At 42.3% G+C, this 108,268-nt stretch carries 91 protein-coding genes, 4 tRNA genes, 3 rRNA genes, 3 pseudogenes and 1 other annotated feature (1 of these 102 cut by a window edge); of the genes and pseudogenes, 37 read left to right on the forward strand and 64 right to left on the reverse strand.

Going from position 1 to position 108,268, the window contains the following annotated elements; all coding sequences use genetic code 11:
• The 4 genes from mutL to CKV74_RS09830 form a co-directional block, all read left to right on the forward strand.
• Positions 1-1,588 carry the 3' portion of a DNA mismatch repair endonuclease MutL gene (mutL, locus tag CKV74_RS09815; protein WP_039847915.1) on the forward strand. The gene continues 305 nt to the left of window position 1, outside the view, so 1,588 of the gene's 1,893 nt are visible here — the last part of the coding sequence; its start codon lies off the left edge, out of view; its stop codon occupies positions 1,586-1,588.
• A complete protein-coding gene (miaA, locus tag CKV74_RS09820; RefSeq protein ID WP_095177094.1) occupies positions 1,585-2,514 on the forward strand; it encodes a tRNA (adenosine(37)-N6)-dimethylallyltransferase MiaA in 930 nt (309 codons plus the stop codon). The genes mutL and miaA overlap by 4 nt, the downstream gene beginning before the upstream one ends.
• Positions 2,515-2,526: 12 nt before the next feature.
• Positions 2,527-5,478 carry a bifunctional [glutamate--ammonia ligase]-adenylyl-L-tyrosine phosphorylase/[glutamate--ammonia-ligase] adenylyltransferase gene (glnE, locus tag CKV74_RS09825; protein WP_095177095.1) on the forward strand — a complete coding sequence of 984 codons (2,952 nt, stop codon included), beginning with the start codon at positions 2,527-2,529 and terminating at the stop codon, positions 5,476-5,478.
• A 68-nt stretch (positions 5,479-5,546) separates the two neighbouring features.
• Positions 5,547-6,500 carry a sigma 54-interacting transcriptional regulator gene (locus CKV74_RS09830; protein ID WP_007243291.1) on the forward strand — a complete coding sequence of 318 codons (954 nt, stop codon included), beginning with the start codon at positions 5,547-5,549 and terminating at the stop codon, positions 6,498-6,500.
• Here CKV74_RS09830 and hflX read toward each other — a convergent pair.
• The 4 genes from hflX to CKV74_RS10510 form a co-directional block, all read right to left on the reverse strand.
• Positions 6,490-7,821 carry a ribosome rescue GTPase HflX gene (gene hflX, locus CKV74_RS09835; protein WP_007243329.1) on the reverse strand — a complete coding sequence of 444 codons (1,332 nt, stop codon included), beginning with the start codon at positions 7,819-7,821 and terminating at the stop codon, positions 6,490-6,492. The two genes, CKV74_RS09830 and hflX, sit on opposite strands and share 11 nt — an antisense overlap.
• Positions 7,822-7,830: 9 nt before the next feature.
• Positions 7,831-8,109 carry an RNA chaperone Hfq gene (hfq, locus tag CKV74_RS09840; protein WP_007243241.1) on the reverse strand — a complete coding sequence of 93 codons (279 nt, stop codon included), beginning with the start codon at positions 8,107-8,109 and terminating at the stop codon, positions 7,831-7,833.
• A gap of 85 nt (positions 8,110-8,194) precedes the next feature.
• Positions 8,195-9,163: a 23S rRNA pseudouridine(955/2504/2580) synthase RluC gene (gene rluC, locus CKV74_RS09845; RefSeq protein ID WP_007243314.1), complete on the reverse strand. Its 969-nt coding sequence runs from the start codon at positions 9,161-9,163 to the stop codon at positions 8,195-8,197.
• A gap of 232 nt (positions 9,164-9,395) precedes the next feature.
• A complete protein-coding gene (locus CKV74_RS10510; protein ID WP_164703794.1) occupies positions 9,396-9,536 on the reverse strand; it encodes a hypothetical protein in 141 nt (46 codons plus the stop codon).
• 30 nt (positions 9,537-9,566) lie between these two features.
• On the opposite strand from CKV74_RS10510, the pseudogene rne reads away from it, so the two are divergent.
• The 3 genes and pseudogenes from rne to CKV74_RS09855 form a co-directional block, all read left to right on the forward strand.
• Positions 9,567-12,110, forward strand: a pseudogene (gene rne / locus CKV74_RS09850) (ribonuclease E); the annotation flags it as partial.
• A gap of 66 nt (positions 12,111-12,176) precedes the next feature.
• Positions 12,177-12,389 (forward strand): annotated as a pseudogene (locus tag CKV74_RS10670) (polyhydroxyalkanoate depolymerase); the annotation flags it as partial.
• 259 nt (positions 12,390-12,648) lie between these two features.
• A tRNA-Ser gene (locus tag CKV74_RS09855) sits at positions 12,649-12,738 on the forward strand.
• Positions 12,739-12,851: 113 nt separating this feature from the next.
• Here the strand turns inward: CKV74_RS09855 and CKV74_RS09860 are convergent.
• The 5 genes from CKV74_RS09860 to mepM form a co-directional block, all read right to left on the reverse strand.
• A complete protein-coding gene (locus CKV74_RS09860) occupies positions 12,852-13,766 on the reverse strand; it encodes a siderophore ABC transporter substrate-binding protein (RefSeq protein WP_007243330.1) in 915 nt (304 codons plus the stop codon).
• Between the two features lie 15 nt (positions 13,767-13,781).
• On the reverse strand, positions 13,782-14,543 hold the full coding sequence (locus CKV74_RS09865) for an iron ABC transporter ATP-binding protein (RefSeq protein ID WP_007243235.1): 762 nt from the start codon (positions 14,541-14,543) through the stop codon (positions 13,782-13,784).
• 3 nt (positions 14,544-14,546) lie between these two features.
• Positions 14,547-15,506 (reverse strand): iron chelate uptake ABC transporter family permease subunit, encoded by a 960-nt coding sequence (locus CKV74_RS09870; protein WP_095177097.1) that lies wholly within the window; start codon positions 15,504-15,506, stop codon positions 14,547-14,549.
• Positions 15,499-16,452 carry an ABC transporter permease gene (locus tag CKV74_RS09875; protein WP_007243282.1) on the reverse strand — a complete coding sequence of 318 codons (954 nt, stop codon included), beginning with the start codon at positions 16,450-16,452 and terminating at the stop codon, positions 15,499-15,501. The genes CKV74_RS09870 and CKV74_RS09875 overlap by 8 nt, the downstream gene beginning before the upstream one ends.
• A gap of 176 nt (positions 16,453-16,628) precedes the next feature.
• Entirely contained in the window at positions 16,629-18,131 is a 1,503-nt protein-coding gene (gene mepM, locus CKV74_RS09880) for a murein DD-endopeptidase MepM (protein WP_095177156.1), read from the reverse strand.
• Positions 18,132-18,314: 183 nt separating this feature from the next.
• Here mepM and znuC point away from each other — a divergent pair, with 183 nt between their 5' ends.
• The 6 genes from znuC to CKV74_RS09910 all read left to right on the forward strand — a co-directional run bounded on the left by znuC (position 18,315) and on the right by CKV74_RS09910 (position 23,868).
• Positions 18,315-19,106 carry a zinc ABC transporter ATP-binding protein ZnuC gene (znuC, locus tag CKV74_RS09885; protein ID WP_007243239.1) on the forward strand — a complete coding sequence of 264 codons (792 nt, stop codon included), beginning with the start codon at positions 18,315-18,317 and terminating at the stop codon, positions 19,104-19,106.
• A gap of 9 nt (positions 19,107-19,115) precedes the next feature.
• A complete protein-coding gene (znuB, locus tag CKV74_RS09890; RefSeq protein ID WP_007243310.1) occupies positions 19,116-19,901 on the forward strand; it encodes a zinc ABC transporter permease subunit ZnuB in 786 nt (261 codons plus the stop codon).
• A gap of 101 nt (positions 19,902-20,002) precedes the next feature.
• A complete protein-coding gene (accA, locus tag CKV74_RS09895) occupies positions 20,003-20,950 on the forward strand; it encodes an acetyl-CoA carboxylase carboxyl transferase subunit alpha (RefSeq protein WP_095177098.1) in 948 nt (315 codons plus the stop codon).
• A gap of 78 nt (positions 20,951-21,028) precedes the next feature.
• Positions 21,029-21,895 carry a pyridoxal kinase gene (gene pdxY, locus CKV74_RS09900; RefSeq protein WP_095177099.1) on the forward strand — a complete coding sequence of 289 codons (867 nt, stop codon included), beginning with the start codon at positions 21,029-21,031 and terminating at the stop codon, positions 21,893-21,895.
• Entirely contained in the window at positions 21,895-23,175 is a 1,281-nt protein-coding gene (tilS, locus tag CKV74_RS09905) for a tRNA lysidine(34) synthetase TilS (RefSeq protein ID WP_007243358.1), read from the forward strand. The genes pdxY and tilS overlap by 1 nt, the downstream gene beginning before the upstream one ends.
• 75 nt (positions 23,176-23,250) lie before the next feature.
• Positions 23,251-23,868, forward strand: coding sequence for a MarC family protein (locus CKV74_RS09910; protein ID WP_007243289.1), 618 nt, complete (start codon positions 23,251-23,253; stop codon positions 23,866-23,868).
• Positions 23,869-24,030: 162 nt separating this feature from the next.
• On the opposite strand, the gene znuA is transcribed toward CKV74_RS09910, so the two are convergent.
• The 3 genes from znuA to mltA form a co-directional block, all read right to left on the reverse strand.
• Positions 24,031-24,999, reverse strand: a complete 969-nt coding sequence (gene znuA / locus CKV74_RS09915; protein ID WP_007243247.1) for a zinc ABC transporter substrate-binding protein ZnuA — start codon at positions 24,997-24,999, stop codon at positions 24,031-24,033.
• 144 nt (positions 25,000-25,143) lie between these two features.
• Positions 25,144-25,911, reverse strand: a complete 768-nt coding sequence (gene tcdA, locus CKV74_RS09920; RefSeq protein WP_007243339.1) for a tRNA cyclic N6-threonylcarbamoyladenosine(37) synthase TcdA — start codon at positions 25,909-25,911, stop codon at positions 25,144-25,146.
• On the reverse strand, positions 25,911-27,041 hold the full coding sequence (gene mltA / locus CKV74_RS09925) for a murein transglycosylase A (protein ID WP_007243249.1): 1,131 nt from the start codon (positions 27,039-27,041) through the stop codon (positions 25,911-25,913). The genes tcdA and mltA overlap by 1 nt, the downstream gene beginning before the upstream one ends.
• A 189-nt stretch (positions 27,042-27,230) precedes the next feature.
• Between mltA and CKV74_RS09930 the strand changes: the two genes are divergently transcribed.
• Both CKV74_RS09930 and CKV74_RS09935 read left to right on the forward strand, forming a co-directional pair.
• Positions 27,231-27,307, forward strand: a tRNA-Met gene (locus CKV74_RS09930).
• 207 nt (positions 27,308-27,514) lie between these two features.
• Complete coding sequence (locus tag CKV74_RS09935; protein ID WP_007243251.1) at positions 27,515-28,306, forward strand: hypothetical protein; 792 nt, start codon at positions 27,515-27,517, stop codon at positions 28,304-28,306.
• 233 nt (positions 28,307-28,539) lie between these two features.
• Here CKV74_RS09935 and hflC read toward each other — a convergent pair whose 3' ends face one another.
• The 6 genes from hflC to thrA form a co-directional block, all read right to left on the reverse strand.
• A complete protein-coding gene (gene hflC, locus CKV74_RS09940; RefSeq protein ID WP_095177101.1) occupies positions 28,540-29,427 on the reverse strand; it encodes a protease modulator HflC in 888 nt (295 codons plus the stop codon).
• Entirely contained in the window at positions 29,427-30,638 is a 1,212-nt protein-coding gene (gene hflK, locus CKV74_RS09945; protein WP_095177102.1) for an FtsH protease activity modulator HflK, read from the reverse strand. The genes hflC and hflK overlap by 1 nt, the downstream gene beginning before the upstream one ends.
• 163 nt (positions 30,639-30,801) lie before the next feature.
• Positions 30,802-31,533 carry a 4'-phosphopantetheinyl transferase family protein gene (locus tag CKV74_RS09950; RefSeq protein ID WP_007243315.1) on the reverse strand — a complete coding sequence of 244 codons (732 nt, stop codon included), beginning with the start codon at positions 31,531-31,533 and terminating at the stop codon, positions 30,802-30,804.
• A gap of 197 nt (positions 31,534-31,730) precedes the next feature.
• Positions 31,731-33,005, reverse strand: a complete 1,275-nt coding sequence (gene thrC / locus CKV74_RS09955) for a threonine synthase (RefSeq protein WP_095177103.1) — start codon at positions 33,003-33,005, stop codon at positions 31,731-31,733.
• Positions 33,006-33,081: 76 nt separating this feature from the next.
• Positions 33,082-34,026 carry a homoserine kinase gene (gene thrB, locus CKV74_RS09960; RefSeq protein ID WP_095177104.1) on the reverse strand — a complete coding sequence of 315 codons (945 nt, stop codon included), beginning with the start codon at positions 34,024-34,026 and terminating at the stop codon, positions 33,082-33,084.
• A gap of 12 nt (positions 34,027-34,038) precedes the next feature.
• Positions 34,039-36,486 (reverse strand): bifunctional aspartate kinase/homoserine dehydrogenase I, encoded by a 2,448-nt coding sequence (gene thrA, locus CKV74_RS09965; RefSeq protein WP_007243286.1) that lies wholly within the window; start codon positions 36,484-36,486, stop codon positions 34,039-34,041.
• A 30-nt stretch (positions 36,487-36,516) separates the two neighbouring features.
• Positions 36,517-36,636 (reverse strand) — a sequence feature (Thr leader region).
• Between the two features lie 152 nt (positions 36,637-36,788).
• Here thrA and CKV74_RS09970 point away from each other — a divergent pair.
• Positions 36,789-37,493, forward strand: a complete 705-nt coding sequence (locus tag CKV74_RS09970) for a YggS family pyridoxal phosphate-dependent enzyme (protein WP_007243271.1) — start codon at positions 36,789-36,791, stop codon at positions 37,491-37,493.
• A 28-nt stretch (positions 37,494-37,521) separates the two neighbouring features.
• Positions 37,522-38,616 (forward strand): 5-methyltetrahydropteroyltriglutamate--homocysteine S-methyltransferase, encoded by a 1,095-nt coding sequence (locus CKV74_RS09975; RefSeq protein ID WP_007243319.1) that lies wholly within the window; start codon positions 37,522-37,524, stop codon positions 38,614-38,616.
• Positions 38,617-38,675: 59 nt separating this feature from the next.
• Here the strand turns inward: CKV74_RS09975 and pssA are convergent, their stop codons facing one another.
• A complete protein-coding gene (gene pssA / locus CKV74_RS09980) occupies positions 38,676-40,043 on the reverse strand; it encodes a CDP-diacylglycerol--serine O-phosphatidyltransferase (protein ID WP_007243238.1) in 1,368 nt (455 codons plus the stop codon).
• Between the two features lie 147 nt (positions 40,044-40,190).
• Between pssA and CKV74_RS09985 the strand changes: the two genes are divergently transcribed.
• A complete protein-coding gene (locus tag CKV74_RS09985) occupies positions 40,191-41,189 on the forward strand; it encodes a TrmH family RNA methyltransferase (protein ID WP_007243302.1) in 999 nt (332 codons plus the stop codon).
• Positions 41,190-41,337: 148 nt separating this feature from the next.
• Here the strand turns inward: CKV74_RS09985 and secF are convergent, their stop codons facing one another.
• From secF to queA, 9 genes and pseudogenes are all read right to left on the reverse strand, one after another.
• Positions 41,338-42,312 (reverse strand): protein translocase subunit SecF, encoded by a 975-nt coding sequence (gene secF, locus CKV74_RS09990; protein WP_007243351.1) that lies wholly within the window; start codon positions 42,310-42,312, stop codon positions 41,338-41,340.
• A gap of 11 nt (positions 42,313-42,323) precedes the next feature.
• Positions 42,324-44,174, reverse strand: coding sequence for a protein translocase subunit SecD (secD, locus tag CKV74_RS09995; protein ID WP_095177105.1), 1,851 nt, complete (start codon positions 44,172-44,174; stop codon positions 42,324-42,326).
• A 26-nt stretch (positions 44,175-44,200) separates the two neighbouring features.
• Positions 44,201-44,494: a preprotein translocase subunit YajC gene (yajC, locus tag CKV74_RS10000; protein WP_095177106.1), complete on the reverse strand. Its 294-nt coding sequence runs from the start codon at positions 44,492-44,494 to the stop codon at positions 44,201-44,203.
• 54 nt (positions 44,495-44,548) lie between these two features.
• Entirely contained in the window at positions 44,549-44,806 is a 258-nt protein-coding gene (locus CKV74_RS10005; RefSeq protein WP_007243296.1) for a sulfurtransferase TusA family protein, read from the reverse strand.
• Position 44,807: 1 nt separating this feature from the next.
• Complete coding sequence (locus CKV74_RS10010) at positions 44,808-45,320, reverse strand: hemerythrin domain-containing protein (protein WP_007243324.1); 513 nt, start codon at positions 45,318-45,320, stop codon at positions 44,808-44,810.
• A gap of 169 nt (positions 45,321-45,489) precedes the next feature.
• Positions 45,490-45,879 (reverse strand): annotated as a pseudogene (locus CKV74_RS10015) (outer membrane protein assembly factor BamE); the annotation flags it as partial.
• 109 nt (positions 45,880-45,988) lie between these two features.
• Positions 45,989-47,137 carry a tRNA guanosine(34) transglycosylase Tgt gene (gene tgt / locus CKV74_RS10020; protein WP_007243325.1) on the reverse strand — a complete coding sequence of 383 codons (1,149 nt, stop codon included), beginning with the start codon at positions 47,135-47,137 and terminating at the stop codon, positions 45,989-45,991.
• 50 nt (positions 47,138-47,187) lie between these two features.
• Positions 47,188-47,589, reverse strand: a complete 402-nt coding sequence (locus CKV74_RS10025) for a hypothetical protein (protein WP_007243225.1) — start codon at positions 47,587-47,589, stop codon at positions 47,188-47,190.
• Entirely contained in the window at positions 47,589-48,680 is a 1,092-nt protein-coding gene (queA, locus tag CKV74_RS10030) for a tRNA preQ1(34) S-adenosylmethionine ribosyltransferase-isomerase QueA (protein ID WP_095177107.1), read from the reverse strand. Before queA ends, CKV74_RS10025 begins: the two co-directional genes overlap by 1 nt.
• Before the next feature lie 175 nt (positions 48,681-48,855).
• On the opposite strand from queA, the gene CKV74_RS10035 reads away from it, so the two are divergent.
• On the forward strand, positions 48,856-49,572 hold the full coding sequence (locus CKV74_RS10035) for a TerC family protein (RefSeq protein ID WP_007243323.1): 717 nt from the start codon (positions 48,856-48,858) through the stop codon (positions 49,570-49,572).
• A 132-nt stretch (positions 49,573-49,704) separates the two neighbouring features.
• Here CKV74_RS10035 and plsB read toward each other — a convergent pair whose 3' ends face one another.
• Positions 49,705-52,170: a glycerol-3-phosphate 1-O-acyltransferase PlsB gene (gene plsB, locus CKV74_RS10040; RefSeq protein WP_095177108.1), complete on the reverse strand. Its 2,466-nt coding sequence runs from the start codon at positions 52,168-52,170 to the stop codon at positions 49,705-49,707.
• Positions 52,171-52,359: 189 nt separating this feature from the next.
• On the opposite strand from plsB, the gene lexA reads away from it, so the two are divergent.
• From lexA to uhpC, 3 genes are all read left to right on the forward strand, one after another.
• Positions 52,360-52,983, forward strand: a complete 624-nt coding sequence (gene lexA / locus CKV74_RS10045) for a transcriptional repressor LexA (protein ID WP_007243227.1) — start codon at positions 52,360-52,362, stop codon at positions 52,981-52,983.
• 118 nt (positions 52,984-53,101) lie between these two features.
• Positions 53,102-53,926, forward strand: a complete 825-nt coding sequence (gene dapF, locus CKV74_RS10050) for a diaminopimelate epimerase (RefSeq protein ID WP_007243300.1) — start codon at positions 53,102-53,104, stop codon at positions 53,924-53,926.
• A gap of 210 nt (positions 53,927-54,136) precedes the next feature.
• Positions 54,137-55,462, forward strand: a complete 1,326-nt coding sequence (gene uhpC, locus CKV74_RS10055) for an MFS transporter family glucose-6-phosphate receptor UhpC (protein WP_007243240.1) — start codon at positions 54,137-54,139, stop codon at positions 55,460-55,462.
• Between the two features lie 81 nt (positions 55,463-55,543).
• Here uhpC and pfkA read toward each other — a convergent pair whose 3' ends face one another.
• The 4 genes from pfkA to dprA form a co-directional block, all read right to left on the reverse strand.
• The gene (gene pfkA, locus CKV74_RS10060) at positions 55,544-56,509 is read right to left on the reverse strand and encodes a 6-phosphofructokinase (protein WP_007243306.1); all 966 of its coding nucleotides are present in this window, start codon (positions 56,507-56,509) and stop codon (positions 55,544-55,546) included.
• A gap of 121 nt (positions 56,510-56,630) precedes the next feature.
• Entirely contained in the window at positions 56,631-57,215 is a 585-nt protein-coding gene (locus CKV74_RS10065) for an HI_0983 family protein (RefSeq protein ID WP_007243270.1), read from the reverse strand.
• Positions 57,208-57,984, reverse strand: coding sequence for a peroxide stress protein YaaA (yaaA, locus tag CKV74_RS10070; protein WP_007243335.1), 777 nt, complete (start codon positions 57,982-57,984; stop codon positions 57,208-57,210). Before yaaA ends, CKV74_RS10065 begins: the two co-directional genes overlap by 8 nt.
• 37 nt (positions 57,985-58,021) lie before the next feature.
• On the reverse strand, positions 58,022-59,146 hold the full coding sequence (gene dprA / locus CKV74_RS10075; protein ID WP_007243348.1) for a DNA-processing protein DprA: 1,125 nt from the start codon (positions 59,144-59,146) through the stop codon (positions 58,022-58,024).
• A 525-nt stretch (positions 59,147-59,671) separates the two neighbouring features.
• Between dprA and leuA the strand changes: the two genes are divergently transcribed.
• From leuA to leuD, 5 genes are all read left to right on the forward strand, one after another.
• Entirely contained in the window at positions 59,672-61,219 is a 1,548-nt protein-coding gene (gene leuA, locus CKV74_RS10080) for a 2-isopropylmalate synthase (RefSeq protein ID WP_095177109.1), read from the forward strand.
• A gap of 169 nt (positions 61,220-61,388) precedes the next feature.
• The gene (gene leuB, locus CKV74_RS10085; protein WP_007243309.1) at positions 61,389-62,465 is read left to right on the forward strand and encodes a 3-isopropylmalate dehydrogenase; all 1,077 of its coding nucleotides are present in this window, start codon (positions 61,389-61,391) and stop codon (positions 62,463-62,465) included.
• Between the two features lie 78 nt (positions 62,466-62,543).
• The gene (locus CKV74_RS10090; protein ID WP_007243295.1) at positions 62,544-62,837 is read left to right on the forward strand and encodes a YciI family protein; all 294 of its coding nucleotides are present in this window, start codon (positions 62,544-62,546) and stop codon (positions 62,835-62,837) included.
• Between the two features lie 44 nt (positions 62,838-62,881).
• Positions 62,882-64,291 (forward strand): 3-isopropylmalate dehydratase large subunit, encoded by a 1,410-nt coding sequence (leuC, locus tag CKV74_RS10095; RefSeq protein WP_007243318.1) that lies wholly within the window; start codon positions 62,882-62,884, stop codon positions 64,289-64,291.
• Between the two features lie 10 nt (positions 64,292-64,301).
• The gene (gene leuD / locus CKV74_RS10100; protein ID WP_007243336.1) at positions 64,302-64,904 is read left to right on the forward strand and encodes a 3-isopropylmalate dehydratase small subunit; all 603 of its coding nucleotides are present in this window, start codon (positions 64,302-64,304) and stop codon (positions 64,902-64,904) included.
• Positions 64,905-64,971: 67 nt separating this feature from the next.
• On the opposite strand, the gene CKV74_RS10105 is transcribed toward leuD, so the two are convergent.
• The 13 genes from CKV74_RS10105 to gmk form a co-directional block, all read right to left on the reverse strand.
• Positions 64,972-65,751 carry a Cof-type HAD-IIB family hydrolase gene (locus tag CKV74_RS10105; protein ID WP_007243265.1) on the reverse strand — a complete coding sequence of 260 codons (780 nt, stop codon included), beginning with the start codon at positions 65,749-65,751 and terminating at the stop codon, positions 64,972-64,974.
• A 139-nt stretch (positions 65,752-65,890) separates the two neighbouring features.
• Positions 65,891-66,355: an rRNA maturation RNase YbeY gene (gene ybeY / locus CKV74_RS10110; RefSeq protein ID WP_007243355.1), complete on the reverse strand. Its 465-nt coding sequence runs from the start codon at positions 66,353-66,355 to the stop codon at positions 65,891-65,893.
• Between the two features lies 1 nt (position 66,356).
• Positions 66,357-67,433: a PhoH family protein gene (locus CKV74_RS10115; RefSeq protein WP_039847925.1), complete on the reverse strand. Its 1,077-nt coding sequence runs from the start codon at positions 67,431-67,433 to the stop codon at positions 66,357-66,359.
• 293 nt (positions 67,434-67,726) lie between these two features.
• Positions 67,727-67,842 (reverse strand): 5S ribosomal RNA (gene rrf / locus CKV74_RS10120).
• 118 nt (positions 67,843-67,960) lie between these two features.
• Positions 67,961-70,858 (reverse strand): 23S ribosomal RNA (locus CKV74_RS10125).
• A 225-nt stretch (positions 70,859-71,083) separates the two neighbouring features.
• Positions 71,084-71,159, reverse strand: a tRNA-Ala gene (locus CKV74_RS10130).
• A gap of 38 nt (positions 71,160-71,197) precedes the next feature.
• Positions 71,198-71,274: transfer RNA gene (locus CKV74_RS10135), tRNA-Ile, on the reverse strand.
• A gap of 82 nt (positions 71,275-71,356) precedes the next feature.
• Positions 71,357-72,898, reverse strand: a 16S ribosomal RNA gene (locus tag CKV74_RS10140).
• The 16S, 23S and 5S rRNA genes sit together here with 2 tRNA genes alongside, the layout of an rRNA operon.
• A 316-nt stretch (positions 72,899-73,214) precedes the next feature.
• Entirely contained in the window at positions 73,215-74,006 is a 792-nt protein-coding gene (gene murI, locus CKV74_RS10145) for a glutamate racemase (protein WP_095177110.1), read from the reverse strand.
• Positions 74,007-74,036: 30 nt separating this feature from the next.
• A complete protein-coding gene (gene recG, locus CKV74_RS10150; RefSeq protein WP_095177111.1) occupies positions 74,037-76,118 on the reverse strand; it encodes an ATP-dependent DNA helicase RecG in 2,082 nt (693 codons plus the stop codon).
• Entirely contained in the window at positions 76,118-78,238 is a 2,121-nt protein-coding gene (spoT, locus tag CKV74_RS10155) for a bifunctional GTP diphosphokinase/guanosine-3',5'-bis pyrophosphate 3'-pyrophosphohydrolase (protein ID WP_007241555.1), read from the reverse strand. The genes recG and spoT overlap by 1 nt, the downstream gene beginning before the upstream one ends.
• 107 nt (positions 78,239-78,345) lie before the next feature.
• Entirely contained in the window at positions 78,346-78,612 is a 267-nt protein-coding gene (gene rpoZ / locus CKV74_RS10160) for a DNA-directed RNA polymerase subunit omega (protein WP_095177112.1), read from the reverse strand.
• Between the two features lie 55 nt (positions 78,613-78,667).
• Positions 78,668-79,300 (reverse strand): guanylate kinase, encoded by a 633-nt coding sequence (gmk, locus tag CKV74_RS10165; protein ID WP_007241754.1) that lies wholly within the window; start codon positions 79,298-79,300, stop codon positions 78,668-78,670.
• 236 nt (positions 79,301-79,536) lie between these two features.
• Here gmk and gap point away from each other — a divergent pair, with 236 nt between their 5' ends.
• The 5 genes from gap (at position 79,537) to CKV74_RS10190 (ending at position 86,828) form a co-directional block, all read left to right on the forward strand.
• The gene (gene gap / locus CKV74_RS10170) at positions 79,537-80,556 is read left to right on the forward strand and encodes a type I glyceraldehyde-3-phosphate dehydrogenase (RefSeq protein ID WP_007241687.1); all 1,020 of its coding nucleotides are present in this window, start codon (positions 79,537-79,539) and stop codon (positions 80,554-80,556) included.
• 316 nt (positions 80,557-80,872) lie between these two features.
• Complete coding sequence (locus tag CKV74_RS10175) at positions 80,873-82,660, forward strand: AMP-dependent synthetase/ligase (protein ID WP_095177113.1); 1,788 nt, start codon at positions 80,873-80,875, stop codon at positions 82,658-82,660.
• Positions 82,661-82,867: 207 nt separating this feature from the next.
• On the forward strand, positions 82,868-83,728 hold the full coding sequence (locus CKV74_RS10180) for a phosphoribosylaminoimidazolesuccinocarboxamide synthase (protein ID WP_095177114.1): 861 nt from the start codon (positions 82,868-82,870) through the stop codon (positions 83,726-83,728).
• A gap of 167 nt (positions 83,729-83,895) precedes the next feature.
• Positions 83,896-85,230, forward strand: coding sequence for an argininosuccinate synthase (gene argG, locus CKV74_RS10185; protein ID WP_095177115.1), 1,335 nt, complete (start codon positions 83,896-83,898; stop codon positions 85,228-85,230).
• Between the two features lie 194 nt (positions 85,231-85,424).
• Positions 85,425-86,828, forward strand: a complete 1,404-nt coding sequence (locus CKV74_RS10190) for a DASS family sodium-coupled anion symporter (protein WP_007241624.1) — start codon at positions 85,425-85,427, stop codon at positions 86,826-86,828.
• A 429-nt stretch (positions 86,829-87,257) separates the two neighbouring features.
• Here CKV74_RS10190 and CKV74_RS10195 read toward each other — a convergent pair whose 3' ends face one another.
• From CKV74_RS10195 to CKV74_RS10225, 7 genes are all read right to left on the reverse strand, one after another.
• Positions 87,258-87,695, reverse strand: coding sequence for a methyltransferase family protein (locus tag CKV74_RS10195; RefSeq protein WP_007241534.1), 438 nt, complete (start codon positions 87,693-87,695; stop codon positions 87,258-87,260).
• 30 nt (positions 87,696-87,725) lie between these two features.
• The gene (locus CKV74_RS10200; RefSeq protein ID WP_007241845.1) at positions 87,726-88,340 is read right to left on the reverse strand and encodes a YfgM family protein; all 615 of its coding nucleotides are present in this window, start codon (positions 88,338-88,340) and stop codon (positions 87,726-87,728) included.
• A gap of 17 nt (positions 88,341-88,357) precedes the next feature.
• Positions 88,358-89,629: a histidine--tRNA ligase gene (gene hisS / locus CKV74_RS10205; RefSeq protein ID WP_095177116.1), complete on the reverse strand. Its 1,272-nt coding sequence runs from the start codon at positions 89,627-89,629 to the stop codon at positions 88,358-88,360.
• Positions 89,630-89,638: 9 nt separating this feature from the next.
• Entirely contained in the window at positions 89,639-90,745 is a 1,107-nt protein-coding gene (ispG, locus tag CKV74_RS10210) for a flavodoxin-dependent (E)-4-hydroxy-3-methylbut-2-enyl-diphosphate synthase (RefSeq protein ID WP_095177117.1), read from the reverse strand.
• A gap of 11 nt (positions 90,746-90,756) precedes the next feature.
• Positions 90,757-91,746 (reverse strand): RodZ domain-containing protein, encoded by a 990-nt coding sequence (locus tag CKV74_RS10215; protein WP_007241750.1) that lies wholly within the window; start codon positions 91,744-91,746, stop codon positions 90,757-90,759.
• 70 nt (positions 91,747-91,816) lie between these two features.
• Positions 91,817-92,356 carry a type IV pilus biogenesis/stability protein PilW gene (gene pilW, locus CKV74_RS10220; protein ID WP_039847767.1) on the reverse strand — a complete coding sequence of 180 codons (540 nt, stop codon included), beginning with the start codon at positions 92,354-92,356 and terminating at the stop codon, positions 91,817-91,819.
• A 26-nt stretch (positions 92,357-92,382) separates the two neighbouring features.
• Complete coding sequence (locus tag CKV74_RS10225) at positions 92,383-93,525, reverse strand: dual-specificity RNA methyltransferase RlmN (RefSeq protein ID WP_095177118.1); 1,143 nt, start codon at positions 93,523-93,525, stop codon at positions 92,383-92,385.
• 305 nt (positions 93,526-93,830) lie between these two features.
• On the opposite strand from CKV74_RS10225, the gene CKV74_RS10230 reads away from it, so the two are divergent.
• The 5 genes from CKV74_RS10230 to CKV74_RS10250 all read left to right on the forward strand — a co-directional run bounded on the left by CKV74_RS10230 (position 93,831) and on the right by CKV74_RS10250 (position 98,271).
• Positions 93,831-94,712 (forward strand): metal ABC transporter substrate-binding protein, encoded by an 882-nt coding sequence (locus tag CKV74_RS10230; protein WP_007241508.1) that lies wholly within the window; start codon positions 93,831-93,833, stop codon positions 94,710-94,712.
• The gene (locus tag CKV74_RS10235) at positions 94,712-95,608 is read left to right on the forward strand and encodes an ATP-binding cassette domain-containing protein (RefSeq protein ID WP_007241800.1); all 897 of its coding nucleotides are present in this window, start codon (positions 94,712-94,714) and stop codon (positions 95,606-95,608) included. Before CKV74_RS10230 ends, CKV74_RS10235 begins: the two co-directional genes overlap by 1 nt.
• 3 nt (positions 95,609-95,611) lie before the next feature.
• Entirely contained in the window at positions 95,612-96,460 is an 849-nt protein-coding gene (locus CKV74_RS10240; RefSeq protein ID WP_095177119.1) for a metal ABC transporter permease, read from the forward strand.
• Between the two features lies 1 nt (position 96,461).
• Entirely contained in the window at positions 96,462-97,295 is an 834-nt protein-coding gene (locus CKV74_RS10245; RefSeq protein WP_095177157.1) for a metal ABC transporter permease, read from the forward strand.
• Positions 97,296-97,392: 97 nt separating this feature from the next.
• Positions 97,393-98,271, forward strand: coding sequence for a D-alanyl-D-alanine carboxypeptidase family protein (locus CKV74_RS10250; RefSeq protein ID WP_007241649.1), 879 nt, complete (start codon positions 97,393-97,395; stop codon positions 98,269-98,271).
• A gap of 113 nt (positions 98,272-98,384) precedes the next feature.
• Here CKV74_RS10250 and rlmC read toward each other — a convergent pair whose 3' ends face one another.
• The 11 genes from rlmC to rpmH all read right to left on the reverse strand — a co-directional run bounded on the left by rlmC (position 98,385) and on the right by rpmH (position 107,988).
• Complete coding sequence (gene rlmC, locus CKV74_RS10255; protein ID WP_007241561.1) at positions 98,385-99,560, reverse strand: 23S rRNA (uracil(747)-C(5))-methyltransferase RlmC; 1,176 nt, start codon at positions 99,558-99,560, stop codon at positions 98,385-98,387.
• A complete protein-coding gene (gene nagZ / locus CKV74_RS10260) occupies positions 99,557-100,600 on the reverse strand; it encodes a beta-N-acetylhexosaminidase (protein WP_095177120.1) in 1,044 nt (347 codons plus the stop codon). Before nagZ ends, rlmC begins: the two co-directional genes overlap by 4 nt.
• A 3-nt stretch (positions 100,601-100,603) precedes the next feature.
• On the reverse strand, positions 100,604-100,954 hold the full coding sequence (locus CKV74_RS10265; protein WP_007241595.1) for a DUF1425 domain-containing protein: 351 nt from the start codon (positions 100,952-100,954) through the stop codon (positions 100,604-100,606).
• Positions 100,954-101,304, reverse strand: coding sequence for a purine nucleoside phosphoramidase (gene hinT, locus CKV74_RS10270; protein ID WP_007241689.1), 351 nt, complete (start codon positions 101,302-101,304; stop codon positions 100,954-100,956). Before hinT ends, CKV74_RS10265 begins: the two co-directional genes overlap by 1 nt.
• A gap of 226 nt (positions 101,305-101,530) precedes the next feature.
• Entirely contained in the window at positions 101,531-103,393 is a 1,863-nt protein-coding gene (gene ppiD / locus CKV74_RS10275) for a peptidylprolyl isomerase (RefSeq protein ID WP_007241661.1), read from the reverse strand.
• Between the two features lie 64 nt (positions 103,394-103,457).
• Positions 103,458-104,015 carry a manganese efflux pump MntP gene (locus CKV74_RS10280; RefSeq protein WP_007241556.1) on the reverse strand — a complete coding sequence of 186 codons (558 nt, stop codon included), beginning with the start codon at positions 104,013-104,015 and terminating at the stop codon, positions 103,458-103,460.
• A 12-nt stretch (positions 104,016-104,027) separates the two neighbouring features.
• On the reverse strand, positions 104,028-105,386 hold the full coding sequence (gene mnmE / locus CKV74_RS10285; protein WP_007241674.1) for a tRNA uridine-5-carboxymethylaminomethyl(34) synthesis GTPase MnmE: 1,359 nt from the start codon (positions 105,384-105,386) through the stop codon (positions 104,028-104,030).
• A gap of 246 nt (positions 105,387-105,632) precedes the next feature.
• Positions 105,633-107,261, reverse strand: a complete 1,629-nt coding sequence (gene yidC, locus CKV74_RS10290; protein ID WP_007241824.1) for a membrane protein insertase YidC — start codon at positions 107,259-107,261, stop codon at positions 105,633-105,635.
• Positions 107,261-107,521 carry a membrane protein insertion efficiency factor YidD gene (gene yidD, locus CKV74_RS10295; RefSeq protein WP_095177121.1) on the reverse strand — a complete coding sequence of 87 codons (261 nt, stop codon included), beginning with the start codon at positions 107,519-107,521 and terminating at the stop codon, positions 107,261-107,263. Before yidD ends, yidC begins: the two co-directional genes overlap by 1 nt.
• Positions 107,485-107,844 carry a ribonuclease P protein component gene (gene rnpA / locus CKV74_RS10300; protein ID WP_007241608.1) on the reverse strand — a complete coding sequence of 120 codons (360 nt, stop codon included), beginning with the start codon at positions 107,842-107,844 and terminating at the stop codon, positions 107,485-107,487. Before rnpA ends, yidD begins: the two co-directional genes overlap by 37 nt.
• Positions 107,845-107,853: 9 nt before the next feature.
• Positions 107,854-107,988 carry a 50S ribosomal protein L34 gene (rpmH, locus tag CKV74_RS10305; protein WP_007241546.1) on the reverse strand — a complete coding sequence of 45 codons (135 nt, stop codon included), beginning with the start codon at positions 107,986-107,988 and terminating at the stop codon, positions 107,854-107,856.
• Positions 107,989-108,268: the final 280 nt, after the last annotated feature.

A 108,268-nucleotide genomic window follows, 5' to 3' on the forward strand; every position in this document is an offset into this window, starting at 1 on the left:
TAGCTCGGTTTCCCGTCTCACGCTAACCTCACGTACCGCCGAACAAACAGAAGCCTGGCAGGTTTATGTGCAAGGAAGAGATATGCAGGCGGTTATCAAACCGGCCGCCCATCCTGTCGGTAGTACGGTGGAAGTCGCCAATTTATTTTTTAACACACCTGCTCGCCGTAAATTCCTACGTACCGATAAAACCGAATTTGCCCATATTGATGAAGTTATTCGCCGTATTGCCTTAGCCAAATTCAATATTGCTTTCAACCTCAGCCATAACGGCAAAATCGTTCGCCAATACCGTCCTGCCGTTACGCCAGAACAACAACTAAAACGAGTTGCAGCAATTTGTGGTGATACTTTTGTCTCCCATGCATTACGCATTGACTGGCGCCACGGTGATCTACATTTATCCGGTTGGGTAGCTGAACCACAATTCAACCGTGCGCAAAATGATTTAGCCTATTGCTATATCAACGGTCGTATGGTGCGCGATAAGGTAATCAACCACGCCATTAAGCAGGCCTACGGTGATTATTTAAGCACCGAGCAATATCCGGCATTTATACTATTTTTAGATCTGAATCCGCATGAAGTAGATGTAAATGTACATCCAACTAAGCATGAGGTTCGTTTCCATCAAGCCCGCCTAATTCATGATTTTATCTGCCAAGGCATTAGTAATGCTTTGCAACAGCAAACGCAATTACCTTACACAGTGAATGAAATTCGAGAGCCTGCCCCACAATGGGCTAGTAAAGGTAACCGTGCGGCCGCGGGCGAAAATATTTTTACCCGACCGCCTGAATCCAAGGCACCTCTTAAGAAAACAGATATATTTTCAACATCATCGCATTTCCATAAACCAAGTGTACCAAGCAAAAAAGAACAACATTTATACGCGGAGCTTTTAAATACATCCACAGTCACGGTTTCTGATAGCGCTATCCCTTCCTACTTGGACAAGGGGAGCCCTGCTCTTTCTAACGAACACACGGTTACTGTGAAAGATAAAGAGAGTGAAAGTACGCTCACACCATCACTCATAACGCCCTCTTCCACTTCAACGGAAACCGGCGGACATTTACATCTTTTAGCAATTATTGAACAACAGGCACTATTATTACGTCGCCAGCAATACTGTTATTTGCTATCCATTCAAAAACTGCAACAATGGCATTGTCAGCTTTGGTTTAAGCAGAAACAGATCCCCCAACAAGCCTTGTTGATCCCTCTAGTATTTCGCTTGGATAAACAACAGTTTTCCCGTTGGCAGCAACTAGCAGAAGAATTTCAACGTCATGGTTTTGAATTTATTGCTAATGCAGACCAATACCGTCTAACCCTCAATCGGGTTCCACAGCTATTACGCCAACAAAATTTACAACACTGTATTGTTACACTATTAAATGACCATCACGAAAAAAATGCTTTTCTTGAGCAATTGTGCTTATTAATCGATTTTAAGCCAATTCATGAATTACCTGATGCAATCGCTCTACTCGGTGAAACGGAACATTTACAACAAAGTGGACAGCATCTCCCTGAAGAACTATTGCATCCGATAAACTGGACACCGCTACTTGAAAAACTATGAATAAACCGACAGCACTTTTTTTAATGGGGCCAACAGCTTCGGGAAAAACGGATTTAGCCATCGCACTACGTCAAGCGCTACCTGTTGAAGTAATTAGCGTTGATTCGGCCTTGATTTATAAGGACATGGACATTGGTACTGCCAAGCCCAGCAAGGCTGAATTAGCCTTAGCGCCACACCGACTCATTGATATTTTGGATCCTGCCGAAAGTTATTCTGCAATGAACTTTCGCACTGATGCCTTACGGGAAATGGATGATATTGTTGCTCAAGGTAAGATCCCATTGCTAGTCGGTGGCACTATGCTCTACTACAAAGCCTTAATTGAAGGCCTTTCACCTTTACCTTCAGCCGATCCGGTGGTGAGAGCGGAAATTAGTGAGAAAGCCGAGAAACTAGGTTGGCCGACGTTGCATCAAGAGTTGGCACAAATTGATCCAACATCAGCTTTGCGTATCAATCCAAATGACAGTCAACGCATTAATCGAGCATTGGAAGTTTTTTATTTAACCGGAAAAAGTCTTACAACCTTAACCGAACAAAAGGGAGAAGAGCTCCCTTATCACTTTTTACAATTTGCTATCGCTCCGGCTGAAAGAAGAGTTTTGCATCAACGCATAGAGCAACGTTTTCATAAAATGATGGAATTGGGCTTTCTAGATGAAGTAAAAGCACTCTATCAGCGAAATGATTTAAATATCGACCTTCCATCAATTCGCTGTGTTGGTTATCGCCAAATGTGGGAACACCTGCGCGGTGATTACAATCTTGATGAAGCTATTTTCCGCGGCATTTGCGCAACCCGCCAACTAGCTAAACGGCAAATTACCTGGTTGCGTGGTTGGTCTAGTGAACTACAATGGCTGGATAGTTTAGCCCCTGAAAATGCATTAACATCGGTATTGGAAAGGGTAAAAAATATTTAAAAGGACAAGGTAATGGAAATCACGACTGCGCTTATTGAAGAAAAACTCATCCAACTCATTGAATTACTCCCTGAATCACAGCAAAAAGGGTATCTTAATCAATTATCTCATATAGCAGTCAATAGCCCTTTACAACAAATCGGCTATGCCATTGCCATGTCAGATTTTTTGCAAAAATTTCTTAGCCGCCCGCTCAATCCAACAAACACTACCAACCAAGAATTTCAATTAACACAATGGTTAAAGTCTCCGCCAACATTTGCCGATTGCGATAATTATTCACAACGTCTAGCAATTATCTTAAATGATGTAATTGATGAGGATGAGCTATATCGTAATTTACGCTACTTCCGTTATCAGGAAATGGCAAAATTAAGTTTTTGTCAAAGCTTAAACTTAGCTACCGTTGAACAAATTTTTATTCAACTGTCTGAACTTGCCGAAGCCCTGATTATTGGTGCTCGTGATTGGCTATACCAAAAAGCCTGTGAGGAAATGGGGACTCCGCTTGATGATAATGGATACCCGCAACAACTCTATATTTTAGGAATGGGGAAATTAGGCGGAAAAGAACTTAATTTTTCTTCCGACATTGATTTAATTTTTACTTATCCGCAAGCCGGAGAAACCTCTGGTGGACGACGCGCAGTGGATAACCAAAAATTCTTTACTCGTCTAGGGCAGCGCTTAATTAATGCATTAGATCAATTTACTGCAGAGGGCTTCGTTTACCGTACCGATATGCGATTACGTCCCTTTGGAGATAATGGAGCATTAGCCTTAAGTTTTTCAGCCCTGGAACAATACTACCAAGATCAAGGACGGGATTGGGAACGCTATGCAATGATTAAAGCGCGGGTTCTTGGACTAAAAGAAAATGATCCACAAGCATTAATTTTACAGAAATTACTACGACCTTTTGTATACCGTCGTTACATTGATTTCAGTGCTATTCAGGCTTTACGGGAAATGAAAAATAAAATAGCCCGTGAAGTTCGCCGACGCGGACTAATCAATAATATTAAGCTTGGTGCTGGCGGTATTCGCGAAATTGAATTTATCGTACAGGTTTTCCAGCTGATTCGTGGTGGACGAGAAAATGCCTTACAACAGCATTCATTACTCAATATCTTGCCAGAATTAAGCCGATTATCATTAATCTCTGCAGAGCAGGAACAAGCCTTACGAGCCGCATATATTTTTTTACGTCGAGTAGAAAACCTACTACAAGCTATTGATGACCAACAAACTCAGGTATTACCTGATAATCAGCTTGACCGCTCCCGCCTGATCCTAGGATGCAAACAGTATAGCTATTTCGACGAATATCAGAATATCACGATGCATTCCGAACCGTTTGCAAACTGGGAGGGCTTTTATCACACCTTGCAACAGCATCAAAAAAACGTAAGAGATGTATTTAATGGGCTGATCGGAGAAGAGAAGGAAGATAATAATGAAACCGAACAATGGGCAGGATTTTTAGACGCAGATCAAACGGAGATTTTACAAATTCTGACTGAGAATGGTGTCGAACAAGACCACCAGGCAGAATTAGCGGAGAAGCTACAACTATTTAATCTGTCACTAGCCCGCCGGGCTATTGGGCACCGCGGACGCGAAGTGTTAACCCGATTAATGCCAACATTACTAAATTTGATATTTCTTCAAACGGATTACAATACCCTACTGCCTCGAATTCTCAATCTCATTGATAAAATAGCAGGCCGAACAACTTATTTAGAATTATTGCAAGAAAACCCACCGGCGCTAACTCAATTAATTGAACTCTGCTCTCATTCACCAATGATCGCCGAACAATTGGCCCGTCATCCAATTCTATTAGACGAACTATTAAATGCTCAGGCATTACGTAACCCATTGCCCTTAAATGAATACTCTGCCGAATTAACTCGCTATTTATTACGTTTACCACCCGATGATGAAGAACTATTTATCGATGGGTTACGCCAATTTAAACAAATGATGTTGTTAAAAGTTGCTGCAGCTGACATTCTCGGTGTACTACCGGTAATGAAAGTAAGTGATCACCTAACCTATCTGGCTGAAGCAATTATTGGCGCAGTAGTTAATTTTGCCTGGGAACAAGTCAGTCGGCGTTTTGGTGTTCCTGAGGCATTACTGGACAAGCCTGATGAAAAAGGCTTTTTAGTTGTAGGTTACGGTAAACTGGGCGGCCTAGAATTAGGTTATAAATCGGATTTAGATTTAGTCTTCCTCTACCAGCCACTACCTGGCTTTACTGCCGGGGGAAAGAAAAGTATTGATAACAACCAATTCTATCTTCGCTTGGCACAAAAAATTGTCAGTATTTTTAGTCTAAATACTAGTGCAGGGGTACTCTATGAAGTGGATATGCGGCTGCGCCCATCCGGTGATGCCGGACTTTTAGGCTGTTCTTTCCAGGCGTTTGAGAACTATCAACTCAATGAAGCCTGGACTTGGGAAACCCAAGCATTGGTAAGAGCTCGCAGTGTTTATGGAGAAGCACATTTACAACATCAATTTACTGAAATCCGTCAACGCGTACTTATGACTCCACGCGATATAAATAAACTTACACAGGACGTCATAGAAATGCGGCAAAAAATGTATGAGCATTTATCCCACTCGTCAAAAGATCAGTTCAATCTCAAAACTGATCGTGGTGGCATTACCGATATTGAATTTATCGCCCAATATTTAATGCTAGCTCATGCACCAAAAAATCCACTACTTACCCGTTGGTCAGATAATGTCAGAATATTTGACTCAATGGTGGAACAAAACATCATACTGCAAGATGAAGGTGAAGCCTTAAAAAATGCTTACACGGCTATGCGTAACAAAATTCATCAACTCAATTTACTTGGCCACCCGCCTATCGTTGAAGAAAATCAATTTGTCTCTGAACGACAATTTATTTATCAATGTTGGCAACGTTGGCTAGAAAATTCAGTTTAACGTCAATAAAAATTTACACCCTATGTAATGCAGGATATGATAACGGCTCCTTTGAAATTGGAGCCATTATGTCTTTTGAATTTGATCCTCAAAATCCCTTCGCCTGCTTTGTAACGCAAAGTCCGGAAATGAAAAGAACTGTGGATAATGCAAAAAAATTCGCAATGTTTGATGTGCCGTTACTTATTCAAGGCGAAACTGGAACAGGTAAGGATCTGTTAGCAAAGGCATGTCATTGGAGCGGATTGCGTAAAGACCATAAGTTTATCGCAGTAAACTGTGCCGGATTACCCGATAATGATGCAGAAAGTGAAATGTTTGGCCGTAAAGTCGGAAATAGCCAAACTATCGGTTTCTTCGAATACGCGGATGGCGGTAGTGTATTACTCGATGGGGTCGTGGAACTTTCATTAAATTTACAGGCTAAACTCTTGCGTTTTCTAACTGATGGCTCTTTTCGTCGAGTTGGAGAAGAGCAAGAGCACCATGCCAATGTACGGGTCATTTGCACCATGCAGGAATCCCCTGAAACGCTACTTGAACAGGGAAAACTCCGTCTAGATCTATTCCATCGACTTAATGTCTTACGTATAAATATTCCACCGTTGCGCCAACGAATTGAGGATATAGTCCCACTAAGTGAAATATTTTTAACTCAAATATCTCAACAACTGAACATCCCAAAGCCAACTTATTCCGCAGAGTTTATTCATCTATTACAGCAACAAACTTGGCCAGGAAATGTTCGTGAACTCTACAATACACTCTATCAAGCCTGTTCTCTGTCAGGAAATGCCCCGTTAGACAATAAAGTCTTATCAATTTCAGCACCTGAGCATACCACAATTGAAACAGGACAATTCGAAGGCCTAAGCTTACAAGCAATTATGGATGGATATGAAGCAAATATTCTACGCGCCTTTTACCGAGAATACCCAAGTACAAGAAAATTAGCACAGCGTTTAGGCGTATCACACACAGCAATAGCTAATAAACTAAAGCAGTACGGAATTAGTAAATAATTTCAGATAGTTGAGGGAATTGTTTACACAGTCTGAGCCATTCAACTTTATCGACTCTCACCCGCAGAATAAATTCGCCTTTATCTGAGATCTTTTCCTCACAAATGCTATCTAACTGGTAAAGTGCATGACGAATTTTACCTTCTTGCGGAAGTAAAGTGAGCGTAAAAGAAAGAATCTCATTTGTTAAACGTACTTTAATCGCCTCGAGCAATAGAGCTATCCCGCCCCCAGAATGAGCCGAAAGATATACAGCAACCGGTTTGTTTTCGTCATCATATTCAATATGCGGTGCAACATTTTCCAATAAATCTATCTTGTTATATACCAGCAACACAGGCACGTTGTCCGCTTTAATTTCTTCCAATACCGAATTGACAGCTTCGATATTTTCTAACTTACGATTATCTGAAGCATCAATAATGTGCAATAACAAACTAGCTTCCACAGTTTCTTGTAAAGTCGATTTAAACGCCGAAACCAGATCATGGGGTAAATCACGCACAAAGCCTACCGTATCGGCAAGAATGGCCGTACCAACATCTTGAATTTGCAGGCGTCTTAATGTGGGGTCCAAGGTAGCAAAAAGTTGATCAGCCGCATACACATTAGCTTGCGTAATAAAATTGAATAGTGTGGATTTACCCGCATTGGTATATCCCACTAAAGAAATTGTGGGAATATCGGCTTTTTGCCGTGTTTGACGATTTTGATTGCGTTGTTTTTCTACCTTGGCTAGCCTATTTTGTAATTGAGCAATACGTACTTTGATTAAACGACGATCCGTTTCTAATTGAGTCTCCCCCGGTCCGCGTAAACCGACTGCACCTTTTTGCTGATCAAGCCCGGTTTTTCTTCCAACCAAGCGGCTAGATAAATGTTTTAACTGAGCTAGCTCAACCTGTAATTTCCCTTCGTGGGAACGAGCACGCTGAGCAAAAATATCCAAAATGAGGGCTGTTCGGTCGATTACGCGACATTGGCAAAGATTCTCTAAGTTACGAGTCTGAGCTGGTGTCAACTGATGGTTAACCAAAACAACCGAAATATCAAGCTGATGTACCGCATCTGCAATTTCCTCTGCTTTCCCGCTACCAACAAAATATCTCGCCTGTGGAACATTACGACGGGTTGTCATTATTTGCAGGACATTTACCTTAGCTGACTCAGCTAGCAGTAAAAATTCCTGTAAATCATCGTTATTTTCTTTGTCAAACCAAACTTGAACAGCAATCGCTGTTTCCATTGACATTGAAGACAAAGAAAATGCGGTCGAAACATTTGCATTTTCAACCGCATTGATAATTTGAGTTTGGCTCATTATGGTAACTTATTCAGCCTGAGGTTCACTTTGTTCGCTAGCATCAGCTACGTTATTTTGATGAGCATTGTTATTATGGTGAGATACTGAACGAGCTGGTACAACTGTAGAAATTGCGTGCTTGTACACCATTTGATTCACTGTATTTTTCAATAAAATCACAAATTGATCGAAAGATTCGATTTGACCTTGTAATTTAATACCGTTTACTAAATAAATTGAAACGGGAATACGCTCACGACGTAGTGCGTTCAAGTAAGGATCTTGTAAAGATTGTCCTTTTGCCATTTTGCTATCCTTTGTTATTAGTTTGATTTAATGATAGAAACTTGCTGTCTCCGGTCGCGAATATAACAATAAAGCCTTATATTGTCTATTGATTTTCCCGTAGCTTTTGTAACACAAGTTTCATCGTTTTATCTAAGGGAGCTGTTAAACGTAATATCTCGCCACTCTTAGGATGTTCAAACCGAATAGAAAAAGCGTGTAAAAACAACCTATTAAGCCCAAAATCTCGCATTTGAGCATCAAATTCTGACTCACCATATTTATCATCTAGTGCTATCGGATGGCCTGCATATTGACAATGAACTCGGATCTGATGGGTTCTACCGGTTATTGGTGAAGCCTTTACTAAAGTGGCATTTGCATAGCGTTCTTCAATAGAAAAACGGGTTTCTGATGGTTTGCCCTGCTCGCTCACTTTTACAATTCTCTCGCCGCTAGCTAATTCGTTTTTCAACAATGGAGCCTGTACCGATTTAACATGGGATTGCCACTGCCCGCGCACCAAGGCCAAATAGTCCTTTTGTACCGTTTTTACGCGTAATTGTTCATGCAAATTACGCAACGCGGAACGTTTTTTAGCGATCAATAAAATACCTGAAGTATCCCTATCCAAGCGATGCACCAACTCTAAAAAACGCGCTTCTGGACGTAATGCCCGCAATGCCTCAATCACGCCAAAATTCAAACCACTACCGCCATGTACGGCAATACCAGAGGGTTTATTCAGCACCAACAGACAATCATCCTCAAAAATAATCTGGCTTTCCAAAGAAGCGACCTTATTTAAATTTTTTGATATCGGCGCCTCTCCCTTATCTGCAACACGTACCGGCGGTACACGCACAACATCACCACTTTGTAGTTTATATTCCGGCTTAATCCGCCCTTTATTTACCCGCACTTCACCTTTACGTAAAATGCGATAAATAAGGCTTTTCGGTACACCTTTTAATTTAGCCAATAGATAATTATCAATGCGCTGTCCCGCTTCATCCTCGGAAATTTGAAGCATTTTTACCGTTTGATTTACAATTTTTGTTTGTTTTTCGGTCATTTAAATTTACCTGTAAAAAATTCGCGCGAATCATATCACAAGGCGGCCGACTATAGTAATAATCACCTTGCCAATTTCCCCTCTAATGTGGATAATAGCGCGTCTTTCCGTGCATCAAATTATGCTAACGAAAAGTACACCCGCCGTTGATTTAAAAGCAATGCAGCGAATGGCATAAGACATTGCAAATCAATATATTTTCTTATAACTCAAGCGCCTCTTGCAAAACGTGTCACACATCGTTTTGTTTTACGGAAAATAGCTTTTGACTATTTAGTAACGCTCTCAATGCACCCAGCAACACACAGTCGTGAGATTGACTGTTCGCGAGAAACACGAGGTCGATGGCGAAGACCAATGCACTTGCAGTCATAAGACTTTTAAATTAAAAGAGAAATTGACAATGAAAAGAATGTTAATCAACGCGACTCAAAAAGAGGAGTTGCGCGTAGCCTTGGTCGATGGCCAACGGTTATTCGACCTGGATATTGAAAGTCCGGGCCATGAACAAAAAAAAGCCAACATTTACAAAGGTAAGATCACTCGCGTTGAGCCGAGTTTAGAAGCAGCCTTTGTTGACTACGGTGCCGAACGTCACGGTTTTCTACCATTAAAAGAAATTGCCCGCGAATATTTTCCGGCTGATTATGTTTTCCAAGGCCGTCCAAATATCCGCGATGTGCTTAAAGAAGGCCAAGAAGTTATCGTTCAAGTAAATAAAGAGGAGCGCGGCAATAAAGGCGCGGCTCTTACTACTTTCGTTTCACTTGCCGGTAGTTACTTAGTCATCATGCCAAATAACCCTCGCGCCGGCGGTATTTCCCGTCGCATCGAGGGCGACGAACGTATCGAATTAAAAGAAGCCTTAAGTTCTTTGGATGTACCGGAAGGCGTTGGCCTTATCGTGCGAACTGCTGGCGTAGGTAAATCGCCGGAAGAATTACAATGGGACTTAAAAGTATTATTACATCATTGGGAAGCAATTAAACAGGCGTCCGAAAGCCGTCCGGCTCCATTCCTTATTCACCAAGAAAGCGATGTAATCGTTCGTGCAATTCGAGACTATTTGCGTCGTGATATTGGCGAAATCTTAATTGATAGCCCAAAAGTTTTCGAAAAAGCCAAATCCCACATCAAATTGGTGCGTCCAGATTTCATTAATCGCGTGAAACTTTACCAAGGCGAAGTTCCGCTCTTTAGTCATTATCAAATTGAATCGCAAATTGAATCCGCCTTCCAACGCGAAGTGCGTTTGCCTTCCGGCGGTTCTATCGTCATTGATGTAACCGAAGCCCTTACCGCTATCGACATCAACTCAGCCCGCTCAACTCGTGGTGGTGATATTGAGGAAACTGCGCTAAACACTAACCTTGAAGCCGCAGACGAAATTGCCCGTCAATTACGTTTACGTGACTTAGGTGGTCTAGTGGTGATCGACTTCATCGATATGACTCCAGTTCGCCATCAACGTGAAGTAGAAAACCGCATTCGCGATGCTGTGCGTCAAGATCGCGCACGCATCCAAATCAGCCGCATTTCCCGCTTTGGCTTACTGGAAATGTCGCGTCAGCGTTTAAGTCCGTCCTTGGGTGAATCCTCGCACCATGTTTGCCCTCGCTGTCAAGGTACGGGTAAAGTGCGTGATAATGAAAGTCTTTCCCTCTCGATTCTACGTTTAATTGAGGAGGAAGCCTTAAAAGAAAACACCAAACAAGTACACACAATCGTTCCGGTGCAAATCGCATCTTACTTACTTAACGAAAAACGTAAGGCTGTGCACAACATCGAGAAACGTCACAATGTGGATATTATTGTGGTACCTAACGAAGCGATGGAAACCCCACACTTCAGCGTGTTCCGAGTACGCGAAGGCGAAGAATTCAATGAATTAAGTTATAACTTAGCCAAACTTCACGAGGCCAAAGATGAAACCTTTGTGCCGGAAGAGTCCTTGGTTTCCCGTAATATTGAAACCGCTGCCGTAACCTCTGAGCAAGTAATGGAAAGTGCAGCTGTCTCCTTATCGATTCCGACCGCAGCGCCAACCCCAACGGCAGAACGCAAAGCTGAAGAGCCGTCATTATTGGAAAAAATTATTGCCAAAATTAAAGCCTTATTTGCAGCGGAACCAAAAGCGGAAGAAAAACCGCAAAATAACCGTAACAATCGCAATAACTCCAATGCGCGCAACAATGGTCGCAATAACCGCAATAATCAGGAACGCCGCAATAATAATCGCCGTACTAGAAACGATGATAACAAAGCCGTGCCTGAAGAAAATACTCCACAAGCACCGGTAAGCCGCGAACGCAACAATAGTCGTCGCAATCGCCGCAATGTGGAAGAAGCATTGAATAATACAGAAAACCTCAACCAAACCGAGCCGGAAATTGTTGAGCGCGAAGAAAAAACCATTAGCGAGCGTCGTCAACGCCGTGATCTCCGCAAACGGGTACGCATTGATGATAATCAAGCGAATAATGCTGTTCCTGTGGAAGAAATCGTGGAAAAAGCAACCGTTGCTCCACTTGCCAATGAGATCGAAGCTGTAGCGGTTAGCGACAATTCCAATGACAATGTGAATCACGAAAAACCGCGTCAAGAACGCCAACGTCGTACGCCTCGTCATTTACGTTCAGCGAATAACAATCGCCGTCGTCGTGCGGAAAAATCGCCGATGCCATTAACGTTTGCAGCAGCCTCTCCGGAATTGTCTAGCGGTAAAGTATGGATCGACTATACGACCCTCAATGCGCCGAAGGAAAATAACTTCCTATCCGTTGATGAATTACTGCAACAACAAAAACCCACTCAGGGATTAAATACTCCGGCGACTGGCATTGTGTTGGAGGAACAAGCAACCGAAGCTAAACCGGCATTAAATTTCATCACCCAACCGGCTAATGAATCGGTACAAAAGAAAGTACAAGAATCTCTTGAACGTCTACAAGCGACAGAAGCAATGCCGGCAGTCGCTGCCCCAAGTGCGGTGACGCCCGCAGCATGGGTCAGTGAATATGAATTCCACGGCCGTTGCGGTACCATTTCAGCCGTGGCCCATACACAAGCAGCAATGACTCAAGCAAAAGCCGATGAAAGCATCAGCGAACCGTTCCCTATCGTGGAATGGACGGAATCCCGCTATTACTTCCATGGTAAAGGCGGAGCTGGTCATCATAGTGCGATCAGCCATGTGTACGCTGTGCCGACACAAGCTAAAGAGTAAAATTAGCAAAAAGACAAAGCGAAACCGAAGGGTTTCGCTTTTTTTTGGAAAAAATATAAGTTTTTTGGCCAACCCTAATAAAATCAATGACTTAGCTTTAATTTTAAAGAAAACTCTAAATTATGTAGGGGCGTTGTTAGTGAAGTTATTAGCTATTGTCTTGCAAAAATGCGTTAAAAATAAGCACTTGAACAAAAATTTCATAGCTTTCCTTGACGACCTAAGGGAAAATCCGTATTATTCACCCCGCTTAAATCACGGAGGAATGGTCGAGTGGTTGAAGGCACCGGTCTTGAAAACCGGCGAGGGTTTACGCCCTCCTAGGGTTCGAATCCCTATTCCTCCGCCATCCAATTTTAAAAACCGCGAAGTGCAAGCTTGGCGGTTTTTACTTTTTAATACTTATAAAAAAACGCTTATTCATGGAATAAGCGTCTTTATTTAACCAATTCAACTCACCAATTAGTGGCTTTTAACTGCCGAATCTAATTCCTGGGCAATAATTTCCATACTTTGTAGGCCACCAAATGCCAAGTACCAGTTAGCCGCATTCAAGTAAACGATATGGCCGTTTTTATACGCCTTAGTTTGTTTGATGATTTCGTTATCTAACACGGTTTGCGCATTATTGGCTTTTTCTGTAATTGCCGCGGTGCGATCCACCACCAACAAGTAATCCGGATTTTTCTCTAAGATATATTCAAAGCCCACGCTCATACCATGGGTAGAGGATTTGATTTGTTCATCAATAGGTTTGAAACCGAATTTTTGATACACCATAGCATAACGAGAGCCATCACCAAATGCGCTAATTTTGCTTTCATTGACTAACACTAACAGCGCCGTTTTACCCTTAGCATCTTGTGCAACTTGTGCCACTTTGCTTTCTAATGCAGCCAATTTCTCATCGGCTACTTTTTGCTTATCAAAGATTTTCCCAAGGGCTCGCACATTTTGTTGGAAAGAACCGTAATAATCGTTGTAGTCATTTTCAAAGTTAAATACCGGTGCAATTTCCTTAAATTTATCGAGCATCTTTTCCTGACGTTTAGAGGCAATAATCAAATCCGGATTTAATTCATTAATTTTCTCCAGCGATTGCTCTTTTAAATCCCCCACATTGGTAAATTTTTTATCACCAAATTCAGCAATATACTCTGGGATTTTGCCACTTTGCGGAAAACCCACAATTTTATCCGTCTCTCCCAAGGCTCGGATCGTATCCGCGGCACCAAAATCCAACACCACAACACGTTGTGGATTTTGTGGCACGACCTGTTTACCGGCAGCATTTTCCACCGTAATATCGGCAGCTTGCACGCTTACCGCCCACATTGCTGTGAGAGAAAGAGCTAATTGGGAAAGTACTTTTTTCATCGAATTCTCCTTGTGTTATCGAAAATAAACTGCAATTTGATGCCCATCGATTTGTTGAATCGGTATCGGCATATCGTAAATATCCTGTAAAACAGAGGATTGCATGATGTGTGCTACCTCACCCTGTTGTACCAATTTGCCATTTTTCATGGCAATAATGTAATCAGAATAACAAGACGCAAAATTAATATCATGGATTACTATTACTACGGTTTTATGCAATTCTGTCACCAGTTGGCGCAACACCTTCATAATTTGCACCGAATGTTTCATATCCAGATTATTTAGCGGTTCATCTAATAAAATATAATCCGTATCCTGCGCCAATGTCATGGCAATATAAGCGCGCTGTCGCTGACCACCACTTAGGCTATCAATATATTGATGACGAATATCCTGCAAATCCATATAGGCAATTGCATTATCAATAAACTGCCGATCATCGGCTGTAAGATGCCCTTTACTATAAGGGAAACGGCCAAATGCGACTAAATCCTCAATAGTCAGACGCAAGTTAATATTGTTGCTCTGCTTCAAGATCGCTAATTGTTTGGCAATTTCACTACTCTTTTTGTGATTAAGTGGTTCATTATTTAACAGTACTTCCCCACTATCTGCCGACAGTAAACGGCTGATAATCGACAGCACGGTACTTTTACCGGCACCATTTGGACCAATAAACGAAGTTATTTTACCGGCCGGAATCGTGAGGGAAACATTATCGACAACAGTCTTATTGCCATAACATTTGCTGATATTACGAATTTCAATTGCCATTATTTATTCCCATTTTTTATTGGCGCGCAGTAGCAAGTAAATAAAATAAACGCCGCCGACAAAGTTAACGATGATGCTTAAGGTAGTTTTAAAGGTAAATAAATGTGTAACCAGCAATTGTCCAATCACTAACGTAATGATTGCCAACAACATCGCCGCCGGAATTAAAATACGATGGCGATAATCACCGATAAACTCAAAGGTCACATTCATTACCAACAGTCCCAAGAAAGTCAATGGACCAACCAACGCCGTTGAGACCGAGGTTAAAATTGCCACCAGACTCAATAAGGTTTTGACAATCCGTTGGTGATCAACGCCTAAATTAATGGCATTTTCCCGTCCCAATGCCAATACATCAAAATAATGCCAGTAACGCAGACTAAATAAGATAGTGGCAAGCAAAATAACCAACGCCACCCACAAAATATGCGTATTAATTCGATTGAAACTAGCAAAACCAATATCCTGTGCAATTTGGAACTCATTTGGATCAATCAACACTTCCATAAAAGTAGTTAAGCTACCGAAAAAAGTACCGAACACGATTCCGACCAATAACAGGAAAAAAATATTCTGATCTTCCCGCTTAAATAAGAAATGGTAGAGCAACAGAGAAAATGCCATCATCAGACCGGTGCATAATAAAAACAGTGCGATCGAATCCATCGATAATAATGTGGCCGAACCAAATAAAAAAATAATTGCTGTTTGGATCAACAAATACAGGGAATCTAAACCCAAAATACTCGGCGTTAGAATGCGATTATTCACAATCGTTTGAAACATCATGGTCGCCAGCGCGATAGAGGCGCCCGTGATCACAATGGCGAGCAATGATAAAGCACGATTTTCCAAGGCGTATTGCCAACGATTCGGCAAGTTGTAGCCCAGATATAAAACTAATGAGAAAAATGCCAAAAGACTCAGCACAATCAATTGATAGGACGATTTCTTAAGCATGTCGGTACCGTTTGAACAATAACAAAAGGAAAATACCGCTACCGAACACCCCGACTACGGCATTAATCGAAATTTCATAGGGATAAATCACGCTGCGTCCTAAAATATCGCACATCAATACAAACACAGCACCAAGCAAGGCCGTATGGGACAACACTTTTTTCAGATTATCGCCTAAATAAAGCGTCACGATATTTGGAATAATCAGCCCCAAAAATGGAATCACACCCACCGATACAATAATAATCGATGACACCACCGCGACAATCAACAGTCCCAAATACAGCACTTGGTTGTAATTAAGTCCTAAATTCACGGCAAAATCCTTGCCCATACCGACAATGGAAAAACGATTGGCAAACAAATAAGCTAGCAATAACGCCGGAATACTGAAATAAAGTAATTCATAACGACCCGCCATAACCAAGGAAAAATCGCCTTGTAGCCAGCCGGACAGGTTTTGTAACAAATCTTCTTTATACGCCAGAAACGCCGTAATAGCGCTAATGATATTGCCGAACATCATGCCGACTAGGGGCACAAAAATCGTATCCTTGAATTTTAAACGCGACAAAATGCTCATAAAAAGCAATGTGCCCATAAAAGAAACTGCGACCGCAACCGTAGTTTTTAATAGCATAGAGGCACCGGGGAAAAACAAAATGGCCAACAAAATGCCAAGTCGCGCACTATCCATCGTACCGGCGGTGGTCGGCGAAACAAAACGGTTACGGCTCAATTGCTGCATTACCAAACCACAAATACTTAAGGAAGCACCTGCGATTAAAATGCTCACCAAACGAGGCAGCCGACTGATTAGGAAGATTTGCCATTGATTACCGTCAAAAGCTAACAAGCCCTGCAAATTGACCGTACTCACGCCCAAGAAAAGGGAAACAATGGATAAAAGAAGTAATAAAAAAAGCAAATAACGCCGTTTAATCATAAAAGAATGAGAATAATTCGTAAGTCAGGTTAAGGATAGCACATCAAAGCTAATGGGGAAAGGATTGCAAGCCATTGATTCCTAAAGAGAATATCATTTTTAAGCGAACCCTAATAAAATCAATGACTTACGATTAATTTTTCGGAAAACTTTTATTTTCAGGGGAGCGTTTGATACTACTGCGCCAACACCCGCTCCGCTTCTTTGGCACGCACTAAGAATTGTTTGCGCTCAGCGGTTGCCATACCGCTGGATGTGCCCGGTAATTTCACGGTTAACGGATTAACCGGACGACCATTAATATGGAATTCGTAGTGTAAATGCGGCCCGGTGGAAATCCCCGTATTTCCAGTGAGAGCGATACGTTCACCTTTCTTAACCTCTTGGCCAGCCCGTACTAAAGCACGACTTAAATGCATATACACCGTTTGATATTCACGACCATGCCGTACCACCACATAGCGCCCTGCACCACCGGCTTGATAGGCAATCTTTTCAATCACCCCATCAGCCGGCACAATTACCGGCGTGCCCGGGGATACAGCGAAATCCACGCCCTTGTGCGGACGTACGCGGCCGGTTACCGGATGGCGACGATTCGGGTTAAATGGTGAGGAAATCCGTGCTTGGCGCTGCAATGGGAAACGCGCAAACCCTTTACCTAGAGTTTCCCCTTGCTTGTTATAATAGCGACCGTTAGCCGCTTGAATGGCATAGTAGCTCTTACCATTAGCAAGGATGTGAATAGCCTCAACGTTACCTTGGCCGGTTAGTTTATCGCCCAAATATTCACGCGATACCAAAATGGCAAATTTACTTCCCTTCGGTAATTTTTGCAGGCTGACCTGCCATTGCAAGGCGCTGGTTAACTGGCTGATTTGACGGCCATCCAACCCTTGCGCACGCAAAGCTGAAGCAAACGAACCGTTGATTTGTCCCTTCAGTACCTCTTTCTTCCAAATACTTTTCTTCTCGAGAATTTGACGGGTAAATTTGCCTTCAGCGCTACGTTCGTAAATTCGTTCTTCTTTTTCGGAAACCAACCAGTTCAAATATTCCAATTGATCCTCTTTATTGAGGATCCAATAGAATTGTTGGCCGGCGCGTAGATTTTTCAATTCCGGATAAGCGGCGATCAATTGACTGGCTGTGTCGTCTTCCAAACCGGATAATTCCAACACATCTTTCAAGTTATCACCACGCACAACTGTGTGACTAAATTGATCATTAATGCGCATGGCCTGATCCGCGGCATCCAAAATATCGCTTACCGCATCTTGAGCATTCTGCGGTAAATTGCCTAACTCATCAAAGTCCGGTTTCACTTCCTCAACTTCATCATCCGGCCCCTGTAAGTCATCGTCATAGGAGGTGGCATCATCCGCTTTATCTGTCTTAGCGGCTAATTGCTCATCACCTTCTTTCACACCATCAACATCGTTTTCGGCGGTACTAGTCGGTTTATCGGTATTATTTTGTGAAGGGGTAAGAGATTGATATTGTACATTATCAACGACTTCCGGCTCGACTTGAGCCTGCACATAAGGTTCTTCATTAGTGCTTTCTTTCAGGGAAAGCAACGCGCCGCTGGCGATCAACAGGATCGACACAAAAAAAATCGCCGCTTTAATGCGGGATTTTCTTTTACGCCGGTCACGGGCCAATTTGACGTGTTGCACCATTAATGAATATCCAAGTTAACAAGAAAATGTTTTCGGGAATCAGACTACTATCTTTAAAAAAAATTCATTCTACCTTAAAAGCCTTAATTTTTATGCTCAAATATTCAGCATAAGGGAAATTTATTGAGAATCGGAAAAAAATAGGCTATTTTACGCGCTCATTTTTTAAGGCGGTTTCCTATGCAAATTCATCGTCTCAATCCTGTTGCGCCAATGCCGTTAATCGAGCTAAAACAAATCAATGTAATCTTTGCGGAGAAAACCGCATTGCGCGATATCAATTTAAAAATTTACCCAAATTCTATCATTACGATAGTTGGTCCAAACGGTGGCGGTAAATCCACTCTACTGAAAACCCTATTAAAATTACAAAAACCCAGTTCCGGCGAAGTGCTTTACCACGATAAAGTGCGTATTGGTTATGTACCGCAAAAAATTCATTTGGATCACAGTTTGCCACTGACCGTAAGTCGTTTTTTGCGCTTATCCAAAGATGTGAATAAGCGCGATATTGAAGCAACACTAACCCAACTATCCATTCATCACTTGGCCGAGCAAAATATGCAAAAACTTTCCGGAGGCGAAATGCAACGGGTGTTATTGGCGCGGGCAATCTTAAATAAGCCAAATTTATTAGTGCTGGATGAACCGACCCAGGGTGTGGATATCAATGGTCAGGCAGAACTCTACCAATTAATCCACCAAACCCAACAGGCGTTAAACTGCGCGGTGGTTATGGTTTCCCACGATTTGCATATCGTTATGGCAGATTCCAAAGAAGTGCTCTGCATTAATCAACATATTTGTTGTGCCGGTACTCCGGAAACGCTCTCTAATGACCCAACATTTATGCGGCTGTGGGGCAACCAAATCGCCCAAAACGTTGGATTTTACAGCCATCATCACAATCATCACCATAATATGCACGGTGATGTATGTCGTTGTAATGCTAACGATCATTGCCAATCCTAAGGGGATGCTATGTTTGAGATATTATTTCCGGCTCTATTAACGGGGCTCTTGCTTTCATTGATTACTGCCCCCTTGGGAGCCTTTGTGGTATGGCGCAAAATGGCCTATTTCGGCGACACTCTCTCCCACTCGGCATTACTCGGCGTGGCGTTAGGAATTTGGTTGCAAATTAATCCTTATTTGGCGATCGTAATACTCACCATTTTATTGGCCGTACTGATGGTTTATCTAGAAAGCAAAACCAGCTTTTCTGCCGATACCCTGTTAGGCATTATTGCCCATAGTTGCTTATCCTTAGGGGTAGTCACCGTGGGGTTATTAAAAAATGTACGGGTTGATCTGATGAGTTATTTATTCGGTGACCTACTAGCTATTACATTATCCGATCTACCTTATATCGGAGGTGGTGTCATCTTGGTATTGGGCTCATTAATTTATTGTTGGCGCCCACTACTAGCAACCACGGTATCACCAGAACTGGCTCAGGTAGAAGGCATCAATATTGCACGTATGCGTTTTATATTGATGATCTTAACTGCACTCACCATTGCCTTAAGCATGAAGTTTGTCGGTGCATTAATAATTACATCCCTTTTAATTATTCCAGCCGCTACAGCTCGCCGCTTTGCCCGGACTCCTGAATCAATGGTGATTATTGCGATAATTATCAGTCAATTGTCGGTATTTGGTGGGCTGTTACTTTCCGCTTTTTACGACACCGCGGCAGGCCCTTCAGTAGTACTTTGCTCAGCCTTTTTATTTGCGCTCTCCTTATTGAAGAAAGAACGTTTATAAACAAGGGGTTGCAAACCGCTTAGACCAGTGAAAACCATTTGCACCAATGCCCGATTCTTGCTAAAGTGCGGGCGTTTTTTTAGGGATTTTTAGGATAACAAATGAGTCAAGAATATTTAGATTTCGAATTGCCTATCGCTGAACTCGAAGCCAAAATCGAAGCATTGCGCGCGGCTTCCGACGATAAGATTGATTTAAACGACGAAATTAGCCGTCTACAGAAAAAAAGTGACGAGCTGACCAAAAAAACCTTTGCCAATCTTGATGCGTGGCAGGTTTCTAAAATGGCCCGCCATCCGAACCGTCCTTATACTTTAGATTATATCGAACACATATTTACCGATTTCCAAGAGTTGGCCGGCGATCGTGCCTTTGCCGACGATAAAGCGATTGTCGGCGGTTTAGCCCGTTTGGATGGTCGCCCTGTAATGGTGATTGGTCACCAAAAAGGCCGTACCGTAAAAGATAAAGTAAAACGTAACTTTGGCATGCCGGCTCCCGAAGGCTATCGTAAAGCCCTTCGCTTGATGCAAATGGCCGAACGCTTTAAATTACCGATTATTACCTTTATCGATACACCGGGAGCATATCCGGGTATCGGCGCTGAAGAGCGTGGCCAATCGGAAGCGATTGCCCGTAATTTGCGTGAAATGTCTACCTTAAAAGTTCCGGTAATTTGTACTGTAATTGGTGAAGGCGGTTCCGGTGGTGCTTTAGCGATCGGTGTTGGTGATAAAGTGAATATGTTGCAATATTCCACCTACTCGGTTATCTCACCGGAAGGTTGCGCTTCCATCCTATGGAAAAGTGCCGAAAAAGCTTCTACGGCAGCTGAAGTGATGGGATTAACCGCAACCCGTCTAAAAGAATTAGGGCTCATCGATGGTATCGTGAATGAACCACTTGGTGGCGCTCATCGCGACTATGCCGCAATGGCCCGTAGTTTAAAACAACGCCTGTTAGATGATTTAGCCGAGTTAGATCCGCTTAGCCAGGAAGCTCTGCTTGAACGTCGTTATAATCGTTTGATGTCATACGGTTATTGCTAAACTCAAAAAACGCAGTAAGGCCGCGTTTTTTCATGGTTGCTGTTCCCCTATAAATAACCCAATAAAATGGAGCTTTTAATGAAAAATGTTCTCGCCATTCAATCCCATGTGGTTTATGGCTTTGCCGGTAATAAATCGGCAACCTTTCCGATGCAGTTATTAGGTATCGATGTTTGGGCATTGAATACCGTACAATTTTCCAACCATACTCAATACGGTAAGTGGACCGGTATGGTCATCCCGCAAGAACAAATCGGTGAAATCGTGCAAGGTTTGGATAATATCGACAAACTCAGCGAATGCGATGCCGTGCTCTCCGGATATTTAGGCTCTGCAGAACAGGTCGATCGTATCATTGAAGCGGTAGCAACCATTAAATCGCGTAATCCAAAAGCGCTATATTTATGCGATCCGGTGATGCCGAATGCAGAAAAAGTTTGTGTGGTGGCCAATGGTGTGCGTGAAAGCTTGATTGAAAAAGCCCTCCCAAAAGCCGATATCATTACACCGAACCTGGCAGAATTGCGCCAACTTAGTGATTTTGAAATTAATCATTTCGATGATGCGGTACGTGCTGCCCAGGCTTTAGTCGAAAAAGGCATCAGCAAGGTATTAGTAAAACACTTAAATAAAGTCGGTAAATTACAAGATCCCGACACCTTTGAAACAATTTTAGCGACCCCTGAAGGTGTTTGGCATTTAAGCCGACCACTTTACCAATTTAATTTCGAACCGGTTGGTGTGGGTGATTTAATTGCCGGCCTATTCCTGGCCAATTTGCTCAACGGTGAAGATGATGTCCGTGCCTTTGAAAAAACTAACAATGCGGTTATGGGCGTAATGAAAACAACCTTTGAGTTAAAATCTTACGAACTTCAACCAATTGCCGCCCGCTTTGAAATTCTCAACCCGAGCGCTGATTATAAAGCGGTGAAAATCGCCTAATGTCCTTGCTTGCTAAATTTCAAGCACAATTGCCAACCGCCGCTAAACGGTTATTAATTGCCTTTAGCGGTGGTTTGGATTCCACCGCATTATTGGCGCTGTGTTATCAATTACGCTGCCAACGTCCCGCAATTACGCTCCGCGCAATCCATATCCACCATGGCTTAAGCAGTAATGCCGATGCTTGGACACAACATTGCCAAGAATTATGCCAACAATGGCAAATTCCGCTGATCATTGAACGACTTGCACTTGCAACCACAGGGAACATTGAGGCAACCGCCAGAGATGCCCGTTACCGAGCCATCAAACAACATTGGCAAAGCGATGAATTATTACTGACCGCCCATCATCTACAGGATCAAAGTGAAACCTTTTTACTGGCCTTAAAACGCGGCAGTGGCATTTTAGGTTTAAGCGCCATGCAGACACAAAATACGCTGTACGGCATGCCCTTATGCCGTCCATTATTAGCCTTTTCGCGCAGTGAATTAGAACACTTTATACTCTCGGAGAAACTTCATTGGATTGAGGATGAAAGCAATCAAGATAGCAGTTATGAGCGCAATTTTTTGCGCAATGAAATATTGCCGCAATTGCGCCAACGTTGGCGACACATTGATCAGGCCATTTCCCGTAGCGCAAAACATTGCTTGGAAAGCCAACTGCTGATCGAAGAATTGCTAGAAGAAGACTTTCATCGCCACTGCCCTGCTCAAGCCAATGTTTTTCACCTCAATGCTTTTAAGACTTATTCTATTGCCCGTCAGCGCGCCTTATTGCGTCTATGGTTAAGCCGTCTCGGTCAATCAATGCCGGGACAAAAACAATTGGATGCTTTGCTTGAAAATGTGATCAATGCCCAAAAGGATTCTAATCCGCAATGGCAATTGGGTGAGCTGATTGTTCGTCGCTATCAAAATAACCTCTACCTCACACCGCAATTTACCGATCTCTGCAATTATTCAGCAGAGCTCAATATCGGCCATTCTCTTGAGTTACCGGATAATTTAGGCCTACTGGAAAGCCATAAACAGCAGGACGGTATTCTGTTCCGTTGGGGATCGCAACAACTGTTACTACCGCTTACACGGCAAGCAATATTCATTCGTTTCGGGCATCCGGGAAGATTACGCTATCAGCCTAATCGTCCGCGCGAAACATTTAAGAAACTTTGCCAGGCTGCTGCTATCCCACCTTGGCAGCGCGGACGGCTACCGCAAATCTATTACGGGGAAACCTTACAAGGCATACTCGGATTATGCCAAGCCTTTGAATAATTTTGTAAAATCCGCCTAAATCGTCTTCATTCTGATAGAATACCGGCATTTCCCATATTATCGAGCAAAAGGTTTATGTTTGATTCTTTGATTGTGCAATTTGTGGTGTTGTGGGCAGTTATTGATCCTATTGGTTCGATTCCTGTTTATCTTTCTAAAACCATCGGATTTTCTCTAGAAGAACGCCGCAAAATCGCCCTCAATGCGGTGCTGATTTCGGCAGGCATTTTGCTGTTTTTCTTGATTGGCGGGCAAGTCTTGTTTGATGCGATGGAAGTACCGCTACCGGCCTTCCAAATAGCCGGCGGGTTGGTGTTGTTTCTATTTGCTCTAACCATGATTTTCGGCGATAGCAAGCCGGAACAGGAAATTCGCATGAAGGCTAATATTACCGAAATTGCGGTCTATCCATTGGCAGTACCATCAATTGCTTCCCCCGGTGCGATGATGGCAATCGTACTGCTCACCGACAATCACCGTTTTAATCTAACCGATCAATTCATCACCGCTCTAATTATGCTAACGGTGTTATTGATTACCTATCTGTTGCTACTAGCCGCCAATCGTATTCAGCATTTTATTGGTAACTCCGGTGCAGCAATTATCAGTCGGGTGATGGGGCTGATTCTAGCTACCGTGGCAGTCAATAATATCCTTGTTGGCTTACGGGATTTCTTTACCCAGGTGGCCTAAATAAGAATCCAAAAATCTACAAGCGGCTTACATGCCGCTTTTTAATGGGACAAACGCCCCCTCAAAAATTAAAGTTTTGCCCGAAATAAGTGCTAAGTCATTGATTTTATTAGAAGTCATAAAAAAAGCCCGTTTTTACGGGCTTTTTCATTGAAAGTATCACTATTGACCTAGACATTGAGCATAGCTATCAGCAGTTGCTTGTAGGAATGCGGCATAGGAACCGGCACCTAATTCCACCTTGTCTCCAATTGGATCCAAACGTCCAACTTTAGCCCCGGTTTCTTTAGCCAAAGATTCAATCACTTTCGGCGTAAATTGCGGCTCGGCAAACAAGCAATTGACATGATGCTCAGTGATTTCTTCCTTAATGTGAGCTAAGGTTTTCGCTCCCGGTGCGACTAACGGATTAATCGTGAAATAACCGGTTTGATTTAAGCCATAGGCCTGATTGAAATAGCCATAGGCATCATGGAATACAAAGAAACCTTTCTCTTTTAATGGTGCCAATTGAGCGGTAATTTTATCACTTTGTGTGCTGAGGCTTTGATTAAAATCCGCTAAGTTCTTCGCAATCAGCTCTTTTTTATCCGGATAAGCTACCGTTAATTTCTCAGCAATTTGCTCCGCGATAAGACGGCTGATCTGTGGCGAATACCAAAGGTGCCAGTTAACACTTAAGCCGTTTTCATCCACATCATGGTGGTGATGCCCATGCTCATGCTCGTGACTGTGGTTATGGCCATGCTGATGACCTTCTTCGCCTTCCTCATGAAAATGTTCATGATGAGCTTTTAGCAATAATGGTTGCACTCCGGGAATTTTTGCGATGTTAATCACTTTAGCAGGATCAACGGATTGGATCGGTTTAGCTAAAAAAGCATCGATATCCTCGCCCACCCACACAATCAAATCGGCAGATTTGATTTTCTGCATATCGGAGAGTTTTAGGCTGTAATCGTGCGGAGAAGCACCTGGTGGCACTAATACCTGGGTATTTTCAACCCCTTGGGCAATCGATGAAGCAATAAAGCCTAGTGGCTTAACGGAAGTTAATACATCGGCTTGAGAAATGGCGGAACAACTCAACAGAGCGCCAGCGATTAAACCAATTTTAAACACTTTTTTCATAGGTATCCTTACTGTTGTTGATAATAATTTTCAAAAAGCGCGCGTATCCTACGCTTTCCCAGTGAAATTGCAACTCCTTAAAGTGAAAAAGAAAGGTAAATTTTGCATGTAAAAAATTAATTTATTTCATAAAAAAAAACCGCCCTAGGCGGTTTTTAATAATTTTTCGAGTACCCGACTGACTGCAACAAAGCCAAAACTCGCGGTGACCATGGTCGCGGCTCCAAAACCATTAGCACAATTCATACTTGCCGACACTGCACAATCACCACTCATTCGTGGAAAGATTAACGGCTGACTGGAAAATACCGCATCCACCGCAAATTTACGTTTCGGGTTATTGGTAAAATGATATTCCTTACGTAAACGGGAACGCACCTTCGCCAATAGCGGATCCTGAATGGTACGGCTTAAATCGGCAATTTGAATTTGCGTTGGATCCGTTTGTCCTCCTGCACCACCGATGGTAATAACCTTTATCTTATGGCGTTTACAGAAGGCAATCAGCGCAGCTTTGACCTGTACGTTATCAATGGCATCAATCACGTAATCATAACCACGGGTGAGATAATCCTGAAGATTCTCCACGCTGAGGAAATCATCAATAATTTCAACCCGGCATTCGGGATTAATCAGACGAACCCGTTCGGCCATCACTTCAGTTTTTAATTTGCCAATATTGCCACTCAATGCTGGCAATTGACGATTAATATTGGTGACACAAATATCATCCATATCAATCATCGTAATATGCCCAACAGCGGAACGAGCTAAGGCTTCTACCACCCAAGAGCCGACACCACCAATACCGATCACGCAAATATGGGCAGACTGTAAACGTGTCAATGCAGCCGCACCATAAAGTCGGCCAATGCCACCAAAGCGTTGTTGGAAATTATCCGGCCGAGCCATTAATTTAACACCCAAACACGGCCATAATGTTTAGATAAGCCGGCAATATGTCCCGCTTGATCACCGATTCCACGATACAGGTCAAAATGATGACCGTTAACCGCGCCACCAACATCCAATGCCACCATTAAATGTAACTTATGGGTACCCTTCCAATTACCGTTGTTGTCGATATCCGGAACCTCAACCAGCAATACGGTACCGGATGGAATCACATTACGATCGGATGCTACTGCGGCCATCGGAATCAATGGCACTCCGGCAGAACCTTTTACTTTACCGGTTGGGTCGTTTTTAAAGAACACATAAGATGGGTTACGTTCTAATAATTCCTGTACACGGCTTGGATTGCGTTCGCCCCATTCACGAATGGCCTGAATTGACATTTTTTCCTTTGGAATTTCACCGTCTTCTACCAATAAACGGCCAACCGCCGCATATTTATAGCCATTCTGACCGGCATAGGCGAAATAATTTAATTTACCATCACCAAAATCCACATAACCGCTACCCTGCACGCCAAGTAGGAAGTTATCCATCATGGAATCGCTGTAGGCTAACTCTAACCCTTGTCCACGCAATGCACCGGCATAAATTTCTGCACGGGAAAAACGTTTATTCCTTGGCATCGCATAAATTGGGTTTTGGAATTTCCCTTGCGCACTACGACGGGCGTGCAAAACTGGAGAATAATAGCCGGTCATCAAAACATTTTGATAACCATCGAAGCCTTTCATTACCTGCGGACGAATACCAAAATTGGCCAATTCATTAACATTGGCACCAGCTAAAACCCATGAGGTTATTTTTTCATAGTTATCCGCAAAGCGATCCGCCAATGTGCCGGAATAGTTATTCACATTAGAAATTTGGCTTAAAAAATCACCTTGATTGACGACTGCGCTTTTATTCTCTACCGTAGATACCGGCATCAATATAGCTTGCTGATAACTGCGACCACTATAAATTGCGCCAAATTTTTGCGGATCATCTCCGGTGGCGGTTAAGGGTCTGGAGGCGGCAGAAGCACCACGCCCACCTGCAGGCTTAGAAGATCCGCAAGCGGTTAAAAAAGAAACGCCTAATAAAACCGTGAGGCATTTCAATGCAATATGTTTTCCGAATTTCATCTCTTATTCCTAAATAAATAGCCGGCTAAATAGGGCGCATACGCTATCAAAATTTACCCTAAACCACTAGGATTATTTTTGCCATCGATTAAATGAATGGCAATTTGTTTATTTGCACAACAATTAAAGGCTAAATTTAATTTTAATTCTTGCAATATTTTTTGAAGGCACTATACTACGCCTGTCTGACGCGGGGTGGAGCAGCTTGGTAGCTCGTCGGGCTCATAACCCGAAGGCCGTCGGTTCAAATCCGGCCCCCGCAACCAAATTCAAGGCATCGAATAATTCGATGCCTTTTTCTTTTAGATTTTTTCATTCATCGCAAGGGCTGTTACAGAATCCATGATACGCATTCTGTAGCAGCCTCTTTTTATCTACGTTTAGCATCATTTTCAAATAAATATGCCTAAAATGGCATATAATCTAGGGTAAAACCTATACTTATATTATCCATACTATGAGAGGAACCAACTATGATCACAATTTTTGATAGTAAACCGGCTATTTTTGAATACGATGGACGTACATTAACAGTAAGTAATAAAGGTGTTCTGTGTACCAATAAAGCTGGGCAAGTGACTACCGATATTGATTTTGCCAACGTTAATGAACTATTTTTAACCCGATATTTGAACTCTAATAATCATTACAGCATTATTTTTAGAGATAACAATTGGAAAAATATTCCAGGAAATGATTTGGATACGGACTTACAAGAACAAAGCAATGGTCATAATATTCGTGAAACCAAGGCTATTATTGCAGCTTTCGCAAGACATAAACTAACCCCAGACTTTCCTTCTAATATAGATAGCCTTGATCTCGCAATAGATTACTCCCAACTCGGCAAACGGGAAGTACGCATCCGCAACGGCGTGCTCTCAAATGGTAAAACAGAAATTCCAATTCGCAATATCCGTCGTGTTGTATGTGTTTCAAATGGAACAATTAGTAATCTTTTTGTTTACACAGAAGAAAAACCTAGCTCTTTCTTTAAAAAGCTATTTGCAACTCCTGATATGAAAATTACGTTGAATGCATTGACCGTGCCGCTACTCGAAGCAATTGTGACTCGTAATACAGGCCATGGTATAGATTTTTCTCGTGGCGATGGATTCGAACAAAAAACATCTGAATTTGTCATTATCCGCTATCTCGACGCCGGCTACTTCCTTGATAAGGATGGTAACGCCGCTACTGAATGGCAAAAAACTGCTGCAGCAAGAACCGCGAGCTACGGATATAATGTAAAAGACTTGTTATAAACCATTAATATTTTCTGCTATAAGCTCTGTTGAAATACAAACCTATACGGAAATTGAAAATTGTAAAAATGGACAAGACTAGTGGCTTATTGAAGTAACTCCCAAAAACAAAATACCAAGAAATGTTAAGGCTTTATTCGCTTAATTTTCTTGGTATTTTTATATTTAAAGAGGCTATAACACGACTACGATAAAATCCCTGTCGCATTATCACCCCTAATGCTTGTGATAGACTATTTCTTAGGCGCTTGCATAAAGCGGAAGAACTCACTACCAGGCTTTAAGATCATCATATTATCATTACCTTTAAAGCTATCTTCATAGGCTTTCAAACTACGCACAAAACTATAAAATTGTGGCTCATTGGCAAAACTTTGGGAATATAGTTTCGCTGCAGCAGCATCCCCTTCCCCACGCAGTTCCTGCGCTGTTTTATTCGCATTTGCCAAAATTACCGTCACTTTGCGATCCACATCCGCTTGAATAAAGGCGGCCTTTTCTTTCCCTTGAGAACGATGCTCACGTGCAACAGCATCACGCTCAGCACGCATCCGCTGGTAAATAGAAGAAGATACTTCATCTGGTAAATTAATCTGTTTGACCCGAACATCCACTACCTCAATTCCTAATTCAGAAGCACTATCTGCCCCGGAATTTAAGGCTTTTTTGGCACCGGCCATCAATTCACCACGCGTACCGGAAACAATATCCTTAATGGTACGGGTACCGATTTCAGAACGTAAACGGTCATTGACCTTACGGCTCAACAAATTAGCGGCCTGGCTATAGTCACCACCACCGGTTGCCGTATAAAAACGACCAAAGTCACTGATTCGCCATTTCACGTAGGAATCAACCAAAACGTCTTTTTTCTCAACCGTAATAAAACGAGTAGCAGAACCTTCTAAAGTGCGGATGCGGGCATCGAGCAATTTAATGCTATCAATCAACGGCAGTTTAAAATGAATTCCGGGTTCATAAACCACTACCTTATTATCCGCATCGCGCTGCGCTTTATTAAAACGCAACATAATGCCACGCGAACCTTCATACACCACCACTACGCTGGTGTAAATCAAAATGACAACAACCAATAGGACGGGAAGTAATAATTTACGCATTAATTAAATCTCCCTTGACGAATACTTTCTACTTTATTTTGTTGAACCGCAGTATCAGCTTTCTTATTGATATTAACCGCGTCATTTGATGTCGCAGCTTCCGATTCGCTAGCCGCTGGCACTTTTTTACCTAGCAAACTTTCCAACGGAAGAACCGTAAGATTATTACTGCCTCCACTCTCCATCATGACTTTTGGTGTGTTAGCCATAATCTTTTCCATGGTTTCAATATATAAGCGGTCCTTCAACAGATCCGGATTGGCTCTAAATTCCGGCAATAAGCGAGCTAACCGCTCAACTTCCCCCTGTGCATCCAAGACCACGCGATCCTTATAAGCGGTTGCAGCTTCAACAATACGTTGAGCATCCCCACGGGCAATTGGCTCTTTCTCACGAGCATAAGCTTCCGCTTCACGAATATAGCGTTGTTCGTCCTCTTGAGCTTTAATCGCATCATCAAAGGCTTCTTTCACCTCTTCCGGTGGACGAGCTGATTGGAAGTTAACATCTAACACATCTAAGCCCATATCATAAGGTTTGATGATCTCGTTCAGCGTTTTCCAGGTATTCTCACGTACCACGGTACGACCGGTAGTCAATACATCGTTCATGGTCATATGACCAATTACGTAACGCAGTGCACTATCGGTAGCCTGCGCCAAACTATTATCGGCATTAGTCACACTAAACAAGTATTTAGCAGGATCAGTTACGCGATATTGCACGCTCATTTCTACCTTCACCATATTTTCGTCTTGCGTGAGCATCGAACCTTGCGTATTCACCGTATTTACAAACTCAACGTTCACCGGAATCACACGATCAATAAAACTCGGTTTCCAGTTTAAGCCGGGCTGCACGATGGAATGCAATTGTCCTAAACGCAATACTACACCGCGCTCAGCCTCTTTAATGGTATAAAAACCGCTCGCGCCCCACACGATCGCGCCCACCAATAAGGCAAGCGGTGCCCATTTACCTACATTAAGCGGTTTACCGATGCGGTTGGAGCCATTGCCACTACCTTTATTCCCACCGCCCAGTTTCTTGAGCAAATTGTTAAACACATCTTCAATGTCCGGTGGGGATTGCTGTTGCTTTTTGTTTTCACCCCAATTGGATTGAGAAGAATTATCCTGAGGTTTTTCATCAGGCTGGCTGCCCTGTTTCGGTTTACCCCATGGATCTTGATTCGAACCGTTTAATGCCATTGGCTTCTCCGTTTGTGAAAAAATTGTTTCAAGTTTAAAGGAATTACCCTATAAGAGCAATCGACCACAGGCATTTAAATACCTTTTAAGACAATAGGTTGTGAAAACCTGCTTGGGCTACAAAAAAAACGGAATAATAAAAAGAAAAAGTTGAGCTAACCATTTAATCTGTAGCTGAATCTACCGATGGATTGACCCGATAGCATAGCATCTCATCCATGGAATAAGACTGGAGTTTACCCGCTTGCCAATGCCATAGAGTCGGTGCCGTTGCTTCTTGTTTTACAAACGCCGCCAAATGAACAGGCAATCCCCTGCTCAACCACAAGTGGCCAGTCGGACAATGAGGGGAAAACAGCTGCAAGGATTGAGCTTGATGTTCCACCTCCGACAATTTAGCAATACCAACCCCTTGGGATTTCAAGAGCGCTTCGCGTACACACCAGCAACGATAAAAAGCAGCCTTGGCATCATCTTGCTCGGCAAACCATGCAATCTCATTATCCGATGCAAAATGCGCCATTAACTCGTCAAAATTACGTATCTTGCCCCATTCAACATCAATACCTACCGCACTGACCTCAGTTGCTTGCCATTGCAAAATCACCGCGACCCAATCACCTGAATGACTGATATTAAAATCAATATGCGGCGTTGGAAAATAAGGGCGATCACTTGTCGTGCGCTGAATTTGTGCGAGCAATGTCACCGGCAAATCCGCTTTTTGTAACAACCGCCATAATAGAAAATGCGCTAACCGACGTGCTTGGAAACGTTGCAAAACACGCGCAAAGTCATTAGTGGGCCGATGTAGACTATCAGGCACAAGGCTCGGAGGAATATCATCAAAAGGGAAAAACTGTTGGCAATTACCGAAGGCAATAAGGCTAGGCATGAAAAATTCTCCGACGGCGGTCGCAAAATGTCACGTTTTCCATACCTTTTTTGGCACATCTAATAAAATCAATAACTTAGATAAGGTTTTCAGGAAAACTTTGTTAATTGAGGGGGCGTTTTTATGTCACATTTTAAACACCAACGGATAAAATAAATCGGCCGTGGGTTGAGACCAGCAAACCACGGCCAATGGGCTTATTTTAATAAATAGGCACGTAAGGCATTGAAATCTGCCGCCATCTCATCGGATAACAACGGTAATTTGTTGTGTTTATCCAATGCTTCCGGCAATGGCAAGTGAATACCAAGAATACGTTCCACCGACTCCTTAAATTTAGCCGGATGCGCCGTACATAAGAAAATACCCGTTTCATCCGCTTTAAGTTGGTCTTTCAATACTTGATATGCGATCGCACCATGTGGCTCACATAAATAATCTTTGCTAAACATGGCTTTTAAGGTTTCTTCCGTTTGCTCATCGCTTAACATCCCGGAACCCAAATCAGCTAAATTCCAGCCGTTACGTTTAAATAACTCTTCTACTCGTGGCCAGTTATTTGGACGACTTACATCCATCGCGTTAGAAAGGGTTGCGACAGTCGCTTTAGGTGCCCAATTACCGGATGCCAAATAACGCGGCACAGTATCATTCGCATTGGTGGAAGCAATAAAACGTTTAATCGGTAAACCTAAGGTTTTCGCAATTAACCCAGCGGTTAAGTTACCAAAGTTACCGCTTGGCACGGAAACCACTACATTATCGCGTTTTTCTTTTGGTAATTGTGCTACAGCTTCAAAGTAATAACATACTTGCGCTAATAAACGGCTGATATTGATGGAGTTAGCAGAGTTTAAGCCAATCGCTTGACGTAGTTCTGCATCATCAAAGGCTTGTTTGACTAACGCTTGGCATGCATCAAAATCACCATCAACAGCAACGGTGCGAATATTCCCACCTAAAGTACAGAATAGTTTTTCTTGCAATGGGCTGATTTTGCCTTTTGGATATAAAATCACCACATTGATATTTTCTAAGCCATAAAACGCATGCGCAACCGCTGCACCTGTATCACCGGAGGTTGCGGTTAAAATGGTAATTTTGCCGTCACCACGCACGGCAGCCAGCGCTTGCGCCATAAAACGACCACCAAAGTCTTTAAATGCTAAGGTTGGACCATGGAACAATTCAAGGGCATAAATATTGTCTTCCACTTTTTCCAATGGAGCTGGGAAAGTGAATGCATTTTTCACCATCGCATCTAATGTCGCCTTCGGTAATTCTTCACCGATTAATGCAGCAAGAATTTTTTGGCTACGTTCAACCAATGGTAAGGCTAATAATTCGTCAATATTGCTTAACGTTGGAATGGTTTCCGGAAAAAATAAGCCTTGGTCCTTACCAAGCCCTTGACGTACTGCCTGAGCAAAATTTACTTGTTCTTCAGGGTGTTTGATGTTGTACAAATTCATTGTATATCCGTTAATTATAGAGTTTTAATAAAATGTTAATTCCCCTCTTTAAGAAGAGGGGAAAGCGATTAATTGCTTAACCTAGCTCTCTCGCGCCATCATTATCGACCTGACAAACGTGCACAAAGCCTTCATTGTTTTGTAAATAATGATTTTCTAAATAAGTCGCCAATTTTGTTGCGGTTTGTAAATCAGGTGCAATGGAGAAAATCGTTGGGCCTGAGCCTGAAATTCCCGTCGCTAAAGCACCTAAATCACGAGTGGCCTGTTTCACCTCTGCGAAGTTCGGTAATAAAGCCTCACGATAAGGTTCAGCAATCACATCCTTCATCATCATTGCAGCAAGATTTTCTTGATGAGTATGACACGCATGCACAAAGCCACCTAAATGACGCCCATGAGAAATCACATCTTGACGCGTGTAGCTTTTCGGTAAAATTGCGCGAGCTTCAGCGGTTGAAACCTCAATACCTGGGTAAGCTAAGACCCAATACCAATTATCAAAAAATGGCAATTTTTGGCAAATGTTACCAAGGGATTGTACCATAAATTGCACACCACCTAGGTAACAAGGAGCCACGTTATCATAATGGATAGAGCCTGAAATACGACCTTCCAACTCCCCCATCATTTCTAATAATTCCATTTTTGAAAATGGTTCATCATGGAATTTATTCAATGCCACTAATGCCGCCACGATAGAGCACGCACTTGAACCTAATCCCGAACCAATTGGCATATTTTTCTCAAGGGTTAAACGTAACGCTTTTACTTTCAGGTTGCGTAATTTTAATTGCTCACTAAACAGCACATAGGCCTGATACACGATATTTTTTTGCGGTTCTTTTGGCAATTTACGCACAAAATAACCCGCACTTTCGAGTTCAAAACCACTTGGAATAGACTCAATCTGTACAACATCACCTAATAATGAACCATCAATCGGTGAAATGGCTGCGCCTAATGTGTCAAACCCTACACTAATATTGGCACTCGATGCTGGAGCATAAATTCTTAACATGTTATGTCCTTTTTAGTGGTGTAATGTTCTTAAAATATCAGCAAAGATGCCCGCTGCAGTCACTGCGTTACCCGCACCATAACCACGTAATAACAACGGAATTGGTTGATAATAACGCGTATAGAATGCAAGGGCGTTTTCACCATCTTTCACCTTATACAATGGATTATTTTGATCCACGGCGATGATTGATACTTTGCAGTGACCATCTTTAATTTGGCCTACATAACGCAATACTTTGCCTTCAGCTTTCGCGGCTTCAACGCGTGCTTTAAATTCCGCATCTAATTGTGGCAACATTGCCATAAATTCATCTGCAGATTTTCCTTCAGAGAAGCCTTGTGGTAATACCCCTTCCACTTCCACATCGGCAAGCTCAAGCTCTAAACCGGCTTCACGCGCCAAAATAAGCAATTTACGTGCCACATCTTGCCCCGATAAATCGTCACGAGGATCTGGCTCTGTAAAGCCTTTTTCACGTGCAAGTGCGGTCACTTCTGAAAGAGAAAGTCCTTCCTCTAATTTACCGAAAATGAAAGAAAGTGAGCCCGATAAAATACCTTCAAAATACTCAAGCTCATCACCTGCAGCCAATAAGTTTTGTAAGTTTTCAATAACCGGTAAGCCTGCCCCTACGTTGGTTTCGTATAAGAATTTATGTTGGCTTGCTTGTGCATTGCGACGTAATTCGTGGTAATAGGCTAATTCACGGGTATTCGCTTTTTTGTTTGGGGTTACCACGTGGAAGCCTTCTTTTAATGCGCGCGCATAAAGCCCTGCGACCGATTCAGCAGTTGTACAATCTACAAAGACTGGGTTCACTACGTGGTGCAACTTAATGAAAGATAACAACACATCGAAATCAGAAGGTTGGGTTGCATTTTCAAGATCAGCTTTCCAATTATCTAAATTCAACCCGTTTTCATCCAAAAGCATTTTTGTTGAATTCGCTAAGGCACAAACACGGATTTCAATGTCCTTCTTTGCGAGGTATTCTTTTTGCTGCTTGATTTGCTCAATCAACTCACCGCCAACACCACCAACACCGACTAGAAACATGTCGACGACTTTCTTATTATTAAAAAGGGCTTGGTGAGTCGCTTTCACTGCTTCAATTGCTTTATTTTGTGCGACAACTGCTGAAATTGAACGCTCAGAAGAACCTTGTGCAATTGCCACTAAGCTGATATTCGCTTGAGCCAATGCGGAGAAGAAACGAGCTGCGATACCTTTAGCCTGTTTCATGCCATCACCGACAACAGAGATAATAGAAAGATCTTTGGCAACTTCAATTGGTTCTAACTGATGTGCTTTTAATTCTGCGGCAAATTCTTGCTCTAAAACGGCTTTTGCTGCTTCCGCTGATTTCACCGGAACACAAAAACTAATACTGTATTCAGAAGAAGATTGAGTAATCAAGATCACGGAAATACCGGCTTTGGACATGGCGGAGAAAACTCGGGCAGCCATTCCCACCATCCCCTGCATACCAGGACCAGATACGTTAAACATTGCTACATTATCAAGATTGGTAATACCCTTCACTTGCAAACCTTCAGATTTCACATTGCCATCAATTACTGAGCCTGCTGCAGTTGGATTTCCAGTATTTTTAATCACGCAAGGAATTCGTTGTGGCAACAATGGGCCGATAGTGCGCGGATGGATCACTTTCGCCCCAAAATAGGAAAGCTCCATTGCTTCACGGTAGGACAGAGCCGGTAATAGACGGGCATCCGACACTAAGCGGGGATCACAGGTATAAACGCCATCCACATCGGTCCAAATTTCACAAACATCCGCCCCTAAACAAGCGGCCAAACAAGCTGCAGAATAATCGGAACCATTACGGCCTAATAGCACTAATTCACCTTTTTCATTACAAGCGGTAAAACCAGCCATTAACACAACTTTATCTTTACCGATACTTTTCGCATCAACACGTTTTGTGGATTCTTCAATATCAACTGAAGATTCTAAATAACTGCCTTGAGCTAACAATTGTTTAACCGGATCCACTACATGAACACTATAACCTCTGGCTTCAAACCAAGCTTTCATCATGGCAATTGATAATTTTTCACCACGGCAGTCAATTGTGGCTTTTACCTTGTCTTCTACTTTACCCGCTTGACGGATTTCTTCTAACAAGCCTTTAATTTGTGCAAATTCCGCATCAATAAGGGATTTTGTCGCGGCAAGATCAAATTGATTATTTTCAGCATGTAGGCCATTAATGATGTTATAGAAAATTTCAATGGCTTCATTAAAGTGGGAATCGGTGGGTTGATTTAAAGCAGCTTTTTCAGAAAGGGCAACCAGATGATTGGTTATTTTGGCAGGGGCAGATAAAACACCTGCGGCCTGGTCGGCTAAATGAGCCTGTTCAATTAAACGGGCAGCTTGCGAAAAACGCTCCGGATTGGCTAATGAAGTACCGCCGAATTTTAATACGCGCATAAGATATTCCTCGATGTTGTGATTTTAAATCATAAAAAAACCCGCATTTTTTAGTGAATGCGGGTTTTTGTTGTCCTGTTATTTACGCACTAGCCCGCCCCATCATCGTAATAATGGTCATAATAATTTGGGTGGTCATAATGCGTTCAAATTTCATAAGCTTTGCAACTTGTTGAAAGAGTGGCGATAGAAATACCGAAATTCACAAATCTTGTCAAACACAAATTACATAATCCGAGAAATTTTTTCTGATTGTAAATTTCGTGTAAACTTACGTAATTCAATTACTCGGGAAGAATGTAATGACTATTTCACAAGCTTTGACACACATCAAGCAACAAATCCAAAATGCCGCTGAACAAAGTGATCGCAAAATCGATGAAATTCGTTTGCTGGCAGTATCCAAAACAAAACCCAATGATGCCATTTTTGAAGCCTATCAAGCTGGGCAATTAGCTTTCGGAGAAAACTATGTACAGGAAGGTGTCGATAAAATCCGGTATTTTGAAGCGCAAAACATTCAATTGGAATGGCATTTTATCGGCCCTTTACAATCCAACAAAACCCGTTTAGTCGCAGAGCATTTTGATTGGATGCAAACCTTAGAACGGGCAAAGATTGCCGATCGTTTAAACGAACAACGTCCACAAGAAAAACCACCGCTCAATGTACTCATTCAAATCAATATTAGCGATGAAGCGAGCAAATCTGGCATTGCTCCCCCAGATATGCTTCCTCTTGCGGAACACATTTGCCAATTACCCCATCTTCGTCTACGTGGTTTAATGGCTATTCCTGCGCCAACTAATGTGCTAACGGAACAACAAAATGCGTTTACACAAATGGCAAGATTATTCGATAAATTAAAAGCAGCCTTCCCAAATCAGCAAATTGACACATTATCCATGGGCATGACCGATGACATGCAAAGTGCCATTCAATGCGGCTCAACAATGGTTCGCATTGGCACTGCAATCTTTGGTGCCCGCGATTATCACAAAGCATAATTAACACAACAAACATAAAGGAAATTGCATGAGCATTAAAACCCTACCCTTACACGCCGATACTGTCGGTTCCTATCTCCGTTCAGAGCCGCTAAAAGAAGCACGGGCAAAATTTGCCGCCGGTGAATTGTCCCCTGATGCCCTGAGCCAAATTGAAGATCAAGAAATCACTAAATTAGTTGAAGCCCAGTTGCAAGCCGGTATCAGCGTAGTAACCGATGGGGAATATCGTCGCGCTTTTTGGCATATTGATTTCCTAGAACAACTCAACGGAATTGAAGGATATCATCCAGAACACGGTTATAAATTTAACGGTGTGGAAACCAAAGCCTATAACACCCGTTGTTGCGGTAAAGTTTCTTGGAATCCCAACCACCCTTTTATCGAGCATTTCAAAAAATTAAATGACATTGTCGCTGGTCGAGCCATCGTAAAATATACAATTCCAAGTCCAAACCAATTAATGTATCCGGTGCAATGGGATCATGGGATTTACGCCAATCGTGCAGAATTTGCCAAGGATGTACAACAAACCTATATCGATGCAATGTTAGCCTTTTATGATGCTGGCTGTCGTTACCTACAATTTGATGACGTGTATTGGGGTTCTCTTTGCAATAATCATCAAAAACCCGAATTCGCAGCAGATAAAGCGCAAGCATTAGAAAACATTCAAGTAATTTTAGCTGCCAAACCTGCCGATATGATCATTACCACTCACGTTTGCCGTGGTAATTTCCGCTCTACCTATCTTTTAAGTGGTGCCTATGATCCGATTGCCGATGCATTATTCGGACAAACCGCCTATGATGGCTATTTCTTGGAATATGATGATGAACGTTCCGGCGGTTTCGAACCATTAAAATACTTTGCCAATAATCCACATCAAGGTCGTATAGTCCTTGGATTGATCAGTTCTAAATTTCCTCAATTAGAAGACAAAGACGCAATCAAAGCACGCATTCAAGAAGCGGCACAATATGTACCTCTTGAGCGACTTTGTTTAAGCCCACAATGTGGTTTTGCGTCAACAGAAGAAGGCAATATCATGACGGAAGCCCAACAATGGGATAAGGTTCGTTTAGTGGAAGAAATTGCTAAAGACGTTTGGGGTGAAGATTAAACCTCACCAATAAAAAAAAGCGGGTCTACAACCCGCTTTTTAATATTAAGAAATATCCACTATAAAATCATCTTCACTAATTTATCCGCCTTAACGCGAGAAAATTTCTTCAATAACTTTTGCACTGGTTCAGGATAATCCGTTAATTCTTGCAATTGGCTAAAGTGGCTCAACGGTTGAGTGTGTTGACGAATATAGCTTAACTCCTGCAAAGCTTGCTCACGCAACTGATGTTTTGGATCATGAATCAACAAACCATTTTCCGCATCCAAACGCCAAGCTCGTGGATTGAGATTATTACCAGTCAGTAAAATATAATTATCATCGACCCACACGCCTTTTAAGTGGTAGCTATTATCGCCATCCCGCCATAACCGAACGGTTAATAACCCTTGCTCTATTTCAGCGGCAAATTTTTCACAAAAACGGCGTAAATTACTTTCATACAAATAAGGCAGTGCACCAGCCATTTTAAATGGCTCTTCCGGTGGGATATAGAAATCATTGGCTGTTTTATCGCCAACAATAATTTCTACCTTTTTCCCTTCTGCCAAACGGGCTGTCAACTTCTGTTGTAGCGTCCGCGGGAAATTAAAATACGGCGTACAGATCACCAATTCCCGTTCAACCTTTTGGAATAAATCTTCAATCACCTGATTGAGTTCATTACCGGTAGCACCTAAACCAAATAAAGGTGAAATAGTTAATTCATCAGAAAAACCTACCGGATGCTCAATATGATATTCAGCATCGGCAGCCAAACCTTTCCGATAAGCTTTGATCGCCGCGCGAATTTCCTTGGTACGAGGACGCTGAGCCATATCCAACGGATGAACCGCAGAGGAATCTAATAAGCAACGATCAATAAAATCAACCATCGTATCGGCTAATTCTGCTGAGGTAATTTTTTGGTAACGGTCATAACGGTATTTTGAATGTTGCTGCAAATACACATTATTGATGCTGGCTCCACTATACAGAACCGTATCATCAAATACGAAACCTTTAATATGCAACACACCAAACACCTCACGGGTGTTAATTGGAATACCGAAGAACATATTCGGATCTTCGGGTAATTGATAGGTTTGGCGCTGCTCACAATACCAATCGGCATTAGTCGCCGATTTCTCAGCGCCGAGTAAATTACGTTGCGCCCGATGCCAATCAACCAAAATCTTCACATCTAAATCATGATGTTCCTGTTTGGCACGATAAATTTCGTCTAAGATCTCCTGGCCGGCATCATCATGTTGCCAATACAACGCCGTAATATAAATACGTTTACGGGCATTGCGAATAGATTCAATAATCTGTGTTTTGAACGCACTTGGGCTAAACAAGAATTCAATCTGGGACGGTTCCAAAGGAATGAAAGGAAGCTGTTCCAAACTTTGTTCCGTCCGTTTGTTTCTGCGGATTAACATAATCGTCTCTACACTAAAATTTAGTTTGTTAGTTTACAATATTTCCCCCTTGGTTTAATAGAAAAAAGGTTTTTTTTCGTTATAATGCTCACAATTTTTTAGCGTTTCTGCTGAAATTCCATACACATCAGACCAATGGATGCCAATATGAGCAAGTCAAACAAGCCCGCCTTTCAAACTCAAACACAAAAATCCTTTCAAGAAAAACGCCGCCAACCCTTTGGCGAAAAAGCAGCTGTCGATAAACCGCGCAACCGCTCCGCATTTAGCCGAAAAAGCGACAACGAAACCAACGAACCACGCGAATTATCGCTCAATAAAGCCGGTGGAAAAGGCTCGGTAGCCGTAACCTTTAAAGGTAGCGCAAACGCCAACAAAGTGAAAAAAACCGGGCCACTATCGCCACGCGCGCCGGAAAAAATTAAGAAAAATCGAGCAGAAGAAATGAAAGTTTATGGTGAAGAAGCTTGTCTAGCGCTCTTTGCCGAGCGTCCTCAAGCCATTGTTCGTCTTTGGGCCACCGTTGCCATGTCGCACAAAATCGGGGAGTTACTCAGTTATTTAGCAGCCAATAAGAAGGCTTACCATATTGTAGATAACGAGGAAATGGCCTTGGTATCAGGTTCGGAACATCACGGCGGCATTTGCTTGTTGGTGAAGAAATCCCGTCCGCTCACCTTAACTGGTTACTTGGAAGTCGCCCAACCGAATGATTGCCTACTGTTATTGGATCGCATAAACAATGCTCAAAATCTGGGGGGCATTCTGCGTACCGCCGCTTTTTATGGCGTCAAACATGTGATCAGCGATAGCCCCGACAGCCTTTATGCTCCGGCAGCTTGGCGGGTCGCGGAAGGAGGCGCAGAATATGTACGGGTATTGCACAGTCTATCAACAGAAACCGCCCTTATCGCATTACGTGAAGCGGGCTATCAAATTGTGCATATTGCCAATGGCGAACAATCTGTACCGCTTGATCAATTAAAACTCGGTGCCAAAGTGGTCTTTGTCTTGAGTGAGAATAGCAGTGATGATTTAATCGGCGAGAATGATAGCCAAGTACGCTTGAGCTTACGTAATCCACTAAAACATGGCTTAAATGTGGCGGTGAATACCGGTATTTTATTAGCTAAATGGTATTTTTAGGCATAAAGGACATTTTTAAAGCAACTCTAATAAAATCAATGAGTTAAATGTATTTTTAAGAAAAACTTTTATTTTCAAGGGGGCGTTTGATTTTCCCCCCAGCCATAAAAAAAGCCGCATTTTTGCGGCTTTTTGTTTTATTGTCTAACTAAGGCAAATCATCTATCTCTTTATCCACTTTCTGCACGATCATATGCTCACGGCGCAAGCCAACATCATATGCAATAGCAATTGCGATAAAGATGGAAGAATAAGTACCGAAACCGATACCAATCAATAATGCCAATGAGAAATTGTGAATTGATGGACCACCAAAGAAGAACAGCGCCACCACCACAATTAAGGTGGTCAAAGATGTCATGATGGTACGGGAAAGGGTTTGCGTTAAGGAAATATCAATAATGTCGATAGTATCCACACGACGAATTTTGCGGAAGTTTTCCCGCACCCGGTCGAATACCACGATACTATCGTTAATCGAATATCCCACCACCGACAAAATTGCCGCTACGAATGTCAGATCGATTTCAACCTGTAACGCGGAGAACACTCCCAAAGTAATGATCACGTCATGCGCCAGAGATGCAATGCCGCCCAGACCTAAACGCCATTCAAAACGGGAACCGATATAAATCAGCATCATCGCCAAGGTTGCTAAAGTGGCATAAACCGCACCTTGTGCCAATTCATCCCCCACGTTGGAACCAACGGAATCAATACTGTTGATACGGATTTGTGGATCCAAGGTTTGCAACATATCTTTTACTTTGTCGCCCAAGGAAGTGTCATCGCCATTGGCCGGTAAACGAATCATAACATCCTGCGCAGTACCGGTCGTTTGAACGATTGGGCTGCTGATACCGTGCTCATTTAATGTCGAACGAATTTTATCCAAATTGGCCGGTTGTGAAAAATGGGTATCAAACACCACCCCACCGGTAAAATCCAATCCCCAGTTAAACCCTTTACTAATGATAAAGAATAGGGAAATAGCGATAACGATGACGGAAAACGCATAGCCCACCGCGCGAACTTTCATAAATTCGGTGAGCGGGAACGGTAATTTAATACCGTTAACCTCACGGATAAGACGACCGTCTTTGTCTCTTGCAAATAATCTCATTGCCTCACCTACTAAATTGATAATTTTTCTAAACGTTTACCGCCATATAAGGCATTTACAATCGCACGCGTTCCGGTGATTGCAGTAAACATGGAAATAGCTACACCCAATGCTAAGGTTACCGCGAAGCCTTGAATCGGCCCAGTACCCACAGCATAAAGGATGATTGCGGTTAAGATGGTGGTTAAGTTAGCATCAAAAATAGAGGTAAATGCACCGTTATAACCTTCATTGATCGCCTGTTGAATTGGACGACCATTACGTATTTCTTCTTTTATCCGTTCAAAAATCAACACGTTGGCATCCACCGACATCCCTAAGGTTAATACGATACCGGCAATCCCCGGCATGGTGAGCGTTGCTCCCGGTAAAATAGACATTAAACCGACCAATAACACGATATTAATCACCAATGCAAAGCTAGCAATAATACCGAACACTTTGTAGAAGAACAGCATGAAGATGATCACGGCAATCAAGCCCCAGAAACTGGCATCAATCCCTTGTTCTACATTTTGCGCCCCCAAGGATGGCCCGATGGTACGCTCTTCAACGATTTGTACCGGAGCAATCAAGGCACCGGATTTTAGCAACATCGCTAAATTCTGTGCTTCCGCGGTTGAACCCACACCGGTAATTTGGAAGTTAGAACTAAAACGACCATTAATCGTGGCCACATTAATCACTTCTTCATGTTTTTCTAAAACCGTTTTACCGTTGGCATCTTTTTTACCGTTATCTTTATATTCAACGTACAGTGTCGCCATCGGTTGTTTATAATTTTTCTTGGTCGTTTGCGACATCATTTCGCCGCCTTCGCTGTCCAAGGTCACGCTAACTTGCGGAGTACCGGATTGCTGATCCAAGCCTGAACTAGCGTTAATAATATGCTCGCCACCTAATTCGGTTTTCTTAAATAATGCCACCGCTTGGCCTTGGCGATCATATTTGATTTCCGTATCAGACGGTAACATACCGCGGGAAACTGCTTCCGGAGTCACTTTGGTATTCACAATACGGAATTCTAAGGTTGCCGTTGCCCCCAAAATTTCTTTGGCACGTGCAGTATCCTGTACCCCTGGTAATTCAATAACGATACGTTCAGCCCCTTGGCGTTGAATAACTGCTTCGGCAACACCTAATTCGGAAACCCGTTTACGTAAAATAGTCAGGTTTTGTTCAATGGCCAAATCACGAGCTTCGTTTAATGCCGCAGCAGAAAGGGACAAACTCAACTGGTTATCACCACTTTCAGTCACTGTGAGAGTTGGGTGTTGCTGACGAATAATACGAGCTGCTTTAGAAAGCTGTTCCGGATCTTCCAAGGTGATTAAAGTACCGAAATCATCGTCATTTTTGATCCCATTAAATTTAATTTTTTCCTTACGCAACTCACCGCGTAAAGTATCTTGCAATTGTTCTTGACGTTTTTGCAAAGCGGAATTCATATCCACTTCCATTAAAAAACGCACCCCACCACGCAAGTCCAAGCCCCATTTCATAGGATTGGCACCAATTGAGCTAAACCATGCTGGTGTTGCCGGAGCCAAATTCAATGCGGTGGAATAATTATTGCCCAATTTTTCGGCAATTTTATCTTTTGCCAACAATTGATCATTGGTATTGGTAAAACGGGCAAGAATAGAGCCTTCGGCTAAACTGATTGATTTGACGGTCAGTTTGTTTTCTTTAAGTACATCCTGAACTTCCGTCAATGTTTGAGTGGTGGCTTGTTGTCCACGGGTACCGGAAATTTGTACCGCAGGATCTTCACCATAGATATTTGGAAGAGAGTATAAAATACCAATGGCGACCACGAGGATCACCATTAGATTCTTCCATAACGGATAACGATTTAACATAGTTTTCCTTTAAGGAATTGAAAAGATTAAAGAGATTTTAGAGAACCTTTTGGTAACACAGCAACAATATAGTTGCGGTTAATCGTGATCTCAGTCGTGTCATTTAAAGCAATGACAATACTCGCAGAACCTTCGGTTACTTTAGTAATTTTACCGATAATGCCACCGGAAGTTAGTACTTCGGTGCCTTTAGCCAATTCGGACATTAATTTTTTATGCTCTTTATTACGTTTCGCTTGTGGACGGTAGATCATAAAATAAAAAATCAAACCGAAAATCACGAAAATAAACAGAGTTGACATAGGGCTTTGAGCTTCCATGGTTTTTTCCTTCTTAAATAATAAAATTTTGGTTAAAAAAGTGCGCGTAAAATATCACAAATCGCCCTTGAGTGAAAGCGACACGCCATGCTTCTTACTAAAAAGCATTTCTCTTTCATCTTTCTCCAGGATTTTTTGCCATTTTAGCTGGCATGCATAACGGCTCCCCAGCGTAACAAAATCCTCATCTGCCGAATGAGCTGCCAATTGCAAGCACAGAGAATCCCCTTCTGCTAATGCAGCAAAGGCTTTTTTCGCTGTTAGCAGCGGCAGAGGACAACGCAACGTACGTAAATCAAGTAAATAATCCATCTCATCCCTGCCGACGGGCAAACATGATTTTTCCCATTGCAATTAATTGTTCATCAGACAAATATTCCTTACCTAATTCAAACAAGGGTTCTTCCAACGCGATATGTTTTTCATAACCGGCTACAAATTGTTCAATTAATGACTGTTCAATATGATCCCGCTCACCGGCAATTAGCATTTGTAACTGCTGAGCTAGATTTTGCCAATTTTGATGCAGGTTCATATGCTGCTTTTCTAATTCATCAACCGTTTGTTTAGCCTGAGGTGCTTTAACAACCAACGCAGGGAAGAAATCTTGTTCTTCATCCTCATGGTGCAGGGGCGCCGCTTGATTAAAATATTGCAAAATAAGCTTTACATCATTTATTACTGCCTGATTCACACCATTTTTTTGTAAATAATCAGGCAATATCTGCAATTGACGACAAAAACGCTTCACCTTACCGTGACAGGCATAAAGCATGCTGACCGGATCCTGCCAAGTGGCAAATTGTTGTGGTTCGAGAATTTGCATGGGGAATCCTCACTTTCTTTATGGGATAGGAACAAAGAGGCGGGCTCACAGCCCGCCTCTAATAATCATCGGATTAAGGTTTCCGACGCGATTCTTTAACATGTACAATCCGAGTACGTCCCGGTGGCTCAGGTAATGCAGCCGGTTTAAAGGTTTGTGCAGTTTGTTCGCAAGATGCCGGTTGCCACAAACGCTCATTCACATTCATATTTTTATCAAATAGCAGTTTAAGTTGGCAGACTTTATGTTCTCCATTCTCACGATAATTGAAAACGTAGTCCCATTCACGAACGCGGTAAAAACCCTCGTTGAAATGTGGTTTACCGACAAGATAATACAATTGGGATTTATTCAACCCTCTATCGATTTGACGAACATTGTCCCAGTTCGGCCAAGATCCCGGATAGGAACCATCTTGTTTAAATGTTGATTTTTCAATCGATGGGAAAATCGGATTATCCGAGGTACCCTCTTCCGTTACTTTAGAAATAGTACCGCCACAGGCCGTCAATAAAAGCGACAGCAAAGAAATCGCAGTAAATTTTTGCACTCTGTTCATATTGTAGTCCTTTTAATTCGCTAGAAGGTAAGATCAAGCCAAAAGCTTGATCTTGCCCTAATTCTAACAGACTTTTGCCCGCAATAAGTCATCGGAGGTCAAAAAATGCTTAAGATTCTTGCGCTAACTGCAATGGCGGGACGGGTTTACCGATACGGGCATAAAATTCCACCACAAAATCATCAAAACGATCGTCTTCGATAGCTTGACGAATCTCCGCCATTAAGCGTTGATAATAGCGTAAATTGTGAATAGTATTTAAGCGCGCACCTAAAATTTCACCGCATTTATCTAAATGATATAAGTAGGCTTTGGTGTAATTTTTACAGGTGTAGCAATCACATTCCGGATCCAGCGGGCTCGTATCATCACGATATTTTGCATTACGGATTTTGACAATACCGTCTGTCACGAATAAATGGCCGTTACGTGCATTACGGGTTGGCATTACGCAGTCAAACATATCAATACCACGACGTACGCCTTCTACTAAATCCTCCGGTTTACCCACGCCCATTAAATAACGAGGTTTATCTGCCGGAATTTGTGGGCAGATGTATTCCAAAATACGGTGCATGTCTTCTTTTGGTTCGCCTACCGCTAAACCACCCACTGCATAACCGTCAAAGCCAATATTGACTAAGCCCTCTAATGATACTTTGCGTAATTCTTCAAATACGCCGCCTTGGATAATACCGAATAGCGCATTTTTATTGCCTAATTCATCAAAGCGATCGCGGCTGCGTTTTGCCCAACGAAGAGACATTTCCATGGATTTTTTCGCATAATCGAAAGTCGCGGGATAAGGCGTACATTCATCGAAAATCATTACGATGTCAGACCCTAAATCATATTGAATTTCCATGGATTTTTCAGGTGAAAGGAAAATGCGCTCACCGTTAATAGGATTTTGGAATTTCACTCCTTCTTCAGTAATTTTACGTAATTTCCCTAAACTGAATACTTGGAAGCCGCCACTGTCAGTTAAAATCGGACGATGCCATTGCATAAAGTCATGTAAATCACCGTGTTTACGCATCACTTCCTGTCCAGGACGAAGCCATAAATGGAACGTGTTACCAAGTAAAATTTCTGCACCTGTTGCACGTACTTCTTCTGGTGTCATGCCTTTTACGGTGCCATAGGTACCCACCGGCATAAATGCTGGGGTTTCTACACTAAACGTACCTTGTGGACGTTCAAATACCAAACGGCCACGACGTGCACTGCCGCTGGTTTTATCTAGTTCATATTTCATTTTCTTTCCTCAACGAATAAACAGTTCGAAGATCAGCCCCTTACGGGAGATTAAAAGTTAAAATCCAGCAGGCGGGCTGCAATAATCGCCGCCTCCGGCTTCAAGGATTCGTGGGTGGAAGCCTGTAATAGTGCTGAATTCCCCACTGCAATTGCATATTTGGCTTGGGCTAATACCTGTTCATCTGTAGCGTGACTTCCCAAAGCAATATAATCTTGATGAGCTAACAAGCGATACAAATCCTGATATTTCTGTTCGGCAGACTGGGCGCTCACAACATCACTTGCCGGCCAGCGAGCCTTTAACCATGGTCCAATTTCCTCCAATGGATGGCGGGTAGTGAAAATTAGGCGATGACTTAGACTTAATTGATCCAATGCCTGATGAATCGGTTCGGCTATTTGATGGCCATCAAAACAAAGGGAACCGTCAAGTTCCAAAACAAAGATCATTATTCTAATCCTTTTACGTTGGGATTTTTGGTGATAAACATTGCATCACCGTAACTGAAAAAGCGATAGCGATTTTCGACTGCGCTTTTATAGGCATTCATTGTATGTGTAAAGCCTGCAAAGGCTGAAACTAACATAATCAATGTACTTTCCGGCAAATGGAAATTTGTAATCAGCGCATCCACCACTCGGAATTTTTTACCGGGATAAATAAAAATCGAAGTATCCGAAAAATAAGGCTCGATCAAATCCGGGTTGCCATTTTCTTCTGCCGATAAGGCTGCCGTTTCAATTGAACGTACCGAAGTAGTCCCCACGGCAATAACCCGTTTACCGGCTTTTTTTGTTTCAATTATGGCGTTACACACTTCTTGGGATAATTCTACGTATTCGGCGTGCATAATATGTTCTTCAATATTATCCACCCGCACCGGTTGAAAAGTTCCAGCGCCAACATGCAAAGTGACGAACTCAAAATTCACCCCTTTAGCACGTAACTTGTCTAACAATAGATCATCAAAATGCAAACCAGCGGTGGGTGCAGCAACTGCCCCTGGCACCTTACTATACACGGTTTGATAACACTCCTGATCCGCTTCCTCATCAGGTCTATCAATATAGGGGGGAAGCGGCATATGGCCAATTTGTTGCAATACGGCCAACCAAGCGGAATGGGGTTCGACCAATTGTAGCTCAAAGAGCGCTCCTTGGCGGCTCGTCATTACCACTTTTATCCCCCGTCCTTCACCTAATTTATCCTCACCTAAAAAAAGCTCGGTACCTTCTTTGGGCGATTTGGAAGAACGAATATGAGCCAAACAATGCTGTTCATCCAACACCCGCTCAACCAATACTTCCAATTTACCGCCACTAGCTTTACGGCCAAACATCCGAGCAGGAATCACACGGGTATTATTAAAAATTAACAAATCACCTTCGTTAATTAAATCCAACACATCGGTAAAGGTGCCATGGCCAAGTGTTCCCTGCTCTCCGTCCAGGGTCAACAAACGGCAGGATGCTCGTTCCTCTTTGGGATAACGGGCAATCAGCTCATCGGGTAAATCAAAATGAAAGTCACTAACACGCATAATTTTCTTTAGTCGGCAAAAATAGGCCGCTAGTCTAGTCGTAAAGGCGGGGGATCTCAAGGAAAATTGCCCATACAAAGGGCGATTTTATTACCTAAAACGATTGCTTAAATCCCTTGCATTTCAATCCAAACCCACTATCATTGCGCCTTTCGTTTTTTTTAGGATGTGATTTATGTTTGAATGGCTTAGCGATCCCGAAGCTTGGTTATCCTTAGTAACCTTAACCGCGCTAGAAATTGTTTTGGGGATCGACAACATTATTTTTATTAGTATTCTGGTAGCCCGCTTACCGGAAAATCAACGCCAATCCGGCCGCATTATCGGTTTAGCATTGGCTATGTGTACACGAATTCTACTTTTGATGTCCTTGGCTTGGATGATGCGCCTTACTGAACCGCTCTTTGAAGTATTCGGTCAGGCGATTTCCGGTCGAGACCTCATTCTCTTGCTGGGAGGTTTATTCCTTATAGTGAAAAGTATCGGTGAAATTAAAGAAGCGATGCACCCGGAAGAACATCACGAAAACGGTAGCCAAAAGAAAGTCAGCTATCTGGGCGTGTTAATTCAAATTGCCGTGTTAGATATTGTGTTCTCACTGGATTCAGTTATTACCGCTGTAGGAATGGCAAATCACTTACCGGTAATGATATTGGCAATTGTGATTGCCGTCGGCGTGATGATGTTAGCGGCCAAACCAATCGGTGACTTTGTCGATACCCATCCAACCTTAAAAATTCTCGCCTTGGCTTTCTTAATTTTAGTTGGTATCAGTCTAATTTGTGAAAGCTTGGATGTGCATATCCCGAAAGGCTATATTTACTTTGCTATGGGCTTCTCTACCGTAGTTGAAATGCTCAATATTCAAATGCGTAAACATTTAAAAGCCTAAACCAAAAGAACCCGTCGCTAAGCAACGGGTTCTTTTTTATTTCAGAATGTTTACAAACGCCCTATCGAAAAATAAAGTTTTCCAAAAAAATCAACATAACTCATTGATTTTATTGGAGTTGGTTTAAAAAACCTATTTCCCCTCAGTTTGTGCCTGTTGTTCCTTTTGTAGCGACTCCTTAACACTTTCTTCTTCGGTCTTAGCAACCGCACCATTAATGGTGAGGCAGATTTCAGAAGACATCAAATGTTCCAAGATCGCAGCCAATTCGGCAATCATCTCTCCTTCATCATCAAAATAACCTTCTTCTTTTAAATTGCCGATAAAGGTGGTGAAGACCGCTTTATCAAAGAACTCCGGAGCATTGATACCGTGCAACACTGAAAGTCGTTGCGCCACCAATTGGCTTTCTTTTTCCAATAAACCACGGGAAATATCCGGCGTCTGACGCAAAATACAAAGAGTAATGTAATAACGATGCAAAATCTCGCGCATTGCAGAAGACCACAATTGTAAGATCCGCACCTTTGGACGATGAATAGATAAGAAATTCTCATTAGCTAAAATGATGTCTTGGCGAACAAATTCAGCAATAATTTTCTCAATTTGTGCGGTTAATTGCTTATCATCAAAGTGTAGGAACAATTCGCCTTTTAAGAATGGGTAAATTTTACGTACCGCATCCAACAGTAAATCTTTTTGAATTGCTTCGTAATGCAAAATAACGCTTGCCAATAAGGCCGGTAAGACAAATAAATGCTGAATATTATTACGGTAATAGGTCATTAATACCGCAGAATTGCGCTCTAAACGCACAATTTCACCAAAATTATCTTTTTCCACCAATACGCCTACTCGATCCAAATTCAATACATGCTCCAACATAGCTTGAGGCGAATCCGATGGTAAAACCATATCGGTTGAATATGGCACATTGCGTAACATTTGTTGATAGCTATCGATCTGCTCCAACAATTGTTCACGGGATAAGGCCCGCTGACGAGAAGAAAGTAGTGCAGTGCCGACTAAATTCATGGCATTGACTGCCGCTGCATTATTAATATGCACCATTACTTGATGGGAAATCGCATCAACCGCCGGATTAAACCAATGCGGTTTTTCTTCACCAGACTGCGCTTTCCATTCAGGGAAATGTTGATTAAGGTAATTGGATAAAGTAATCGGCTCACCAAAATTCACAAATCCTTGGCCTAAATTGCGTAATTTTTTAATTACCCGTAGCACCAAACCGGCATTTTCTTTTTCTTTCGCTGCACCGCGTAGCTCTTTAGCATAGGTATCCACTTCGATGACATGTTCATAACCAACATACACCGGCACTACACTAATTGGACGGGTCTGATTATGTTGCAAGGCTTGTAAAGTCATCGACATCATACCGGTTTTAGGTGTCAACAAACGGCCGGTACGCGAACGACCACCTTCAATAAAATACTCAACGGAATAACCTCGATGGAATAATTCCGCTAAATATTCACGGAAAATTGCCGAATATAAACGATTTCCTTTAAAGGTACGGCGAATAAAGAATGCCCCCCAGGAACGGAAAATACGACCAACCGGCCAGAAATTCAGATTAATCCCAGCAGCAATATGTGGTGGCACTAGGCCTTGATGATAGAGCACATAGGAAAGCAATAAATAGTCGATATGACTGCGGTGACACGGGATATATACAATCTCATGGCCTTCTAATGCCAATTTACGCACACGATCGGCGTTTTCGACATTAATTCCCGAATACAGTTTGTTCCATAACCAACGCAAGAAACGATCGGCCATTCGCAAACTGGAGTGACTAACATCTGCGGCAATTTCCTGCAAAATTTTCTGTGCTTCAGCACGAGCTTTCTCATGGGAAATATTTTTTGCCTTGGCTTCTTCTTCGATAGCAGCCTGAATAGCCGGAGAATTCAGTAATTTATTAAACATTCCCTGACGATTCGGCAAACGTGGACCAGTTGCGGAAATACGCTGTTTAGCAAAGTGAATTTTGGCTACCCGAGCCAATTTCTGGGCAATTTTTTCATCTACACCATGTTCCTCCACCATATAGCGTAAGGACACAGCTTGAGAAAAACGAACAAAAGTATCACGGCCGAACCAAATTGCTGCAAAGGTTTTCTGCACACCATTCAACAGCCTTAAATTAGGCAAGCCGGCTTTATCCTCTTTTCCAGGAGAACGTCCCCAAAGCACAGAAACCGGCACCAATTGCACATCGAGTTGCGGCTGATTGTGATGAACCTCTAAATAACGATTAAAGGTTTTAATCGTTTCATCCTTTGCCCCTTTTGATTTAAAGGTACGACGACCGGCATCCAAATATACATAACGTGGCAGAGTTTGGCCATCAATCACATTAGGTTGATCTGGATCTGGTAACCCTACAGCAAGACAATTACGACGGAAAATAACGAAATCGGTTAAGGATGTGTAGGGTAAAACATAGACGATAGGTTGGGTGGTAGAAAGCTGCAATTCCTCAATAGGATTAGCTGGAATTGGATTGTTTTTTACTAAAAACGATAACGGTAATTCTAATAGCTTACGGTAGGCTTTAACGATACTTGACATAATAAAGTTCTCTTTTTATTACAATTTTCGGTCAGTTCATAAAGATAAGACTTGGCGCAGTTTAGCACATTAGACCAGTCAGCCACAAAAAATTTACATTGTCTAACTGGAAACAACGAAATACTCCTTGCAAGTTGTTTTTTTATGTATAAAATAACAAAAATTCTGTATATAACAACAGGGGTATATATGAAACCATTAACCGCCAGACAGCAAGAAGTACTCGACTTACTCAAACGCCACCTGGAAAGTAGCGGCATGCCACCAACCCGGGCTGAAATTTCACGAGAATTGGGATTTAAGTCTCCTAATGCGGCTGAAGAACATTTAAAAGCTCTTGCCCGCAAAGGTGCGATCGAAATTATAGCCGGCGCCTCTCGCGGTATTCGGATTATTGAAGAAAATAGCGAAATTAAGGAAGAAGGTCTACCTCTAATTGGTCAAGTTGCTGCTGGCGAACCTATTTTAGCAGAGCAACATGTAGAAGGTACCTACAAAGTTGATCCGAATATGTTTAAACCTCAAGCTGACTTTTTACTAAAAGTGTATGGTCAATCAATGAAAGATATTGGTATTTTAGACGGGGATTTATTAGCTGTACACAGTACAAAAGATGTACGTAACGGGCAAATTGTAGTTGCCCGAATAGAAGACGAAGTAACGGTAAAACGTCTGGAGCGAAAGGGATCAATTATTTATCTACATGCAGAAAATGAAGAATTTGCCCCTATTGTAGTTAATTTAGAAGAACAACCCTACTTTGAAATTGAAGGTATTGCTGTAGGCATTATTCGCAATAATGCCTGGATGTAGGCAATAAAATTGGCGCTAAATGCGGTTGGCACATGGTATTGACCGCATTTTTGTACATTTGCGCCCTCCTCAATTGCTCTCTATAATGCTGCCACCTTTATCAAATTTAAGGATACTCATGCAGTTTTCCAAAATGCACGGTTTGGGCAATGACTTTGTTGTCGTTGATGCCATTACTCAAAATGTCTATTTCACTCCCGAAACTATCAAACGTTTAGCTGACCGCCATCGCGGTATTGGTTTTGATCAATTACTTATCGTTGAACCGCCCTACGATCCCGATTTGGATTTTCACTATCGCATTTTTAATGCTGATGGTAGTGAAGTCGCACAATGTGGCAATGGAGCCCGTTGTTTTGCCCGATTTGTTACCTTAAAAAATCTCACCAATAAAAAAGATATCGCTGTCAGTACACAAAATGGAAAAATGATATTAAGCGTGCAAGATAACGGCCATATCCGCGTTAACATGGGAGAACCTATTTGGGAGCCGAACAAAATCCCATTTACCGCAAATAAATTTGAAAAAAATTATATTTTGCGTACCGAAATTCAAACTGTATTGTGCGGCACCGTTTCTATGGGAAACCCACACTGTGTTCTTACTGTCGATAATATCGATACAGCCAATGTTGATGAATTAGGCCCGTTATTAGAATGTCACGAACGTTTCCCTGAGCGAGTCAACGTAGGTTTTATGCAAATTGTTGATCGCAATCATATTAAATTGCGCGTGTATGAACGTGGTGCTGGAGAAACTCAGGCTTGTGGTAGTGGAGCTTGCGCTGCAGCTGCTGTCGGCATAATGCAAGGGACATTGGATAATCCTGTTCAGGTCGATTTACCTGGCGGTAGTCTATGGATTGAATGGACCGGTGTAGGCAGCCCGCTTTATATGACTGGAGATGCAACCCATGTTTATGATGGGTACATTAACCTTTAGAATATATAAATAACTTATCATAGAGGGGCAAAGCGTAATAAGCTTGCCCCTTGTACTTGTCTGCACTCAATTTTTCATATCGCTAAGTTTAATATATAGCGAGATTTCCTTTTCTTTACCCTAAAAACTATTTTTTTGATCTCCCCCCCCTTTCTAGGTAGACTTTCGAATATACTGAAACGATTTATTATTAATCAGAGGAGAAATACTATGGGTATATTCAGTGTACCGCCAGATTTACCGGTAACCAAAAGCAAAGAGGAAATCGACAAAACGTATCGTTATTGGCGATTACATTTGATGATCACCAGTTATATCGGCTATGCCGTATTCTATTTTACTCGTAAAAGTTTTAACTTCGTCATGCCTGCCATGCTGGCGGATTTAGGGCTACAAAAAGCAGATGTTGGGATCATGACTACGGCATTTTACCTGACCTACGGTGCATCCAAATTCTTATCTGGTGTACTTGGTGACCGTTCTAATCCTCGTTACTTTATGGGTATTGGATTAATGATGACAGGTGTGGTCAATATTCTATTCGGTATGAGCTCATCTATCTTTATGTTTATCACCCTTTGGATGATCAATGCCTTTTTCCAAGGTTGGGGATGGCCTCCGTGTTCAAAAATTCTGAATACTTGGTATTCACGTAATGAGCGTGGATTGTGGTGGGCTATTTGGAATACCTCGCATAACTTAGGTGGTGCACTAATTCCAATTTTGTCTGGTGTAGTAGCGGTCTACTGGGGATGGCGTTACGGTATGATCGTGCCAGGGATTATTGCCTGTGTAGTTGGTTTTGCCCTTTGCTTCTTATTACGTGATCGCCCGACTTCAATGGGACTCCCAACGGTGGGTGAATGGCGTAATGATATTGCAGAAAAAGAACATGAAAATGAAGGTTTAGGCTTATCTAACTGGGAAATCCTTAAAATTTATGTGTTTAAAAACAGCATTATCTGGGCATTAGCATTTTCTTGGTGTTTCATTTATATCATCCGTACCGGTATCAATGACTGGGGTAACTTATATTTAACTGAAACCCACGGTTATGACTTACTTAAAGCAAACTCCGCCGTTTCTTTCTTTGAAATCGGTGGATTCTTAGGTGCGCTATTTGCTGGTTGGGGTTCTGATAAATTCTTCAACGGAAACCGAACCCAAATGAACATCATTTATGTGTTAGGTATTATTTCAACATCCTTAGCATTATGGTTCATCCCTAGCGATAACTATTTCATCATGTGTGGATTATTCTTCCTGATGGGATTCTTTATCTTTGGTCCACAATTCCTTATCGCAATGGCTGCGGCGGAAAACTCGCATAAACATGCTTCAGGTTCTTCCACTGGTTTCGTTAGTCTCTTCGCCTATATTGGTGCGGCAGCGGCGGGAGCACCATTAGCGTGGATTATTCAATCTCTCCACTGGAATGGATTCTTTGGTAGCTTATTTATTGTTTCTCTTGCTTGTGCATTATTACTCGTTTTAGTGTACTTTTTACAACATAAGAAAAATAAACTAAAAGCCTAATCTAGAGATATAAAAATCGGGCTAAAACATTATTGTTTTAGCCCGATTCTTTTTAAATTTAAGTGATTTGTAAAAAAGGTATTACTCTAAGCGTTTAGCCATATCTAACCAGTCTGCTTTAAATTCACGACGCATATTGTTAATAGCATCAATAATATCGTGATGAACCAATTTCTCATTTTGAATTCCCACGCAATAACCACCTTTACCTTGTAGCAGTAAATCAACCGCATATACGCCCATTCGCGAAGCTAAAATTCTATCAAAGGCACAAGGCGAACCACCACGCTGAATATGGCCTAATACCGTTGCACGGGTTTCATGACCTACGCGAGATTCAATTTCGTGAGCTAAAGAATGCACATCTGTAATTAATTCAGTAATCGCAATAATTGCATGACGTTTTCCACGAATAATGCTGCGTTCAATTTGCAGAATCAATTCCTCACGATCAAACTCAACTTCAGAAGCAACAATATATTCACAACCGCCTGCAATACCTGCAGAAATAGTCAAGTCACTACAATGACGTCCCATAATTTCTACAATAGTAATGCGTTGATGTGAGCTTGAGGTGTCTCGCAAACGGTCAATCGCATCTACCGCTGTCTGTAATGCAGTTTCATAACCGATAGTATAATCAGTTCCAGCAACATCATTATCGATCGTACCAGGAATCCCTACACAAGGGAATCCATGCTCTTCAGTAAGCAATTTGGCCCCCATGTAAGAACCGTCACCACCAATAACAACCAATGCATCAATACCATGGGAGCGTAAAATCTCTGCACATTTCGCACGCACAGCCGGATCTTTAAATTCAGGGAAACGAGCCGACCCCAAAAATGTACCGCCTCGGTTAATAATATCGGACACACTATAACGATTTAATTGTTTGATCTTGTTGTTATATAAACCTTGATAACCATCATAGATTCCAAAAACATCAAGACCTTCGGCTAATCCTGCACGTACCACACCGCGAATAGCGGCATTCATTCCAGGAGCATCACCACCGCTGGTTAACACTGCAATTTTTTTGATCATGTTACTACCTACTCTAAATTATAAAATGAATAAATTTGAAACGGGCGCAAGGTTACCGCATTCGCTTTTAGGGCACTAGTTATTTTTACAAAAATCTGCAGATTTTTGTACTAGCACAGTCTCAATCTTTTCCACAATTCCATTGCCATGGCATCTTCTGCAATTGTTTCTGCTCTTTGCTTGATACATATTTTTGCAAATATTTCATGACTTTAGACGGTTCTAAACGAGTAAATTTATTATTACGCTGAATTTTTTGCGAATATTGGAACTGCACAAAACCACAATGCGGAATACTACGACCACGAGCAACATCCACCTGCCAAGAGCTATTCTGTTTAGTCGGTGCATAAATTACCGAGGAAATTAATTCATCCGGCTGTCTGTTTCGTCCTTTTTGCAAGCTCAATTTAAAATCAGCAACCCCTAAATTACGATAAACACGCTCACGCAAAGCAATCCTATCTTTAATTGTACGAGGTGGTTGATTACGATCTAAAAGCAATTCAATTTGTGATTGCCAATTATCCCAGCTGTCATTTTTAGTCACATAGACAAAACGCGCAACTGTATCTAAATCCTGACTAGCTGCTAAAACATAAGTTTTACCATCATACTCAATTTTGGGCTGCACATTCAATTGACTTTGTTTGGCAGCACAAGCGCTAAGCAATAGAGCGCTGAAAATGATCAATATTCTATTCATAATGCTCCCGCTTAAAAACGAATTCCTGTTCATTAGAAAGCGAACTATCGAAATAATAACCGTCAAGGTCAAATTCTCTCAACTGAGAAATTTCATTAAGACGATTTTGCAAAATAAAGCGACACATCAAACCACGAGCCTTTTTGGCATAAAAGCTAATCACTTTATACTTACCATTTTTCTCATCTAAAAAAATTGGCTTAATTATTCTCGCCTTCAATCGGCTTGGTTTAATGGCTTTGTAATATTCATCCGATGCCAAATTTACCAATACATCGTCCCCTTGCTCATCTAGCGATTTTTGCAATGCATCAGTAATAACATTCCCCCAAAAAGCATAAAGATCTTTTCCTTGTGGGTTCTCCAATTTGGTTCCCATCTCTAAACGATAGGGTTGCATTAAATCTAAGGGAGCTAATAAACCATATAGCCCCGATAACATTCTTAGATGAGATTGTGAAAATTGAATATCTTCCGTGGAAAGAGTCTCGACATCTAAGCCGGTATAAACATCACCTTTAAAGGCAAATAAAGCTGCACGGGAATTCTCTAGATTATGTTGTGGGCTCCATTCGTTAAAACGAACTGCATTTAGCCCGGCTAACTTATCACTGATTGACATCAATGAAGCAATTTGAGACGGGGAAAGCTGCCGACAAATATCAATAAGTTCAGCACTATAATCGGTAAACTGCGGTTCAGTAAATTGAAATGAAGGTACCGCAGTAGTAAAATCCAAGGTCTTAGCGGGAGAGATAATTGCTAACATAAAGTCTCCTGTGAAAATCGGAGCGCATTTTAGCACACTACACCCGTTTATATAGCCCATTTTCGTTAATTATCAGATCCCTTAATTCTAAATCCAGCAGTTTTACCAACAACTCATCAACTCCTAAATTAACCTTCTCTGAAAGTGTATCAATACTGATCGGGGTATAACCGATGTGTTCATATAATGTAGGGTGACAAATCTCAACTTGCAAATGTGGCTTGTTACTTTTAGGCTGGGAACATTCTTCCAAAGTAGTATTAAATTCTAAATGACCTTGACAAGGCCATGAGTTATCTCCAAAAACATCAATAATATCCTTTACATTTTCAACTAACATGGCTCCTTGCTTAATCAATTGATGACATCCCCTACTGTATTCATTTTGTAAAGGGCCAGGAAGAGCAAACACCTCTCGATTCTGTTCTAAGGCATAACGTGCAGTAATTAATGAACCACTTTTTTCCGTAGCTTCAACAACTAACGTACCAAGAGATAAACCGCTAATAATTCGATTTCGACGGGGAAAATTTTCGGCTATTGGCGCCTGATTGGGAATAAATTCCGAAACCAATGCACCTCTCCGCTCAATAATACGATCGCTTAAATAGCGATGACGAGTTGGATAAATAGCATTCAATCCGGAACCTAATACTGCTATTGTTTGTCCATCAGCATCTAAAGCTGCCAAATGGCTAATACCATCAATACCTAAGGCTAATCCACTGGTAATGGTATACCCGTTTTCGACCAAGGCTTGAGAAAAATGCCTAGCCCAATATTCTCCATAGGAAGAACAATATCGACTCCCCACGATAGCAATTTGTCGTTGTGCTAACGCCATTCGATTTCCCTTTACAAATAACAAGGGAGGATACCCTACCGTTTGTTTTAGCAAGTAAGGATAATAAGGCGAAGCAAAATTCACTAAAAAATTACCTTCCAGCTCTGCCCAAAGTCGTGCAGGCTCAATAAATTTTTCCTCAGGCTTAAACCAACGCCGACATTGCTTATGATCCCAACCTAGATTTTCACGTAGTGCTGTTTCATCAAACTCAAGTAAATTCTCCCAATTAATCTTCGCCAAAATTTTTTGAATTCCAATATTTCCTAACTGGGGAATCTGCAATAACCGTAGTAAAGTAGAATTAAAATCGCGCATAGTATTTCCTTATCGCATATATAAAAGGTTAAAAATAATGCAACGGGAAATTAAAAAACTGCAGCTTCAAATGCGATTTTTACATTTCAGTTCACAAAATTAGTCGTTCTCTGTAAAAATTTCAGATTTGGCAAATAATGGAAAAAACAGAGAAAAGAAGGAATAAAAAACACTTTTTTTAGTATTAAATATCAAACATAAAAATATAAAAAGATAAATATTCTAAAAGAGAAGATACCCCCCACATTGAATTGCCATTTTTCACTAAAAAGAGTTTGACAGTTATTCTTTTATCCGTAAGATGAACAGCGTTTTGAACTTATTAGGATTATTTTTATGTTGCACGTTGTTTCTTTATCTCTCAACCTCCTGCTCTCACATTCTTTGTGCGGCTAAGTTGTGGATAAAAAACATCTCAATGTAAAAAATCAGTTATCAACCCGCACTTTTAAGATTGCGGGTTTTTTCGTTTTAAAATCACGGTAAAAATGACCGCACTTTGAGTGATAAAAGAAGGAAAATACTATGACAGATCGCGTTATTATTTTTGATACCACCTTGCGTGATGGCGAACAAGCGTTAAAAGCAAGCTTAACCGTTAAAGAGAAATTACAGATTGCTTTAGCCCTTGAACGTCTAGGCGTGGATGTGATGGAAGTCGGTTTCCCAGTTTCTTCTCAAGGTGATTTTGAATCCGTTCAAACCATTGCACGCCATATCAAAAATAGTCGTGTTGCGGCACTTTCCCGTGCGGTAATTAAAGATATTGATGCGGCAGCTGAAGCCTTAAAAGTGGCAGAAGCGTTTCGTATCCATACATTTATTGCAGTTTCAGCATTACACGTTGAAGCCAAATTAAAACGTACCTTTGACGATGTGGTTGAAATGGCTGTAGCCGCAGTAAAACATGCACGTAATTATACTGACGATGTAGAATTTTCTTGCGAAGATGCAGGCCGTACAGGTATCGACAATATTTGTCGTATTGTTGAAGCGGCAATTAATGCAGGTGCAACAACTGTAAATATTCCTGACACTGTTGGTTTCTGCTTACCTAATCAATTCGGCAATATTATTGCTGAAGTACGTAACCGCGTACCAAATATCGATAAAGCTGTGATTTCCGTACATTGTCACAATGACTTGGGTATGGCAACGGCTAACTCCTTAACCGCTGTACAAAATGGTGCACGCCAAATTGAATGTACAGTGAACGGTATCGGTGAACGTGCGGGTAATACCTCACTTGAAGAAGTGGTAATGGCAATGAAAGTGCGTCAAGAATTTATGGGTGTAGATACACGTATCAACACACAAGAAATTCATCGTGTCAGCCAAATGGTGAGCCAACTTTGTAATATGCCAATCCAACCGAATAAAGCGATTGTAGGTTCAAATGCTTTCGCACATTCATCCGGTATTCACCAAGATGGTATGTTAAAAAACCAAAATACCTACGAAATCATGTCACCAGAAACTATCGGCTTGAAGAAAGAGAAATTGAACTTAACCGCCCGTTCTGGTCGCGCAGCAGTAAAAGGCCACATGGCGGATATGGGCTACACCGAACAAGATTACGATTTAGACAAATTGTATGAAGCCTTCTTAAAATTGGCAGACAAAAAAGGCCAAGTATTCGATTATGACTTGGAAGCCTTAGCCTTTATCGATATGCAACAAGGGGATGAAGATCGTTTAGTGTTAGATAAACTTTCAGCTCATTCCACCAAAGAATATCCGGCAACCGCTTTTGTTCAAGTGGAATTGGACGGTAAGAAATTAAGTACCTCGTCAATTGGTGGTAATGGCCCGGTAGATGCGGTTTACAATGCCATCTTGAACTTGACAGGTCTAGAGATCAAAATGTCTCACTATAACTTAACCGCTAAAGGCGAAGGGGCTGAAGCGTTAGGTCAGGTGGATATCGTGGTTGAACACGAAGGTCGTAAATTCCATGGTGTTGGTTTAGCGACAGACATCGTTGAATCTTCCGCGCTTGCTTTGGTTCATGCAATTAATGCCATTTATCGTGCGCATAAAGTTGCAGACATTAAAAGCCATAAACATCATTAATTGATTGAGTCCCCTCTCTTTTTTAGCAAAGAGGAGTTAGGGGAGATTTAGTAGAAGTATTAACCTCTGCAGTGAATTTTATATCGTAAAAATCTCCCCAAAGCCCCTCTTTACAAAAGAGGGGAGAAAATTAACCGCACTTTAGTGTGAAAGAAATAGGAAAAACAATATGCAATCATACAACATCGCTGTTCTACCGGGAGACGGTATTGGTCCAGAAGTGATGGCTGAAGCCATTAAAGTATTAAACAAAGTCCAAGAAAAATTCGGATTCAAGCTTAACTTCAATGAGTTTTATGTGGGTGGAGCTGCAATTGATAATTGTGGCTGCCCATTACCGGCAGAGACCTTAAAAGGTTGTGATGATGCTGATGCGATTTTGTTTGGTTCTGTAGGTGGCCCGAAATGGACAAATTTACCACCGGATCAACAACCAGAACGCGGTGCATTATTACCATTGCGTAAACATTTCAAATTATTCTGCAATCTTCGTCCTGCAACCCTTTATAAAGGACTAGAAAAATTCTGCCCATTACGTGCAGATATTGCGGCAAAAGGATTTGATATGGTGGTTGTACGCGAATTAACGGGCGGGATTTATTTCGGGCAGCCTAAAGGCCGTGAAGGCGAAGGTGCACAAACCAAAGCATTTGATACTGAAGTTTATTACAAATATGAAATCGAACGCATTGCGCGTGCGGCTTTTGATGCGGCAATGAAACGTCGTAAACACGTGACTTCTGTGGATAAGGCGAACGTATTACAAGCTTCAATCTTATGGCGTGAAACTGTGACTGAAGTGGCGAAAGACTACCCTGAAGTCACCTTAGATCACATTTATATCGACAACGCGACCATGCAATTAATCAAAGCACCTGAGTCTTTCGATGTACTCCTCTGCTCTAACATTTTCGGTGATATTATTTCTGATGAAGCAGCAATGATCACAGGTTCTATGGGAATGTTGCCATCTGCTAGCTTAAATGAAGAAGGTTTCGGCTTATATGAACCGGCTGGCGGTTCTGCACCGGATATCGCAGGTAAAGGCATTGCCAATCCAATCGCACAAATTCTTTCTGCGGCAATGATGTTGCGTTATAGCTTCAACTTAAATGATGCCGCAGATGCGATTGAAAATGCCGTGCAAAAAGTCTTAGCAAATGGTCACCGTACGGGTGATTTAGCCGATGACTCTACACCTGTTTCAACTGCACAAATGGGTACATTGATTGCTGAAGCGATCTAATAACAGGGTGGGCATTTTGTCCACCATCAACAAATTTAATAGAAAGGATCAAGCGGCCCTAGAAACAAAGGAGATTATATGTTTATCGTTTCATTAACCTATATTCAACCTTTAGAGAAAATTGAAGAATTTCTAGCTGAACACAGAACATTTTTAGATAAGTTTTATCAACAAGGTAAGTTTCTAATGTCTGGGCGTAAAGAACCTAGAACTGGTGGAATCATTATTATGAATGTAAAAGAGCTTGATGAAGTAAATCAAATTATTGAACAAGATCCATTTCACCAACACCAAATAGCAGATTATCAAGTGATAGAGTTCTATCCATCTAAAGTTGCGAATGGATTAGAAAAATACCAACAGACAATTTAAAACTTACTACTCTAACAAAGCCCTCTAACGAATTGAGAAAAATTATGGCAAAAACTCTTTACGAAAAATTATTCGATGCCCACGTGGTGTACGAAGCTGAAGGCGAAACGCCGATTTTGTATATTAACCGTCATTTAATCCATGAAGTGACCAGTCCACAAGCCTTTGACGGTTTACGTGTGGCTGGCCGCCAAGTACGTCAAGTAAGTAAAACTTTCGGTACCATGGATCACAGTATTTCTACCCAAGTACGTGATGTAAATAAACTTGAAGGCCAAGCGAAAATTCAAGTATTGGAACTTGAAAAAAACACGAAAGCGACCGGTATTCAATTATTCGACATGACCACAAAAGAACAAGGTATTGTGCATGTCATGGGGCCAGAACAAGGCTTAACTTTACCAGGTATGACTATCGTTTGTGGTGACTCCCATACTGCCACCCACGGGGCATTCGGGGCCTTGGCATTTGGTATTGGTACATCTGAAGTCGAACACGTATTAGCCACACAAACCTTAAAACAAGCTCGTGCGAAAAATATGAAAATTGAAGTGCGTGGCAAAGTAGCACCAGGCATTACCGCAAAAGACATTATTCTTGCCATTATCGGTAAAACCACCATGGCAGGCGGTACAGGCCATGTGGTGGAATTCTGCGGTGAGGCAATTCGTGACCTTTCTATGGAAGGCCGTATGACCGTTTGTAATATGGCGATTGAAATGGGTGCGAAAGCAGGTTTAATCGCACCAGATGAAACCACTTTCGAATACTTAAAAGGTCGTCCACATGCACCAAAAGGTAAAGATTGGGATGATGCCGTTGCTTATTGGAAAACCTTAAAATCCGATGATGATGCGAAATTTGACACGGTCATCACATTAGAAGCGAAAGATATTGCGCCACAGGTAACTTGGGGAACAAACCCAGGCCAAGTAATCGGTATCGATCAGCCAGTGCCAAATCCAGCAGAAATGACCGATCCCGTGACTCGTGCGTCTGCAGAAAAAGCATTGAATTATATCGGATTAGAAGCGAATGCCGATTTGAAAGAGATTCCCGTGGATCAAGTGTTTATCGGTTCTTGCACCAATGCTCGTATCGAAGATTTACGTGCCGCAGCAGCCGTGATGAAAGGTCGCAAAAAAGCTAATAACGTAAAACGTATTTTAGTGGTACCGGGTTCTGGTTTAGTGAAAGAACAAGCGGAAAAAGAAGGCTTGGATAAAATCTTTATCGAAGCGGGCGCAGAATGGCGTAATCCGGGCTGCTCAATGTGCTTAGGGATGAACGATGACCGTTTAGGTGAATGGGAACGCTGCGCGTCCACTTCAAACCGTAACTTTGAAGGTCGCCAAGGCCGTAATGGTCGCACTCATTTAGTGAGTCCGGCAATGGCTGCGGCAGCGGGAATGTTCGGTAAATTCGTTGATATTCGTGACGTCACATTAAATTAAGGAGCAGAAAATGGCAGGATTTAAACAACTTTCAGGCTTAGTAGTGCCATTGGATGCGGCAAACGTGGACACGGATGCGATTATTCCAAAACAATTTTTACAAGCCATTACCCGTGTAGGTTTCGGCAAACACTTATTCCATGAATGGCGTTATTTGGATGTAGAAGGTACCAAGCCTAATCCAGATTTTGTGTTGAATTATCCACAATATCAAGGTGCGACCATTTTATTAGCGCGTAAAAATCTTGGCTGTGGTTCGTCTCGTGAACATGCTCCTTGGGCATTAGCCGATTACGGTTTCAAAGTGATGATCGCACCAAGTTTTGCGGATATTTTCTACAATAACAGCTTAAACAACCACATGTTACCAATTCGTTTAAGCGAAGAAGAAGTGGAAGAAATCTTCCAATGGGTGTGGGCAAATGAAGGCAAACAAATCCATGTAGATTTGGAAGCGATGACTGTCACTGTTGGTGACAAAGTCTATCACTTTGAACTGGATGAATTCCGCCGTCATTGTTTGTTAAACGGCTTGGATAACATCGGTTTAACCTTGCAACACGAAGATGCCATTAGTGCTTACGAGAAGAATATCCCAGCGTTCTTACGCTAATCCGCCAATAACTTCTCTGCATAAAAAATGCCCCGTTCTGCGGGGCATTTTTAATATGCGTATAGTATTATTCAAATACTTCATTTAACACCAGTGCAATGCCGTCTTCATTATTTGAAGCGGTCACTCGATTGGCAGCAGCTTTGATTGCTTCAGGCGCATTCGCCATGGCGACGCCGAGACCAACATTTTCAAGCATATCAAGATCATTAAAGTTATCGCCAAAGGCTACCGCTTGTTCAGTAGTCACATTCAAATAGCTTTCTAAAAAGCGAACAGCCTGGCCTTTAGATGCCGACTTTTCCATAATTTCCAGGAAACTATCCAAGGAACGATGAATACTTAAATGTGGGAATTTAGCTTTTAAGCGGTTTTCCAATTGTAAAATTTCTTCCGGCTCACCAATTACTTGAATTTTATGCGCTGGATACACTTTACCCTTTTCTCCTTGTAGTATTTCAATATGAGTCACTCCGATTTCATATTGCACCCAGCGATTTTGCAAATCATTAGTCACACAATCATCAAAGAAATAGTAATTGGTCGCCAGTGCTGGAAAATCAACGAATTCAGCATTTAATAACGCCACATCCTGTGGGTCAATTTGTACCGAATACAGAACTTCACCTTGACGATTTAAAATCAATGCACCACTAAATGCTACGATCAAATCCATGCCCAATTGATCTGCATAAGGCCAAATGCCTTTTGGCGAACGGGCAGAAATCGGCACAAAAGGAATCCCTTTCGCGGTAATACGTTCGATCGCTGCCTGCGTTTTTGGGGAAATTTTATGTTCGGATGTTAATAAAGTACCATCAAAATCACTGAATACCGCTTTATACATAAGTTACTCCAAGTTTAATTTCATTAATGTCACATTTGTTTAAGATTTTATTTACACCCCTAATAAAATCAATAGGTTACATTCTATTTTTCCAAAAAATCACAAAAAACCCAGGGCGTTTTAATGTCACATTTCAAGGTTATTTTTCCGCCAAATAAGGATCAGCAAAACCTAAGCTTTGCATGATTTCCGTTTCTAAGGATTCCATTTCTTCCGCTTCTTGCTCATCGATGTGATCGTAACCCAACAAATGTAAACTACCATGCACAACCATATGTGCCCAATGCGCCATGAGCGGCTTTTGCTGCTCGGCAGCTTCACGCTCCACTACTTGGCGGCAAATTACTAAATCGCCCAACAGTGGCAATTCCACTTCTGATGGACACTCAAAGGGAAAAGAAAGTACATTCGTCGGGCGATCTTTACCACGATAGGTTAAATTTAGTTCATGGCTTTCCGCTTCATCCACGATCCGCACAGTCATTTCCACACCCTCTTGTTGCGGACGCACCGCCGCGGTTGCCCATTGCTCAATTTGTTCAGCGCTTGGCAGACCGTCCGTTTCTTGCGTGGCCAGTTGTAAATCAATAATCATTGTTGTCATGTTATTCTGCCTTATCCTGATTGAGTTTAAGTTCCCGTTCTGCCTTACGTTGTGCAGCTAATTCCGCACGTCGCAATTCATCCTGTTCTTCCCATTTTTCATAGGCTTGTACCACTTTGGCAACTACCGGATGACGTACAATATCGCGGCTTTCAAAATAATTAAAACTTAGTTCCGAAACCTCTCCCAATACTTCCATTGCATGTCGTAAGCCTGATTTAATGCTACGCGGCAAATCAATTTGGGTCACATCGCCGGTAATTACTGCTTTGGAATTAAAGCCAATACGGGTTAAAAACATTTTCATTTGTTCCACCGTTGTGTTTTGACTTTCATCCAAAATAATAAAGCTATCGTTAAGGGTTCGGCCACGCATATAAGCCAGCGGTGCAATTTCGATCACATTGCGTTCTATTAATTTTTGTACTCGCTCAAAACCTAGCATTTCAAAGAGTGCATCATATAAAGGGCGCAAATAGGGTTCGATTTTTTGGCCTAAATCACCCGGTAAAAAGCCCAATTTTTCTCCTGCCTCTACTGCCGGACGTGTCAGTAATACACGGCGAACTTCTTGTCGCTCCAAGGCCTCTACCGCAGCAGCTACCGCTAAGAAAGTTTTTCCGGTACCTGCCGGCCCAATACCGAAACTGATATCGTGAGTTAAAATATTATGCAAATAGCGAATTTGATTCTCACCACGCGGCTTGATCAAACCTCGTTTGGTTTTAATCGTTGTACTATATACTCCAATTTCGGCACGCGGTGCATTATCGCCTTGTATCAACATACGGCTTTCCTGCAATGCTATATGTACTTCCTGAGCATCTAATTCCTTCACTTTGCCTTTGAGCGGGGCGGTTTCTAGATACAATTTTTCAATCAACTGTGCCGTTTTTTGCAATAATTGCTCGTGAAACGCAGTCGGCTGCGATTCATTAGATTGAAGTTGAAAAGTGAAATTATTGCGGGAGATATTGAGATTAAATTCTTTTTCGATGAGTTTGAGATTCTCATCGAAGGCACCACACAGCGATTGCAGGCGGGCATTATCTTGAGGTTCCAGGGTAAAGCGAATCATACTATTCTCAATGGGTAAAAATTGCATCTATTCTACCCGAATCAAGGGTGCTTTTAAATCGCCTTACATCAGTGGAAAAAAGTTGTCCATACAACTAATGACAACAGAAAAATGATTTTAAGCTAATATTAATAAAATCAATGAGTTACATGCTATTTTAGACAAAACTCGGATTACCAAGGGGGCGTTTGGATATTAAGGTTTTGCTCTATTCCTTAGCTATTCGGCTGTTCCGCCGGACCTCTTTCCCAAAAGCAAAAACCCCAAGCTATTCAGCTCGGGGTTAGTAGTAGAACCGGCGGTGACCTACTCTCACATTGGGAAACCCAACACTACCATCGGCATGATGACGTTTCACTTCTGAGTTCGGGATGGGATCAGGTGGGTCCATCACATTATGGCCGCCGGAATATTCCGTTGATAACTTTCTATCATCTATTCATTCTTCAAAATTAGTCACAAGCTAAAAACTCTCAACTTTCTCTCGTCTTCGTTTCGTCTATCACTCAAAAACTCTTGAGCGTTGTATAGTTAAGCCTCTCGGGCAATTAGTATCTGTTAGCTCAACGGCTCGCACCGCTTACACATCAGACCTATCTACGTCTTAGTCTTAAACAACCCTTACAGATTTTAAATCTGGGAGAACTCATCTCAAGGCAAGTTTCGTGCTTAGATGCTTTCAGCACTTATCTCTTCCGCACTTAGCTACCCGGCAATGCGTCTGGCGACACAACCGGAACACCAGTGGTGCGTCCACTCCGGTCCTCTCGTACTAGGAGCAGCCCCTTTCAATTCTCCAACGCCCACGGCAGATAGGGACCGAACTGTCTCACGACGTTCTAAACCCAGCTCGCGTACCACTTTAAATGGCGAACAGCCATACCCTTGGGACCTACTTCAGCCCCAGGATGTGATGAGCCGACATCGAGGTGCCAAACACCGCCGTCGATATGAACTCTTGGGCGGTATCAGCCTGTTATCCCCGGAGTACCTTTTATCCGTTGAGCGATGGCCCTTCCATGCAGAACCACCGGATCACTATGACCTACTTTCGTACCTGCTCGACTTGTCTGTCTCGCAGTTAAGCTTGCTTATACCATTGCACTAACCTGACGATGTCCGACCGTCATTAGCAAACCTTCGTGCTCCTCCGTTACTCTTTGGGAGGAGACCGCCCCAGTCAAACTACCCACCAGACACTGTCCGAGACCACGTTTCGTAATCTTCGTTAGAACATCAAACGTTAAAGGGTGGTATTTCAAGGATGACTCCACAATCACTGGCGTGACTGCTTCATAGTCTCCCACCTATCCTACACATCAAAATTCAATGTTCAGTGTCAAGCTATAGTAAAGGTTCACGGGGTCTTTCCGTCTAGCCGCGGGTACACCGCATCTTCACGGCGATTTCAATTTCACTGAGTCTCGGGTGGAGACAGCCTGGCCATCATTATGCCATTCGTGCAGGTCGGAACTTACCCGACAAGGAATTTCGCTACCTTAGGACCGTTATAGTTACGGCCGCCGTTTACTGGGGCTTCGATCAGGAGCTTCTCTTTCGATTACACCATCAATTAACCTTCCAGCACCGGGCAGGCATCACACCCTATACGTCCACTTTCGTGTTTGCAGAGTGCTGTGTTTTTAATAAACAGTTGCAGCCAGCTGGTATCTTCGACCGGTTCAACCTTCGCCCGCTAGGGACTACAATCTACGCCGGCGCACCTTCTCCCGAAGTTACGGTGCTATTTTGCCTAGTTCCTTCACCCGAGTTCTCTCAAGCGCCTGAGTATTCTCTACCTGACCACCTGTGTCGGTTTTCAGTACGGTTTAGATAAACCTGAAGCTTAGTGGCTTTTCCTGGAAGTGTGGTATCGGTTACTTCAGCTCCGTAGAGCCTCGTCATCATCTCTCAGTGTTAAAGAAGTCCGGATTTGCCTAAACTTCTCACCTACCAACTTAAACGCACATATCCAACAGTGCGCTAACCTAACCTGCTCCGTCCCCACATCGCAGTTTATCCAAGTACGGGAATATTAACCCGTTTCCCATCGACTACGCTTTTCAGCCTCGCCTTAGGGGCCGACTCACCCTGCCCCGATTAACGTTGGACAGGAACCCTTGGTCTTCCGGCGAACGGGTTTTTCACCCGTTTTATCGTTACTTATGTCAGCATTCGCACTTCTGATACGTCCAGCAGCCCTCTCGAGCTACCTTCATCCGCTTACAGAACGCTCCCCTACCCAACAGTGTTGCCACTGATGCCGCAGCTTCGGTGCTATATTTGAGCCCCGTTACATCTTCCGCGCAGGCCGACTCGACTAGTGAGCTATTACGCTTTCTTTAAATGATGGCTGCTTCTAAGCCAACATCCTAGCTGTCTAAGCCTTCCCACTTCGTTTCCCACTTAATATAGACTTTGGGACCTTAGCTGGCGGTCTGGGTTGTTTCCCTCTCCACGACGGACGTTAGCACCCGCCGTGTGTCTCCTGAGTATCACTCTTCGGTATTCGTAGTTTGCATCGGGTTGGTAATCCGGGATGGACCCCTAGCCGAAACAGTGCTCTACCCCCGAAGGTGTCCGCTCAAGGCTCTACCTAAATAGATTTCGGGGAGAACCAGCTATCTCCCGGTTTGATTGGCCTTTCACCCCCAGCCACAAGTCATCCGCTAATTTTTCAACATTAGTCGGTTCGGTCCTCCAGTTAGTGTTACCCAACCTTCAACCTGCCCATGGCTAGATCACCGGGTTTCGGGTCTATACCTTGCAACTATTCGCCCAGTTAAGACTCGGTTTCCCTTCGGCTCCCCTATTCGGTTAACCTCGCTACAAAATATAAGTCGCTGACCCATTATACAAAAGGTACGCAGTCACCCTTAAAGGGCTCCCACTGCTTGTACGTACAAGGTTTCAGGTTCTATTTCACTCCCCTCACCGGGGTTCTTTTCGCCTTTCCTTCACAGTACTGGTTCACTATCGGTCAATCAGGAGTATTTAGCCTTGGAGGATGGTCCCCCCATCTTCAAACAGGATATCACGTGTCCCGCCCTACTTATCGTTAGCTTAGTACCACGACCTGGACTTCGAGTACGGGGCTATCACCCGGTATCGCCAAGCTTCCCAGCTTGTTCCTCTGTCTCTGTCGCTATCACTAACAGGCTCCTTCGCGTTCGCTCGCCGCTACTAACGAAATCTCGGTTGATTTCTTTTCCTCGGGGTACTTAGATGTTTCAGTTCTCCCGGTTTGCCTCAACAAGCTATGTATTCACTTGTTGATAGTAGATTCTTCATCTACTGGGTTTCCCCATTCGGACATCTTGGATTAAACGCCTCTTATCGACTCATCCAAGCTTTTCGCAGATTAGCACGTCCTTCATCGCCTCTGATTGCCAAGGCATCCACCTTGTACGCTTAGTCACTTAACTATACAACCTCAAAAATTCTTGAGACTGTGTTATCAACTAATCACTTGATTGCTTTTGCTCAATCAAGATTTTTTCTACTCAGACTTTTTCTATCCCTTTCAGGACTTGAAAGTCTCTTCGTTTTCAGCTTGTTTCCTAATTTTTAAAGAACAATCAAATAACATTACGTTATCATCGTTAAATGAACTTTATTCCCTTTTCGGTAATTCACTTAACGATGATTCGTGGTGGAGATAAGCGGGATCGAACCGCTGACCTCCTGCGTGCAAGGCAGGCGCTCTCCCAGCTGAGCTATATCCCCATTCGTCACTTTATCACGGCTCACTCACTCAAGTTGAGTGGTGGGTCTGAGTGGACTTGAACCACCGACCTCACCCTTATCAGGGGTGCGCTCTAACCACCTGAGCTACAGACCCGGTGATAAAGTCGTTATTTGCTTTTTTTGTCTACAATACATCAGCCAATCTGTGTGGACACTTATCGTCACTCAATTTTAGGTAAGGAGGTGATCCAACCGCAGGTTCCCCTACGGTTACCTTGTTACGACTTCACCCCAGTCATGAATCATACCGTGGTAAACGCCCTCCCGAAGGTTAAGCTATCTACTTCTGGTACAACCCACTCCCATGGTGTGACGGGCGGTGTGTACAAGGCCCGGGAACGTATTCACCGCGACATTCTGATTCGCGATTACTAGCGATTCCGACTTCATGGAGTCGAGTTGCAGACTCCAATCCGGACTTAGACGCACTTTCTGGGATTCGCTCCACATCGCTGCTTCGCCTCCCTCTGTATACGCCATTGTAGCACGTGTGTAGCCCTACTCGTAAGGGCCATGATGACTTGACGTCATCCCCACCTTCCTCCGGTTTATCACCGGCAGTCTCCTTTGAGTTCCCGACCAAATCGCTGGCAACAAAGGATAAGGGTTGCGCTCGTTGCGGGACTTAACCCAACATTTCACAACACGAGCTGACGACAGCCATGCAGCACCTGTCTCAGAGCTCCCGAAGGCACCAATTCATCTCTGAAAAGTTCTCTGGATGTCAAGAGTAGGTAAGGTTCTTCGCGTTGCATCGAATTAAACCACATGCTCCACCGCTTGTGCGGGCCCCCGTCAATTCATTTGAGTTTTAACCTTGCGGCCGTACTCCCCAGGCGGTCGATTTATCACGTTAGCTACGGGCACCAAGCATTAAGCCCAATCCCCAAATCGACAGCGTTTACAGCGTGGACTACCAGGGTATCTAATCCTGTTTGCTCCCCACGCTTTCGCACATGAGCGTCAGTACATTCCCAAGGGGCTGCCTTCGCCTTCGGTATTCCTCCACATCTCTACGCATTTCACCGCTACACGTGGAATTCTACCCCTCCCTAAAGTACTCTAGACTCCCAGTCTGAAATGCAATTCCCAGGTTAAGCCCGGGGCTTTCACACCTCACTTAAAAGTCCGCCTGCGTGCCCTTTACGCCCAGTTATTCCGATTAACGCTCGCACCCTCCGTATTACCGCGGCTGCTGGCACGGAGTTAGCCGGTGCTTCTTCTGTAGTTAACGTCAATCATCTAGTCTATTAAACTAAATGCCTTCCTCGCTACCGAAAGAACTTTACAACCCGAAGGCCTTCTTCATTCACGCGGCATGGCTGCGTCAGGGTTGCCCCCATTGCGCAATATTCCCCACTGCTGCCTCCCGTAGGAGTCCGGGCCGTGTCTCAGTCCCGGTGTGGCTGGTCATCCTCTCAGACCAGCTAGAGATCGTCGGCTTGGTGAGCCATTACCTCACCAACTACCTAATCCCACTTGGGCTCATCCTATGGCATGTGGCCTTACGGTCCCACACTTTCATCTTCCGATACTACGCGGTATTAGCTACAGTTTCCCGTAGTTATCCCCCTCCATAAGCCAGATACCCAAGCATTACTCACCCGTCCGCCACTCGTCAGCAAAGAAAGCAAGCTTTCTTCCTGTTACCGTTCGACTTGCATGTGTTAAGCCTGCCGCCAGCGTTCAATCTGAGCCATGATCAAACTCTTCAATTCAAGTTCAATCGCTCAATAAACTGCTTAGCTAAAGTCACTTTACATTAAGTAAATGAATTTCTAGTTTAAGCACCTATTAAGACTTCAAAATTAAAAAATATTTTTAAATCAAGTCAATCAACAAGTGCCCACACAGATTGTCTGATACATTGTTAAAGAGCAAAAAATAACGACGCACTTCTTGATGTTTCACAACAGTGCGTCGTTGTGTGGGGCGCATTATAGGGATTTCAGAATCCTTTGCAACCTTTTTTTACAAAAAAATTTAAATATCTCACTATTTGCTTATAAACCAACCAGTATGAGTAAAGAAACATCATTTTAAGGAGCTAATCCCTTCAAATCCCCAAAGTGCTAATGCTCGTTCTAATTGATGGTTATTTTCTAAATCTTGCGTACAAAAAACCTGATTTTTCACTTCTAATTTTAATGCTATATCTAATTTATCAAGTAAAAATTGTAAACGCTTGGCAATCGCCGCTCCCGGATCCATAAAATTTTTCACTTGAGGCAAACAAATTTGGATTTCATCTTTAATTAAAGGGAAGTGCGTACAACCTAAACAAATCGTATCTAAATTCTCTATTGAGGTCCAAGGACTTAACTCATTTTTCAATGCAATCAAATCGACAGATTTCCCTTGGATTTTATGCTCTGCAATTTCAACCAGTTTAGTGGATCCTAATCTTTCAACAACGCAATGGGAGGCAAACTGGTGGATAAGATCATTAACATAAGGACGTTTAACCGTACCCTTTGTTGCCAATAGCCCAATATGTTTCGTTTGTGAGATTTCTGCTGCTGGCTTGATGGCTGGTACAGTTCCCACTATCGGAATAGAAAATTGTTCACGCAAAGGTGGTAACACCACCGTACTCGCGGTATTGCAAGCAATCACAATGGCATCAAGTGGATAATCTTGATTAATTTTTTTACAAATATCCAATGTTCGCTGAATAATTGTTTCTTCTGATTTTTCTGAGTAAGGAAAACCTGCATTGTCAAAGCAATACAAATAATGGTTATCTGGCATGAGCTTTTTCGCTTCCCGATAAACACTCAAGCCCCCCATTCCAGAATCAAAGAAAAGTACCGTTGATTTATTCATTTATAAAACTCTTTCAAAAATAACCGCACTTTAGGCATTCGAATAAATTTCTCGATTATTTAGCCAACGGCGGATTAAACTTTCTGCCACATCCGGATATTTCACTATTAATGCTTTAGCATAATGTTGAACGGTTGGGATCATTTTACGATCGCGCATTAAATTCGCCACTTTAAATTCAGCGATACCCGTCTGTTTAGTGCCCAACACTTCACCAGGGCCGCGAATTTCTAAATCTTTCTCTGAAATCACAAACCCATCTTGGCTATCACGCAATACTTGTAAACGTTTTTGCGACACTTTACCCAACGGCGGTTTATACATTAAGACACAAAAAGAAGCCGTACTGCCACGCCCTACTCGGCCACGTAACTGATGGAGTTGTGATAAGCCCAAGCGCTCAGCATTTTCAATAATCATTAGACTAGCATTAGGTACATCCACGCCTACTTCGATTACGGTTGTGGCCACAAGCAAATCGAGTTCTGCATTTTTAAAGGCAGCCATAATATCTTGTTTTTCTTGCGGTTTCATTCGTCCGTGTACAAGGCCAATTTTAAGCATCGGCAACGCTTTCGTTAAATCTTCCCAAATTGCCTCGGCTGCTTGCGCTTCTAGTACTTCAGACTCATCAATCAACGTACAAACCCAATAAGCCTGACGTTTTTCATTAATACAGGCATTTTTGACTCGAGCAACGATTTCATCGCGACGTTCTTCAGAAATAACAACTGTTGTAATCGGCGTTCGACCTGGAGGTAATTCATCAATAATCGACGTATCAAGATCGGCATAAACCGTCATCGCTAATGTTCTTGGGATTGGCGTTGCTGTCATAATCAGTTGATGGGGGTAAAATCCTGCTTTTTCGCCTTTTTCTCGCAACATTAAACGCTGATGCACACCAAAACGATGTTGTTCATCAATAATCACCAAAGCTAAATCAGCAAATTCCACTTCTTCTTGGAACAAAGCATGGGTGCCCACCGCCATTTGAACAGCACTCGATTTAATTTTTTCCAATTCAGCTTGGCGAGCTTTCCCTTTCACCTTACCCGCTAACCAGCCAACTTCAATACCGAAAGGCTCTAACCAACGGCGGAAATTATTCGCATGCTGTTCCGCTAAAATTTCCGTTGGTGCCATTAAAGCCACTTGTTTGCCATTATCAATCGCTAATAAGGCGGCTAATGCTGCTACCAATGTTTTTCCCGAACCGACATCCCCCTGAACAAGTCGCATCATCGGATAATCTTTTGCTAAATCCTGTTCAATATCCGCCACCACTCTATTTTGAGCATTTGTTGGTTGAAAAGGCAAAGATGCAAGAAAACGTTGCTTCAAATCTGTTTGATAATGCAATGGCAACGCTAAAAACTGCTGAGTACCTAACCGCACTTTTTGCATCGCAAGATTATGTGCAAGAAGCTCTTCAAAGATAAGTCGCTGTTGTGCTGGATGCTGCCCTTTCTCCAAAATATCTAATGAGATATCTGGCGGTGGACGATGCAAAAATCGAATAGCATCCTTTAGGCTAAAAGGATGCGGATTAAATTCATTAGGTAAAATTTCCGTTAATTGGATTTTATCGAGTAAAGCCAATGCTTGATCGGTTATCTTACGTAATGAATTTTGTTTTAAACCTTCCGTTGTGGAATAAATAGGCGTGAGTGTTTCCTCTAAAACCAGTGGCGCATTATCCCTAATGATTTGATACTCAGGATGATGTATTTCCGCCATAAAACGCCCGCGTTTAATTTCACCAAACGCTTTGACACGCATACCAATCTGAAAACTATTTTTCATTCCCGCATTAAAATTGAAGAAACGGAGCATAATCTTGCTCGTTCCATCAGAAAGACTTACAGTTAAAATAGGACGGCGCCCAAAGGCAACTTCACAGGTTTGGACAACACCTTCAATGGTGGCATATTGTTCAGGACGAAGATCGGCAATAGGCGTAATTCTCGTGCGATCTTCATAACGGATAGGTAAATGAAAAAGCAGGTCTTGGAGATTATGAATTCCAATACGGCTTAATTTATCGGAAATTGCCGCTCCCACACCAGACAAAGTAGTTAAAGGAACGGCATCAAGAAGTTGCGTGCTCATTATGCTTCATTAATATTGCGATTCAGACGAATCACACTGGTAATTTGTTTGATTTTTCGCATAATATTTTCTAAATGATAGATATCTCTCGCACCGACTTGGATAATGACTAATAGCACATTATTCTCTAATTCTTCTGTCCAAATACTTTGAATATTACTTTCGCAAGTCGTAACTGCGGTCATGAGACTACCTAATGCATTTTGTTCATTAAGCATTTCGATGTGTAATTCGGCATCAAAATTGACCGCACTTTCAGCTTCTTCCCATTTCGCCGAGATGAAATCTTTCGTGTTACTTGACACTAAATTAGAACAAGCTTGATGATGCACAACTATGCCTTTCTTTGCGGTGCTTAATGCAACTATCGGATCACCCGGAATTGGATGACAACATTGTGCGAAAGAGGCTTTCATTGCACCATCTCGGCTCAACGTTAGTGTGCTTTGCGTATTTTCAGGTACGCCATCTACATCAATTTCAATAGCTTCATCCATTAATTGATGAGCAATGACACTCGACATTTGATTGCCAACACCGATTTCCACAAAAAGCTCATTGAGACTTGAGAGATTTAATTCATTCAATACGGCTTGGATTTTATCTTCAGAAACTTCAGAGAGATAATGCGGTTTCAAAGCCATTTCTAACTGTTTTTTGCCTGTTTGAACCGCATCGTCTGCACGCAATAGTTTTAGGAAATGACGAATACGGGTTCTAGCTCGAGCAGTAACGACGAAGTTTAACCAACCTACGCTAGGATGAGCATTCTCACTAGTTACAATCTCAACAGTTTGTCCTGATTCTAAAGCCTGTGATAATGAATAAGGTTTATGTTCAACTACTGCAGCGACACAATGATTTCCTACATCGGAATGCACAGCATAAGCAAAATCAACAGCAGTAGCCCCCATTGGCAATTCAACGATACGTCCTTTAGGAGTAAATACATAGATCTCTTTCGGGAAAAACTCTGATTTTACATTTTCAATAAACTCAAAGGAGTTACCCACGTTTTGTTGAATATCCACCAGGCTTTGTAACCAACGTTGCGCCCGTACTTGCGCAGTGGTACTATCGTTTTTACCACCTTCTTTATATACCCAATGGGCTGTGATCCCCATCTCGGCAACCTGTTCCATTTCTTCAGTTTGCAGATGGACTTCTACCGGCACACCATGAGGGCCAATCATTGAGGTTTGTAAAGCTTGATAACCATTCGCGCGAGGGACAGCAATATAATCTTTCACTTTACCTGGACGAGGCTTATACAAACTATGCATTTGTCCTAATCCACGATAGCAATCATCGACCGAATTCACAATTACACGAAAAGCATAAATATCCATAATGGAATGGAATTTCTGATCTTTTGTGCGCATTTTTTGATAAATTTTATAAAGATGCTTTTCTCGTCCCCAAATACGATTTGGAATGCCAACATACTCAAGGCGTAGCGAAATATCGCTAGAAATGCGTTGAATCAATTCCTGACGTGAACCACGAGCCTGTTCAACTAACTTTTTAAGCACTTCATAACGACGTGGGTGCATTGCTTCAAAGGATAAGTCTTCCAATTCGTTTTTTATATGTTCAATACCTAAACGATGAGCTAATGGACAATAAATTTCTAAGGTTTCTTTAGCAATACGACGACGTTTATCTGGACGTAACGCTCCCAACGTTCGCATATTATGGGTACGGTCAGCTAGTTTGATTAAGACGACGCGAATATCTCGAGTCATCGCCAAAATCATCTTACGAAAATTTTCGACCTGTGCTTCTTGGCGAGTGCGAAATTTTAATTTATCCAGTTTAGATACGCCTTCCACAATTTCAGCAACACTGGCACCAAATTCATCTTTTAATTGGGATTCCGTATAAGGGGTATCTTCGATAACATCATGCAATAATGCAGCCATGATTGCCTCATGGTCTAAATGCATTTCAGCAATAATTGATGCAACAGCAACAGGGTGAGTAATGTAAGGTTCACCGCTTGAACGAAATTGACCTTCGTGAGCATCTCGCGCAATAACGAATGCACGTTTAATTAATTCAATTTTATCGGCGGGCAAATACCCCTGAATAATTCGATCTAAGTCTGCAAATAATTCCAAACTATACCTAACCTTTTGCATAAACAGACAAATAAAAAACGGTCGATTTTTGCGGACTTTTTGAAAGTTAAAAAATCACAAAAATCGACCGCCCTCTGCGTAGATATTTACTCGCTAATTAAAGCAACTGCGACCTCTTCATTTTTTTGCACAGCAACTGCTTCCAGATATTCTTGTGCATCCATCATTTTTTCAGTCACCAAACCTTTTTCAATCTCGCGTAAAGCGATTACTGTAGGTTTGTCATTATCTTTTGGCACCAAAGGTTCACTTTGATGTAACTGTAATTGCCGAGCACGACGTGCGGCGGTCAAAATTAAATCAAAGCGGTTACCGATTTTATCTACTGCATCTTGCACTGTTACACGTGCCATAATTAACTCCGAAGTATTGAAACTGACATAAAATAGAGGGCGTATGATACTAAAGTTATATCGTCTTGGCTAGTAGCGAAGCAATTAGCTGGCGATTTTCATTTCGTTGGTAATCTAACGTCAAACGCTCACTCTGCAAAATGCTTTGCAGATCAGCAAGAGCCTGTTCAAAATCATCATTGACAATAACGAAATCATATTCATCGTAATGGGAAATTTCACCTATTGCTTTTGACATTCGCTCATCAATAACTTCCTTGCTATCCTGTCCTCGCCCAACCAAACGACGCTCTAATTCAGTCAAAGACGGAGGTAAAATAAAGATACTTTTGACTGATGGAACCTTTTGGCGAATTTGCTGAGCTCCCTGCCAATCGATGTCTAAAAAAACATCAATACCTTTTGCCAGATTTTCTTCAATTGCTGGCAAAGAAGTACCATAGTAATTTCCACCAAAAACCTTGGCATATTCTAAAAAATGCCCTTTTTCAATTAATCTCTCAAATTCATCCACTGACACAAAATAATAATGCACACCGTCGGTTTCCCCCGGGCGTGGTGCACGCGTAGTATGTGAAACAGACACCATTTTCCGAGAACCATTATTTTTCCCTAATAGCGCAGCAATTAATGAAGATTTCCCAGCTCCACTTGGTGCCGAAAGAATATATAAATTACCCTGAGACATAGAATTAATCCTTTATTACAGAACATAGCATCATTATGCCGATAAACTCTTATAAGATCATTAAAAAATAGTTTCATCCATGAAATCTACTTTATGAAAGAAAATCAATTGAAGAACAGATCACAAAAAAGTGGTAGAGAATACCCCATTCCATGATATAATCTGCAACGTGTCTTGATGGTCTTGACGTTTCAAGACAACTATTTGTTTAACTTAAATAAGAAGGTAAAAATCTTATGGCTATTAAAATTGGTATCAATGGTTTCGGCCGTATCGGTCGTATCGTATTCCGTGCAGCACAACATCGTGATGACATCGAAGTTGTAGGTATCAACGACTTAATCGACGTTGAATACATGGCTTACATGTTGAAATACGATTCAACTCACGGTCGTTTCGACGGTACTGTTGAAGTTAAAGACGGTAACTTAGTCGTAAACGGTAAAACTATCCGTGTTACTGCGGAACGCGATCCTGCGAACCTTAACTGGGGTGCAATCGGTGTTGATATCGCAGTTGAAGCTACCGGTTTGTTCTTAACTGATGAAACTGCCCGTAAACACATCACTGCCGGTGCGAAAAAAGTTGTTTTAACCGGTCCTTCTAAAGACAGCACCCCAATGTTCGTACGTGGTGTTAACTTCCAAGAATACAAAGGTCAAGACATCGTATCTAACGCATCTTGTACAACAAACTGTTTAGCGCCTTTAGCACGTGTTATCCACGAAACTTTCGGCATTAAAGATGGTTTGATGACTACAGTACACGCAACTACTGCAACACAAAAAACCGTTGATGGTCCATCTGCAAAAGACTGGCGCGGCGGCCGCGGTGCATCTCAAAACATCATTCCATCTTCTACCGGTGCAGCTAAAGCTGTAGGTAAAGTATTACCTGCATTAAACGGTAAATTAACAGGTATGGCATTCCGTGTTCCTACACCAAACGTTTCTGTTGTAGACTTGACCGTTAACCTTGAGAAAGCAGCCTCTTACGAAACCATTAAACAAGCGGTTAAAGATGCAGCTGAAGGTAAAACTTTCAACGGCGAATTAAAAGGCGTTTTAGGCTACACTGAAGATGCTGTAGTTTCTACCGACTTCAACGGTTGCGCATTCACTTCTGTATTTGATGCAGATGCTGGTATCGCATTAACCGATACTTTCGTTAAACTTATCTCTTGGTACGATAACGAAACTGGTTATTCAAACAAAGTATTAGACTTAGTAGCTCACGTTTACAACTACAAAGGCTAATCATATTTGTGCATGCTAAAAAAACCGCTCTTTGAGCGGTTTTTTTATGCTTACAAAAATAAGCATCAACAATACAGTAATTGTTCCAACTCATTCAATTCTCATCAACTAACATCTCTCTGTCATAACGATATTCTACGCTTATAACCAAAGAGTTTTCTAAACAGTTGTAACCTTTTTCAAGAGGAGTTACACAATCATGCATTCTCCTGTTTTCACTAACTTTTTATACGAAAAAATATCAAGATTTCACTAGCTTTTAAATTTTTTTGCTTTATATTGCCGAACAACTGTTAGCTCAATGAAGCCACTTATTATGAATTTAGATCTCCATTTCATTAACCGTATCCGCCAACAAGCGCAAAATCTGAAACAAATCACTGCATTGCGTCACCAAGTCAATGGGGTATGGAAAGATATTAGCTGGCAAAACTTCGCAGAAGAGTTGGACAAAACCTCACGTGCATTACTGGCCTGCGATATTGGCGTACAAGACAAAATTGCCATCTTTGCGCACAATATGCCACGTTGGACAATCGCTGACATTGCGGCACTACAAATTCGTGCAATTACCGTGCCAATTTATGCCACTAACACCGCTCAACAGGCAGAATTTATTCTCAATCATGCAGACGTTAGAATCCTTTTTGTTGGGGATAACGAACAGTATGACAGCGCCTTAGAAATTGCCGAAAATTGTCCGCAATTACAAAAAATTGTTGTGATGAAAGATCAAATTCCTCTCAAAGAGCAAAAACTCTCCTGCCATTGGGCAGATTTTATTGGGTTGGACAAGCCACAATATCAAGCAATACTCGAACAGCGATTAAGCGACAAAAATCTCTCCGATCTATTCACCATAATTTATACCTCTGGCACTACCGGCGAGCCAAAAGGCGTGATGTTGGATTATGCTAACTTAGCGCACCAATTAGCTACCCATGATCAAGCGCTACAAGTCGATATGCAAGACATATCACTCTCCTTCCTACCTTTTAGCCATATTTTTGAACGGGCTTGGGTCGCTTATATTTTGCATCGTGGTGCAATACTCTGTTATCTCGAAGACACCAACCAAGTGCGCGCGGCGTTGGCTCAAGTACGACCAACTCTAATGTGTGCGGTGCCGCGTTTTTACGAAAAAATTTACGCCGCCGTATTAGATAAAGTCCAAAAAGCCCCTGCCGTCCGTCGTGCTCTTTTCCATTGGGCCATAGCCGTCGGGAAAAAACATCTAACCTTACGTGCGACCGGCAAAAAAATTCCTTATTTACTGAATAAACAATACGCCTTAGCCGATAAATTGGTACTCAGCAAACTACGAGCTTTACTCGGAGGGCGTATCAAAATGATGCCTTGTGGAGGCGCCAAATTAGAACCGACCATTGGTTTGTTTTTCCACGCAATCGGCATCAATATCAAACTCGGTTACGGCATGACAGAGACCACAGCCACCGTTTCCTGTTGGGATGATCTGAAATTTAACGCCAACTCCATCGGTACTCCAATGCCACAAGCTGAAGTGAAAATCGGTGAAAATAACGAAATCCTCGTGCGTGGTGGTATGGTCATGAAAGGCTATTACAAAAAACCGCAAGAAACCGCCGAAGCCTTCACCGCTGATGGATTTCTAAAAACCGGCGATGCCGGCGAATTTGATGCCGAGGGAAATTTATTTATTACCGACCGCATCAAAGAATTGATGAAAACCTCCAATGGCAAATATATTGCACCGCAATACATTGAGAGCAAAATCGGCAAGGACAAATTTATCGAACAAATCGCCATCATCGCCGATGCCAAGAAATACGTATCTGCCTTGATTGTGCCTTGTTTTGATAGCTTGGAAGAATACGCCAAACAATTCAACATCAAATATCAAGATCGTATGGAACTGCTCAAACATTCGGAAATTATCAAAATGTTTGAGAAACGTATCGAAAACTTACAAAAAGAATTGGCGCATTTTGAACAGGTCAAAAAATTCACCCTACTTTCACAAGCCTTTAGCGTTAAGCTTGGAGAAATCACACCGACCTTAAAATTGCGTCGAAAAGTGATTATGGAACGTTACCGGGAACTCATTGAGAAAATGTATCGATAAAATCCATTTTAAAAATAACTCCAATAAAATCAATAACTTATAGTGTATTTTAACGAAAACTTTTAAAATTGGGGGAGCGTTTAGCCTCCCCTTTTTATTGATGAATAAATCCGTTGTGGAAATTTTCAACAAAAAAAGCAAACGTTTGCCTAAAAATACGGTACAATATGCGCCGATTTTTTATTCTTATAAAGAAAGGTGCAAACAATGACACAACTTAGTCTAAAAAAAATCTACTCCGGAAAAGTGCGAGATTTATATGAAATCGATGATAAGCGCATGCTGATGGTAGCCAGCGACCGTTTATCGGCATTCGATGTCATTTTAGATGATCCCATTCCGCGCAAAGGGGCAATCCTCACCCAAATCTCCAATTTCTGGTTCAACAAATTAGCCCACATTATGCCAAATCACTTCACCGGCGATAGCGTTTACGATGTATTACCGAAGGAAGAAGCTGATTTAGTCAAAGATCGGGCCGTTGTTTGCAAACGCTTAACTCCGATCAAAATTGAATCTATCGTGCGCGGTTATCTCACCGGTAGCGGTCTTAAAGATTACAAACAAACCGGTACGATTTGTGGTTTGAAATTACCGGAAGGTTTAGTTGAGGCTAGCAAATTACCTGAGCCGATTTTTACTCCCTCTAGTAAAGAAGAAGTGGGCAATCACGATATCAATATCAGCTACGAACAATGTGCAGAAAAAATTGGTGCCGAACTTGCTGCTCAAGTGAAAGAAAAAGCTATAGCCCTTTATACCGAAGCAGCAAAATACGCTTTAACCAAAGGCATTATCATTTGTGACACCAAATTTGAATTTGGTCTGGATGAAAACGGTACGCTGACCTTAATGGATGAAGTGTTAACACCGGACTCTAGCCGCTTCTGGTCGGTTGAGACCTATCAAGAAGGCACAAATCCACCATCTTTTGATAAGCAATTCGTGCGTGACTGGTTAGAGCAAAGCGGTTGGAATAAACAGCCTCCGGCTCCTAAAGTTCCAGCTGAGGTAATTGCCAAAACCGTTGCAAAATACCAAGAAGCGTTGGATCTCTTAACCCAATAGTTTAATCAAAAACCCCTGTTACTCCGACAGGGTTTTTTGTGGCCAAAATTTATCAAATCGGATGAAAAAAAACTGGACAACGAATAAAACTGGGATTATATTTAATCGCGTTTTTATTCATTAAAAATGATTAATTATTCAATATACCCATAGCGAAGGAAATAAATATGTCAAACACAATTCTGCAACATTTACCTAAAGGTCAAAAAGTCGGTATCGCATTCTCAGGTGGCTTAGACACCAGTGCAGCTTTACTTTGGATGCGCCAAAAAGGTGCGATGCCTTATGCTTACACGGCAAATCTCGGCCAACCCGATGAAGACGACTACAACGCGATTCCTAAAAAAGCGATGGAATATGGTGCAGAAAATGCCCGTTTAATCGACTGTCGTACCCAATTGGCACATGAGGGTATCGCTGCCATTCAATGTGGCGCGTTCCACGTTTCTACCGGTGGTGCAACCTATTTCAATACGACTCCGCTTGGTCGTGCTGTCACCGGTACTATGTTGGTTTCTGCGATGAAAGAAGATGATGTACATATTTGGGGGGATGGCTCTACCTTCAAAGGTAATGATATCGAGCGTTTCTATCGCTATGGTCTATTAACCAACCCAAATTTAAAAATTTACAAACCTTGGTTGGATCAACAATTCATTGATGAATTAGGTGGCCGTTTTGAGATGTCACGTTTCTTAATCGATAACGGTTTCGACTACAAAATGTCAGTGGAAAAAGCTTATTCAACTGACTCCAACATGTTGGGCGCAACCCATGAAGCTAAGGACTTGGAAGAGTTAAGTAGCGGCATCAAAATCGTGCAACCAATAATGGGCGTGGCATTCTGGGATGAAAATGTCACAGTCAAAGCTGAAACCGTTACCGTTCGCTTTGAAGAAGGCGTGCCTGTGGCGCTAAACGGTAAAACCTTCGATAATGTAGTTGACTTGTTCTTAGAAGCGAATCGTATCGGTGGCCGTCACGGTTTAGGCATGTCCGATCAAATTGAAAACCGGATTATCGAAGCCAAATCTCGTGGTATCTATGAAGCGCCGGGAATGGCCTTATTCCATATTGCTTACGAGCGTTTAGTAACAGGTATCCACAACGAAGACACCATCGAGCAATACCGTATTAATGGTTTACGTCTAGGTCGTCTGCTTTATCAAGGCCGTTGGTTCGACCCACAAGCCTTAATGTTGCGTGAAACCGCCCAACGTTGGGTAGCCCGTGCTGTCACCGGTGAAGTAACCCTGGAATTACGCCGCGGTAATGACTACTCCATCTTAAATACCGAATCACCAAACTTAACCTACCATCCGGAACGTTTAAGTATGGAAAAAATAGAAAATGCACCATTCGATCCAATCGATCGTATCGGTCAATTAACCATGCGTAATCTTGATGTATCCGATACCCGCGATAAATTGGGTATCTACTCAAAAATCGGATTATTACAAGTCACTCAAGATTCTGCTTTACCCCATCTTGAAAATAAATAATCCACTAATTTAGCATTTAACTGACGGCCATCCTGTTCTGCAACAAGATGGCCGTTTTTTACTCTCTAAGCCATAGATAACACTAATCAAATTTCGGTAGTTTGAGTATTTTATGCTACAATCGCCGCTCTTTTTCGGGGCGTTTTTAACCAAACTGAAAAAGTTAATAAAATCAATAACAAAGAGATTTAATAATGCAACAAACACCAGTTACCGATAATCATCAACATTTTTCCGGGATCACTAAAAATAGCCTTATTTTTCTTGCCGACAGCCTGTTATTTTTTCTGCTGCTCGCCTATCTTCCCTTTGAAACCTCCGCCAATAAAGGCCTCGCATTACTCGCTTTCGTTGCCATTCTTTGGTTAACGGAAGCAGTAAATATCACTATTACCGCCCTATTCGTACCAATTCTGTCCGTATTATTGGGTTTGGTTAATAGCCGTGATGCCTTAGTTGCCTTCGCCGATCCGACCATTTTCTTATTCTTCGGCGGTTTTGCCTTGGCCACGGCCCTAAATGTGCAGAAAATTGACCAAATGATCGCCAATAAAATAATGTATCTGGCTAAGGGACGACTCTTTCTTGCGATACTTTACTTATTTATTGCTACCGCATTTTTCTCTATGTGGATGAGTAACACAGCAACCGCCGCAATGATGATCCCACTTTCTATGACGATTTTAAGCCAGCTCGATCGCCATAAAGAGCACAACACCTATGTTTTCGTGTTATTAGGCATAGCTTATAGCGCAACCATCGGCGGTATGGGAACCTTAGTTGGTAGCCCACCAAATGCTATCGCCGCTTCACAGCTGCACCTAAACTTCGGCGACTGGATGAAGTATGGTATGCCAACCATGTTACTACTCTTTCCACTGATTATCGGTTGGTTATACATTGTATTTAAACCGCGCCTGGATCTGCGCTTTGACGCAGAATTTAGTAAAATTGCGCTCACTGGCAAACGTATCCTGGCGATTCTCATTTTTATCACTACAGCCCTGTTATGGATTTTCGGCGGTGCCATCAACCCGATTATCTCTGAAGCCTTGGCCCTACCGCAAAAAATCGGCGGTTTTGACAGCCTAGTTGCTATGATTGCCGCTGTGGTGATCTGCGTTACCGGTGTAGCCTCTTGGAAAGAAGTGCAAAGCAACACAGAATGGGGCGTACTATTTTTATTCGGTGGCGGCCTGACCCTTAGCTCGGTATTAGAAAGCTCGGGGGCCAGTCGCATTATGGCTGACGGTATCGTCTTTATTATTGAAGGCGGTCATTATTACGTAATGGCCTTAATTATTGCGGCCTTTATCGTCGGCTTAACGGAATTCACTTCCAATACTGCCAGTGCCGCTTTATTAGTGCCAATTTTTATCTCCATTGCTAACGCACTAAATATGCCACCACTCGGCTTTGCATTGATTATCGGTCTAGGTGCCTCTTGCGCATTTATGATGCCAGTCGGCACACCACCAAATGCTATCGTGTACGCCACCGGCTATATCAAGCAAAAAGAAATGATTCGAGTTGGTAAATTTATCGACCTAACCTGTGTCTTGGTAATCGCATCCATTGCCTATATTTTTTGGATGTAACAAAAATCCCTGCTTTTCTAGCGGGGATTTTTATCAATGACTGACAGAACCATTATGAACGCTCTAAACGATTGAGCTTGGTATTTTGAGAGTTAATCGCGGCCTCTCCACCGTCATACTTTATATGGAATGTTCTCACTTGCTAGGAGTGGCACGAGGACAGACATAAAGTCCGTCTCTACAAATATCCCAAACGATTTTCTGCTTAATACTAGATTGTAGGAATAGTTTGTATACCCGTCGTTGTTTTTCAATGGTGCCTTCAACAGCTGGCGAATAAACTTAAAATACTTGATAAACGCCCCTTCATTTTCAGAAGTTTTTCCCAAAAAGCAATCTAACCCATTGATTTTATTAGAGTTGATTTAAAACATTGCTACACCATCTATATTGCTTTGCCATGGGCTAAAAAGTTTACAAGAAGAGCATTCAAAACCAACGTCGAACATTATTGCAATACACTTGATATGCCTTGCCAAAACGACCTTTCAAAAAACGTTCTTCCGGACGAATTTGCAAGTGCTCAATTAACACCACAAAACCAACCAACCAAATAATACTAAGCCAACTACCGCAATATAACCACCAGGCAGTTAGCCCTAGTGCCAAGCTTAAATACATTGGATTACGACTATAAGCATAAATGCCTTGTTGTACGATTTGCGTAGTTTTAGCCAGATTATGCGGATCGATATTAGCGGATTGGCGCTGAAACTGCCAAAGTGCCGCTAAGGCGATGAATATTGCAACTAAAAGAATAATGGCAGGAAATTCCCAAGGTAACGAAAATGACTGACCTAATGGTATAAACCGAATAAGCAAGGCCGCCAGCAAAGCTTGTAAGGGGGGAGGAAAAAATTTTCGCATAATAAAAAAGCCCCTTACGGGGCTTACCTGCTATAGATTATTTAACTTCATACGAGCCAGTTGCTGTTCGGCTGGCGTGCCTTTCTGCACAGCCAGTTCAAACGCACTTTTCGCCGCGGCAGAATCACTCTTCGCTAATTGAACATCACCTTCCAATAAGGCTTTACGAGCAATAAATGCCTCGGCTTTTACTGCACTAAGGGTATTTAATGCGGCATCCAACTTGCCTAACTGTAGTTGCAATGCGCCTAAACGTAGAGAAGCCAAAGCACTCAATACTTCGTCTTGAGACTGGTTTAGCGCCTGTTGCAAGCTTTGTTCAGCTCTGGCGTAATCCTTTTGGGCTACTAAGCCTTTAGCTTCGTCCAATAGGGCAAATACCGCATAACTGGTTTTATCATGAGCCTGTACAAATTGTTCCACTTTGGCATGTGTAGCCTTGCCGTCTGCGGTTGCTGAGCGAGCTAATTCGCTATAGTCGGAAGAAGCCGCCATAATTTGGTTAACTTGGTAATTTTGCCAGAAACGCCAGCCGACAACACCAGCGATCCCCACCACGAAGGCCAAAATGACCAACTTACCGTTTTCTTTCCACCATTCTTTTAACTCATTGAGTTCTTGTTCTTCTTCAATCGTGTAAGCCATTCGCTATTCCTTCTTGATTAAAATTGTTGTTGCACGAAATCCGTGAGTGCCGTCAAATCAACGGTTTGTTGCTCAGTAATACCTTGTAAGTGCTTCACTACTACTTGACGATTTTGTACTTCGCTTTCACCAATCACTAAAGCCAACGTGGCGGCGGATTTATCAGCGCGTTTAAATTGTTTTTTAAAATTGCCGCCACTACAGTGCATCATTGTGCGCAATTGCGGCAATTCACTACGTAACTGCTCGGCAACTTGCAATGCAAATAACGCTGCACCTTCCCCCTGATGTACTACATAGACATCCACTGCATTTGGTAAATCGATATTTTTATTCACTTCCTGTACCAATAATACCAAGCGCTCTAAGCCCATAGCAAAGCCAACGCCCGGTGTAGCATGGCCGCCCAATTGCTCTACTAAGCCATCATAACGACCACCACCACACACAGTACCTTGTGCACCTAAGGCTGAGGTGACCCATTCGAACACGGTTTTATTGTAATAATCTAAACCGCGCACCAACTTTGGATTGATTTCATAAGGGATGCCAAAACCATCCAATAAAGCACATAATTGGGCAAAATGCTCACGGCTATCATCGTCTAAATAATCCAATAGTTTTGGCGCACCATCCAATACCTTTTGTAATTCCGGATTTTTACTATCCAAAATTCGCAATGGATTTTTAAGCAAACGTTCTTTTTCCTCTTCGCTTAATAAATCGCGATGCTGTTCAAGGAATTTTACCAATTCACTACGATAATTTTTACGCGCTTCCAAGGAACCAATGGAGTTCAGCTGGAGGGTTACATCTTGCTCAATTCCCAATTCTTTCCACAAACGGGCAGTAAGAATAATTAATTCTGCATCGATTTCTGCATTAGCAATACCAAATACCTCTACCCCGGCTTGGTGGAACTGGCGATAACGGCCTTTTTGTGGACGCTCATGGCGGAACATCGGTCCCATATACCATAAACGTTGTTCATTGTTATAACTCCAACCGTGCTCAATAGCCGCACGCACACACCCCGCCGTTCCTTCCGGACGTAAGGTTAATTGTTCATCATTATCCCAAAAGGTGTACATTTCTTTGGAAACAACATCGGTAACCTCACCAATTGCACGGGCAAATAATGGTGTGCTTTCGACGATAGGCATACGCACTTCGGCATAGCCGTAAGACGCCAAGACTCGGCGGACTTTTTCTTCAACCCATTGCCATAATGGGCTTTCCGTAGGGGCGCAATCGTTCATACCACGGATTGCCTGAATTGTTTTAGCCATTCACTATCCTTAAATAATTCGGTTCTTCGGATCCTGCTGTGCCACTTTAGCACGAATTTTCGCTTCTAATTGGTCGATGATGCTTTCGTTATCAAAGCGCTCTTTTTGACGTTCACCATCTAAATAATAGCCACTTTTCTTGTTACCGCCGGTTACGCCAAGATCGGATACCAAGGCTTCGCCTGGGCCATTCACTACACAACCAATAATTGAGACATCCATCGGTGTAATAATATCTTCTAAACGTTGTTCTAAGGCATTTACCGTGCCGATAACATCGAATTCCTGACGGGAACAAGTTGGGCAAGCAATAAAGTTAATACCGCGAGAACGAATCCGTAACGATTTTAAAATATCAAAACCGACTTTAATTTCCTCTACCGGATCTGCAGCCAGAGAAACACGCAAAGTATCACCGATACCCTCAGATAATAATAGGCCTAAACCAATTGCACTCTTCACCGCACCGGAACGTGCTCCGCCAGCCTCGGTAATGCCTAAATGCAACGGTTGCTTAATCGCTTTGGCCAATAAACGATAGGATTCTACCGCTAAAAAAACATCGGAAGCTTTCACACTGACTTTAAATTGATCGAAATTCAGACGATCCAAAATGTCCACGTGACGCAATGCAGATTCCAACAGCGCTTGCGGCGTTGGTTCTCCATATTTTTCCTGAATATCCTTTTCTAGCGAGCCGGCATTGATCCCGATACGAATAGGAATATTTTTATCACGGGCACAATCCACTACCGCACGAATACGATCTTCACGTCCAATATTGCCCGGATTGATACGCAAACAATCCACGCCATATTCAGCCACCTTTAAAGCGATACGATAATCAAAATGAATATCCGCCACCAAAGGTACGTTAACTTGCTGCTTGATTAATTTAAATGCTTCGGCAGCATCCATCGTTGGCACGGAAACCCGCACAATATCGGCGCCAACACGTTCCAATGCTTTAATTTGCGCAACGGTAGCGTCCACATCGGTAGTGCGGGTATTTGTCATGGATTGTACGGCAATCGGAGCGTCACCGCCCACAGGCACATTGCCGACATAAATTTTGGTCGATTCACGACGCTTTATGGTTGGTTTTACAGCAGACATATTGATTAGAATTAAGGTAATTTGAATTTAGCAATACGGCCATCTACTTTTAATGGATAGTCGTTGCCTTTGTAAGTGATACGGACATTACCCGGTGCACCAATAATTACGGCATAATCTTCACCGTTAAAACTCAAGGTTTCACCTTGTTTATATTCTTTTTGCGCCAATACTTTACGGTTTTTATCTTTTACGCTAATCCAGCTGGAATTTTTGGTAATTTCAATCACCAAGTCCCCTTGTGCTGCCGGTGGCGGTGGCAATAACGCCGGTTCTTCTACTTTAGCAGTTGTTTCAACATTAGCGGTATTATCCGTGTTAAAGCTCTCCCCTTTCGGTAATACATTACTATTGTCGCTTTCGCTATTTGAAGTAGGTACTGTATTTGATTGGGCATTAAGTGGAGCATTATCCGTTGTGGTATCGTTTTGAACTACCGGTGGTATAGAGGTCTCAGCATTCACAGAGGATGCTTCATTACTCGTAGTAAGTGGAATTGCTACCGAATTACCGCTATCTGATACAGTTGGTGTAGCTGCGGAATCCTGACTAGCAACATAATTTTGTACCAAATTATCCCGTTCTTTATTGGATTGTTGGTAGTTTTGCCACCACCAAAGACCGGTCATCCCAGCAACTACCAATAAAACCAATACGGTTAAAGTGCCGACCCAACGATTGTGGCCGGAATACTGATTCACCGAACGGGTAGCACGGGCATTTTTACCTAAATCATTTTTTTGGCTCTCACCGAATGCCACATCCGCCCAAGCACTATCGGGTAAACGTAGGAATTTTGCATAACTTCTAACATAGCCTCTTACGAAGGTAGAAGGCACATTTTTTTGCACAAATTCATTATTTTCGAGCTGTTGCAGAATGCTTGGGCGCAAGCGGATTTCCTTAGCAACATCTTCAAGGGATAAATTAAGCGCCTCACGGGCCTGTTTTAATTGTTCGCCAAAGGAAAGTTTCACTTCAGCTGATTCAGTTGTACTCATAAAATTAGGCTAATTAAGGAAAAAAATTGACTGCAGGATTGTAAAGATCAACGCTCCCTTTGGCAATGATTTATTTGGCTTGAGTCAGTTTTTGCGCCCTTGCGACATCCATCTTTTGCAGCTTATTGAAAGATTCTTGGTAGCGTTCCTGCTGTCCTGCCGCTTGGGCACAAAGCGTCATATTTTCTAGGGTATCCGTCTGATGATAATAATTGGCGGAAATCAGCGCCTGATTGAATTGCTCAAAGGCTTTTTCATACTCGCCTTGGGCACATAAAAAAGCACCATAATTATTATGTACGTCACCCTGTGAAGCATCCAATTTCAAGGCTTGATTAAACTCACGACGGGCATTCTCATTATCTCCCTGCAAGCGGTAAAAATGCGCCAACGCAGAATGTACCAAATAATAATTCGGTGCATGAACCAAAGCTCTATCTAAATTCAGCTTGGCCTGCACCAAATCATTTTGCTGCAAATACCCCAATGCCAGCTCGACCCGCGCTTTGGCTGCCTGTTGCTTATCAAAATCCAAATGATGTTGAGTAACACAAGCACTTAATAAAAATACAGCTACGATAGTCGCATATTTTTTAGAGATTAAATCCATTTTCATTTTCTATCCTTAGATATCATTTAATTGACCGCAGTCACTTCAATGCCTTGGCCAAACTTGCGTTTCATCGCTGTACGTTTAGTACGATCAATCACCTCACCGGCAAGCTGTCCACAAGCAGCATCAATATCATCACCACGGGTTTTACGCACAATCACGGTAAATCCATATTCCATTAAAGTTTTTTGGAATCGGTCCACCCGGCTATTAGAGCTCTTGCCGTAAGGTGCTTCCGGGAACGGATTCCATGGAATAAGATTGATTTTACATGGCGTATTTTTTAACACTTCAGCTAATTGATGGGCATGTTCAGTGCCATCATTCACATGATCAAGCAATACATATTCAATGGTCACTTTGCCATGATTAGCATTAGATACTTCTAAATATTTATGCACCGAATCCATCAACATTTTAATGTTATATTTTTTATTGATTGGCATGATTTCATCACGCAATTCATCATTCGGTGCATGCAGAGAGATTGCCAATGCTACGTCAATTTTTTCGCGCATCATATCTAATGCCGGCACAACCCCAGAGGTTGAGAGTGTGACACGGCGTTTAGATAAGCCATAGGCAAAGTCATCCAACATGATTTCCATGGCTGGAATCACGTTATTCATATTTAACAATGGCTCGCCCATGCCCATCATCACCACATTCGTAATTGGGCGAACACCGGTAACCCCAAAGTTTCCAATGATTTTAGAGGCGCGCCATACCTGGCCGATAATTTCCGAGACGGTTAAGTTACGGTTAAATCCTTGCTGCGCGGTTGAACAGAAAGTACAAGCCAGCGCACAACCTACTTGAGAAGAAACACATAGCGTTGCACGATCCGCTTCCGGAATATATACGGTTTCAATTTGTTGGTCACCAACCTGCATTGCCCATTTGATCGTGCCATCGGAGGAACGCTGTTCCACCGCAACTTCTGGCGCCTTGATCTCTGCTACAGCTTTTAGTTTTTCTCTTAATTTTTTATTGATATTGGTCATATTGTCGAAGTTGTCTTCGCCAAAATGATAAATCCATTTGACTAATTGATCGGCGCGAAAAGGCTTTTCACCTAGTTCTTGAAAGAAATCCCGCATTTGTTGGCGGGTTAAATCCATAAGGTTAATTTTTTTACTATTTAATGAAGGGGTTTGTTCTAACATAAGGCCTCGTTATTACACATTACGGCGCGTCGTCAATGGCCTTAGCCATGGCGCACAAAAATGAGCGCCGATTGTACAGATTTGCCCATCAATACGCCAGCAGAATTCCTGCAAGTTGCTCTATGAATCGTATTTTTCATTCGAACAACAAAAAATAATTTTCGTCCATCAGTTAATGCCATCTTTAAATTAGGCTATCCCAATAATTTATCAAATCAATAGATTTAATAATAATTCTCATTTTAAATACATAAAAAAAAGGGTATTATTCGGCGCCAACTATATTTTCTTTCAAGGGAGACTCTATGAAGTATTTACTCAAGAACCTATCGATTGTCGTGCTAGGTTTAGCCGCCTTACAAGCCGAAGCGAAGTTTAAAGTTGTTACCACATTTACCATTATTCAAGATATCGCACAAAATGTTGCAGGCGATGCCGCGACGGTAGAATCCATCACCAAACCGGGCGCTGAAATCCATGAGTATGAACCGACGCCTAAAGATATTGTAAAAGCCCAATCAGCTGATTTAATTTTATGGAATGGACTAAATTTAGAGCGTTGGTTTGAGCGTTTCTTCCAAAATATCAAAGACAAACCAGCCTTTGTGGTAACCGAAGGCATCACACCACTTTCTATCTATGAAGGCCCTTATAAAGATGCACCTAATCCACATGCTTGGATGTCTCCATCTAATGCATTGATTTATATCGAAAATATTAAAAATGCATTAGTTAAATACGATCCGCAAAATGCTGATACTTATCAAAAAAATGCGGCAGCGTATGCAGAAAAAATCAAACAACTCGATAAACCTTTACGTGAAAAACTCTCACAAATTCCCGCTGATCAACGTTGGTTAGTCACCAGTGAAGGCGCCTTTAGCTATTTAGCGAAAGATTACGATCTCAAAGAAGGCTATTTATGGCCAATTAACGCGGAACAACAAGGTACGCCTCAACAAGTACGTAAACTTATCGATTTAGTGAAAAAAAATCACATTCCAGTGGTATTTAGTGAAAGCACAGTGTCCGCCAAACCGGCTCAACAGGTAGCAAAAGAAAGTGGTGCCAAATACGGCGGCGTGCTTTATGTAGATTCCCTTTCTGCAGCTGATGGCCCTGTACCGACTTATATCGATTTGCTTAATGTCACTGTCTCCACCATTGTGAAAGGATTTGAAAAATAATGACCGCAATTTCCGCTTCGATTTCCGTTAATGATGTAACCGTGCGTTACAACAACGGGCACACTGCAATCTATGATGTTTCCTTCAAATTAGAGGGAGGAACAATCTGTGCTCTTGTCGGCGTAAATGGAAGCGGAAAATCAACGTTATTTAAAAGCATCATGGGCTTAATCAAACCACAGCAAGGCAATATTGCACTTTGTGGTTTGCCAATTAATCGAGCGTTAAAACAAAATTTTGTCTCCTATGTGCCGCAAGCGGAAGAAGTCGATTGGCAATTTCCAGTCTCTGTTTATGATGTTGTCATGATGGGCCGCTACGGCTACATGAATTTTCTGCGTATACCAAAGACAGAAGATAAACAAAAAGTGCTTGAAGCGATGCAACGAGTAAATATCGAGCATTTAGCTGAACGACAAATTGGTGAGCTTTCTGGTGGACAGAAAAAACGCGTATTTTTAGCCCGAGCGTTGGCACAACAAAGTAAGATTATCCTATTGGATGAACCCTTCACCGGTGTCGATGTACAAACCGAAAATGCTATTGTAGAACTGCTTCGCCAACTACGTGCCGAAGGGCATTTAATTTTAGTATCCACCCATAATTTAGGTTCTGTACCAGACTTTTGCGATCAAGTGGTAATGATTAATCGCACGGTGATTGCAGCCGGTCAAACCGCCGCGACTTTCAATCAACATAACTTGGAAAAAGTCTTTGGTGGTGTCCTACGACATATCAAATTATTGGGTGAAGAGCTGCATAATGATGAAGATAAACGCGCAGTAACCGTGTTAACTGACGATGAACGAGCGGTCGTCTTTTATGGTGAAACCAAAAATGATCCGCCGGCCGCCACCGTAAAGACCTGCCATTTTCCATCACAGGATAAGGAATAGGACATGCTGGAATACTTGCTTGAGCCCTTTTCCTATGAATATATGCAAAAGGCCATGTGGCTCAGTGCTGCGGTTGGTGGCATTTGCGCCTTTCTTTCTGCTTATTTAATGTTGAAGGGTTGGTCATTAATTGGTGATGCGCTTTCCCATTCAGTAGTGCCTGGTGTTGCCATTGCCTACGCCTTTTCCCTGCCCTATGCTTTAGGGGCTTTTTTTGCCGGCATTTTGGCCGCTCTTTCCATTTTATGGATCAAATCTATTTCCAAACTCAAAGAAGATGCCGTTATTGGCTTTATTTTCAGCACATTCTTTGCCTTGGGATTACTGATTATTTCCCTTAATCCAACTTCAATAAATGTGCAAAATATTATTCTCGGCAATATCCTCGGAATTGCTGATGAAGATATTTATCAAGTAGCCATTATTATGTTGATTTGCTTGGTTTTATTGCTTATTTTTTGGAAGGATCTATTACTGATTTTCTTTGATGAAACCCAATCAATTACAGTCGGACTATCACCGTTATTTTATAAACTCCTATTTTTTACCCTATTAAGCGCTTGTGTTGTTGCCGCATTACAAACCGTCGGGGCGATTTTAGTGATTGCTATGGTGATCACACCAGGCGCAACCGCCTATTTACTCACAGATAAGTTCAAAACACTCATCAAAATTGCGGTAGCACTAGGAGCAATCACCGGTTTTGTTGGCGTCTATCTCAGCTATTATTTGGACGGCGCAACCGGTGGTGTCATCGTAACATTACAAACTTTGTTATTTTTATTAGCGTTTCTATTCTCACCAAAATACGGATTAATTGGTCAAAAACGTCAGGCGGTGAAGCATGACTGAAATATTTGCGATTTTCCTTGAGCCATTTCAATTTACCTTTATGCAAAATGCGTTGCTCACGGCATTAGTAGTTGCTGTAATCTGCGCGCTACTCTCTTGCTATTTAGTATTAAAAGGCTGGTCATTGATGGGCGATGCCATTTCCCATGCTGTCCTACCAGGCACTGTCTTAGCTTTTCTAGCTGGTATTCCATTAGCGATTGGCGCCTTTATTTCGGGTATTGCTTGTGCCCTGGGAGTGGGGTATTTAAAAGAAAACAGCCGTATCAAAGAAGATACCGCTATGGGGATTGTATTTTCCGGCATGTTTGCGATTGGTTTAGTGCTTTTCACCAAAATCCAAACCTCACAACATCTCACACACATCTTATTCGGTAACGTATTGGGTGTAAGTCAACAAGAACTCATACAAACGGCCATCATCGCGCTGATCATTTTTATTTTACTTGGCTTAAAGCGTCGGGATTTCCTGCTTTATTGCTTTGATTCTAGCCATGCTCGCGTTGCCGGACTTTCCCCGAAACGACTGCATTACGGCCTACTCATATTGTTGGCGCTGACTATCGTTAGCACTATGCAGGTGGTCGGTGTAATTTTAGTTGTGGCGATGCTAATTGCCCCCGGTATTACTGCGCTAACGCTCACTAATCGCTTCGATAAAATGCTTATTATCGCTATTATTAGTGCGGTGTCCGCCAGTTTATTAGGCGTATTGCTCAGCTATCATTTTGATGCCTCGACCGGAGCTTGTATTATTTTGTTACAGGCTGCATTTTTCTTGATAGCGCTAATTTATAGCAAACTCTGCAGCGCCAATACTGCTCAAGATATTTAATCTATTATTCGGGCACGTTTTACACTGGTTAACTCTTCACCATTTGAGGAAAAAACTGTAGAATGGCCGCCCATTTTTTGCTGTTATATCGCCTGTTATGTTGAAAAAGCTGTTCTTATTGCTTGGTTTATTGCCTACCGTTGTTACCGCGCAATCCTACGTGGTGTATGACTTTACCCATGATAAAGTATTGGAAAGCGGCTCACCGTTTAACGTACAACCGATCGCATCGGTCACCAAACTAATGACCGCCAATATCTTTTTAGAAAATAACCGCAATGCCAATTGCAGCATCGCCATCACTGAAGAAGATGACGATTACATCAAAGGCACTCATACCAAATTACCTAAATACACTCCGATCGCCTGCCAAGAATTATTAAAGGCGATGTTAGTGCATTCCGATAACTATGCAGCCCATGCCCTTTCTCGTGCCACCGGTATGAGTCGCTTGCAATTCATCCAAAAAATGAACGAAAAGGCAAAAGAACTCGGTATGCGCTCCACTCGCTTTGCCGACAGCTCGGGGCTATCCAGTAGCAATATTTCAAGCGCTATGGATTTGGTTAAGCTGGCTAAATATTCCCTTAACAAACCACAAATCAAAACCTTTGCTAATTTACCTTACGCCAACATTCAGGCCGGCCGCCGTAGCGTGTTCGTCAAAAACACCAATAAATTGGTGCGCGAAGAAATCTTCGATGCCGCTATCAACAAAACCGGCTACATTCGCGAATCAGGCTATAACTTAGTTTTCATCAACAAAACCCCATGTAATCACGCCACCATCGGTGTGATCAGCTTAAATAACCGTTCTTCTGCACAACGCAGCGATTTCACCAAAAACAAGCTGCAAAAATATGGCTGTTTAGCGGTGAATGATCGTCGTCTCAACTTCACCAGTGAAGACAATCAATATGAAGAGGGCTACGATGAAGAAGGCTTCGCACAATTGATTGAAAGCGTAGCAAAATAGCTTTTAACAGCAACCATAATAAAATCAATGACTTACACCATATTTTTGAGAAAACTCTGATTTTCATGGGGGCGTTTCAAATGACCACGGGCCGCAAATTGCGGCCCGTTTTATTAGATATCAATATGCTTTAATAGCAGCAATACTTCATAATGTGCCGTATGGGGAAACATATCAAATAATTGAATTTGAGTAAGTTTATAATTGGTTAGGTGTTGCAAATCTTTTCCCATGGAAACAGCATTGCAACTGGAATAAAGAATAAAGTGCGGTTGCATTTCATTGAGAAATTCAGCAAGTTCCTTTCCAATGCCTCGACGAGGCGGGTTGACGATCACCAAATCGGGTTTATTTTCATCTTGTGCTAAAGCAAAATTAGCCGCATCCAATGATTGGAATTTAACGTTGTTTAACCCTAACACCTGAGCGGATTGAGTCGCCGCTTGAATAGCAGATGGCGAAATTTCAATCCCCGTCAACTCCACTTCTTGTTGATGTTTATCTTGTAAAGCTTTAGCACAATGCAGTCCAAATCCTCCAACGCCACAAAAGAGATCCCAGAGTTTAGCAATCGGCAAATCTTGCACCCAATCTTGTGCCGTTGCATATAGCCCTTGTGCTACAAGTGGATTCGTTTGGAAGAAACCTTGAGGGCGAATAAACAACGGAATACCGTTAAAGCTTTCTGATAAGGTGTGCTGGTCCGTCAAAAAGATTTCTTTCTCACCTTCTAAGATCGCTGCGTGTTGAGGTTGGATATTTACACTCACCACTTCAAGCTGTGGCAATTTTTCCAATAGCCCGGCAAATTCACGTTGAATTAACGGTAATTTAGTTTCTGAACGCAATACAAAACGCAACATCAATTTTTTTGTATGTTGGCTTTCTGTAAGCAGAATATATTTCAGCTCACCTTTTTGCTTAGCCACGTTATAAGGGACTAAACCAGCGCGTCCAATAAAATCTTTTAAAACTGGAAAGAGTTCAGCAAAGCGTTTGGGGTAAAGCGGGCAATCACATAAATCCACCGCACTTTGTGGATCATTTGGGTCTTGTAAAATACCTAAAATTGGACGCTCTACCGCGCCACTCACCACCATTTTGGCCTTATTGCGAAAAGCAGATTCAGCGGAACGAAAAGGCGGATGCCAAATAAGCGCCTCACAATCTAACTCTGCCAGTTGTTGTTTCAGGTGTTTCTCTTTGTGGGTCAGTTGCTGTGCGTAAGGTGTTGCCAACCATTGGCAAGAATGGCAATCCCCCTTTTGATAATGATGACAGGTGATCATTTACGGGCAAGCCACTCTTGTTGCAGTGCGCTCAGTTTTTGATGATTTTCAATCCAACGCGAAGTTTTTGTGAGTTCTGACCAATTAAAGGATTTTTGTTTGAAAAGCTGCTTTAAGCGCACTTGGCGTGCAGCGAAATGCGTTGCAGATTCCTCTAATTTCAGTTTATCAAGCACTTGAACCACACCTTCGCGTTCATTACACAGTAGCAATAAATCACAACCGGCATGTAGGGCTTTTTCACTACGCACCACGAAATCCCCCATAAAACCAGCGCCTTTCATGCCTAAATCATCGGAGAAAATCGCACCATTAAATCCAAGTTGAGCGCGCAAAATATCCTTCAGCCAGTAACTCGAACCGCTCGCCGGTTGGCTATCACATTGGGTATAAATCACATGTGCCGGCATAATGGCATCCAATTTTCCCTGCTTAATCAATTGCTGGAAGGGCTGTAAATCACAGGCAAAAATTTCCGCCCGTGAACGTTCATCATATGGCGTCTCCAAATGGGAATCGGCCAAGACATGACCATGTCCCGGAAAGTGTTTACCGGTCGCGGCCATTCCTGCCTGATGCATACCGTCAATAAAAGCACCGGCTAAATTAACCGCTGCTTGCACATCTCCGCCAAAACTACGATCGCCAATGGCGCGGCATTCATGACCTAAATCCAATACCGGAGCAAAACTTAAATCAATATCCAAAGCAGTCATTTCTACGGCCATTTGCCAACCAGCCTCTGCAGCTAAACGTTGCTGTTCGTCCGCTGTTGCCAATACCGCGGCAAAGGCCTGCATGGCAGGCAGTTGGGTAAAGCCTTCACGGAAACGTTGCACCCGTCCGCCCTCTTGATCAACGGTGATCAACAAAGGCTTTTTCACCCGTTGCCGCACCGCTTGAATCAATGCGGCAAGCTGATCTCGGTCGTGAAAATTGCGACTAAACAAAATCAGTCCAGCTGTCAGTGGGTGCTCTAATAATTCAACTTCTTCTTGAGTGAGTTCGTAACCGTTCAGGTCAATCAATAATGTGGACATAATTTATTGCAGGTAAAGGCGATAGTTGGTACTTTCCGGGGTCGGTTTAGCAAGGGAAAGCATTTGTTGCTGTTTAGCCTGCAGGACAAGATTCCCCGCAAGGCTTTCCTGTTGTTGCGGCCACAGTTGAGTTACTCCTTGTGCATTGTACCAATACAAATGGTAAAACACCTTGAGCTGTTGTTGGCTTTTATTGGTGATATAGGCCGCATTGGAAGCAGTACGCACATCAACGAGCGGCGCTAAATTCGCAGCGATATTTAAAATCGGTTGCTCCGTGCCGAGTAAATTCGGTGCTTTGCTAGAACAGGCTGCCAGCCCCAACAAGGCGACGCTAATGAGGAGTTTTTTCATTATTTATCCAACATTTTGCCTAATGGTTCGCCGCCAAGTAAATGCATATGAATATGGAATACTTCTTGGCCACCGTGTTTGTTACAGTTCATAATCAAGCGGTATCCATCTTCGGCAATACCTTCCTGGGCAGCAATTTTGGCCGCTACGCTAAAAATGCGACCGAGCATTGCTTCATCTTCCGGCTGCACATCATTTACCGTTGGGATCAATTTATTTGGGATAATCAAAATATGGGTTTTCGCCTGCGGTGAAATATCACGAAATGCAGTCACCAATTCATCTTGGTAAACAATATCGGCAGGGATTTCTTTACGAATAATTTTACTGAAAATGGTTTCTTGTGCCATGGAATGTTCCTCTATTCTGAAAAAAACAAGGCATTTTTTATCAAAAAAAATGCCACTTGGCAATTTGCCTCAATTTTGCTCGGCAAGAATTTGCAAACGCCCTATCGAAAACTAAAGTTTTTCTAAAAACAAACTCTAAACCATTGATTTTATTAGAGGTGTTTGAAAAATGTAAAATTTACTAGGATTTCAAAAAGAAAGCCCAAGTTTTCACTTGGGCTGGCAATTAATTATCGTCGTCCTGATTAATAAAAGCCTCGTTTATTTCGACTTTGGCTTTATCACGCAGGGCTTGCATTAGGGTGCCTTGCACTTCCAATTGGCGGCTTTGCTGTAATTGATAGCCAAATTGCGCTAACTTGTCGCTGTCCAATTTGCCTTCCTCAACTTTCTCAAGCGCCACTACCACTACATTACCTTGACTGTCGCGGGCAGTTTGATAGAGGGTTTCGCCATCTTTCGGTTTCGCCATTGCAAACACGCCTTCAGTTAAAATTGGATCTTTTACGTTTTCCAAACTAAAGGTTTGTGGCGCGCTAAAGCTAAGGCCTTGCGGTAATTTATGCGGATTAACCGATAAATCTTTTACCAATTGATCGGCTTGTGCCATCAAAGTTTTTTCCGCTTTTTCGCGTTTTAATAACTGCTCAATCATCGCCTTGGCTTCATCAAAGGTTTGTGTACCTTCATCTTTGTGATCCACCACACGCACCACAACAAAGGCGTTATCGCCAGTATTTAATGGTTCGGAATTCGCACCGCCATTGGCAATATCCGATTCAAAAATAGCTGAAACCACATTTGGTGTATTCAACTCTGCCGGCACATTTTGACGAGTGAAATAATCGGTTTCTTGCACTTTCACACCGGCCGCTTTGGCTGCATCCTGTAGAGAAGTATTGTTATTGGCCGCCGCATCACGCACCGCTTTTTCAACGGCTTGGAAACGATCTGCGGCGAGAGTTTTACGTAATGTATCGGCGATCTGCTCTTTTACTTCAGATAAACTACGTTGTTGACGGTCTTGCACCAAAATAATGTGATAAGAACCATCCACATTCACCGGGGTACTATATTGGCCAACATTAAGCAATAATGCCGCATCTTCAAAGTTTTGCGGTAATTCGTTGTCTTTAATCCAACCTAATTCACCGCCCTGCTCACCGGATAATTTATCGGTGGAACGGGTTTTCGCCAATTCGGCAAAATCCGCGCCTTTTTGTAATTCCTGATAAACCGCATCGGCATCTTGTTCGTTAGCCAATTGGATATGAGCTAATTTTTGGCTGGTGAATTGAGCCTTATTTTCTTGATAGTATTGCGCTATTTGAGTGTCGTTAACCGGTTGTAACTGGCTTAACGTATTAGCAGAAACCTCAATATATTGCACTTTAGCCTGTTCCGGCTGAAGTAGCGATTTAGCATTAGCATCGTAATAGGCTTTGATTTCCGCTTCGGTCACATTTTGTTTGGCCACTTCATCAGCCAATAAATAGCTTGCAATACGTGCGGTACGTTGTTGGAAAAGCAATGCGGCGGTAGCCTCACTTTGTAGTGGAACCACAAATTCACTACTTGCAATACCATTTTGCAATTGTTGCATTGTCAGACTTACGCGTAGCATCGCAGCATAACCATCTGGGCTCACGCCATATTGACGCAATGCTTGTAAATAGCGGTCATTGTCAAATTTACCGTTTACTTGAAACGCAGGCTCTTCCACGATCGCGCGTTTAATCATATCGTCACTAACGTTAAGTTTTAATTCTTTCGCATATTGGCGCAATAATTCTTGGTCGATCATTTGATTAATCACGCCTTGACGCATTTCGGAAACAAATTTAGGTGAATCGGAAAGACTTAAGAATTGCTCGCCTTCCTGTTGGGCACGGGCTTCGAATTCCTGATTGTAACGATTCATAAAATCCTGTTGGGAAATGGTTTCGCCATTCACTTTAGCGGCGAACGTATCATTACTGGAGAAAAGGTAGCCAGACATCCCGCCAACTAAAAAAGAAAGCGTGATCAAACCCAAAATAACCTTGGCAATACCGTGATTGGCAATGCCGTGCATTTTTTCAATTAACATTCAGTGACCCTTTGAAAAGACAAAAAACCGTCGGATTATAATCTAAATAGCGCAAAATCGCATCTTAAAAAACGCCGTGATCGTGTAGGATTTTCACGGCTATGGCCAATAAAACTAAGCCGCCGAAAATTTCAGCTAGGCTTTTAAAACGCCGCCCCAGAAAATGCCCGCCTTTCACACCGAGAAATGACAGTACAAACGTAGTGATTGCAATAATCAGCGCCGCCGGGCCGATATCCACGGTAAGAAACGCAAAGGAAATTCCCATCGCCATCGCATCAATGCTGGTTGCAATGCCCAGACTTAACAAATGTTTGGCGCTGATAACGTCATCAACGGACTCATCATCCTCGCTAACGCCTTCACGCAACATATTGATCCCGATTAGGGCGAGTAGCACAAAGGCCACCCAATGATCCCAATCCTCAATAAAATGGCTGAATTGCGCCCCCAATAAATAACCAATCAGCGGCATCACGCCTTGGAAGCAGCCAAAGTACAAGGCGATGGCTAGTGCCTGCTTGCAACGAAAAGCACGCATCGCCAGCCCTTTAGAAATTGCCACCGCGAAAGCGTCCATTGACAGCCCGAAGGCTATCACCCACAAAGTAGAAAGTGTCATAACAACAAAAATTTATTTACCGATACAGAACGAACTAAAAATATTGCCCAATAAATCATCGGCGGTAAATTGACCGGTGATTTCACTTAATGCGGATTGCACTAAACGCAGCTCCTCCGCTAACAATTCACCGGCATGGAATTCGGTGAGCTGTAGCAAACCAATTTGCAAATGTTCGGCAGCTTTTTGCAAAGCCTCCAAATGGCGACGACGAGCTAAGAAACCGCCTTCCATACCGGTTTGGAATCCCATCGCTTGTTTTAAATGCTCACGTAACAAATCTACGCCTTGCAAAGTCTGTGCCGATAAGCGAATCACCGCAACTCCGTCAGACTCAGTCAGTCCCACAGACTCACCACTCAGATCAATTTTATTGCGCACCACAGTTAGTGGTATCGCCGATGGTAATTTCGCTAAAAATTCGCGACGTAAACTTTCACTATCTTGGCTATCAGGATCACTGCTATCAAGCATCAAAATAATCCGATCCGCCTGCTCAATCTCATGCCAGGCTCGGGAAATCCCGATTCGTTCAACTTCATCGGTGGCTTCGCGTAAACCTGCGGTATCAATTATATGCAACGGCATACCATCCAAATGGATATGTTCGCGTAGCACATCGCGAGTCGTGCCCGCAATATCCGTAACGATCGCCGCTTCTCGACCGGCTAACGCATTGAGTAAACTGGATTTTCCCGCATTAGGACGACCGGCAATCACCACTTTCATTCCTTCGCGTAAAATTGAACCCTGCTTAGCTTCACGTCGTACTCCATCAAGTTGCTCAATAATTCCGCGTAAATTGGCTTCAATTTTGCCATCAGCCAAAAAGTCGATTTCTTCATCAGGAAAATCAATCGCCGCTTCCACGTAGGTACGTAAATAGATCACCGAATCGACCAATGCATTGATTTTATTTGAAAATTCACCTTGTAAGGATTTCAAGGCAGAGCGTGCCGCTTGCTCAGAAGTGGCATCAATTAAATCGGCAATAGCTTCCGCCTGAGCTAAATCCAGTTTGTCATTTAAAAATGCCTGTTCAGAAAACTCGCCCGGGCGCGCCAAGCGAATACCATCCACATTTAAAATCCGTTTCAATAATAAATCCAACACGACTTGGCCACCGTGTCCCTGTAGTTCCAGAACATCTTCACCGGTGAAGGAATGTGGCCCTTTAAAATAAACAGCAATGCCCTGATCCAATACCGTGCCATCGCTATCTTTAAAGGGTAAATAATCGGCCATACGCGGTTTCGGGCATTTGCCTAAGACAGCTTCGGCAACTTGGCTGGCCAAGGGGCCGGAAACCCGCAAAATACCAATTCCGCCGCGCCCTGGGGCAGTAGCCTGGGCTACAATTGTTTCTTTCATATGCTTGTGCTCTAAAGATGGTTTAACGGGATGCGCATCAATCTCCTCATTTGAAGAGGATTAAATGTGACATAAAACGCACCCTCACTTTTCAAAGTTTTCTTGAAAATCAAATCTAACTTATTGATTTTATTAGATATAATTTAAAAACCAAATAAAACGTGACATTTTCCTTACAAACCGCAGAAAAATGCAGGAAGGCGCTTACTAAATAGAAAAAAGGCACTTGCGTGCCTTTTTTATTCGCTATTTGCGGGTGTGTAACCCTTTTTTCTCTAATCCGCGATAGATCAGTTGCTGTTGGACGATCGTGATCAAGTTAGAAACCAACCAGTACAACACCAAGCCTGCCGGGAACCAGAGGAAGAAGAACATGAAGATCAACGGCATAAAGTTCATTACTTTTTGCTGCATTGGATCCGCTACCGGAGTCGGTGACATTTTTTGCAACAAGAACATTGAGCCGCCCATCAAGATTGGCAAAATGTAGTACGGATCTTGTGCCGATAAGTCTTGAATCCAACCGAAGAATGGTGCGTGACGTAATTCAACAGCTTCCATGAAGGTCCAGTACAAGGCGATGAAGATCGGCATTTGTAGAAGCAACGGTAAGCAGCCACCAAGCGGATTCACTTTCTCTTCTTTGTAAAGTTTCATCATTTCTTGGCTCATACGTTGACGGTCATCACCGAAACGTTCACGCATTTCCTGCATTTTCGGCTGCAACATACGCATTTTTGCCATTGAAGTGTACTGTGCTTTGGTCAACGGATACAAAATTGCTTTCACAATTAAGGTAACGCAAATGATCGCCAAGCCCCAGTTATGCACTAATTTTTGAATAAAGGTCAGCAATAAGAACAACGGTTTCGCGATAAACCATGCCCAGCCATAGTCCACGGTTAAGTCTAAGTGGTTTGCCACTTGTGCCATTTGACTTTGTAGTTTTGGACCTGTCCAAAGGGAGCTGCTTAGCGTTTCTTTAGCACCCGCCGCAATAGTGGTAATTGGACCACGGTAACCGATAGAAGCCGTGTTATTTTGGCTATCGGTTAGGGTGTAAAGTTGATTTTGAGCATCCTGATTCGGAATCCAAGCGGAAACGAAATAATGTTGTAATACGGCAACCCAACCGGCTTTAGTATCGATAGAAAGGTTGTTGTCTTTCATGTCGCTAAAGCTGTATTTTTTGTAGTTGGTTTCCGAGGAAGAATATGCGCCACCGGTGTAAGTTGGCATTGCCACGTTACCGCTGGAATCCACCAAGGTATGTTTCAATTGGCCATAAGGCTCAACTTCAATCGCTGCGCCGCTTTGGTTGTCAATTTCAAATAAGACGCCAACATCGTAGCTACCACGTTTCAATACAAAGATTTTACGATAGGTAACACCGTCTTTAACGAAAGTAAAAGGCACGGAAAGTTCGTTTTGACCATCCGCCAATTTGAAGCTACTACCCTCAACTTGATATTGGGCGCGACCGGCTTTTGTGTCGATACCGTTTTTACCGATTAAACCACTTTGTGCGATATAAACGATGTCCTTGTTATCCTTAAGCAATTCAAACGGAGTGTTGGAATGCAATTCAGCATCATATTTAAGCAATTCGGATTGAATTACATCACCGCCTAAGGTATCGATTTGCAAACGTAAAAGATCACTTTCAAGAGTGATGATTTGTCCTTTGATTTGGCTATCGGCCGCAATCTCAGTGGTGGCAGAGGCGCTATTTGGTACATCGGAAGCCTGATTACCGCCCGCTTGAGTGGTAGTTTGAGCAACTGGTGGCGGATTTTTATCCATTTGCCACTGCTGATAGACCAAGAAAGAAATAAAGAGTAGTGCAAGCACCAACAGGCTACGTCTGGAGTCCATTATTGTTTCTCATCGTTATTATTAATCTTTGGCGGTACGGGATCGTAGCCGCCGGCGTTCAAAGGGTGGCATTTTAATACACGTTTTAATGTAAGCCAACCACCTTTTAGCAATCCATGTTTTTTTAAAGCCTCGATACCATAGCAGGAACAAGTTGGCACAAAACGACATCGCGGGCCAATTAGTGGACTAATTGCCAGTTGATAAAAACGTATCAAGCGAATTAGGATTTTCGCGCCAAACGAATGTGTCTTTGCCATAGTTTGTCCAAGGTTTGCAACAATGTGGCATTATCCAAACGGCCAATACCGCCCTTCGCGATAAATACGAAATCGTAAGCGGGCAATTGATGTTGCGATAGGCGGAAACTTTCCCGTACCAAGCGTTTGATTCGGTTACGATCATGGGCGCGTTTGAGGTGTTTTTTAGCAACGGTTAATCCCAGTCTTGGCAGACTGACAGTATTTTTACGGGCTAAAATAGTAATTTCGGGAGAGGATGCTCGAAGGGGTTCTTCAAAGACGTATTTAAATTGAATGGGAGTTAGCAGACGTAACTCCCGAGAAAAGCTTAAAGCAATCACGAAACGCGATTATGCAGATAAACTCTTACGACCTTTAGCACGACGACGAGCTAAAACTTGACGGCCGTTTTTAGTTGCCATACGTGCACGGAAACCGTGAGTACGGTTACGTTTTAATACGGAAGGTTGAAATGTACGTTTCATTTGTAATCTACCTAAATCAAAATGGGTTGCAAAAAATAGGCCGCAATTCTACATGAAAAAGCGGACTTACGTCAAATAAGAAAAAGAAATTTTCGGAAATTTCCTTTAACAGGATTAAAAAAATCGGCGCGATTATACTGATTTTGGCCAAAACCTCAAGCAACCTTTTTATGTTTTTTTCACCTGTGGATAAAGATCTTTTGTCCTCTTTAAGGTAAAATCCCGCCACTTTTCTGGCGCCCTTTGCGCTTTTTCTGTTTCACACTTAAGGATAACTATC

The organism is Haemophilus pittmaniae (assembly GCF_900186995.1).
Lineage (GTDB): Bacteria > Pseudomonadota > Gammaproteobacteria > Enterobacterales > Pasteurellaceae > Haemophilus_D > Haemophilus_D pittmaniae.

What these genes read in the sequence shown, in the direction of transcription:
- CKV74_RS09970 (WP_007243271.1), top strand. Translation starts at nt 36,789, where the DNA reads ATGACTATTTCACAAGCTTTGACACACATCAAGCAACAAATCCAAAAT.
- CKV74_RS10240 (WP_095177119.1), top strand. Translation starts at nt 95,612, where the DNA reads ATGCTGGAATACTTGCTTGAGCCCTTTTCCTATGAATATATGCAAAAG.
- CKV74_RS09870 (WP_095177097.1), bottom strand. Translation starts at nt 15,506, where the DNA reads ATGCTTAAGAAATCGTCCTATCAATTGATTGTGCTGAGTCTTTTGGCA.
- recG (WP_095177111.1), bottom strand. Translation starts at nt 76,118, where the DNA reads ATGAGCACGCAACTTCTTGATGCCGTTCCTTTAACTACTTTGTCTGGT.
- CKV74_RS10280 (WP_007241556.1), bottom strand. Translation starts at nt 104,015, where the DNA reads ATGACACTTTCTACTTTGTGGGTGATAGCCTTCGGGCTGTCAATGGAC.
- CKV74_RS09830 (WP_007243291.1), top strand. Translation starts at nt 5,547, where the DNA reads ATGTCTTTTGAATTTGATCCTCAAAATCCCTTCGCCTGCTTTGTAACG.
- CKV74_RS10230 (WP_007241508.1), top strand. Translation starts at nt 93,831, where the DNA reads ATGAAGTATTTACTCAAGAACCTATCGATTGTCGTGCTAGGTTTAGCC.
- CKV74_RS09910 (WP_007243289.1), top strand. Translation starts at nt 23,251, where the DNA reads ATGTTTGATTCTTTGATTGTGCAATTTGTGGTGTTGTGGGCAGTTATT.
- yaaA (WP_007243335.1), bottom strand. Translation starts at nt 57,984, where the DNA reads ATGTTAGCAATTATCTCTCCCGCTAAGACCTTGGATTTTACTACTGCG.
- pdxY (WP_095177099.1), top strand. Translation starts at nt 21,029, where the DNA reads ATGAAAAATGTTCTCGCCATTCAATCCCATGTGGTTTATGGCTTTGCC.
- CKV74_RS10510 (WP_164703794.1), bottom strand. Translation starts at nt 9,536, where the DNA reads ATGACTGCAAGTGCATTGGTCTTCGCCATCGACCTCGTGTTTCTCGCG.
- rluC (WP_007243314.1), bottom strand. Translation starts at nt 9,163, where the DNA reads ATGACCGAAAAACAAACAAAAATTGTAAATCAAACGGTAAAAATGCTT.
- rpmH (WP_007241546.1), bottom strand. Translation starts at nt 107,988, where the DNA reads ATGAAACGTACATTTCAACCTTCCGTATTAAAACGTAACCGTACTCAC.
- nagZ (WP_095177120.1), bottom strand. Translation starts at nt 100,600, where the DNA reads ATGTCCACATTATTGATTGACCTGAACGGTTACGAACTCACTCAAGAA.
- uhpC (WP_007243240.1), top strand. Translation starts at nt 54,137, where the DNA reads ATGGGTATATTCAGTGTACCGCCAGATTTACCGGTAACCAAAAGCAAA.
- CKV74_RS10065 (WP_007243270.1), bottom strand. Translation starts at nt 57,215, where the DNA reads ATGAATAGAATATTGATCATTTTCAGCGCTCTATTGCTTAGCGCTTGT.
- leuA (WP_095177109.1), top strand. Translation starts at nt 59,672, where the DNA reads ATGACAGATCGCGTTATTATTTTTGATACCACCTTGCGTGATGGCGAA.
- CKV74_RS10190 (WP_007241624.1), top strand. Translation starts at nt 85,425, where the DNA reads ATGCAACAAACACCAGTTACCGATAATCATCAACATTTTTCCGGGATC.
- CKV74_RS10195 (WP_007241534.1), bottom strand. Translation starts at nt 87,695, where the DNA reads ATGCGAAAATTTTTTCCTCCCCCCTTACAAGCTTTGCTGGCGGCCTTG.
- CKV74_RS10005 (WP_007243296.1), bottom strand. Translation starts at nt 44,806, where the DNA reads ATGGATTATTTACTTGATTTACGTACGTTGCGTTGTCCTCTGCCGCTG.
- thrA (WP_007243286.1), bottom strand. Translation starts at nt 36,486, where the DNA reads ATGCGCGTATTAAAATTCGGCGGTACTTCATTAGCCAATCCGGAGCGT.
- lexA (WP_007243227.1), top strand. Translation starts at nt 52,360, where the DNA reads ATGAAACCATTAACCGCCAGACAGCAAGAAGTACTCGACTTACTCAAA.
- CKV74_RS10200 (WP_007241845.1), bottom strand. Translation starts at nt 88,340, where the DNA reads ATGGCTTACACGATTGAAGAAGAACAAGAACTCAATGAGTTAAAAGAA.
- gmk (WP_007241754.1), bottom strand. Translation starts at nt 79,300, where the DNA reads ATGTCTCAGGGTAATTTATATATTCTTTCGGCACCAAGTGGAGCTGGG.
- ybeY (WP_007243355.1), bottom strand. Translation starts at nt 66,355, where the DNA reads ATGACAACAATGATTATTGATTTACAACTGGCCACGCAAGAAACGGAC.
- thrC (WP_095177103.1), bottom strand. Translation starts at nt 33,005, where the DNA reads ATGAATTTGTACAACATCAAACACCCTGAAGAACAAGTAAATTTTGCT.
- dprA (WP_007243348.1), bottom strand. Translation starts at nt 59,146, where the DNA reads ATGCGCGATTTTAATTCTACTTTACTACGGTTATTGCAGATTCCCCAG.
- CKV74_RS10105 (WP_007243265.1), bottom strand. Translation starts at nt 65,751, where the DNA reads ATGTATAAAGCGGTATTCAGTGATTTTGATGGTACTTTATTAACATCC.
- CKV74_RS09950 (WP_007243315.1), bottom strand. Translation starts at nt 31,533, where the DNA reads ATGCCTAGCCTTATTGCCTTCGGTAATTGCCAACAGTTTTTCCCTTTT.
- CKV74_RS09860 (WP_007243330.1), bottom strand. Translation starts at nt 13,766, where the DNA reads ATGAAAAAAGTACTTTCCCAATTAGCTCTTTCTCTCACAGCAATGTGG.
- CKV74_RS10025 (WP_007243225.1), bottom strand. Translation starts at nt 47,589, where the DNA reads ATGATCTTTGTTTTGGAACTTGACGGTTCCCTTTGTTTTGATGGCCAT.
- secD (WP_095177105.1), bottom strand. Translation starts at nt 44,174, where the DNA reads ATGTTAAATCGTTATCCGTTATGGAAGAATCTAATGGTGATCCTCGTG.
- accA (WP_095177098.1), top strand. Translation starts at nt 20,003, where the DNA reads ATGAGTCAAGAATATTTAGATTTCGAATTGCCTATCGCTGAACTCGAA.
- znuA (WP_007243247.1), bottom strand. Translation starts at nt 24,999, where the DNA reads ATGAAAAAAGTGTTTAAAATTGGTTTAATCGCTGGCGCTCTGTTGAGT.
- hisS (WP_095177116.1), bottom strand. Translation starts at nt 89,629, where the DNA reads ATGGCTAAAACAATTCAGGCAATCCGTGGTATGAACGATTGCGCCCCT.
- CKV74_RS10235 (WP_007241800.1), top strand. Translation starts at nt 94,712, where the DNA reads ATGACCGCAATTTCCGCTTCGATTTCCGTTAATGATGTAACCGTGCGT.
- mnmE (WP_007241674.1), bottom strand. Translation starts at nt 105,386, where the DNA reads ATGAAAGAAACAATTGTAGCCCAGGCTACTGCCCCAGGGCGCGGCGGA.
- leuB (WP_007243309.1), top strand. Translation starts at nt 61,389, where the DNA reads ATGCAATCATACAACATCGCTGTTCTACCGGGAGACGGTATTGGTCCA.
- CKV74_RS10250 (WP_007241649.1), top strand. Translation starts at nt 97,393, where the DNA reads ATGTTGAAAAAGCTGTTCTTATTGCTTGGTTTATTGCCTACCGTTGTT.
- miaA (WP_095177094.1), top strand. Translation starts at nt 1,585, where the DNA reads ATGAATAAACCGACAGCACTTTTTTTAATGGGGCCAACAGCTTCGGGA.
- CKV74_RS10115 (WP_039847925.1), bottom strand. Translation starts at nt 67,433, where the DNA reads ATGATTCGCTTTACCCTGGAACCTCAAGATAATGCCCGCCTGCAATCG.
- CKV74_RS09875 (WP_007243282.1), bottom strand. Translation starts at nt 16,452, where the DNA reads ATGATTAAACGGCGTTATTTGCTTTTTTTATTACTTCTTTTATCCATT.
- hfq (WP_007243241.1), bottom strand. Translation starts at nt 8,109, where the DNA reads ATGGCAAAAGGACAATCTTTACAAGATCCTTACTTGAACGCACTACGT.
- CKV74_RS10010 (WP_007243324.1), bottom strand. Translation starts at nt 45,320, where the DNA reads ATGCAAATTCTCGAACCACAACAATTTGCCACTTGGCAGGATCCGGTC.
- mltA (WP_007243249.1), bottom strand. Translation starts at nt 27,041, where the DNA reads ATGAAATTCGGAAAACATATTGCATTGAAATGCCTCACGGTTTTATTA.
- argG (WP_095177115.1), top strand. Translation starts at nt 83,896, where the DNA reads ATGTCAAACACAATTCTGCAACATTTACCTAAAGGTCAAAAAGTCGGT.
- CKV74_RS09865 (WP_007243235.1), bottom strand. Translation starts at nt 14,543, where the DNA reads ATGGCAATTGAAATTCGTAATATCAGCAAATGTTATGGCAATAAGACT.
- pssA (WP_007243238.1), bottom strand. Translation starts at nt 40,043, where the DNA reads ATGTTAATCCGCAGAAACAAACGGACGGAACAAAGTTTGGAACAGCTT.
- yidC (WP_007241824.1), bottom strand. Translation starts at nt 107,261, where the DNA reads ATGGACTCCAGACGTAGCCTGTTGGTGCTTGCACTACTCTTTATTTCT.
- plsB (WP_095177108.1), bottom strand. Translation starts at nt 52,170, where the DNA reads ATGTCAAGTATCGTTAAAGCCTACCGTAAGCTATTAGAATTACCGTTA.
- tilS (WP_007243358.1), top strand. Translation starts at nt 21,895, where the DNA reads ATGTCCTTGCTTGCTAAATTTCAAGCACAATTGCCAACCGCCGCTAAA.
- leuC (WP_007243318.1), top strand. Translation starts at nt 62,882, where the DNA reads ATGGCAAAAACTCTTTACGAAAAATTATTCGATGCCCACGTGGTGTAC.
- CKV74_RS10265 (WP_007241595.1), bottom strand. Translation starts at nt 100,954, where the DNA reads ATGAAAAAACTCCTCATTAGCGTCGCCTTGTTGGGGCTGGCAGCCTGT.
- dapF (WP_007243300.1), top strand. Translation starts at nt 53,102, where the DNA reads ATGCAGTTTTCCAAAATGCACGGTTTGGGCAATGACTTTGTTGTCGTT.
- queA (WP_095177107.1), bottom strand. Translation starts at nt 48,680, where the DNA reads ATGCGTGTTAGTGACTTTCATTTTGATTTACCCGATGAGCTGATTGCC.
- thrB (WP_095177104.1), bottom strand. Translation starts at nt 34,026, where the DNA reads ATGTTAAGAATTTATGCTCCAGCATCGAGTGCCAATATTAGTGTAGGG.
- yidD (WP_095177121.1), bottom strand. Translation starts at nt 107,521, where the DNA reads ATGGCAAAGACACATTCGTTTGGCGCGAAAATCCTAATTCGCTTGATA.
- rlmC (WP_007241561.1), bottom strand. Translation starts at nt 99,560, where the DNA reads ATGATCACCTGTCATCATTATCAAAAGGGGGATTGCCATTCTTGCCAA.
- hflC (WP_095177101.1), bottom strand. Translation starts at nt 29,427, where the DNA reads ATGCGTAAATTATTACTTCCCGTCCTATTGGTTGTTGTCATTTTGATT.
- glnE (WP_095177095.1), top strand. Translation starts at nt 2,527, where the DNA reads ATGGAAATCACGACTGCGCTTATTGAAGAAAAACTCATCCAACTCATT.
- tgt (WP_007243325.1), bottom strand. Translation starts at nt 47,137, where the DNA reads ATGAAATATGAACTAGATAAAACCAGCGGCAGTGCACGTCGTGGCCGT.
- CKV74_RS09985 (WP_007243302.1), top strand. Translation starts at nt 40,191, where the DNA reads ATGAGCAAGTCAAACAAGCCCGCCTTTCAAACTCAAACACAAAAATCC.
- gap (WP_007241687.1), top strand. Translation starts at nt 79,537, where the DNA reads ATGGCTATTAAAATTGGTATCAATGGTTTCGGCCGTATCGGTCGTATC.
- leuD (WP_007243336.1), top strand. Translation starts at nt 64,302, where the DNA reads ATGGCAGGATTTAAACAACTTTCAGGCTTAGTAGTGCCATTGGATGCG.
- CKV74_RS10180 (WP_095177114.1), top strand. Translation starts at nt 82,868, where the DNA reads ATGACACAACTTAGTCTAAAAAAAATCTACTCCGGAAAAGTGCGAGAT.
- pfkA (WP_007243306.1), bottom strand. Translation starts at nt 56,509, where the DNA reads ATGATCAAAAAAATTGCAGTGTTAACCAGCGGTGGTGATGCTCCTGGA.
- CKV74_RS10090 (WP_007243295.1), top strand. Translation starts at nt 62,544, where the DNA reads ATGTTTATCGTTTCATTAACCTATATTCAACCTTTAGAGAAAATTGAA.
- tcdA (WP_007243339.1), bottom strand. Translation starts at nt 25,911, where the DNA reads ATGGCTCGGCCGGATAATTTCCAACAACGCTTTGGTGGCATTGGCCGA.
- ispG (WP_095177117.1), bottom strand. Translation starts at nt 90,745, where the DNA reads ATGTCTGCTGTAAAACCAACCATAAAGCGTCGTGAATCGACCAAAATT.
- pilW (WP_039847767.1), bottom strand. Translation starts at nt 92,356, where the DNA reads ATGGATTTAATCTCTAAAAAATATGCGACTATCGTAGCTGTATTTTTA.
- znuC (WP_007243239.1), top strand. Translation starts at nt 18,315, where the DNA reads ATGCAAATTCATCGTCTCAATCCTGTTGCGCCAATGCCGTTAATCGAG.
- CKV74_RS10035 (WP_007243323.1), top strand. Translation starts at nt 48,856, where the DNA reads ATGTTTGAATGGCTTAGCGATCCCGAAGCTTGGTTATCCTTAGTAACC.
- hinT (WP_007241689.1), bottom strand. Translation starts at nt 101,304, where the DNA reads ATGGCACAAGAAACCATTTTCAGTAAAATTATTCGTAAAGAAATCCCT.
- CKV74_RS10175 (WP_095177113.1), top strand. Translation starts at nt 80,873, where the DNA reads ATGAATTTAGATCTCCATTTCATTAACCGTATCCGCCAACAAGCGCAA.
- CKV74_RS09975 (WP_007243319.1), top strand. Translation starts at nt 37,522, where the DNA reads ATGAGCATTAAAACCCTACCCTTACACGCCGATACTGTCGGTTCCTAT.
- murI (WP_095177110.1), bottom strand. Translation starts at nt 74,006, where the DNA reads ATGAATAAATCAACGGTACTTTTCTTTGATTCTGGAATGGGGGGCTTG.
- znuB (WP_007243310.1), top strand. Translation starts at nt 19,116, where the DNA reads ATGTTTGAGATATTATTTCCGGCTCTATTAACGGGGCTCTTGCTTTCA.
- CKV74_RS10215 (WP_007241750.1), bottom strand. Translation starts at nt 91,746, where the DNA reads ATGAGTACAACTGAATCAGCTGAAGTGAAACTTTCCTTTGGCGAACAA.
- rpoZ (WP_095177112.1), bottom strand. Translation starts at nt 78,612, where the DNA reads ATGGCACGTGTAACAGTGCAAGATGCAGTAGATAAAATCGGTAACCGC.
- secF (WP_007243351.1), bottom strand. Translation starts at nt 42,312, where the DNA reads ATGAGATTATTTGCAAGAGACAAAGACGGTCGTCTTATCCGTGAGGTT.
- CKV74_RS10225 (WP_095177118.1), bottom strand. Translation starts at nt 93,525, where the DNA reads ATGTTAGAACAAACCCCTTCATTAAATAGTAAAAAAATTAACCTTATG.
- hflK (WP_095177102.1), bottom strand. Translation starts at nt 30,638, where the DNA reads ATGGCATTAAACGGTTCGAATCAAGATCCATGGGGTAAACCGAAACAG.
- yajC (WP_095177106.1), bottom strand. Translation starts at nt 44,494, where the DNA reads ATGGAAGCTCAAAGCCCTATGTCAACTCTGTTTATTTTCGTGATTTTC.
- ppiD (WP_007241661.1), bottom strand. Translation starts at nt 103,393, where the DNA reads ATGTTAATTGAAAAAATGCACGGCATTGCCAATCACGGTATTGCCAAG.
- CKV74_RS09935 (WP_007243251.1), top strand. Translation starts at nt 27,515, where the DNA reads ATGATCACAATTTTTGATAGTAAACCGGCTATTTTTGAATACGATGGA.
- hflX (WP_007243329.1), bottom strand. Translation starts at nt 7,821, where the DNA reads ATGAGCCAAACTCAAATTATCAATGCGGTTGAAAATGCAAATGTTTCG.